The organism is Streptomyces sp. NPDC044064, from assembly GCF_056434245.1.
Genome location: NZ_JBWKFN010000012.1, coordinates 170622 through 285462, shown reverse-complemented (window position 1 = coordinate 285462; position 114841 = coordinate 170622). Strand labels below are relative to the sequence as shown.

108 protein-coding genes, 1 pseudogene and 2 riboswitches (1 of these 111 running past the window's edge) are annotated in these 114841 nt (G+C 71.3%); of the genes and pseudogenes, 69 read left to right on the top strand and 40 right to left on the bottom strand.

Features of this window, described 5'->3' with window-relative positions; translation table 11 throughout:
• Positions 1–98: 98 nt before the first annotated feature.
• Positions 99–500 carry a response regulator gene (locus AC07DS_RS21580; RefSeq protein WP_479147511.1) on the bottom strand — a complete coding sequence of 134 codons (402 nt, stop codon included), beginning with the start codon at positions 498–500 and terminating at the stop codon, positions 99–101.
• A gap of 146 nt (positions 501–646) precedes the next feature.
• On the opposite strand from AC07DS_RS21580, the gene ctaE reads away from it, so the two are divergent.
• The 6 genes from ctaE to AC07DS_RS21550 all read left to right on the top strand — a co-directional run bounded on the left by ctaE (position 647) and on the right by AC07DS_RS21550 (position 7734).
• Positions 647–1267, top strand: coding sequence for an aa3-type cytochrome oxidase subunit III (ctaE, locus tag AC07DS_RS21575; protein WP_094220137.1), 621 nt, complete (start codon positions 647–649; stop codon positions 1265–1267).
• Between the two features lie 62 nt (positions 1268–1329).
• Positions 1330–2142, top strand: a complete 813-nt coding sequence (gene qcrC, locus AC07DS_RS21570; protein ID WP_479147509.1) for a cytochrome bc1 complex diheme cytochrome c subunit — start codon at positions 1330–1332, stop codon at positions 2140–2142.
• On the top strand, positions 2139–3197 hold the full coding sequence (gene qcrA / locus AC07DS_RS21565) for a cytochrome bc1 complex Rieske iron-sulfur subunit (protein ID WP_479147507.1): 1059 nt from the start codon (positions 2139–2141) through the stop codon (positions 3195–3197). Before qcrC ends, qcrA begins: the two co-directional genes overlap by 4 nt.
• On the top strand, positions 3194–4825 hold the full coding sequence (gene qcrB, locus AC07DS_RS21560) for a cytochrome bc1 complex cytochrome b subunit (RefSeq protein ID WP_479147505.1): 1632 nt from the start codon (positions 3194–3196) through the stop codon (positions 4823–4825). Before qcrA ends, qcrB begins: the two co-directional genes overlap by 4 nt.
• Before the next feature lie 119 nt (positions 4826–4944).
• A complete protein-coding gene (gene trpD / locus AC07DS_RS21555; RefSeq protein ID WP_479147503.1) occupies positions 4945–6009 on the top strand; it encodes an anthranilate phosphoribosyltransferase in 1065 nt (354 codons plus the stop codon).
• An 86-nt stretch (positions 6010–6095) separates the two neighbouring features.
• A riboswitch (SAM riboswitch) is annotated at positions 6096–6212 on the top strand.
• 160 nt (positions 6213–6372) lie between these two features.
• Positions 6373–7734 (top strand): aminotransferase class V-fold PLP-dependent enzyme, encoded by a 1362-nt coding sequence (locus AC07DS_RS21550; RefSeq protein WP_479147501.1) that lies wholly within the window; start codon positions 6373–6375, stop codon positions 7732–7734.
• Positions 7735–7769: 35 nt separating this feature from the next.
• On the opposite strand, the gene AC07DS_RS21545 is transcribed toward AC07DS_RS21550, so the two are convergent.
• Positions 7770–8051 (bottom strand): Lrp/AsnC family transcriptional regulator, encoded by a 282-nt coding sequence (locus AC07DS_RS21545; protein WP_145875327.1) that lies wholly within the window; start codon positions 8049–8051, stop codon positions 7770–7772.
• Complete coding sequence (locus AC07DS_RS21540; protein ID WP_479147498.1) at positions 8048–8791, bottom strand: rhomboid family intramembrane serine protease; 744 nt, start codon at positions 8789–8791, stop codon at positions 8048–8050. The genes AC07DS_RS21545 and AC07DS_RS21540 overlap by 4 nt, the downstream gene beginning before the upstream one ends.
• Positions 8792–8944: 153 nt before the next feature.
• On the opposite strand from AC07DS_RS21540, the gene AC07DS_RS21535 reads away from it, so the two are divergent.
• The 5 genes from AC07DS_RS21535 (at position 8945) to AC07DS_RS21515 (ending at position 14293) form a co-directional block, all read left to right on the top strand.
• Positions 8945–9184 (top strand): hypothetical protein, encoded by a 240-nt coding sequence (locus AC07DS_RS21535; protein WP_145875323.1) that lies wholly within the window; start codon positions 8945–8947, stop codon positions 9182–9184.
• Between the two features lie 37 nt (positions 9185–9221).
• Entirely contained in the window at positions 9222–10565 is a 1344-nt protein-coding gene (locus tag AC07DS_RS21530) for an NYN domain-containing protein (RefSeq protein WP_479147496.1), read from the top strand.
• 212 nt (positions 10566–10777) lie between these two features.
• Entirely contained in the window at positions 10778–11812 is a 1035-nt protein-coding gene (locus AC07DS_RS21525; RefSeq protein WP_479147495.1) for a C40 family peptidase, read from the top strand.
• A 236-nt stretch (positions 11813–12048) separates the two neighbouring features.
• Positions 12049–13071, top strand: coding sequence for a C40 family peptidase (locus AC07DS_RS21520; protein WP_479147493.1), 1023 nt, complete (start codon positions 12049–12051; stop codon positions 13069–13071).
• 28 nt (positions 13072–13099) lie between these two features.
• Positions 13100–14293 (top strand): hypothetical protein, encoded by a 1194-nt coding sequence (locus AC07DS_RS21515; RefSeq protein ID WP_479147491.1) that lies wholly within the window; start codon positions 13100–13102, stop codon positions 14291–14293.
• Here the strand turns inward: AC07DS_RS21515 and AC07DS_RS21510 are convergent.
• A complete protein-coding gene (locus tag AC07DS_RS21510) occupies positions 14281–14811 on the bottom strand; it encodes a PadR family transcriptional regulator (protein WP_479147490.1) in 531 nt (176 codons plus the stop codon). The genes AC07DS_RS21515 and AC07DS_RS21510 overlap by 13 nt on opposite strands.
• Before the next feature lie 90 nt (positions 14812–14901).
• Here AC07DS_RS21510 and AC07DS_RS21505 point away from each other — a divergent pair.
• Positions 14902–15078, top strand: a pseudogene (locus AC07DS_RS21505) (MATE family efflux transporter); the annotation flags it as partial.
• Between the two features lie 65 nt (positions 15079–15143).
• Here the strand turns inward: AC07DS_RS21505 and AC07DS_RS21500 are convergent.
• Complete coding sequence (locus AC07DS_RS21500) at positions 15144–16361, bottom strand: glycosyltransferase 87 family protein (protein ID WP_479147488.1); 1218 nt, start codon at positions 16359–16361, stop codon at positions 15144–15146.
• Between the two features lie 96 nt (positions 16362–16457).
• Here AC07DS_RS21500 and AC07DS_RS21495 point away from each other — a divergent pair, with 96 nt between their 5' ends.
• Positions 16458–17600 (top strand): glycosyltransferase family 4 protein, encoded by a 1143-nt coding sequence (locus AC07DS_RS21495; RefSeq protein ID WP_479147486.1) that lies wholly within the window; start codon positions 16458–16460, stop codon positions 17598–17600.
• A 64-nt stretch (positions 17601–17664) separates the two neighbouring features.
• Positions 17665–19302 (top strand): GMC oxidoreductase, encoded by a 1638-nt coding sequence (locus AC07DS_RS21490; protein WP_479147485.1) that lies wholly within the window; start codon positions 17665–17667, stop codon positions 19300–19302.
• A 19-nt stretch (positions 19303–19321) separates the two neighbouring features.
• On the opposite strand, the gene AC07DS_RS21485 is transcribed toward AC07DS_RS21490, so the two are convergent.
• Positions 19322–21118 (bottom strand): AMP-dependent synthetase/ligase, encoded by a 1797-nt coding sequence (locus tag AC07DS_RS21485; protein ID WP_479147483.1) that lies wholly within the window; start codon positions 21116–21118, stop codon positions 19322–19324.
• Between the two features lie 296 nt (positions 21119–21414).
• Between AC07DS_RS21485 and AC07DS_RS21480 the strand changes: the two genes are divergently transcribed.
• The 6 genes from AC07DS_RS21480 (at position 21415) to AC07DS_RS21455 (ending at position 26486) form a co-directional block, all read left to right on the top strand.
• Complete coding sequence (locus AC07DS_RS21480; RefSeq protein ID WP_479147481.1) at positions 21415–22212, top strand: metallophosphoesterase family protein; 798 nt, start codon at positions 21415–21417, stop codon at positions 22210–22212.
• Between the two features lie 146 nt (positions 22213–22358).
• Positions 22359–22799, top strand: coding sequence for an SRPBCC family protein (locus AC07DS_RS21475; protein ID WP_145875303.1), 441 nt, complete (start codon positions 22359–22361; stop codon positions 22797–22799).
• 82 nt (positions 22800–22881) lie between these two features.
• On the top strand, positions 22882–24054 hold the full coding sequence (locus AC07DS_RS21470; protein ID WP_479147479.1) for an ArsA family ATPase: 1173 nt from the start codon (positions 22882–22884) through the stop codon (positions 24052–24054).
• 57 nt (positions 24055–24111) lie between these two features.
• On the top strand, positions 24112–24642 hold the full coding sequence (locus AC07DS_RS21465) for a DUF5304 domain-containing protein (protein WP_479147477.1): 531 nt from the start codon (positions 24112–24114) through the stop codon (positions 24640–24642).
• Between the two features lie 67 nt (positions 24643–24709).
• Complete coding sequence (locus tag AC07DS_RS21460) at positions 24710–25663, top strand: ROK family glucokinase (protein WP_145875298.1); 954 nt, start codon at positions 24710–24712, stop codon at positions 25661–25663.
• A 64-nt stretch (positions 25664–25727) separates the two neighbouring features.
• Complete coding sequence (locus tag AC07DS_RS21455) at positions 25728–26486, top strand: endonuclease/exonuclease/phosphatase family protein (RefSeq protein ID WP_479147475.1); 759 nt, start codon at positions 25728–25730, stop codon at positions 26484–26486.
• Here the strand turns inward: AC07DS_RS21455 and AC07DS_RS21450 are convergent, their stop codons facing one another.
• From AC07DS_RS21450 to AC07DS_RS21435, 4 genes are all read right to left on the bottom strand, one after another.
• Positions 26487–27497: a CU044_5270 family protein gene (locus AC07DS_RS21450; protein ID WP_479147473.1), complete on the bottom strand. Its 1011-nt coding sequence runs from the start codon at positions 27495–27497 to the stop codon at positions 26487–26489. It abuts the gene before it with no gap.
• Positions 27490–28113, bottom strand: a complete 624-nt coding sequence (locus AC07DS_RS21445) for an RNA polymerase sigma factor (protein ID WP_403954780.1) — start codon at positions 28111–28113, stop codon at positions 27490–27492. The genes AC07DS_RS21450 and AC07DS_RS21445 overlap by 8 nt, the downstream gene beginning before the upstream one ends.
• A 212-nt stretch (positions 28114–28325) precedes the next feature.
• Entirely contained in the window at positions 28326–28889 is a 564-nt protein-coding gene (locus tag AC07DS_RS21440; protein ID WP_479147471.1) for a hypothetical protein, read from the bottom strand.
• Positions 28882–29661, bottom strand: coding sequence for an alpha/beta hydrolase (locus AC07DS_RS21435; RefSeq protein ID WP_479147470.1), 780 nt, complete (start codon positions 29659–29661; stop codon positions 28882–28884). Before AC07DS_RS21435 ends, AC07DS_RS21440 begins: the two co-directional genes overlap by 8 nt.
• 162 nt (positions 29662–29823) lie before the next feature.
• Here AC07DS_RS21435 and AC07DS_RS21430 point away from each other — a divergent pair, with 162 nt between their 5' ends.
• From AC07DS_RS21430 to AC07DS_RS21415, 4 genes are all read left to right on the top strand, one after another.
• The gene (locus AC07DS_RS21430; protein ID WP_479147528.1) at positions 29824–30558 is read left to right on the top strand and encodes a lysophospholipid acyltransferase family protein; all 735 of its coding nucleotides are present in this window, start codon (positions 29824–29826) and stop codon (positions 30556–30558) included.
• A gap of 27 nt (positions 30559–30585) precedes the next feature.
• Entirely contained in the window at positions 30586–31809 is a 1224-nt protein-coding gene (macS, locus tag AC07DS_RS21425; RefSeq protein ID WP_479147468.1) for a MacS family sensor histidine kinase, read from the top strand.
• The gene (locus AC07DS_RS21420) at positions 31806–32483 is read left to right on the top strand and encodes a response regulator (protein ID WP_145875286.1); all 678 of its coding nucleotides are present in this window, start codon (positions 31806–31808) and stop codon (positions 32481–32483) included. The genes macS and AC07DS_RS21420 overlap by 4 nt, the downstream gene beginning before the upstream one ends.
• 123 nt (positions 32484–32606) lie before the next feature.
• A complete protein-coding gene (locus tag AC07DS_RS21415; RefSeq protein ID WP_479147467.1) occupies positions 32607–33635 on the top strand; it encodes a 6-phosphofructokinase in 1029 nt (342 codons plus the stop codon).
• A gap of 17 nt (positions 33636–33652) precedes the next feature.
• Here AC07DS_RS21415 and AC07DS_RS21410 read toward each other — a convergent pair whose 3' ends face one another.
• Together AC07DS_RS21410 and AC07DS_RS21405 are read right to left on the bottom strand one after the other, a co-directional pair.
• On the bottom strand, positions 33653–35524 hold the full coding sequence (locus AC07DS_RS21410) for an anthranilate synthase family protein (RefSeq protein WP_479147465.1): 1872 nt from the start codon (positions 35522–35524) through the stop codon (positions 33653–33655).
• An 89-nt stretch (positions 35525–35613) separates the two neighbouring features.
• Positions 35614–35670, bottom strand: coding sequence for a trp operon leader peptide (locus AC07DS_RS21405; protein WP_350818382.1), 57 nt, complete (start codon positions 35668–35670; stop codon positions 35614–35616).
• 105 nt (positions 35671–35775) lie between these two features.
• Here AC07DS_RS21405 and AC07DS_RS21400 point away from each other — a divergent pair, with 105 nt between their 5' ends.
• Positions 35776–37128: a class II 3-deoxy-7-phosphoheptulonate synthase gene (locus AC07DS_RS21400; protein ID WP_479147464.1), complete on the top strand. Its 1353-nt coding sequence runs from the start codon at positions 35776–35778 to the stop codon at positions 37126–37128.
• Between the two features lie 172 nt (positions 37129–37300).
• Positions 37301–37543, top strand: a complete 243-nt coding sequence (locus tag AC07DS_RS21395) for a (2Fe-2S)-binding protein (RefSeq protein ID WP_479147462.1) — start codon at positions 37301–37303, stop codon at positions 37541–37543.
• On the opposite strand, the gene bfr is transcribed toward AC07DS_RS21395, so the two are convergent.
• Positions 37540–38019: a bacterioferritin gene (bfr, locus tag AC07DS_RS21390; protein ID WP_479147460.1), complete on the bottom strand. Its 480-nt coding sequence runs from the start codon at positions 38017–38019 to the stop codon at positions 37540–37542. The genes AC07DS_RS21395 and bfr overlap by 4 nt on opposite strands.
• 176 nt (positions 38020–38195) lie before the next feature.
• Here bfr and AC07DS_RS21385 point away from each other — a divergent pair, with 176 nt between their 5' ends.
• On the top strand, positions 38196–38828 hold the full coding sequence (locus tag AC07DS_RS21385; protein ID WP_479147458.1) for a sulfite oxidase-like oxidoreductase: 633 nt from the start codon (positions 38196–38198) through the stop codon (positions 38826–38828).
• Positions 38829–38847: 19 nt separating this feature from the next.
• Here AC07DS_RS21385 and AC07DS_RS21380 read toward each other — a convergent pair whose 3' ends face one another.
• From AC07DS_RS21380 to thiO, 6 genes are all read right to left on the bottom strand, one after another.
• On the bottom strand, positions 38848–39396 hold the full coding sequence (locus AC07DS_RS21380) for a DUF4396 domain-containing protein (RefSeq protein ID WP_479147526.1): 549 nt from the start codon (positions 39394–39396) through the stop codon (positions 38848–38850).
• Positions 39397–39471: 75 nt separating this feature from the next.
• Complete coding sequence (locus tag AC07DS_RS21375) at positions 39472–40377, bottom strand: deoxyribonuclease IV (protein ID WP_479147457.1); 906 nt, start codon at positions 40375–40377, stop codon at positions 39472–39474.
• 34 nt (positions 40378–40411) lie between these two features.
• Positions 40412–42340: a Stk1 family PASTA domain-containing Ser/Thr kinase gene (gene pknB / locus AC07DS_RS21370; RefSeq protein ID WP_479147455.1), complete on the bottom strand. Its 1929-nt coding sequence runs from the start codon at positions 42338–42340 to the stop codon at positions 40412–40414.
• Positions 42341–42439: 99 nt separating this feature from the next.
• Complete coding sequence (locus AC07DS_RS21365) at positions 42440–43234, bottom strand: thiazole synthase (protein WP_479147453.1); 795 nt, start codon at positions 43232–43234, stop codon at positions 42440–42442.
• Positions 43235–43237: 3 nt separating this feature from the next.
• Positions 43238–43450 carry a sulfur carrier protein ThiS gene (gene thiS / locus AC07DS_RS21360; protein ID WP_479147451.1) on the bottom strand — a complete coding sequence of 71 codons (213 nt, stop codon included), beginning with the start codon at positions 43448–43450 and terminating at the stop codon, positions 43238–43240.
• The gene (gene thiO / locus AC07DS_RS21355; RefSeq protein WP_479147449.1) at positions 43447–44607 is read right to left on the bottom strand and encodes a glycine oxidase ThiO; all 1161 of its coding nucleotides are present in this window, start codon (positions 44605–44607) and stop codon (positions 43447–43449) included. Before thiO ends, thiS begins: the two co-directional genes overlap by 4 nt.
• Positions 44605–44716: riboswitch (TPP riboswitch) on the bottom strand. It overlaps the preceding gene by 3 nt.
• Before the next feature lie 53 nt (positions 44717–44769).
• Here thiO and AC07DS_RS21350 point away from each other — a divergent pair.
• The 6 genes from AC07DS_RS21350 to AC07DS_RS21325 all read left to right on the top strand — a co-directional run bounded on the left by AC07DS_RS21350 (position 44770) and on the right by AC07DS_RS21325 (position 49593).
• Positions 44770–45120: an avidin-fold protein gene (locus AC07DS_RS21350; RefSeq protein WP_479147448.1), complete on the top strand. Its 351-nt coding sequence runs from the start codon at positions 44770–44772 to the stop codon at positions 45118–45120.
• Between the two features lie 32 nt (positions 45121–45152).
• Positions 45153–46385 carry an NAD(P)/FAD-dependent oxidoreductase gene (locus tag AC07DS_RS21345; protein WP_479147447.1) on the top strand — a complete coding sequence of 411 codons (1233 nt, stop codon included), beginning with the start codon at positions 45153–45155 and terminating at the stop codon, positions 46383–46385.
• Positions 46386–46449: 64 nt separating this feature from the next.
• Complete coding sequence (locus AC07DS_RS21340) at positions 46450–46815, top strand: Rv2175c family DNA-binding protein (protein WP_479147445.1); 366 nt, start codon at positions 46450–46452, stop codon at positions 46813–46815.
• Between the two features lie 89 nt (positions 46816–46904).
• Positions 46905–47552, top strand: coding sequence for a thiamine phosphate synthase (gene thiE / locus AC07DS_RS21335; RefSeq protein WP_385171876.1), 648 nt, complete (start codon positions 46905–46907; stop codon positions 47550–47552).
• A gap of 137 nt (positions 47553–47689) precedes the next feature.
• Entirely contained in the window at positions 47690–48613 is a 924-nt protein-coding gene (metF, locus tag AC07DS_RS21330) for a methylenetetrahydrofolate reductase [NAD(P)H] (RefSeq protein WP_479147443.1), read from the top strand.
• 56 nt (positions 48614–48669) lie between these two features.
• Positions 48670–49593, top strand: coding sequence for an SCO2102 family sporulation regulator (locus tag AC07DS_RS21325; protein ID WP_479147441.1), 924 nt, complete (start codon positions 48670–48672; stop codon positions 49591–49593).
• 13 nt (positions 49594–49606) lie between these two features.
• On the opposite strand, the gene AC07DS_RS21320 is transcribed toward AC07DS_RS21325, so the two are convergent.
• The 5 genes from AC07DS_RS21320 to AC07DS_RS21300 all read right to left on the bottom strand — a co-directional run bounded on the left by AC07DS_RS21320 (position 49607) and on the right by AC07DS_RS21300 (position 55713).
• The gene (locus AC07DS_RS21320; RefSeq protein ID WP_479147439.1) at positions 49607–51121 is read right to left on the bottom strand and encodes a phytoene desaturase family protein; all 1515 of its coding nucleotides are present in this window, start codon (positions 51119–51121) and stop codon (positions 49607–49609) included.
• Positions 51122–51167: 46 nt separating this feature from the next.
• Positions 51168–51782, bottom strand: a complete 615-nt coding sequence (locus tag AC07DS_RS21315) for a DUF4126 domain-containing protein (RefSeq protein WP_479147437.1) — start codon at positions 51780–51782, stop codon at positions 51168–51170.
• Between the two features lie 391 nt (positions 51783–52173).
• On the bottom strand, positions 52174–52803 hold the full coding sequence (locus AC07DS_RS21310; RefSeq protein WP_145875252.1) for a TetR/AcrR family transcriptional regulator: 630 nt from the start codon (positions 52801–52803) through the stop codon (positions 52174–52176).
• A 47-nt stretch (positions 52804–52850) separates the two neighbouring features.
• The gene (locus AC07DS_RS21305) at positions 52851–54935 is read right to left on the bottom strand and encodes a YhgE/Pip family protein (RefSeq protein ID WP_479147435.1); all 2085 of its coding nucleotides are present in this window, start codon (positions 54933–54935) and stop codon (positions 52851–52853) included.
• Complete coding sequence (locus AC07DS_RS21300; RefSeq protein ID WP_479147433.1) at positions 54907–55713, bottom strand: ATP-binding cassette domain-containing protein; 807 nt, start codon at positions 55711–55713, stop codon at positions 54907–54909. The genes AC07DS_RS21305 and AC07DS_RS21300 overlap by 29 nt, the downstream gene beginning before the upstream one ends.
• Positions 55714–55880: 167 nt before the next feature.
• Between AC07DS_RS21300 and AC07DS_RS21295 the strand changes: the two genes are divergently transcribed.
• From AC07DS_RS21295 to AC07DS_RS21285, 3 genes are all read left to right on the top strand, one after another.
• Positions 55881–56441, top strand: coding sequence for an SAV_6107 family HEPN domain-containing protein (locus tag AC07DS_RS21295; RefSeq protein WP_479147432.1), 561 nt, complete (start codon positions 55881–55883; stop codon positions 56439–56441).
• A gap of 124 nt (positions 56442–56565) precedes the next feature.
• Entirely contained in the window at positions 56566–57393 is an 828-nt protein-coding gene (locus AC07DS_RS21290; protein ID WP_468807877.1) for a class I SAM-dependent methyltransferase, read from the top strand.
• A gap of 277 nt (positions 57394–57670) precedes the next feature.
• On the top strand, positions 57671–58057 hold the full coding sequence (locus tag AC07DS_RS21285; RefSeq protein WP_145875246.1) for a DUF3040 domain-containing protein: 387 nt from the start codon (positions 57671–57673) through the stop codon (positions 58055–58057).
• A gap of 102 nt (positions 58058–58159) precedes the next feature.
• On the opposite strand, the gene AC07DS_RS21280 is transcribed toward AC07DS_RS21285, so the two are convergent.
• The 4 genes from AC07DS_RS21280 to AC07DS_RS21265 form a co-directional block, all read right to left on the bottom strand.
• A complete protein-coding gene (locus AC07DS_RS21280; protein ID WP_479147430.1) occupies positions 58160–60547 on the bottom strand; it encodes a transglutaminase TgpA family protein in 2388 nt (795 codons plus the stop codon).
• Positions 60547–61905, bottom strand: a complete 1359-nt coding sequence (locus tag AC07DS_RS21275; protein WP_479147428.1) for a DUF58 domain-containing protein — start codon at positions 61903–61905, stop codon at positions 60547–60549. Before AC07DS_RS21275 ends, AC07DS_RS21280 begins: the two co-directional genes overlap by 1 nt.
• Entirely contained in the window at positions 61905–62945 is a 1041-nt protein-coding gene (locus AC07DS_RS21270) for an AAA family ATPase (protein ID WP_479147425.1), read from the bottom strand. Before AC07DS_RS21270 ends, AC07DS_RS21275 begins: the two co-directional genes overlap by 1 nt.
• 266 nt (positions 62946–63211) lie before the next feature.
• A complete protein-coding gene (locus tag AC07DS_RS21265) occupies positions 63212–63823 on the bottom strand; it encodes a beta-class carbonic anhydrase (protein ID WP_479147423.1) in 612 nt (203 codons plus the stop codon).
• Between the two features lie 355 nt (positions 63824–64178).
• Between AC07DS_RS21265 and rsmH the strand changes: the two genes are divergently transcribed.
• The 16 genes from rsmH (at position 64179) to AC07DS_RS21185 (ending at position 82058) form a co-directional block, all read left to right on the top strand.
• Complete coding sequence (rsmH, locus tag AC07DS_RS21260; RefSeq protein ID WP_145875236.1) at positions 64179–65135, top strand: 16S rRNA (cytosine(1402)-N(4))-methyltransferase RsmH; 957 nt, start codon at positions 64179–64181, stop codon at positions 65133–65135.
• A gap of 63 nt (positions 65136–65198) precedes the next feature.
• Positions 65199–65795, top strand: coding sequence for a cell division protein FtsL (gene ftsL, locus AC07DS_RS21255; protein ID WP_479147421.1), 597 nt, complete (start codon positions 65199–65201; stop codon positions 65793–65795).
• 5 nt (positions 65796–65800) lie between these two features.
• The gene (locus AC07DS_RS21250) at positions 65801–67765 is read left to right on the top strand and encodes a peptidoglycan D,D-transpeptidase FtsI family protein (RefSeq protein WP_479147420.1); all 1965 of its coding nucleotides are present in this window, start codon (positions 65801–65803) and stop codon (positions 67763–67765) included.
• A 44-nt stretch (positions 67766–67809) separates the two neighbouring features.
• A complete protein-coding gene (locus AC07DS_RS21245; RefSeq protein ID WP_479147418.1) occupies positions 67810–69465 on the top strand; it encodes a UDP-N-acetylmuramoyl-L-alanyl-D-glutamate--2,6-diaminopimelate ligase in 1656 nt (551 codons plus the stop codon).
• A 4-nt stretch (positions 69466–69469) separates the two neighbouring features.
• Positions 69470–70876, top strand: a complete 1407-nt coding sequence (locus AC07DS_RS21240; protein WP_479147416.1) for a UDP-N-acetylmuramoyl-tripeptide--D-alanyl-D-alanine ligase — start codon at positions 69470–69472, stop codon at positions 70874–70876.
• Positions 70873–71946, top strand: coding sequence for a phospho-N-acetylmuramoyl-pentapeptide-transferase (gene mraY, locus AC07DS_RS21235; RefSeq protein WP_186581281.1), 1074 nt, complete (start codon positions 70873–70875; stop codon positions 71944–71946). Before AC07DS_RS21240 ends, mraY begins: the two co-directional genes overlap by 4 nt.
• Positions 71928–73376, top strand: a complete 1449-nt coding sequence (murD, locus tag AC07DS_RS21230) for a UDP-N-acetylmuramoyl-L-alanine--D-glutamate ligase (protein ID WP_479147414.1) — start codon at positions 71928–71930, stop codon at positions 73374–73376. The genes mraY and murD overlap by 19 nt, the downstream gene beginning before the upstream one ends.
• 97 nt (positions 73377–73473) lie before the next feature.
• Positions 73474–74835: a putative lipid II flippase FtsW gene (ftsW, locus tag AC07DS_RS21225; RefSeq protein WP_479147412.1), complete on the top strand. Its 1362-nt coding sequence runs from the start codon at positions 73474–73476 to the stop codon at positions 74833–74835.
• Between the two features lie 6 nt (positions 74836–74841).
• A complete protein-coding gene (murG, locus tag AC07DS_RS21220) occupies positions 74842–75930 on the top strand; it encodes an undecaprenyldiphospho-muramoylpentapeptide beta-N-acetylglucosaminyltransferase (protein WP_145875226.1) in 1089 nt (362 codons plus the stop codon).
• A gap of 26 nt (positions 75931–75956) precedes the next feature.
• On the top strand, positions 75957–76751 hold the full coding sequence (locus AC07DS_RS21215) for a cell division protein FtsQ/DivIB (protein WP_479147409.1): 795 nt from the start codon (positions 75957–75959) through the stop codon (positions 76749–76751).
• A gap of 278 nt (positions 76752–77029) precedes the next feature.
• Positions 77030–78232, top strand: a complete 1203-nt coding sequence (gene ftsZ / locus AC07DS_RS21210) for a cell division protein FtsZ (RefSeq protein WP_393466417.1) — start codon at positions 77030–77032, stop codon at positions 78230–78232.
• Complete coding sequence (gene pgeF, locus AC07DS_RS21205) at positions 78229–78957, top strand: peptidoglycan editing factor PgeF (protein ID WP_479147407.1); 729 nt, start codon at positions 78229–78231, stop codon at positions 78955–78957. Before ftsZ ends, pgeF begins: the two co-directional genes overlap by 4 nt.
• A gap of 6 nt (positions 78958–78963) precedes the next feature.
• On the top strand, positions 78964–79683 hold the full coding sequence (locus AC07DS_RS21200; protein ID WP_479147406.1) for a YggS family pyridoxal phosphate-dependent enzyme: 720 nt from the start codon (positions 78964–78966) through the stop codon (positions 79681–79683).
• A 128-nt stretch (positions 79684–79811) separates the two neighbouring features.
• Positions 79812–80453, top strand: a complete 642-nt coding sequence (locus tag AC07DS_RS21195; RefSeq protein ID WP_023551436.1) for a cell division protein SepF — start codon at positions 79812–79814, stop codon at positions 80451–80453.
• A 50-nt stretch (positions 80454–80503) separates the two neighbouring features.
• A complete protein-coding gene (locus AC07DS_RS21190) occupies positions 80504–80791 on the top strand; it encodes a YggT family protein (protein ID WP_094220204.1) in 288 nt (95 codons plus the stop codon).
• 55 nt (positions 80792–80846) lie between these two features.
• Positions 80847–82058 carry a DivIVA domain-containing protein gene (locus tag AC07DS_RS21185; protein ID WP_479147403.1) on the top strand — a complete coding sequence of 404 codons (1212 nt, stop codon included), beginning with the start codon at positions 80847–80849 and terminating at the stop codon, positions 82056–82058.
• A 229-nt stretch (positions 82059–82287) separates the two neighbouring features.
• Here the strand turns inward: AC07DS_RS21185 and ileS are convergent, their stop codons facing one another.
• Positions 82288–85431, bottom strand: coding sequence for an isoleucine--tRNA ligase (ileS, locus tag AC07DS_RS21180; protein ID WP_479147401.1), 3144 nt, complete (start codon positions 85429–85431; stop codon positions 82288–82290).
• 613 nt (positions 85432–86044) lie between these two features.
• Between ileS and AC07DS_RS21175 the strand changes: the two genes are divergently transcribed.
• From AC07DS_RS21175 to AC07DS_RS21155, 5 genes are all read left to right on the top strand, one after another.
• Positions 86045–87586, top strand: coding sequence for a TraR/DksA family transcriptional regulator (locus tag AC07DS_RS21175; RefSeq protein WP_479147400.1), 1542 nt, complete (start codon positions 86045–86047; stop codon positions 87584–87586).
• Between the two features lie 67 nt (positions 87587–87653).
• Complete coding sequence (gene lspA, locus AC07DS_RS21170; RefSeq protein WP_479147398.1) at positions 87654–88256, top strand: signal peptidase II; 603 nt, start codon at positions 87654–87656, stop codon at positions 88254–88256.
• 73 nt (positions 88257–88329) lie between these two features.
• On the top strand, positions 88330–89274 hold the full coding sequence (locus tag AC07DS_RS21165) for an RluA family pseudouridine synthase (protein WP_479147396.1): 945 nt from the start codon (positions 88330–88332) through the stop codon (positions 89272–89274).
• Complete coding sequence (locus tag AC07DS_RS21160) at positions 89271–89738, top strand: GNAT family N-acetyltransferase (protein ID WP_479147394.1); 468 nt, start codon at positions 89271–89273, stop codon at positions 89736–89738. The genes AC07DS_RS21165 and AC07DS_RS21160 overlap by 4 nt, the downstream gene beginning before the upstream one ends.
• Positions 89739–89823: 85 nt before the next feature.
• Positions 89824–91410 (top strand): Na+/H+ antiporter, encoded by a 1587-nt coding sequence (locus AC07DS_RS21155; protein WP_479147393.1) that lies wholly within the window; start codon positions 89824–89826, stop codon positions 91408–91410.
• Between the two features lie 59 nt (positions 91411–91469).
• Here the strand turns inward: AC07DS_RS21155 and AC07DS_RS21150 are convergent, their stop codons facing one another.
• Positions 91470–92552 carry a mechanosensitive ion channel family protein gene (locus AC07DS_RS21150; RefSeq protein WP_479147391.1) on the bottom strand — a complete coding sequence of 361 codons (1083 nt, stop codon included), beginning with the start codon at positions 92550–92552 and terminating at the stop codon, positions 91470–91472.
• Positions 92553–92660: 108 nt separating this feature from the next.
• On the opposite strand from AC07DS_RS21150, the gene AC07DS_RS21145 reads away from it, so the two are divergent.
• Entirely contained in the window at positions 92661–93239 is a 579-nt protein-coding gene (locus AC07DS_RS21145) for a dienelactone hydrolase family protein (RefSeq protein WP_479147390.1), read from the top strand.
• A gap of 62 nt (positions 93240–93301) precedes the next feature.
• Here the strand turns inward: AC07DS_RS21145 and AC07DS_RS21140 are convergent, their stop codons facing one another.
• The 5 genes from AC07DS_RS21140 to AC07DS_RS21120 all read right to left on the bottom strand — a co-directional run bounded on the left by AC07DS_RS21140 (position 93302) and on the right by AC07DS_RS21120 (position 98467).
• Positions 93302–93655, bottom strand: coding sequence for a hypothetical protein (locus tag AC07DS_RS21140; protein ID WP_479147388.1), 354 nt, complete (start codon positions 93653–93655; stop codon positions 93302–93304).
• A 96-nt stretch (positions 93656–93751) separates the two neighbouring features.
• Positions 93752–95422: an alkaline phosphatase D family protein gene (locus AC07DS_RS21135; protein ID WP_479147386.1), complete on the bottom strand. Its 1671-nt coding sequence runs from the start codon at positions 95420–95422 to the stop codon at positions 93752–93754.
• Between the two features lie 92 nt (positions 95423–95514).
• The gene (locus tag AC07DS_RS21130; protein WP_479147384.1) at positions 95515–96324 is read right to left on the bottom strand and encodes a thioredoxin domain-containing protein; all 810 of its coding nucleotides are present in this window, start codon (positions 96322–96324) and stop codon (positions 95515–95517) included.
• Positions 96325–96390: 66 nt separating this feature from the next.
• Positions 96391–97074: a hypothetical protein gene (locus AC07DS_RS21125; protein ID WP_479147382.1), complete on the bottom strand. Its 684-nt coding sequence runs from the start codon at positions 97072–97074 to the stop codon at positions 96391–96393.
• 67 nt (positions 97075–97141) lie between these two features.
• Positions 97142–98467, bottom strand: a complete 1326-nt coding sequence (locus tag AC07DS_RS21120) for a DUF2252 domain-containing protein (protein WP_479147380.1) — start codon at positions 98465–98467, stop codon at positions 97142–97144.
• A gap of 248 nt (positions 98468–98715) precedes the next feature.
• Here AC07DS_RS21120 and dnaE point away from each other — a divergent pair, with 248 nt between their 5' ends.
• Complete coding sequence (gene dnaE, locus AC07DS_RS21115; protein WP_479147379.1) at positions 98716–102255, top strand: DNA polymerase III subunit alpha; 3540 nt, start codon at positions 98716–98718, stop codon at positions 102253–102255.
• Positions 102256–102326: 71 nt separating this feature from the next.
• Here dnaE and AC07DS_RS21110 read toward each other — a convergent pair whose 3' ends face one another.
• Positions 102327–102500: a hypothetical protein gene (locus AC07DS_RS21110; RefSeq protein ID WP_186581279.1), complete on the bottom strand. Its 174-nt coding sequence runs from the start codon at positions 102498–102500 to the stop codon at positions 102327–102329.
• A 242-nt stretch (positions 102501–102742) separates the two neighbouring features.
• Between AC07DS_RS21110 and AC07DS_RS21105 the strand changes: the two genes are divergently transcribed.
• The 4 genes from AC07DS_RS21105 to AC07DS_RS21090 all read left to right on the top strand — a co-directional run bounded on the left by AC07DS_RS21105 (position 102743) and on the right by AC07DS_RS21090 (position 106671).
• On the top strand, positions 102743–103960 hold the full coding sequence (locus AC07DS_RS21105) for an NYN domain-containing protein (protein ID WP_479147377.1): 1218 nt from the start codon (positions 102743–102745) through the stop codon (positions 103958–103960).
• A 93-nt stretch (positions 103961–104053) separates the two neighbouring features.
• Positions 104054–105067 carry an ABC transporter ATP-binding protein gene (locus tag AC07DS_RS21100; protein ID WP_479147376.1) on the top strand — a complete coding sequence of 338 codons (1014 nt, stop codon included), beginning with the start codon at positions 104054–104056 and terminating at the stop codon, positions 105065–105067.
• Positions 105068–105143: 76 nt separating this feature from the next.
• Positions 105144–105965, top strand: a complete 822-nt coding sequence (locus AC07DS_RS21095; protein ID WP_479147374.1) for an ABC transporter permease — start codon at positions 105144–105146, stop codon at positions 105963–105965.
• A gap of 34 nt (positions 105966–105999) precedes the next feature.
• Entirely contained in the window at positions 106000–106671 is a 672-nt protein-coding gene (locus AC07DS_RS21090; protein ID WP_479147372.1) for an AAA family ATPase, read from the top strand.
• A gap of 5 nt (positions 106672–106676) precedes the next feature.
• Here AC07DS_RS21090 and ybaK read toward each other — a convergent pair whose 3' ends face one another.
• The 4 genes from ybaK to AC07DS_RS21070 all read right to left on the bottom strand — a co-directional run bounded on the left by ybaK (position 106677) and on the right by AC07DS_RS21070 (position 110778).
• Positions 106677–107174 (bottom strand): Cys-tRNA(Pro) deacylase, encoded by a 498-nt coding sequence (gene ybaK / locus AC07DS_RS21085; RefSeq protein WP_479147370.1) that lies wholly within the window; start codon positions 107172–107174, stop codon positions 106677–106679.
• 22 nt (positions 107175–107196) lie between these two features.
• Complete coding sequence (locus AC07DS_RS21080) at positions 107197–107937, bottom strand: LON peptidase substrate-binding domain-containing protein (RefSeq protein WP_479147369.1); 741 nt, start codon at positions 107935–107937, stop codon at positions 107197–107199.
• 11 nt (positions 107938–107948) lie between these two features.
• On the bottom strand, positions 107949–109004 hold the full coding sequence (locus AC07DS_RS21075) for a hypothetical protein (RefSeq protein ID WP_479147367.1): 1056 nt from the start codon (positions 109002–109004) through the stop codon (positions 107949–107951).
• A gap of 196 nt (positions 109005–109200) precedes the next feature.
• Positions 109201–110778: an oxidoreductase gene (locus AC07DS_RS21070; protein ID WP_479147366.1), complete on the bottom strand. Its 1578-nt coding sequence runs from the start codon at positions 110776–110778 to the stop codon at positions 109201–109203.
• Between the two features lie 201 nt (positions 110779–110979).
• On the opposite strand from AC07DS_RS21070, the gene hisD reads away from it, so the two are divergent.
• The 6 genes in view from hisD to priA are tightly spaced (at most 3 nt apart) and all read left to right on the top strand, a layout consistent with a single transcriptional unit that may run on beyond the window.
• Positions 110980–112329, top strand: a complete 1350-nt coding sequence (hisD, locus tag AC07DS_RS21065) for a histidinol dehydrogenase (RefSeq protein ID WP_479147364.1) — start codon at positions 110980–110982, stop codon at positions 112327–112329.
• The gene (locus tag AC07DS_RS21060; RefSeq protein WP_479147362.1) at positions 112326–113435 is read left to right on the top strand and encodes a histidinol-phosphate transaminase; all 1110 of its coding nucleotides are present in this window, start codon (positions 112326–112328) and stop codon (positions 113433–113435) included. The genes hisD and AC07DS_RS21060 overlap by 4 nt, the downstream gene beginning before the upstream one ends.
• Complete coding sequence (gene hisB / locus AC07DS_RS21055; protein WP_030783530.1) at positions 113432–114025, top strand: imidazoleglycerol-phosphate dehydratase HisB; 594 nt, start codon at positions 113432–113434, stop codon at positions 114023–114025. Before AC07DS_RS21060 ends, hisB begins: the two co-directional genes overlap by 4 nt.
• Positions 114026–114028: 3 nt before the next feature.
• Positions 114029–114193: a hypothetical protein gene (locus AC07DS_RS21050; protein WP_186581278.1), complete on the top strand. Its 165-nt coding sequence runs from the start codon at positions 114029–114031 to the stop codon at positions 114191–114193.
• Entirely contained in the window at positions 114184–114828 is a 645-nt protein-coding gene (gene hisH, locus AC07DS_RS21045) for an imidazole glycerol phosphate synthase subunit HisH (protein WP_479147360.1), read from the top strand. Before AC07DS_RS21050 ends, hisH begins: the two co-directional genes overlap by 10 nt.
• Before the next feature lie 3 nt (positions 114829–114831).
• A protein-coding gene (gene priA, locus AC07DS_RS21040; protein ID WP_145875170.1) for a bifunctional 1-(5-phosphoribosyl)-5-((5-phosphoribosylamino)methylideneamino)imidazole-4-carboxamide isomerase/phosphoribosylanthranilate isomerase PriA crosses the window boundary here: on the top strand, positions 114832–114841 show its beginning. Its footprint extends 716 nt past the window's final position; 10 of the gene's 726 nt are visible here — the first part of the coding sequence; its start codon is at positions 114832–114834; its stop codon lies off the right edge, out of view.

The window sequence follows — 114841 nt, the reverse complement described above, 5'->3', positions numbered from 1 at the left end:
CCCCCCCCCCCCCCCCCCCCCCCCCCCCCCCCCCCCCCCCCCCCCCCCCCCCCCCCCCCCCCCCCCCCCCCCCCCCCCCCCCCCCCCCCCCCGCTCCGCTAGGCGCTCAGCAACCGCTTCTGGCGCAGCAGACCGGCCAGGGCGGCCGCGAACTCCACCGGATCCACCGGCAGGGTGACCGCCGCGTCGGCCCGGCTCCACGTGGCGAGCCACGCATCCTGAGGCCGTCCCATCAACAGCAGCACAGGCGGGCAGTTGAACACCTCGTCCTTGATCTGCCGGCACACCCCCATGCCCCCCATGGGCACGGCCTCACCGTCGAGCACGCACACATCGATGCCGCCCTCGGCGAGCTCCCGCAGCACCGCCTCGGGAGTCGCACACTCCACGAACTCGACCTGGGGCACATCGGGAGCCGGCCTGCGGCCGGCGGCCAACCGCACCTGTTCCCGGGTGTTGGAGTCGTCGCTGTACACCAGCACCGTAGCGGTCGGCTGCATGCTTCCTCCGAGACGTCAGCGTCGTACGGACAGGGCCGTTCGGGGCGGATGTTACTCCCATGAACACCACGTCAACACCGGTTCGGCGGGCAGCAACACTCCGAACGGCACCCCCCGGAGTGAGGGCGGGATAAGCGACCGACATAATGTCGGTCGTGGCGACAGCAACGACAGTAGAAACCGGGCACGCGCACCCGTCGGTCAATCGACCGAACCTCACCAGCGTCGGAACCATCATCTGGCTGAGTTCCGAGCTGATGTTCTTCGCGGCCCTCTTCGCGATGTACTTCACCCTCCGATCGGTGACCGGTCCGGCGCACTGGAAGGAGCAGGCGGAGGCGCTCAATGTGCCGTTCTCCGCGACGAACACCACGATCCTGGTGCTCTCCTCGCTCACCTGCCAGCTCGGCGTGTTCGCCGCCGAGCGCGGGGACGTGAAGAAGCTCCGTGGCTGGTTCATCCTCACCTTCATCATGGGTGCGATCTTCATCGGCGGTCAGATCTACGAGTACACCGAGCTGGTGAAGAAGGACGGGATCTCCCTGTCCTCCGACCCGTACGGCTCGGTGTTCTACCTGACCACCGGCTTCCACGGCATGCACGTGACCGGCGGTCTCATCGCCTTCCTGTTTGTCCTGGGCCGCACCTACATGGCCAAGAGGTTCACTCACGAGCAGGCGACCGCCGCCATCGTCGTGTCCTACTACTGGCACTTCGTCGATGTGGTCTGGATCGGCCTTTTCGCCACGATCTACCTGATCAAGTAGCCGGGACCGCTCCCGCACATCCAGAAGCATCGACGCAGAAGATCCTGACACCGGGGTAATCCGTGAAAAAGCTCTCCGCACGACGACGCCATCCGCTGGCGGCGGTCGTCGTCCTACTCTTCGCGCTGGCGGCCACTGGGGGGCTGTACGCCGCGTTCGCGCCCGCGAGCAAGGCACAGGCCGATGAAACCTCCCAGTCCCTGACCATCAAGGAGGGCAAGAAGCTCTACGAGGTCGGCTGCGCCAGCTGCCACGGCACCGGTGGCCAGGGCTCCTCCGACGGCCCGAGCCTGGTCGGCGTGGGCGCCGCGGCGGTCGACTTCCAGGTCGCGACCGGCCGTATGCCGGCCGCCACCTCGCAGGGCCCGCAGGTCGTAAAGAAGAAGAACATCTACACCCAGGACCAGATCGACCAGCTCGCGGCGTACGTCGCCTCGCTGGGCGCCGGTCCCGAGGTGCCGACGAAGCAGCAGTACGGCCCGGAGGGTGCGGACATCGCCAAGGGTGGCGAGCTGTTCCGTACCAACTGCGCGCAGTGCCACAACTTCACCGGCAAGGGTGGTGCCCTCACCAAGGGCAAGTTCGCCCCGGACCTGACGGGCGTCGACCCGAAGCACATCTACGAGGCCATGCAGACGGGCCCGCAGAACATGCCGTCCTTCCCCGACACCACGCTGTCGGAGAAGAACAAGAAGGACGTCATCGCGTACCTGAACGCGATCAACAGCAGCGAGACGGAGCAGCCGGGCGGCATGGAGCTGGGCGGTCTCGGCCCGGTCACTGAGGGCCTGTTCGCATGGGTCTTCGGTCTCGGTGCGCTGATCGCGGTAGCCGTCTGGGTCGCCGCTCGGACCGCAAAGGCCAAGAAGTCATGAGTAGCCAAGACATTCCAGAAGAGAACCTGCCCGCTGAGCAGGAGCACGCGCACGGCGCCGTGAGCGTCGCGGACGAGCAGAACCCGTTCGCGGACCCGGGGCTGCCGCCCCACGAGCACCGGATCCAGGACGTCGACGAGCGGGCCGCCAAGCGGTCCGAGCGCTTCGTCGCCCTGCTGTTCACGGTGTCGATGCTGGCCACCGTCGGCTTCATCGCCTCGTACGTGGCGATCCCGCAGGACAAGGCGATCTTCGTCTTCCCGCTGGGTCACATCAGCGCGCTGAACTTCGCGCTCGGCCTGACCCTCGGTACGGCGCTGTTCTGCATCGGCGCGGGCGCGGTCCACTGGGCCCGCACCCTGATGTCCGACGTCGAGGTCGCCGACGAGCGGCACCCGATCGCCGCCTCCCCCGAGGTCCGTGCGAAGGTCCACGCGGACTTCAAGCAGGGCGCCAAGGAGTCGGCGCTCGGCCGCCGCAAGCTGATCCGCAACACGATGTTCGGCGCGATGGCCATGGTGCCGCTCTCCGGCGTCATGCTGCTGCGCGACCTCGGCCCGCTGCCCGGCACCTCGCTGCGCCACACGCTGTGGGCCAAGGGCAAGCTGCTCGTCAACATGAACACGAACCAGCCGCTGCGTCCCGAGGACGTCGCCGTCGGTTCGCTGACCTTCGCCAAGCCCGAGGGCCTGGAGGAGGCACAGGAGGACTTCCAGAACGAGATCGCCAAGGCGGCCCTGATGATCATCCGGCTGCAGCCGGACAACATCAAGGACAAGCGCGAGCTCGAGTGGTCGCACCAGGGCATCGTCGCGTTCTCGAAGATCTGCACCCACGTCGGTTGCCCGATCTCCCTGTACGAGCAGCAGACGCACCACGTGCTGTGCCCGTGCCACCAGTCCACCTTCGACCTCTCCGACGGTGCCCGAGTGATCTTCGGCCCCGCCGGTCACGCCCTGCCGCAGCTCCGCATCGGCGTGAACGACGAGGGCTACCTCGAGGCGCTCGGCGACTTCGAAGAGCCCGTCGGTCCTGCATTCTGGGAGCGCGGATGAGCACCAACGAGAACAACGAGCGACGCGGCAAGGCGCCCGCCGGCGAGCGCGTCGCCGACTGGGCCGACGGACGGCTCGGGATCTACTCCCTGGCCAAGTCCAACATGCGCAAGATCTTCCCCGACCACTGGTCGTTCATGTTGGGCGAAGTCTGCTTGTACAGCTTCCTCATCATCATCCTGACCGGTGTCTACCTGACGCTGTTCTTCCACCCGTCGATGAACGAGGTGGAGTACCACGGCAGCTACGTCCCGCTCCAGGGACAGCTGATGTCCGAGGCGTTCAACTCGACCCTGCACATCTCCTTCGACGTGCGCGGTGGTCTGCTCATCCGGCAGATCCACCACTGGGCCGCGCTGATCTTCCTCGCCGGCATGTTCGTGCACATGATGCGCGTGTTCTTCACCGGCGCGTTCCGCAAGCCGCGTGAGATCAACTGGCTGTTCGGCTTCCTCCTGTTCGTCCTGGGCATGTTCACCGGCTTCACCGGTTACTCGCTCCCGGACGACCTGCTCTCCGGCACCGGTGTCCGCTTCACCGAGGGCGCGATCCTGTCGATGCCGATCGTCGGCACCTACATCTCGTTCTTCCTCTTCGGCGGCGAGTTCCCCGGTCACGACTTCGTCGCCCGGTTCTACTCGATCCACATCCTGCTGCTGCCGGGCATCATGCTCGGCCTGATGGTGGGCCACCTGATCCTGGTCTTCTACCACAAGCACACGCAGTTCGCGGGTCCCGGAAAGACGAACAACAACGTCGTCGGCATGCCGCTGCTGCCGGTCTACATGGCCAAGGCCGGAGGCTTCTTCTTCCTGGTCTTCGGTGTGATCGCGGCCATCGCCGCGGTGACGCAGATCAACCCGATCTGGGCCATGGGTCCCTACCGCCCCGACCAGGTGTCCACCGGCGCCCAGCCCGACTGGTACATGGGCTTCGCCGAGGGTCTGGTCCGCTACATGCCGGGCTGGGAGATCAACTTCTGGGGTCACACGCTCGTCCTGGGCGTGTTCATCCCGCTGGTGCTCTTCGGTCTCGTCCTGGCGGCGATCGCGCTCTACCCGTTCATCGAGTCCTGGGTCACCGGCGACAAGAGCGAGCACCACATCCTGGACCGCCCGCGCAACGCCCCGACCCGTACCGCGTTCGGTGTCGCCTGGGTGACCGTGTACATGGTCGGCCTGATCGGTGGTGGCAACGACCTCATCGCCACCCACTTCCACCTGTCGATCAACGACGTGACCTGGTTCGTCCGGATCTTCTTCTTCGCCGGACCGGTCATCGCGTTCATCACCACCAAGCGGATCTGCCTCGGCCTGCAGCGCCGCGACCGCGACAAGGTGCTGCACGGTCGCGAGACCGGCATCATCAAGCGCCTGCCGCACGGTGAGTTCATCGAGGTGCACGAGCCGCTCAGCCAGGAGCAGCTGCACACCCTCACGGCTCACCACCAGTACGAGCCGGCCGAGATCGGTCCGACGGTCGACGAGAACGGTGTCGAGCGCAAGGTGAAGGGGTCCGAGAAGCTGCGCGCCAAGCTCAGCAACGCCTACTACGGCGAGGACAACCAGATCCCGAAGCCGACTGTCGACGAGTACAAGGAGATCACGAGCGGCCACGGCCACCACTGATCCTCGCGTCGCCACACCACGCCGAAGGGCCCCGTCCGTGTTGCGGACGGGGCCCTTCGCCGTGTCCCGGGCTGGATAGGGTGGGACCACACTGTTCTTCTAGACACCCAGGAGCGGCTATGAGCGCTGTGACCCCCGCTGGAGGCGACACCGCGGCGGGCCGTTCCTGGCCCGCCCTGCTGAACGGGCTGCTGGACGGCCAGGACCTGTCCGCCGACGACACGGCCTGGGCGATGGACCTGATCATGCGCGGCGAGGCGACCGACGCGCAGATCGCCGGGTTCCTGGTGGCCCTGCGGTCCAAGGGCGAGACGGTGGAGGAGATCACCGGACTCGTGCGGACCATGTACGAGCACGCCAACGTGATCGAGGTACCCGGGCCCGCCGTCGACATTGTCGGCACCGGCGGTGACGGCGCCAAGACGGTGAACATCTCCACGATGTCGTCGATCGTCGTCGCCGGCACCGGAGCGAAGGTCGTCAAGCACGGCAACCGCGCCGCGTCCTCCGCCTCCGGGTCCTCCGACGTCCTGGAGAAGCTCGGGATCAACCTGAACCTGACCCCGAAGCGGGTGGCCGAGGTCGCCGACGAGGCCGGCATCACCATCTGCTTCGCGGTGAAGTTCCACCCGGCGCTGCGCCATGTCGCCGCGGCGCGCGGCCAGTTGGGTATCCGTACGACCTTCAACGTGCTCGGCCCGCTCACCAACCCGGCCAAGGTGCGCGCCCAGGCGGTCGGTGTCGCCGACCCCCGGATGGCGCCGATCGTGGCCGGGGTCCTCGCCGAGCGCGGCAACTCCGCGCTGGTCTTCCGCGGCGACGACGGCCTGGACGAGCTGACGACCACGTCCACCTCCAGGGTGTGGGTGGTCCGGGACGGCAAGGTCGCGGAGGAGAGCTTCGACCCGCGGGACGTCGGCATCGACCTCGTCCCCGTGGAGGCCCTGCGCGGCGCCGACGCGTCGTACAACGCGGAGGTCGCCCGCCGCGTGCTGGACGGCGAGCAGGGCCCGGTACGGGACGCGGTCCTGCTGAACTCGGCGGCCGCCCTGGTGGCCCTCGAACCGACCGGGGGCCCCCTGGCCGAGCAGCTCCGCGCCGGCATGGCCAAGGCGGCCGTGTCGATCGACTCGGGCGAGGCGAGGCGGACGTTGGAGCGGTGGGTGGCGGCCAGCAACAAGTAGCGGTCGGCTGATCGCCGTCGCGGCGGTGTCCCGGGATCCGGACAGAAGTTGCGCGGCGGCGATCGGCTCGGCTACGTTCCTGATCAGGTCATGAGTGACAGTCATGAGGCCCCGGCCGACTGTCCGGCAACCCTCCGTCCGTGGCGGGGTGCCCCGGGTGAAGACCAGGCCGTGGGCAGCGAGGTCCACGGCAAGCGCGGACCCCTCGCAAACCAGGGGTCCTGGTCGTCGAGGGAGCCTTCTGTGAGCAAGCGAATGCGATAGGGCGTAGAGCCCCGCCTCCGCGTACCCCTTTCACCTTCCCCACGTTCGAGCCGTACGCGCTCACGTGGTGGTTCCGCATTCCTCTCACAGGAGCTCGCCATGTCCGTCTTCACCGCTGCCGCCGACCAGTCCGTTTGTGCCCCTCTGCCCGTTCTGGGCGGTGACGTCACCGTCCCGCTCGTGACCGGCGGCGAAGTCACCTACGCGGCGCTCGACTACGCGGCCAGCGCCCCCGCCCTCCAGCGTGTCTGGGACGACGTGGCGGCCTACGCGCCGTACTACGGCAGCGTCCACCGCGGGGCCGGCTACCTCTCCCAGCTCTCCACCGACCTGTTCGAGAACGCCCGCAGGACGGTCGCCGAGTTCCTCGACTGCCGTGCGGCCGACCAGGTGGTCTTCACCCGCTCGACCACGGACTCCCTGAACCTCCTCGCCGCCGCCCTGCCCGCCGACTGCCAGGTCTTCGTCTTCGAGACCGAGCACCACGCCTCCCTGCTGCCCTGGCGGGACGCCCGCGTCACTTACCTCGACGCCCCGCGCACCCCGCGGCAGGCCGTCGAGACCCTGGAGCGGGCCCTCGCCGACCGTGAGCCGCACGGCCCGGCCCTGGTCTGCGTCACCGGCGCCTCCAACGTGACCGGCGAGCTGTGGCCGGTGCGCGAGCTGGCCGCCGCGGCGCACGCGCACGGCGCCCGGATCGTCCTGGACGCCGCCCAGCTGGCCCCGCACCACCCCGTGTCGGTCCAGGACCTCGACGTCGACTGGGTCGCCTTCTCCGGCCACAAGCTGTATGCCCCCTTCGGCTCCGGCATCCTGGCCGGCCGCGCCGACTGGCTGGTCGCGGCCGAGCCGTACCTGGCGGGCGGCGGCGCCAGCCGTAAGGTGACCCGGCGCGAGGACGGGGGAGTGGCCGTGGAGTGGCACGAGAGCGCCGCCCGCCACGAGGCCGGCTCCCCGAACGTCATCGGCGCCTACTCCATCGCCTCCGCCTGCAGGGCGCTGACGGAGGCCGGCTTCGACGCGCTGGTCGCCCGTGAGCAGCACCTGATCGCGAAGGTGCGGGCGGGCCTGGCCGAGGTGCCCGAGGTCCGGGTCCTCTCCCTCTTCGGGGACGACGCCCCCCGCGTCGGCGTGATCAGCTTCGTCGTGGACGGCTGGAACAGCTCCCACTTCGCCGCAGCCCTCTCCGCCGAGTACGGCATCGGCGTCCGCGACGGCCTGTTCTGCGCCCACCCCCTGGTCCGCACCCTCCTCGGCTCCGACCCCCAGACCCAGGGCGAGTGCGGCGCCCCCGAGGCCGCGCCGGGCGAGAAGTCCCTGAACGCGATCCGCGTGAGCTTCGGCGCGGGCACCCCCGACGAGCACGTGGAGCGCTTCGTCGCGGCGGTGAAGGAACTGGTGACCGAGGGCGCGAAGTGGACGTACCGCACGGAGGAGGGCCGCTGCGTCCCGGCGGTGTGAGCCTCTGAACGCCTGGTGAGGCGGTCTTCAGCCGATCAGTTGTCCAGACCGATCGAGAAGGCCGCCTCGAGGTCGTGCTGCGAGTACGTACGGAAAGCTACGTGCGTGTCCGTGGCCTCGACCCCGGGAATCTTGCTGATCCGCCCCGGAATCACGTCGGCCAGATCCTCGTGCCGGCGCACCCGCACCATGGCGATCAGGTCGTACGTACCGGTGACGGAGAAGACCTCGCTCACCGAATCCAGCGAAGCGACCTGCTCCGCGATCTCGGGGATCCGGTCCACGCTGGTCTTGATCAGGACGATCGCGGTGATCACGACGGGTTCTCTCCCTCGGGTGCCGGAGCCGGTGCGCACTCAACCTTAGTGGTACGCCGGTATCGCACCCATGCGTAACCGAACCCCACCCCGAAGCCGACCAGGTGCGCGAGGTAGGCGACCCCCGGCCCCTCGCCGGCGCGCCCCGCCGCCAGCCACTGCAGCGCCGCCCAGAAGGGCAGCACCACCCAGGCCGGGAAGCGCATCGGCAGGAAGAACAGGAACGGGAGCAGACTGGTGACACGGGCGCGGGGAAACAGATAGAGGAACGCGCCGAGAACCGCCGAGATGGCCCCGGACGCGCCCACCAGTGACTGCTCGGAGGTGGCGTTGGCGGCCGCGTAGCCCAGCAGGGCCAGGTAACCGCAGCAGACGTAGAAGAGGGTGAACTCCACCCGGCCCATTCGTTCCTCGGTCATGATCCCGAAGACGAAGAGGAAGAGCATGTTGCCGATCAGGTGCACCCAGCTGCCGTGCACGAACAGCGCGGTGACCGGGGTCAGGGCCTCCCGGACGGGTTCGTCGAACAGCCGCGCCGGGACCACCCCCCAGTGCCGGAAGTACGCGCGCTGCGCGGCCGGCAGCGCGTCCGCGGAGCCGTACACCGGAGTGAGTCCGGAGGCCGGGCCCAGGACGAAGATCAGGGAGCACACGGCGATGAGGGCGTACGTCATCGGCGCGGGGGTGTCCCGGAGCGCCCTGAGTGTGCGGCCGGCCGTCGTGCTCCAGGTGTTGATCATGACTACAGAGCATGACGTAAGGGGACGCAACCTGACAGACCGCCTCGCCGCCGCGGACGGACGGGCGGTGAGGACCCGCCAGGCCGTAGGGTTACGAGCCACACGCGTCGAGGAGCGACGCGGACCGACCCGAGAAGGAAGCGAAAAGTCACGATGACGGTTCCCCTGCCGACCGCCACGACGCGATGGCGCTGCACCCTCTGCGGCAACCTCACCCGCTTCGACGTGACCCGCTCGTCGAAGGTCGTCGAGTACGTCCACCTCGACCTCGCCGGTGAGCCGACGGTCGAGGAGCGCGAGGTGGTCAGTGAGACCATCGACTCGGTGCGCTGCCGCTGGTGCAACGCGGTGGACCAGGTGGAACTCGTGGACAGGCCGGGCGCCGGCTCCTGAGCGGAGCGGGCCCCGTACAGGTATTGGGGTGTGACGGATGGTGGAGACCGCAGGCGGGGGGCCGGGCGACGGCACCGCTGAGGTGCTTGACCGTCCGCTGCCCGACGGAGTGCGCCGACGGGTCGTGCAGATCGTCTCGGACGGATTCGGCGGCCTGACCCTGGCGGAACTGCCCGCCCAATTGCGGCAGTATGCCCGGTTCGCACCGAACCGGCGGGCCAAGTTCGCCGGGAACGCGATGGCGGCCGCACTGGAGACCGATCCGCTCTTCCGGCAGCGGATCGGAGAGAAGTTCAGAGAGGCGCAGCCGGAGCTGTCCGGCGCCCTCGACTCCGGCTCGCCGCCCCCGGCCGCGGACCCGCTCGACGTGGCGGCCGCGGCCTACGTACTGCGTCCGGCGGGCTGGGTGAAGCTGGTCACCGCGGCCGGCGAGGAGGCCCAGCGGGCGGACGCCGAGCGGGCCGACGAGGAGAGCCGGGCCGAGCTGGAGCGGCTGCGCGAGGAACTGGCCGAGGCCCGGGCACAGACCCGGACCGAGACCGAACGGCTGCGCGGCGAAGCGGAGTCGGCGAAGAAGGAAGCGGAGTCGCTGCACCGCAAGCTCCGCGCCGCGCTGAGCGACGTCAAGCGCGGCGAGGCCGCGCTGCGCAAGGTCCAGGGCGAGATCGAGGCCGTGCGCGCCGAGGGGCAGGCGCAGCTGTCGGCCGCCGAGAGCGAGTCCCGCCGGCTCAAGGCCCGTCTGGGCGAGGCCGAGGCCGGGCTGGAGGCCACCCGCCGGGCGGCCCGCGAGGGGCGCAGCGTCGAGGACATGCGGGTACGCCTGCTGCTCGACACCCTGCTGGACGCCACCCAGGGGCTGCGGCGCGAACTCGCCCTGCCCCCGGTCTCCGTGCGCCCGGCCGAGACCGTGGACGCGGTCGAACCGGGGCGTATGACCCCGAAGGACATCGCGGCCCGCGCCCTGTCCGAGAACGATCCGGCGATCCTGGACCAGCTGCTCGCGCTGCCGCAGGCGCATCTGGTCGTCGACGGCTACAACGTCACCAAGACCGGCTATCCGCAGATGCCGCTGGAGAAGCAGCGGCTGCGGCTCCTGGGGCAGCTCTCGGCGCTCGCCGCGCAGACCGGCGCCGAGGTGACCTGTGTCTTCGACGGCGCCGAACTGGCCGCGCCGGTGCTGCTCGCGCCGCCGCGCGGGGTGCGGGTGCTGTTCTCCAAGCCGGGGGTCACGGCCGACGAGCTGATCCGCCAGCTGGTGCGCGCGGAGCCGCCGGGCCGTCCGGTCATCGTCGCCTCGACCGACCGGGAGGTCGCCGACGGGGTCGCCAGAGCCGGTGCCCGGCCCGTCGCCTCTGCGGTACTTCTGAAGCGACTGTCCTGAAGGTCCAACGCACATACGCAATGCCCGAATTGGCCCGACTCTCACGCCACGTAGGGTCAATCGCGCCTCACTGCAAGTGAGTTATGTGCAAAGAATGCATTGCGTCACAGGTTTTTTTGCCGCGAGGATTTGAACTGATCACAACTGGGTCACTAGGGTCTGGGCTCGAACCTCCGAACGGGTGATCACTCACAAGAAGGAGTTCGTCCTCCGTGGCGTCCCATCGTCGACCCAAGCAGCCGAGTCGCACGCGTGTCACCGTGCTGACCACCGCAGCCGCCGCTGCCGTCGCGCTCAGCGCGAACGCCGCCAATGCCGCGCCGAGCGAGAAGCTCGGCAAGGACGAGGTCAAGGCAAAGGTCGACACGCTCTACGAGCAGGCTGAACAGGCCACCGAGAAGTACAACGGGGCCAAGGAGAAGCAGCAGAAGCTGCAGAAGGAAATCTCCACCATCCAGGACAACGTGGCCCGCGGCCAGCAGGAGCTCAACAAGCTCCGCGACAGCCTGGGTTCGCTGGCGACCGCCCAGTACCGCTCCGGTGGCATAGATTCCTCGGTCCAGCTCTTCCTGTCCTCCAACCCGGACGACTTCCTCGACAAGGCCTCCACGCTCGACCAGTTGAGCAGCCAGCAGGTCGAGGCGCTGAAGAAGATTCAGGACAAACAGCGCGAACTCGCCCAGGAGCGCGCCGAGGCCACCGAGAAGCTCAAGGACCTCGCCGCCACCCGCACCGAGCTGGGCAACAAGAAGAAGGAAGTCCAGGGCAAGCTCGCCGAGGCGCAGAAGCTGCTCAACACCCTGACCGCCAAGGAGAAGGCCGCGCTCGCCGCAGAGCAGGCGCGTGCCAACCGCTCCTCCACCGAGCGGGTGGACCTCGGCGACGCCCCGCCGGCCTCCGGCCGCGCCTCGGCCGCGTTCTCCGCCGCCCAGAGCAAGATCGGCACGCCGTACGTCTACGGCGCTTCCGGCCCGTCCTCGTTCGACTGCTCGGGCCTGACCTCCTGGGCCTACGCGCAGGCCGGTGTCTCCATCCCGCGCACCTCCGAGGCCCAGGCGAACATCGGCACCCGGATCTCCAGCCAGAGCGACCTCAAGGTCGGCGACCTGGTGTTCTTCTACGGCGACCTGCACCACGTCGGCCTCTACGCCGGCAACGGCCAGGTGCTGCACGCCCCGCACACCGGCGCCGTGGTCCGCTACGAGGCCATCGGCAACATGCCGTTCCAGTTCGGCGTCCGGGTCTGACAACTTCGCGACGCTGACTCGGTGGCGCCCGAACGGGCGAATCCGGTGAACCGAGACTGACTCCACGTCCCGCCCATGACCTGCGTCAGGGGCGGGACGTCGCGTTTGCGCGCCGCCCGACGGCGTTCGGCGCGGTCCTTCCGCACGGCTACTGTCTGCCGCGATTCCCCGGCGCAGGGGCCTCCCCGTCCCCGGCGCCGGGGAAGCTGTCTCTGTCCGCCAGCAGAAGGACTGCCGTGGGGTCCCATCGCCGCCTTGCACTGTCCGGGTTCAACCGGGGCGCCGGCGTCGCCCTGTGCGTGTTGTCGGCCGCGTCCGCCGCGCTCGGCGGCCTACCCGCCCAAGCGGCGCCGCACGGGGACACCCGTGCCGAGGTGGACCGCCTCTACGAGGAGGCCGAGAGGGCGACCCAGGCCTACGACAGGGCCGACGAGCGGGCCGACGTGCTGCGCCGGGAGGTCCGGGACGCGCAGGACCACATCGCCCGGCAGCAGCAGCGCATCAACACCATGCGCGAGCGGCTCGGTTCGCTGGCCGGCGCCCAGTACCGCGCCGGCGGCATCGACCCGGCCGTCGCGCTGCTCTTCTCCGACGACCCCGACGACTACCTGGACAAGGCGGCCACCCTCGACCGCATCGGCGCCCAGCAGGCGGAACGGCTGCGCGAGTTGAGCGCGGCGATGCGCGAGCTGGCCCAGGAGCGCGCCGAGGCCGCCGGGAAGCTCGCCGCGCTGGAGCAGAGCCGCAGGGCGGTCGACACGCACAAGCGGACCGTGGAGAAGAAGCTCGCCAGGGCCCGGCAGCTGCTCAACTCCCTGCCCGCCGCGGAACGCGCCGCCTACGACCGGGCCTCCCGCTCCGACGGCTCCGACCGCGTCGACCTGCCCGACCTGTCCGGCGCCGTCGCCCCCGACGCCCGCGCGGCCGCCGCCGTCGCCGCCGCCCGCTCCGCCCTCGGCCGCCCTTACGTGTGGGGCGCCACCGGCCCCTCCGGCTTCGACTGCTCGGGCCTGATGCAGTGGTCGTACGGGCACGCCGGCATCCACCTGCCGCGCACCTCCCAGGAGCAGCGGTACGCCGGCCGGCAGATCCCGCTCTCCCAGGCGCGCCCCGGCGATCTGGTCGTCTACCGCTCCGACGCCAGCCATGTGGCGATGTACGTCGGCAACGGCCAGGTCATCCACGCCCCCTACCCGGGCGCGCCGGTGCGCTACGACCCGGTCGGCATGATGCCGGTCTCCTCGGTCACCCGGCCCTGACCTCCCGCGCGCACCGTACGATCGGGAAATGGCCGGTCGTGGAAGGGTGTGGCGTGCCGCTGCGGCGGGACTCTGTCTGCTGCTCGCGGCGCCCCTCGCCGGATGCGGCGGGCGGACCGCGGCCGATCCGGCCGCGGCCGAGGTGCAGCAGGTGCTCGACCGGCGCTCCACGGCCCTGCTCGGGCACGACGAGGCGGCGTACGGCACGACGGGCACCCGGACCGGGTTCGTCCGCCTGCGCGCGCTCCCGCTGGCCTCCTGGGCCTACCGGGTGACCGCCGTGCACGGTGACGGCCCGGGTGCCACCGCCGACGCCGAGCTGCGCTACCGGATCTCCGGCTACGACCACGCCCCGGTCAGCGTCCGCCGCACCCTCGCGCTCAGCCGCACCGCCGACGGCAAGTGGTACGTGACCGCCGACAAGCCGGCGCGCAAGGCCGGGCAGCAGCTGTGGGACCAGGGCACGGTGACCGCCGTGAAGGGCGCGCACAGCCTGGTGCTCGGGGCCGGTCGGAGCGCCGGCGACCTGCGCGCCTACGCCAGGCTCGCCGACCGCGCGGTCCCGGCCGTCTCCCGCGCGTGGGGCACCGACTGGACCCGCCGGGTCGTCGTGCTCGTCCCGCGCACGCTGGAGGGCATGGCGGGGCTGCTCGGCTCGCCCGCCGCCGACTACCGGGGCATCGCCGCCGTCACCACCGGCGAGGTGGGCGGGGCGGGCAGGGCGCCCGCGGACCGGGTGGTCGTCAACCCGGAGGCGTACGTGATGCTGGGCAGCGTCGGCAAGCAGGTCGTGCTCACCCACGAGACCACCCATGTGGCCACCCGTGCGCACACCGACGCCGCCACCCCGCTGTGGCTCTCCGAGGGGTACGCCGACTGGATCGGCTACCTCGGCACCGGCCGCACGCCCGCCGAGGCCGCACCGGAGCTGGCCCGCGCGGTCCAGGACGGCAAGGTGCCCGTGAGTCTCCCTGCCGACAAGGACTTCGGCTTCAGCACCGACCCCGCCCGCCTCGCGCAGTCCTACGAGAGCGGCTGGCTCGCCTGCCGGATGATCGCCGGCCACTGGGGCGCGGACCGGCTCGGCGCCTTCTACCGGGCCGTCGGCACCCACCGGACGCGGGCGGGCGCGGTCGAGGCGGCGCTGAAGAAGGTGCTCGGGACCACGCCCGAGGCGTTCACCGCCGAGTGGCGCCGGTACGTGCGCGCTCAGCTGCGCTGACCGAGCACCTCGACCGCCTCGCGCAGCCACTCCCGCTCGGCCTTGCCGGTGGCCCGGGCGACCCGCAGCATGCCCTGCCGGAACAGGTCGTCCGCCTCCTCCGCGCGCACCGGCTCCCCGTCCCGGTAGAAGAAGCTCGCCGGCGTCTCCAGGAAGTCCAGGCGGCGGCGCAGCACCGCGGCCTGCTCCGCCGGGTCGTCCAGGTGCCGCAGGAAGGCGAGGACGGTGTTGAAGCGGACCTGGTCGGTGATCTCGGCCTGCTTGGGGGCGCGCAGCCGCTCCAGCAGGTCCGCGCGGCCCTTCCCGGTCAGGGACAGCACCCGGCGCGGGGCGGCGCTCGTGCCCTCCTCGGTGCGCTGGTCGAGCTTGCCCGCGGCGACCAGCCGGTTGATGGCCGGGTAGAGGGCGCCGTCGCTGACCGGCCGGACGTGCCCGCTCAGCGCCTTGATGCGCTCCTTCAGCTCGTAGCCGTGCAGGGGTTCCTCGGCGAGGAAACCCAGGATCGACAGCTCAAGCACGAGAAATCCTCCTTGCGGCGGGCGTGGGACTCATGCTAGCTCTTATCGAGCTACCTCTAAACGAGGTAGCTCGATAAGAGGGGGCTCCTGGTGAACGCGGACCGCAGGCAACTCGTCTCGCTCGCCCACCCCGTCTACCTCTCGCTTCTCGCCTCGGTCGCCTCCGGGATCATCAACACCGTCTGGGTCTCCCGGCTCGGCGGTGCCGCCGTGGCCGCCGTCGCCGTCGCGACCAACACCGAGAACGTGCTGCCCGGCGTCGGCCTGGCCATGGCGCTCGCGATGGCCGCCCAGTGCGGGGCGGTGGCGGTGCTGTTCCGGCGGGCCCGCCGTCAGGAGGCCGAGGTCTCCTTCGCGGGAGCCGGCTGAGGGGCCGGCGGGGTCGCGGTGTCCGCGGGGACGGTGGAGCGCCACAGCCGGCGGGCCGCCATGAGCGCGGCGGCGACGAGGAGGCCGTTGCGCAGGACCAGCAGCGTGACGCCGTACGTGTCGCTCACGACCACGTGCACGAAGCCGATCGGGAACTCCAGGACCGTCAGGAAGGTCGCGGCGAGGACCATCAGGGCGGGGACGCCCATGCGGCTCGCCCGGGAGCACAGGCACACGGCGGCCAGCCCGATCAGCCACACCAGGTACTGCGGGCTGATCACCCGGCTGGTGACCGTGAACAGCAGCACCGCCGTGAGGGCCGCGTCCGCGAGCGTGTGCGCCTCGAACCGGGACGCCCGTCGCCGCCACAGCACCAGCCAGCCGACCGCCGCCCCGCTCAGTGCCATCGCGACATTGCTGACCAGCCCGACGTACGGGCCGACGAACTCGATCGACCCGTAGTTCAGCATCACCTGCCCCTGCCAGCCGTGGTGCCGGGCCACGTGGAACACCAGGCTGCCCAGTGACTCCACCTCGGTGCCCCGGTCCCGCTGGAAGGTGAGGAAGGCGAAGGCGCCCGGCATGGACACCGCGAACAGCGTCGCGACACCGCACGCGGCCACCGCGGCCGACATCCACGCCCGCAGCCGGGTGGCGCCCACCAGGAGCAGCGCCGGCCACACCTTCAGCAGCGCCCCGAAACCCACCAGCGCGCCCATCACCCGGGGGCGCCGGACCCCCGCGAGCAGGGCCGCCACGGCCACCGCGGTCACCATCAGGTCGTAGCGGGCGTACACCGTCGGGCCGAGCAGGGGCACACCCGCCACCCAGGTCCACGCCCCGCGCAGCGAGCGGCCGGGCCGCCGGCCCGCGTGCACCAGCAGGGCCAGCCCGGCCAGGTCGGCCAGGCACACCAGCACGAAGAAGGCGTGCGGGTAGCTCAGGAACGGCAGGGCGGCCGGGGAGAGGATCGCGAGCGCGGCGGCGGGCGGGTACTGCCAGGTCACATCGGCCAGCGGAAACGTTCCTTGGCGCAGTACCTCGTACCAGCCCTGGTAGATCACCGACACGTCGGAGGTGACGTCCGGGCCCGGGAACACGTAGACCCCGAAGACGAAGAGCAGCAGCGCCAGCCGGGTGGCGCACCAAGTCGCCAGCAGTCCCGCTATCTTCCCGCTCACCCGCACCCCTGTTCGTACACCGGCCCCGGTCCGGACCCATGATCCCCTGCCCGCCTGTGTGTGTGCGACGAAGCGCGCCCGGTAGGGTCGGCGACGATGCACAAGACGCTGATCGTGACCAACGACTTTCCGCCCCGGCCGGGCGGCATCCAGGCCTTCCTGCACAACATGGCACTGCGGCTGGAGCCCGGGCGGCTGGTCGTGTACGCCTCCACCTGGAAGCGCGGTCGCGAGGGCGTCGAGGCCACGGCGGCCTTCGACGCCGAGCAGCCGTTCACCGTCGTACGCGACCGTACGACCATGCTGCTGCCCACGCCCGGCGCGACCCGGCGGGCCGTGTCGCTGCTGCGGGAGCACGGCTGCACCTCGGTCTGGTTCGGGGCGGCCGCGCCGCTCGGTCTGATGGCACCCGCGCTGCGCAGGGCCGGCGCCGAGCGGCTGGTGGCCACCACCCACGGGCACGAGGCCGGCTGGGCCCAGCTGCCCGCCGCCCGGCAGCTGCTGCGCCGGATCGGGGACTCCACGGACACGATCACCTACCTCGGCGAGTACACCCGCTCCCGGATAGCGACCGCGCTGACCCCGGACGCGGCCCGGCGGATGGTGCAGCTGCCGCCCGGGGTCGACGAGAAGACCTTCCACCCCGGCTCGGGCGGCGACGAGGTCCGGGCCCGGCTCGGGCTCACCGACCGGCCGGTGGTCGTGTGCGTCTCCCGGCTGGTGCCGCGCAAGGGCCAGGACACCCTGATCCGGGCCATGCCCCGGATCCTCGCCGCCGAGCCGGACGCCGTGCTGCTCGTGGTCGGCGGCGGCCCCTACGAGCAGGACCTGCGCCGACTGGCCCGCGAGACCGGCGTCGAGGCCTCGGTCCGCTTCACCGGTGCGGTGCCCTGGTCCGAGCTGCCCGCGCACTACGGCGCCGGTGACGTCTTCGCCATGCCCTGCCGCACCCGCCGCGGCGGCCTGGACGTCGAAGGCCTCGGCATCGTCTATCTGGAGGCCTCCGCCACCGGACTGCCGGTCGTGGCCGGCGACTCGGGCGGTGCCCCCGACGCCGTGCTCGACGGCGAGACGGGCTGGGTCGTCCGCGGCGGCGAGCCCGCCGAGGCCGCGGAGCGCATCATCGCCCTCCTCGGGGACGCGGAACTCCGCGACCGGATGGGCAAGCGGGGCCGCCAGTGGGTCGAGGAGAAGTGGCGCTGGGACCTGCTGGCCGAAAAGCTCAAGGACCTGCTCTAAAAGCCGTCTTCAAAAACTCGTCCCCGCTCTAGGCGGAACGGGAAAATCCGCCCATGCTGCGCGCATGACAGCAAAACTGATGCAGCGTCAGCTGAGTCGACGTCACATCCTGGGCATGATCGCCCTCCAGACCGCCGCCACGGCAGGTCTCACCCGCATCGGTCTTCAGTCCGCGCAGGCGGCCGAACCGGCCGCCGTCGACAATTCCCCGGCCATCGTCGTCGGTTCGGGCTACGGCGGCGCCGTGGCCGCCCTCCGCCTCGGCCAGGCCGGCATCCGCACCCTCGTCCTGGAGATGGGCCGCCTCTGGAACACCGCCGGCAGCGACGGCAAGGTGTTCTGCTCCACCAGCGCACCCGACCAGCGCTCCATGTGGTTCCGCACCCGCACCGAGGCCCCGCTGGCCACCTTCCTCTGGCTGGACCTCGTCAACAAGGACATCAGCGCCTACCCCGGAGCCCTCGACCGCGTGCACTACGACAACATGTCCGTGTACGTCGGCCGGGGCGTCGGCGGCGGCTCCCTGGTCAACGGCGGGATGGCGGTCACCCCTCTGAAGTCCTACTTCGCCGAGCAGTTCCCGACCGTCGACGCCGAGGAGATGTACGGCACCTACTTCCCGCGCGCCCGCTCCATGCTCGGCGTCAACAGCATCGACCCGGCCTGGTTCGAGTCCACGGAGTGGTACCAGTTCACCCGCACCTCCCGGAAGGCCGCCGCCAACGCCGGCCTGAAGACCACCTTCGTGCCGAACGTCTACGACTTCGGCTACATGCAGCGCGAGGCCGCCGGCACGGCCAGCAGGTCCGCACTCGCCGGGGAGGTCATCTACGGCAACAACTACGGCAAGCGCAGCCTCGACAAGACCTACCTGGCCGCAGCCCTCGGCACCGGCAACGTCACCATCAACACCCTGGAGAAGGTCAGGACGGTCACCAGGGCGGGTGACGGGTCGTACGTCCTGACCGCCGACCGCATCGACAACACCGGCAAGGTCGTGGAGACCAAGCAGTACAGCTGCACGTACCTCTTCCTCGGCGGCGGCAGCCTCGGTACGACCGAACTCCTCGTCCGGGCGAGGGACACGGGCACCCTGCCCGCGCTGAACTCCAGCGTCGGCGCCGGCTGGGGCACCAACGGCAACACCATGCTCGGCCGCGCCAACCACGTGTGGGACACCGTCGGCGCCAACCAGGCGACCATGCCCGTCATGGGCATCGACGACTGGGCCAACACCGCCAACCCGGTCTTCGCCGAGATCGCCCCGCTGCCCATGGGGTTCGAGCACTGGATCAGCCTGTACCTGGCGATCACCAAGAACCCCGAACGGGCTTCGTTCTCGTACGACTCCACGTCCGGGGCGGTGAAACTCGGCTGGACCCCGGCCCAGAGCGCCGTGTCGGTCGCCATGGCCAAGAAGCTCTTCGACCGGATCAACGCGGCCAACCTGACCATCTACCGGTACGACCTCTTCGGCTCGACCAGCAAGGTCTTCGCGGACGACTTCACCTACCACCCGCTGGGCGGCTGCGTCCTCGGGAAGGCGACCGACGACTACGGCCGGGTCAAGGGGTACTCCAGGCTCTACATCACCGACGGCTCGCTCGTGCCCGGCTCGACGGGCGTGAACCCCTTCGTCACCATCACCGCGCTCGCCGAACGCACGATGGCGCGGGTCCTCGCCGAGGACACCGCGCCATGACGCTCTTCCGGCAGGCGTACTACTTCGCGTAGATCGCCTCGATCTCGTCCGCGTAGTCCTTCGCCACCACGTTCCGCTTGAGCTTCAGCGACGGGGTGAGGTGGCCCGACTCCTCCGTGAACTGGGAGGGCAGAATGCGGAACTTCCGCACCGATTCCGCCTTCGACACCGCGGCGTTGCCGTCGTCGACCGCGGCCTGGATCGCCGCCAGCAGATCCGGGTCCTCGCGCAGCGACGCCGCGGTGGAACCCGCCGGCTTGCCGTGCTCGGCAGCCCAACGGCCCAGGAACTCGTCGTCGATGGTGACCAGCGCGCCCACGAACGGCCGCCCGTCGCCCACCACCATGCACTCCGCGACCAGCGCGTGGGCGCGGATGCGGTCCTCGATCACGGCCGGGGCCACGTTCTTGCCGCCCGCGGTGACGATGATCTCCTTCTTGCGGCCGGTGATCCTGAGGTAGCCGTCCTCGTCGAGGGTGCCGATGTCGCCGGTGTGGAACCAGCCGTCGGCGAGCGCCTCCGCGGTCGCGCCCGGGTTGTTCCAGTACTCCTTGAACAGGTGCTCGCCGTGCAGCAGCACCTCGCCGTCGTCCGCAATCCGGACCACCGAGCCGGGCAGCGGCTGGCCGACCGTACCGATCTTCTGCCGGTCCCAGGGGTTGAACGCGGTCGCCGCGCAGGACTCGGTCAGACCGTAGCCCTCCAGCACCGTGAAGCCGATGCCGCGGAAGAAGTGACCGAGCCGCTCGCCCAGCGGCGCACCGCCGGAGATCGCGTACTCGCCCCGGCCGCCGAGGACCGCGCGCAGCTTGCTGTAGACCAGCTTGTCGAAGACCTTGTGCTTGATCTTCAGGCCGACGGACGGGCCCGACGGGGTGTCCTGCGCCTTGCTGTAGGCGATCGCGGTGTCCGCGGCCTTGTCGAAGATCGCGCCCTTGCCGTCTGCCTGCGCCTTGGCGCGCGCGGAGTTGTACACCTTCTCGAAGACGCGCGGGACACCGAGGATCAGCGTCGGCCGGAAGGCGGCCAGCTCGTCGGTGAGGTGCTTGATGTCCGGGACGCAGCCCAGCTTGATCGGCGCCATCATCGGCGCGATCTGCACCAGCCGCCCGAAGACGTGCGCGAGCGGGAGGAAGAGGAGGACCGAGCACTCACCGGTGCGGAACAGGGGGCGCAGCCGCTCCACGATGTTGCCGCACTCGGCGAAGAAGCTGCGGTGGGTGAGGACACAGCCCTTGGGGCGGCCGGTCGTGCCGCTCGTGTAGACGATGGTCGCCGGGTCGTCGGCCTTGGCGAGCGAGCTGCGCTCCTCCACGGTCGCGTCGGAGACGTCCTGCCCGAGCCGGCCCAGCTCCTCCAGGCCGCCGGCCTCGATCTGCCAGACGTGCTTGAGGGCGGGCAGGGTGTCGCGCACCGAGTCGACGGCGGCCGCGTGGCCGTCCAGCTCCACGATGCAGGCGGTCGCGCCCGAGTCGGAGAGGATCCACTGCACCTGCTCCGGCGAGCTGGTCTCGTACACCGGCACGGTGACCGCGCCCGCGCTCCAGATCGCGAAGTCGAGGAGAGTCCACTCGTACCGCGTCCTGGACATCAGGCCGACCCGGTCGCCCGGCTGCACACCGGAGGCGATGAGGCCCTTGGCGGCGGAGTGCACCTCGGCCAGGAACTCCGTGGCCGTCACGTCCTGCCAGGCGCCTCCCACCTTGCGGGCGATGACGGCGACGTCGGGATGCTGCGCGGCGTTTCTGCGGACGATGTCGGTCAGATTGCCGTCCGCAGGGACCTCGTACAAAGCCGGAAGGCTGAACTCGCGCAAGACTGCTGCTCCTCATAGGGCGCCGGCGCCACGACACTGTGTGATGCGACGGTGCGGTCCAAGGCTCGGGCGGATGCTCTGGGATTCAGATGTTGAAATCCAGAGCACGACTGGACGGCCCGGACGTTACCCGCCGGTATGGCTTCTACGACAGGGGGTCCCGACGAGATGTTCGCTGCGTCACACGGGATGGCGTTCCTTCGCGCACAGTAGTCCACGGCTCAAGCGACCGGCGAGTAACCCCGGTCGGGGTCGCCACTGTTCACGCACACCCCACACGCCTACGCTTGATCGCCATGGCACCCACACGCTCCGGCAACCGGAGGACACGCGTCCATGTGGTCAGCGACGTGCATGGCAACGCTCGTGACCTGGCCCGGGCGGGGGACGGTGCGGATGCCCTGATCTGCCTCGGCGACCTCGTTCTCTTCCTCGACTACGCCGACCACTCGCGCGGGATCTTCCCCGACCTGTTCGGCAAGGAGAACGCCGACCGCATCGTGGAACTGCGCACCGCGCGCCGCTTCGAGGAGGCCCGTGCCTTCGGGGCCCGGCTGTGGGCCGGGATCGGCTCCGAGCGGGCCACCGCCATCGAGAAGGCGGTGCGCAAGCAGTACGCCGAGCTGTTCGCGGCGTTCCCCTCGCCGACGTACGCCACCTACGGCAATGTCGACATGCCGCCCCTGTGGAGCGAGTACGCGGGGCCCGGCACCACGGTGCTGGACGGTGAGCGGGCGGAGATCGGCGGCTGGACCTTCGGCTTCGTGGGCGGCGGACTGCGCACCCCGATGCGGACGCCGTACGAGATCGACGACGAGGAGTACGCGGCGAAGATCGAGGCGGTCGGCGAGGTGGACGTGCTGTGCACGCACATCCCGCCGGAGGTCCCGGAGCTGGTCTACGACACGGTCGCGCGCCGCTTCGAGCGCGGCAGCCGGGCGCTCCTGGACGCGATCCGCCGCACCCGCCCGCGCTACTCCCTCTTCGGCCACGTCCATCAGCCACTGGTGCGCCGGATGCGGATAGGGGCGACGGAGTGTGTGAACGTGGGGCACTTCGCGGGGACGGGCAGGCCGTGGGCCCTGGAATGGTGATCGCCGCGGACCGGGCGGCGACGGCGGGCGCGGGACGGGCGGCGGTGTGCAGGACAGTGTGAAGGACGGGGTGAAGGCTCCAGGTCGGCGGCGCGGTAGCCTTCACGCTGCACACTCTTAGGTCCGTATCTGGAGGAGCCACGGCGATGGCGGAACACACCAGTTCGAGCATCACGATCGAGGCGGCTCCGGCCGACGTCATGGCGGTGATCGCCGACTTCGCCCGCTACCCGGACTGGACCGGCGAGGTGAAGGAGGCGGAGGTCCTCAAGACCGACGACCAGGGCCGCGCCGAGCAGGTCCGCCTCGTCATGGACGCCGGGGCCATCAAGGACGACCAGACCCTGGGCTACACCTGGACCGGCGGCAACGAGGTCTCATGGACCCTGGTGAAGTCCCAGATGCTGCGCTCGCTGGACGGCTCCTACATCCTCAAGCCGGCCGGCGCGGGCGCCACAGAGGTCACCTACCAGCTCACGGTCGACGTCAAGATCCCCATGCTCGGCATGATCAAGCGCAAGGCGGAGAAGGTCATCATCGACCGCGCTCTGGCGGGCCTGAAGAAGAGGGTCGAGTCGGCCGGCTGATCTCCGGTCGCCCGGTCGTGCTGCTGCCGCCCCGGGCAGCCGCAGCATGGGGCACCCCTGCCCTCCGTTACCGTTCACCCTCATGCGCACCATCCTGATCACGGGCCCGGGCGGCAGCGGTCGTACGACCGTCGCCGCCGCCACTGCGGTCGACGCCGCCCGCGAAGGCACCCGCACCCTCCTCCTGAGCGCCGACCGCACGGACACCGCGGGCACGGCACTGGGCGCCGCGACAGGACCGGCCCCCACCGGGGTCACCGAGAACCTCACCGTCTGGCGCCCCGACGCCACGGAACGCTTCCGGCAGGACCTCACCGCCTTCCAGACCCGCGCCGCGAACGTCCTGGACCTCCTCGGCGCCGCCCGGCTGGACGGCGAGGAGGTCACCCCGCTGCCCGGCGCCGAGGAGCTGTCCTTCCTGCGGGCCCTGCGGGACGCCGCCCTCTCCGAGCGCTACGACCTCCTCGTCGTCGACCTCCCGGCTCTCCCGCAGGCACTTCCCCTGCTCGCCCTCCCCGAGGAGCTGCGCCGCTACCTGCGCCGTCTGCTCCCGCCCGAGCGCCAGGCGGCCCGCGCCCTGCGCCCGGTCCTCGGCCGGCTGGCCGGCGTACCCATGCCCGCCGAGTGGCTGTACGAGACGGCGGCCCGCTGGGACGTCGAGCTGGCCGCCGTCGAGGCGGTGCTCACCGACCGGCGCACCGCCGTACGCCTGGTCGCCGAACCCGGCCCCGCCGGCGCCGCCGCCGTGCACACCGCGACCCTCGGCCTCGCCCTGCGCGGCCTGCGCACCGAGGCTCTGATCGCCAACCGCGTCCTGCCCGAGACCGCCCCCGACCCCTGGCTCTCCGGTCTCCTCGCCCAGCAGCGCAAAACCCTGGCCGAGTGGGCCGAGCCGTACGACCTCCACACCGTTCCCCACCTCGGCCGGGACCCGCACGGCACCGACGACCTGCACGCCCTCGCCGTCCCCGGCGTCAACCCCGTGCCCGCCCCGGTCGAGTGGCCCGTCGCGGACCGCCTCGCCGAGGACGGCGTGCTCGTCTGGCACGTCCCGCTGCCCGGCGCGATACGGGACGAGCTGGACCTGATCCGGCGCGGCGACGAGCTGGTGATCACCGCGGGCCCCTTCCGGCGTATCGTTCCGCTTCCCTCCGCCCTGCGCCGCTGCACCGTTGCCGGGGCTGCCCTGCGCGAGGGTGAGCTGCGCATCCGCTTCACCCCCGATCCCGACCTGTGGCCCGCCTTCGGACGCTGAACCGCGTACGCCCGTTCGGGTAACGTCGTAGGGGCGAACCGTAGTCAGGAGTCCGCCATGAGCGAAGACCGTCCCGCACCCGACCCGGCCGAGGAGGTCCACGGGGTGGGGGTACCCCCTGCCGGAGCGCAGTCGGAAGCTCGGGGGCGGGCGACCGACGACGACGCCTGGGCCACGGCCTGCGCCGAGGACCTGGCCGCCGAGAAGGCCCGCCGCCGCGCCGAGCAGGGCCCGACCCCCGGCTCCGCCGCCGAGGAACTGCGCAGACTCGTGGACACCGTGGCCGACAAGCTGTCCGGTCTCCAGTCCCCGCTGCTCGGCGCCGTCGCCGGACCGGCCGCCCAGCAGGTGGTGCGCCAGGTGGTCGAGCAGGCGAAGGCCGCCGTCGAGCCCGTCATCGAGCGCAACCCCGAGGTCTTCGACCACCTCGCCGCGGCCGGCAACGAGCTGCTGGCCGCCTACCGCTCCGCGGTCCAGGCCCAGGAGCACCGCTGGACCACCGGCGCGGCCGACCTGAAGGACGACTGGTCCGGCCGCCGCGACCGGGGTGAGGGCACCGGTCCGGGGGAGCGCATCGACCTGGACTGAAGCCCTCCCGGGGCAGGGCCTCGGGTACGGTTGGCCGTAGCGGGGCTCGACCGAAACTGAGGGATTCATGGGACTCACCATCGGCGTCGACATCGGCGGCACGAAGATCGCGGCCGGCGTGGTCGATGAGGAAGGCAACATCCTCTCGACCTACAAGGTGCCGACCCCGGGCACGCCCGAGGCGATCGTGGACGCCATCGCCTCCGCCGTCGAGGGCGCGCGCGCCGGGCACGAGATCGTCGGCGTGGGCATCGGCGCTGCCGGTTATGTCAACCGGCAGCGCTCCACCGTGTACTTCGCCCCCAACATCGACTGGCGCAACGAACCGCTGAAGGAGAAGGTCGAGGCCCGCACCGGCCTCCCGGTCGTGGTCGAGAACGACGCCAACGCCGCCGCCTGGGGCGAGTACAAGTTCGGCGCCGGCAAGGGCCACCGCAACGTCATCTGCATCACGCTCGGCACCGGCCTCGGCGGCGGCATCATCATCGGCAACAAGCTGCGCCGCGGCCACTTCGGCGTGGCCGCCGAGTTCGGCCACATCCGCATGGTCCCGGACGGCCTGCTGTGCGGCTGCGGCAGCCAGGGCTGCTGGGAGCAGTACGCCTCCGGCCGCGCCCTGGTGCGCTACGCCAAGCAGCGCGCCAACGCCACCCCGGAGAACGCCGAGATCCTGCTGGGCCTCGGAGACGGCACCCCGGACGGCATCGAGGGCAAGCACATCTCCATGGCCGCCCGCCAGGGCGACCTGGTCGCCGTCGACTCCTACCGCGAGCTGGCCCGCTGGGCCGGTGCCGGCCTCGCCGACCTGGCCTCCCTCTTCGACCCGTCCGCGTTCATCGTCGGCGGCGGCCTCTCCGAGGAGGGCGAGCTGGTCCTCGACCCGATCCGCAAGTCCTACAAGCGCTGGCTGGTCGGCGGTAACTGGCGTCCGGTCGCCGACGTGATCGCCGCCCAACTCGGCAACAAGGCCGGCCTCGTCGGCGCGGCCGACCTGGCCCGCGAGCCCGACCCGATCATGTAGTGAGGCCTGGCCCCACTACGACGATGCCCGCCGCGTCCCGTCCCGGGACGGCGGGCATCGTCGTATGTTGATCGGCATGCTGCTTCCCAACTCCCGTACGGAACCGGATGGTTCCGCCGTCGTCCGGGTCCTCGGCTACAACATCCGCTCGATGCGCGACGACACCGGGGCCCTGGCGAGGGTGATCACCGCCTGCGCCCCCGACCTGGTCCTCGTCCAGGAAGCCCCCCGCTTCTTCCGCTGGCGCAAGAAGCTGGCCCGGCTCGCGGCGGCCTCCGGCCAGGTCATCCTCACCGGAGGGGCGACGGCAGCGGGACCGGCGATCCTGTGCAGTCTGAGAGCCACCGTCGAGCGCACGGAAGACGTGCTCCTCCCGCTCACCCCCGGCCTGCACCGCCGCGGCCTCGCCACGGCGGTGGTCCGCTTCGGCGCCGCCCGTCTCGGAGTGATCAGCTGCCACCTGAGCCTGCAGAAGGACGAGCGCCACGAGCAGGCCGGCATGCTCCTCGACCGCCTCGCGGGCCTGGGCGTGGAGCACGCCGTCGCGGGCGGCGATCTCAACGAGCGCCCGGACGGCCCGGCCTTCCGGCTCCTCTCCGACAGCCTCCAGGACTGCCGGACCACCGCCCCCTGGGGCGGCGAGTTCACCTCGACCCCCGCCGACCCCCACCAGCGCATCGACGCCGTGTTCGCCACGAAGGGCATCGAGGTGCTCGGCTGCGGCGTGCCGCTGGAGCAGCCGGGGATCACGGAGGCGGACCTGAGGGCGGCCACGGACCACCTTCCGGTCCTCGCCGCCCTCAGGGTGCCCGCCACGGCGTAGCTAAGGCCGCTGCTTCGCCTTGCCGACAACGGCCCAGCTGTCGAGGTAGGAGAGCTGGGTGTACTTCTTCATGGCCGGGCCGTCGCCCGAGGTGCGCTCGTCACGGAAGCCGAGGAACGCGTACGTCTCCGGGTCGAAGATGAAGTAGCCGCCGAAGCTCGCGACCCCCTCCGGGACCGTGGGGTCGTCATACGTGATGGCCACGCCGGTGCGTCCCTTCGCGTCCTGCTGATTCGGCACCGCCTTCACCCCGGGCACCATGCCGAGCGCCTCGTAGGCCGCCGGGCGCAGCCCCTGCGGCATCACCGGGACCAGCTTGAGCAGCCCCGCGAGGCTGATATGGATCTCCGACCACTCCTCGTCGGTGATGTCGTCCAGCGAGTCGGTCCGCCCGGGCATGCCCATCTCGCGGCCGACCGCGAGGATCAACTTCGTCGGATCGGTCGGCAGCTTCCGCAGCGTTCCCCAGTCCTGCGGCGGCCAGACGCTCTCGTTCTTCTTGAGCGGCGGCGACCACCACCCCTTGCCGATCTCCATGATCCAGGACGGCTTCGAGCCGTCCACCGAGCGCCAGTTCTCGTCGACGTAGCTCTTCGTCCCGCCGGTCTTCTGGTTGGTCTCCTTGATGATCTCCCTGGTGTAGATGAACTGGTCGTCGCGCGGGGTGACCGTCCGCTCGTGCCTGCGCTCGTAGGCGGCGGCCCCGTTCAGCACCATCTGCGCGCTCACATTCCGCATGGCGGGCGCACTCGACGCCGGCGGGTTCGCCGTCCGCTCCCGGTTCGCGCCGTCATCGTCCCGTACGACGACCAGGACGCCGGCGGCGACCGCCGCGGCGAGCGCGCCGGTCAGGGCGATGCGCAGGACGGGGCGCCGCGGCCGTACGACCGGAGCGGGCCGGTCCATCGCGGCGACCAGCCGTGCCCGTACCCGGTGCCGGGTGGCGTCGTCGAGCGGGGGAGTCCCCGGGGCGTAGTCGCTCACTTCGCGCAGTTCGTCGATGTCATGCATGGGCGTCTGCCTCTCGGAATGCCGTCGGATCGGATCCGCCCAGTGCTTCGCGCAATCTGCTGCGAGCCCGGTGCAGCCGGGATCTGACCGTGCCGACCGGCACGCCGAGGGCCTGGGCCGCCTCCTCGTAGTCGAGGCCGGCCCAGGCCACCAGCAGCACCAGGTCGCGGTGCCGGGCGGACAGCCCGGCCAGCGCGGCTGCCAGTTCCCGGCGCACCCCCGTGGCACCGGCCCTGGAAACCGCCCGGTCCGCGACCGGCTCCTCGTGCTCCACCGGCTCCGGCAGCCGCGCGAGCGCCTTGAACCGGCGCGCCTCGGTCCGGCGGTGCCGGCCGATGAGGTTCGTCGCGATGCCGAACAACCAGGGGCGGGCGTCGTCCCGCCCGAGGTCGTAGGTGTGACGCCGCTGGAAGGCGGTGATGAAGGTCTCCGCCATCAGATCCTCCGCCGCCTCGGGACCGAGCCGCTGGGCCGCGTAACGGTGCACGGCGTCGGCGTACCGGTCGTAGAGCGCGGCGAACAGCTCGGGCTCGTCCCGGGACCGCGCGATCACGCGGGCATCACTCTCCTCGCGATCCTTGCCGCGGGTGCCGACGCCCGGTGGTCCGACGGTCATCGGGGCTCCTTTCGTTCGCCTGAACGCCTCGAAGGCTTGGGCTTGTTCGGGTTGTTCATCTCTCCTTCGCCGGTCGGCGGAATCGGGTTCCCTTTTCGGCGCACCGGCCGTGCGGGCCGGGCTGCGCACCGGGTCCGGCGCGGGCGGCCGACCGTACGGACATGCGTGAGGGCCCGTCCGGACTGTCTCCGGACGGGCCCTCGGCCGGTCTGTCAGACGACCGCGCCGTGTCCCGGTTCGTCGTCCTCGTCGTCGTCCGTCTTCATCCGCATCACCAGCGTGGCGAACCCGCCGAGGAACCCGCCGATCCCGGCGGTCGTCAGCCACCAGGTCATCTCCCAGCCGAGCAGCACGGCCACCAGGAGCAGCACCGGGCCGCCGATCACCCCGAGCCAGGCGAACCTCGCGGTCGTGTCGGCGCTCGGCAGCGGCGGTGGCTCGGGCGGTACGAAATGGCCCTCGTCGTCATCGTCGAAGTCGTCCTCGGACGGCTCCGGCGGGGTGTGGTCACGCGGGCCCACGCCGGGCGCGAACGAGATCGAGCCGCCGAGCGGCTTCGCGGGCAGCGGCTCCTCGGAGCCGGCCGTGCCCTCGGCCGGGGGCTCGGGTTCGGGCAGCGCGAGATCCTCGACCGGCCTGAAGGGCCTGGAACCCGGCGGGTCCCGTGGCTCGTCGCCGTACCCTGCGACGATGGCCCGCCAGGCGGCGTCCTCGTCGAAGGGCACGCCCTTCTCGTCCGGCTCGCGGTCCTCGCGGTCGGAGTCGTGCTCAGCCAACTGCAGCCGTCCCTTCCTTGCCGACACTGGGTGCGAGCCGGCCGATGAAGGCGAGGCTCTCCTCGAAGATCCGGTCCGCATCGTGGTCCAACGTCGCCACGTGGTAACTCTGTTCCAGCACGGTCTCCGTTACGTCCACGGAGGACACCCGGCTCAGCACCCGGACCGAGTCCGCCGCCGGGACCACATGGTCCTGGGCGCTGCGCAGCAGCAGCAACGGCTGGGTCACCTGGGGCAGCTCGCCGTCCAGCCGGCGCAGGAACACCCGCAGGGAGTGCGCCGCGTGCAGCGGCACCCGGTCGTAACCGAGCAGCGCCGGGCCGCCCTTGGCGATGTCGCTGGCGATGCCCCGCGTCGTCCGCACCAGGTGCCGGGCCACCGGAAGGGCGTACGCCGACAGGCCGTGCACCCGGTTCGCCGGGTTGACGACGACCACCCCGGCGACCCGCTCGCCGCCTCGGGCCGCCAGCCGCAGCGCCAGCGCCCCGCCCATCGACAGGCCCGCCACGAACACCCGGGAGCACCGCTCGGAGAGCGCCCGCAGCTCGCGGTCCACCTCCGCGTACCAGTCCTCCCAGCCCGTGACCTGCAGGTCCTCCCAGCGGGTGCCGTGCCCGGGCAGCAGCGGCAGCGACACGGTCAGGCCGTGCGCCGCGTGGTGCTCCGCCCAGGGGCGCAGCGACTGGGGCGAGCCGGTGAAGCCGTGACAGAGGAGAACACCCACCTCCCCGCCCTCGTGGCGGTACGGCTCGGCTCCGGGGAGAACCGGCACCTTTCGGGCTCCTGTTCCTGAGAAAGGCGTGAAGAACTGGCGGATGTACTTCACCGTACGCGACCGCACTGACACCGACCAGGGTCGTCGGGGTCATTGACGGCGGTCCGGGTTAAGGTCTGATCCACGGAAACAGGAGGCACGCGGGTGTTGTACGGCACGATGAAGGTCGCCATCGGAGGACCGCTGAAGGTCGCCTTCAGACCTTGGGTGGAGGGCCTGGAGAACATTCCGGCCGAAGGTGCCGCAATTCTGGCGAGCAATCACCTGTCCTTCTCGGACTCGTTCTTCCTGCCCGCGATCCTCGACCGCAAGGTCACCTTCATCGCGAAGGCCGAGTACTTCACCACCCCGGGCGTGAAGGGCCGCCTCACGGCCGCCTTCTTCAAGGGCGTCGGACAGCTCCCGGTGGACCGCTCCGGGGCGCGCGGCGCCGGCGAGGCCGCGATCAAGAGCGGTATAGAGGTGCTGGAGCGCGGTGAGCTGTTCGGCATCTACCCGGAGGGCACCCGCTCTCCCGACGGCCGGCTGTACCGGGGCAAGCCCGGCGGCCTCGCGCGCGTGGCGCTCGCCACCGGCGCGCCGGTCATCCCCGTGGCGATGATCGACACCGAGAAGATCCAGCCGCCGGGCAAGGTGATGCCCAAGCTGATGCGACCGGGCATCCGCATCGGCAAGCCGCTGGACTTCAGCCGCTACCACGGCATGGAGCACGACCGCTTCGTGCTGCGCGCGGTGACCGACGAGGTCATGTACGAGATCATGAAGCTCTCCGGCCAGGAGTACGTCGACATGTACGCGACCGCCGCCAAGCGGCAGATCGCGGACGCGGCGAAGGCGGCCAGGGAAGCGGAGAAGGCCGCCAAGGAGGCGGAGAAGAAGCAGGCCGAGGGCTAGCGGGGAAAACCGGGGGAGCGGGGGGGCATGCCGAAGCGTGAGCGGGTCATGCGGATGTCGGTCGAGCTGCCGCTGTGGCGTGCGCTCGCCGGATACCGGGTGCTGACCATGCTGTACGCCATTGGCCTGTGCGCCACGGCGTACGACCATTTCGTACGCCCCTGGGTCGCCGTCGCCTACTACGCCGTCCTGGTCGGCTGGACCCTCGCCACCTTGCCCAAGGTGGCGAACGCGGCGAGCTGCACCAAACGCTTCCTGGCCGCCGACCTGACCATCGCCCTCGCCGGCATCATGCTCACCCCGCTCGCCGACAGCCACGAGCGGATCGCGGGCGGCGGCCCGACGCTGCCCTCGATATGGACCGCGGGCTCGGTGCTGGCCTTCGCCATCAAGGGCGGCTGGCGCTGGGCCGCCGTGGCCTCCACGGCCGTGGCCGTCGTCAACCTGGTCGAGCGCGGCACCCCGGCCCGGGACACCGTGCACAACGTGATCCTGGTCTGGGTGGCCTCCATCGCCATCGGCTACGTCGTGGAGGTCGCCCGCGCCTCCGAGCGCACCCTCGCCCGCGCCCTGGAGATCGAGGCCGCGACCCGGGAACGGGAGCGGCTGGCCCGGGACATCCACGACAGCGTGCTCCAGGTGCTGGCCATGGTGCAGCGGCGCGGTGCGGTCATCGGCGGCGAGGCGGCCGAACTGGGGCGCCTCGCCGGCGAGCAGGAGGTGGCGCTGCGCACGCTGGTCTCCGGCGGGCTGCTGCCGGTCTCCAGGGTGTCGGAGGACACGGCCGACGGAGCCGTCGTCCGCGCGGTCGAGGAGCCCGATGACGAGCCGGCCGACGGCCCCGTCGACCTGCGCACGCTGCTCGCCCCCTACGCCGGCGCCCGGGTCAGCCTCGCCGAGCCCGGTGCCCCGGTCCCGCTGCCGCGACCGGCGGCGCGGGAGCTGGCCGCCGCGGTCGGGGCCGCCCTGGACAATGTGCGCCGGCACGCCGGTGCCGAGGCCCGGGCCTGGATCCTCGTCGAGGACGAGCCCGGCGAGATCGTCGTCACCGTACGGGACGACGGCCCCGGCATCCCCGAGGGCCGGCTCGCCCAGGCCGAGGGCGAGGGCCGGCTCGGGGTGGCCCAGTCGATCCGGGGACGGCTGCGCGACCTCGGCGGCAGCGCCGAGCTGATCTCCGTCCCCGGGCAGGGCACGGAGGTCGAACTGACGGTACCCAAGGCCTCACGGGACAAGGCGGAGAAGCGATGAGCGAGCAGCAGGACCCGATCAAGGTCATGGTGGTCGACGACCACCCCATGTGGCGCGACGCCGTCGCCCGGGACCTGGGCGAGTCCGGCTTCGAGGTGGTCGCCACCGCGGGCGACGGCGAACAGGCGGTCCGCCGGGCCAAGGCCGCCGCCCCCGACGTCCTCGTGCTGGACCTCAACCTGCCCGCCAAGCCCGGCGTCCAGGTGTGCAAGGAACTGGTCGGCCACAACCCCGCCCTGCGCGTCCTGGTCCTGTCCGCGAGCGGCGAGCACGCCGACGTGCTGGAGGCCGTGAAGTCCGGCGCGACCGGCTACCTGCTCAAGTCGGCCTCCACCGAGGAACTCCTGGACGCGGTCCGCCGTACCGCGGTCGGCGACCCGGTGTTCACGCCGGGCCTGGCCGGACTGGTCCTCGGCGAGTACCGGCGCCTGGCCTCCGAGCCCGCGCCCGCCCCGGACGCCGACGAGCCGGGGGCGCCCCGGCTGACCGAGCGGGAGACGGAGGTGCTGCGGCTGGTCGCCAAGGGCCTGAGCTACAAGCAGATCGCCGAACGCCTCGTCATCTCCCACCGCACGGTGCAGAACCACGTCCAGAACACCCTCGGCAAGCTCCAGCTGCACAACCGGGTGGAGTTGGTGCGGTACGCGATCGAACGCGGGCTCGACGACGCCTGAAACCGCCTGGTCAAGCCACCTCCTGACAATTCACCGGAATCACCCTTCCCGCCTCTCGCTGCGTGACGCGAATCACCATTACCGTGACTGAGCGTCAGGCAACCGCGGCGAAGGGACATTTCCATGCGGGTCGGAGTACTGACCGGAGGCGGCGACTGCCCCGGGCTCAACGCCGTCATCCGGGGCATCGTCCGCAAGGGCGTTCAGGAGTACGGATACGACTTCGTCGGCTTCCGGGACGGCTGGCGCGGACCTCTCGAAGGCGACACCGTCCGCCTCGACATCCCCGCCGTACGCGGCATCCTGCCCCGCGGCGGCACCATCCTCGGCTCCTCGCGCACCAATCCGCTCAAGCAGGAGAACGGCATCCGCCGGATCAAGGAGAACCTGGCCAAGCTGGAGGTCGAGGCGCTCGTCGCGATCGGCGGCGAGGACACCCTCGGCGTCGCCGCGCGGCTGTCCGACGAGTACGGCGTGCCCTGTGTCGGCGTGCCCAAGACCATCGACAACGACCTGTCCGCCACCGACTACACCTTCGGCTTCGACACCGCCGTGGGCATCGCCACCGAGGCCATCGACCGCCTGCACACCACCGCCGAGTCCCATATGCGGGTCCTCGTCTGCGAGGTGATGGGCCGCCACGCCGGCTGGATCGCCCTGCACTCCGGCCTGGCCGGCGGCGCCAACGTCATCCTCATCCCCGAACAGCGCTTCGACCTCGACCAGGTGTGCGCCTGGATCACCTCCCGCTTCAAGGCGTCGTACGCCCCGATCGTCGTCGTCGCCGAGGGCGCCATGCCGAAGGACGGCGACATGGTCCTCAAGGACGGGTCGCTCGACTCCTTCGGACACGTCCGCCTCTCCGGCGTCGGCGAGTGGCTGGCCAAGGAGATCGAGAAGCGCACCGGCAAGGAGGCCCGCACCACGGTCCTCGGGCACATCCAGCGCGGCGGCACCCCGAGCGCCTTCGACCGCTGGCTCGCCACCCGCTTCGGTCTGCACGCCGTCGACTGCGTCCGTGACGGCGACTTCGGCAAGATGGTCGCCCTGCGCGGCACCGACATCGTCCGTGTCCCGATCGCCGAGGCCACGGCCAGGCTGAAGACGGTGGACCCGAAGCTGTACGAGGAGGTCGGGGTGTTCTTCGGCTGACGACCGCCCCCGGACGGCTACACGGTCGTGCGGCGCAGCTGACCCATCAGCTCCCGTACGACCGCGGCCCCGTCCAGGCTCAGCACCGACTCCGGGTGGAACTGCACCCCGGCGAAGCCCGGACCCCGCACGGCGTGCACCTCCCCGTTCTCCGCCCGGCTCACCTCCACCCCGTGCGCGGCCAGCTCCCGTGCCGCCTCCTCGTCGCAGTGCGCCACGAAGCTGTTGTAGAAGCCGACGGTCTGCGCCCGCCCGAACAGGTCGATCGTGGTCTGCGCCCCCTGGTGGGGGACCTCCTTGCGGACGATGTCCAGCCCCAGCTCCGCCGCGATCAGCTCGTGCCCCAGGCAGACCCCGAGGACACCGTGCCGGTGTTCCCGGACGACCTCTGCGGCCAGGGCCCGCAGGAAGCGCATCTTGGGATCGTCCAGGTCGCCGGGGTCACCCGGGCCGGGCCCGAGGACGACCGGTCCCTCGTGCTCGCGCACGATCTCCCGCAGCCCCGGCTCGTCGTAGCGCCGTACGGTCACCTCCAGACCGGCCGAGCGCAGTACGTGCGCCAGCATCGCCGTGAAGGTGTCCTCCCCGTCGACCACCAGGGCATGCCCCTCCAGCACCGCCGACCGCTCCTGCATCCGCAGCCAGAACGGCGCCAGCGACGTGCGGCGCCCGTCCAGCGCGGCCCGCACCCGGGGGTCGTCGGCGAGCCGGGGCCGCTGCCGCTCGTCGCGCGGCCGGGCCGGCCCCACCCCCAGGGCCGCCAGCACGCCCGCCGCCTTCGCGTGCGTCTCGGCCACCTCGCCCGCCGGGTCCGAGCCGCGCACCAGCGTCGCGCCGACCGGGACCCGCAGCCGGCCCCCGGCGGAGATGTCGGCGGTGCGGATCAGGATGGGGGAGTCGAGGGTCTGGGCGCCCCCGGAGTCCCGGCCGATGAGGGCCAGCGCACCCGCGTAGTAGCCGCGCCCGCCACCGTCCCGCCCGACGGGCTCGTACCGCTCGATCACCCGGCAGGCGTTCTGCACCGGAGACCCGGTCACCGTCGCCGCGAACATGGTCTCCTTCAGCACCTCCCGCACGTCCAGGGAGGACTTGCCGCGCAGCTCGTACTCGGTGTGCGCGAGGTGCGCCATCTCCTTCAGCCGCGGGCCGACGACCACCCCGCCCATGTCGCCGACGGTGCACATCATCTTCAGTTCCTCGTCGACGACCATGGACAGCTCCTCGATCTCCTTGCCGTCGGCGAGGAAGTCCAGCAGGTGCTCGGCCGTCGGCCCCTCGGCCGGATACCGGTACGTCCCGCTGATCGGGTTCATCACGACCGTGCCGCCGGACATCCGCACATGCACCTCGGGACTGGCACCGACCAGCGTCCGGTCCCCGGTGTGCACGACGAACGTCCAGTACGCGCCCCGCTCGCCCTCCAGCAGCCGCCGGAAGAGCGCCAGCGCGTCGGCCCGCCCGAACCCCGGGATCTCACCCTCGTACGTCCGCCGGATCACGAAGTTCGCGCCCTCGCCCCGGCCGATCTCCTCGCGCAGCACCCGCCCGACGATCTCGCCGTACTCGTCGTCGTCGACGTCGAAGCCCCCGCCCTCGACCCGCACGTCATGGTCCGGCAGCGACCGGAGGGCCTCGGCGAGCGGGATCTCGTACGACTCCTCGGGCGTCAGCACCAGCAGCGGTGTGCCGTCGTCGCGGACGTCGAAGCCGCGCTCGCGGATCTGCCGGAACGGCACCAGCGCGAGGCCCTCGTCGGGCAGGTCGGCCAGGCGGTCCCGGGAGGAGACGGGGCCGAGCAGCACCTCCACCGTGTGCTCGTCACGGCCCGGGGTGCGACGGCGCAGCAGGGCGAAGGGGCGGGGGTCGTGCAAGAGGTTCTGGAGATCCATGGGTGATCCTTCTCGATGGAGAGGAACGACCCCGGAAACGCCGAAGGCCGCCCCTCGGGCGGCCTTCGCGAAGTCTTGAGTACGCGCAGTCAGCGGGCCGCCGGATGAGCGGTCCACCACCAGTTCTGGGTCGAAAGCGCGAACATGCGAGGAACCCTACCGCACGGCCGTGGCGTCCATGAGGCAAACACTCCGTCTCACCAGTCGAGCCGGAGGAAAATATGGCGACACGACCCCGTAATGTTTACGAGGTGACCGTGAACGCTAAGACCAGCCCGAGCGCTGGCAACACCTGGCGAAACCTGCCCGCGGCGCAGCAGCCCGAGTACCCCGACACCGAGGCTCTGCGCGCAGTGATCGCGGACCTCGAGTCGTATCCGCCGCTCGTCTTTGCGGGCGAGTGCGACCAGCTGCGCGCCCGGATGGCGGCCGTCGCCAAGGGAGAGGCGTTCCTTCTCCAGGGCGGCGACTGCGCCGAGGCCTTCGACGCGGTGTCCGCCGACCACATCCGCAACAAGCTCAAGACGCTGCTCCAGATGGGCGCCGTGCTGACGTACGCCGCCTCGGTGCCGGTCGTGAAGGTCGGCCGCATCGCCGGTCAGTACTCCAAGCCGCGCTCCAAGGGAACCGAGACCCGCGACGGCGTCACGCTGCCCACCTACCGCGGCGACTCGGTCAACGGCTTCGACTTCAACGAGGCAGCCCGCATCCCGGACCCCGAGCGCCTGAAGCGGATGTACAACGCGTCCGCCTCGACGCTGAACCTGGTGCGCGCCTTCACCACCGGCGGTTACGCCGACCTGCGCCAGGTGCACGCCTGGAACCAGGACTTCGTGAAGTCCTCCCCGTCCGGGCAGCGCTACGAGCAGCTGGCGCGGGAGATCGACAACGCGCTGAACTTCATGCGGGCCTGCGGCACGGACCCGGAGGAGTTCAAGACGGTCGAGTTCTTCTCCTCGCACGAGGCGCTGCTGCTGGACTACGAGTCGGCGCTGACCCGCGTGGACTCGCGCACCGGCCGGCTGTACGACGTCTCGGCGCACATGGTGTGGATCGGTGAGCGCACCCGGCAGCTGGACGGCGCGCACATCGAGTTCGCCTCGCAGATCCGCAACCCGATCGGCATCAAGCTCGGCCCGACGACTACGGCCGAGGAGGCGCTGCAGTACATCGACCGCCTCGACCCCGAGCGGGAGCCGGGCCGGCTGACCTTCATCGTCCGCATGGGCGCCGACAAGATCCGCGACAAGCTCCCCGAGCTGGTGGAGAAGGTCACGGCGTCCGGCGCGACGGTGGCCTGGGTGACCGACCCGATGCACGGCAACACCTTCGAGGCGGCCTCCGGGCACAAGACCCGGCGCTTCGACGACGTGCTCGACGAGGTCAAGGGCTTCTTCGAGGTCCACAAGGCCCTCGGCACCCACCCGGGCGGCATCCACGTCGAGCTCACCGGTGACGATGTCACCGAGTGCGTGGGCGGCGGCGACGAGATCTTCGTCGACGACCTGCACCAGCGCTACGAGACGGCCTGCGACCCCCGCCTGAACCGCAGCCAGTCCCTGGACCTGGCCTTCCTGGTCGCCGAGATGTACCGGGACCAGTGATCACGAGGGATCGCTAGTCGCGTTGGGGGGGGGGGGGGGGGGGCCCCCCCCCCCCCCCCCCCCCCCCCCCCGACGCACTTTTGCGGGTTCGGCATGACGGGTAAGGTTAGGTAAGCCTCACCGATCAAGCGGGACGGCGACACCTATCAATCCCGTCGGGAGGTGAATCCGCGTGTACGTCTGCAGTTGCTTCGGCATCACCGAGGACCAGGTCAAGAAGCACGCGGAGGACGGCGCCTGCACCCCCCGGCAGATCGCCTCCGCCTCCAAGGCGGGCACGGACTGCGGCTCGTGCGTGCGGCGCATCCAGGCGATCCTCGGCCGCGGCTCCTGCCCGCGCCGTGACCTGGCCGACCAGGGCAGGCCCGTACTGGCGGAGCTGTCCGGCCCCGATGCCCTGGACGAGGCCGCCTAGCTCTCCGGCTGCTCGATCAGCTGCGCGAGGTACAGCGCCTCCCCGAGCTTCTCCAGCAGCTCCAGCTGGGTGTCGAGGTAGTCGATGTGGTGCTCCTCGTCGGCGAGGATGTCCTCGAAGATGTTCGCCGACGTGATGTCACCCTTCTCGCGCATCACCTTGATGCCCCGCTTGAGCCGGTCGATCGCCTCCACCTCGATCTGCCGGTCGGCCTCGAACATCTCCTTGACGGTCTGGCCCACCCGCACATGGAACAGCCGCTGGTAGTTGGGCAGCCCTTCCAGGAACAGGATCCGGTCGGTCAGCACCTCGGCGTGCTTCATCTCGTCGAACGACTCGTGCCGCGTGTACTTGGCGAGCTTCGTCCAGCCGAAGTTCTCCTGCATCTTCGCGTGCAGGAAGTACTGGTTGATCGCGGTCAGCTCGCCGGTGAGCTGCTCGTTGAGGAACTCGATGACCTCGGGGTCGCCCTGCATTGCAGCGGCTCCTTCCGCACGGTGGGACAGGTGGCGTATGCGGCCGCATGATTGCACCGGTGAGGAAGATCGTCCAGTAAGTGCGTACTTAGTAAGTACCTGCCGACTTGATAGCAGTTGTCTGATTTGAGGAACGGTGGTCAAGGGCACTGCCCCAGGTCTGTCAGGATGGAGACATGGGTCATCCGGTGGAGCGCGAATCTGGAGCAGCGGCAGGGTCCGAGCTTCCGCCGGGGCAGCGACTCCAGCGTGGCTGGCCGGTCACGCACTACGGGCCGGTACCGAAGTTCCGGCCCGAGCGCTGGGAGTTCCGGGTTTTCGGTACCACCGCCGACGGTGACAAGCGCACCTGGAACCACGAGGAGTTCACGGCCCTGCCGTACACCACCGTGGTCGCCGATCTGCACTGCGTGACGAAGTTCAGCATGGTCGGCGCCGAGTGGGGCGGCGTCCCGGCCCGCGCGATCCTCGACCTCGCCCCGCCGGCGCCGGACGTCACCCATGTGATGGTCTGGGCGGAGTACGGATTCAGCTCGAACCTGCGCCTGTCGGACTTCGCCTCCGACCGCACGATCTTCGCCACCCACAAGGACGGCGAGCTCCTCACCGCCGAGCACGGCTTTCCGGTCCGCCTGATCGTCCCCCACCTGTACGCCTGGAAGGGCCCCAAGTGGGTGCGGGGCGTGGAGTACATGACCGCCGACCGCCGCGGCTTCTGGGAGGAGCGCGGCTACCACAACGTCGGCGACCCCTGGAAGGAACAGCGCTACTCCTACCAGGAAGAGCCCGGGGACGGCCCCGAGCTCTGACTTCTCCTGGCGTGCCGGGTCAGTGGTGGTACTGGTGCACCACCGCGTGGCCCTTGCCGCGGGCGATCGTCCACTTGTTGACCGGCGTGGTCACCGCGAAGGCGATTACGAGCGAGATCACCAGCGAGATCCAGAACAGCGCGTCGCCCAGCGTGGCGTCCATCGCGGACGGCCAGACCAGGATCACCCCGTTGTCGATCAGCTCCATCACCACGATGGACAGGGTGTCCGCGGCCAGCGCCACCCGCAGGGCCGCACGGAAGTCGACACCGGCGCGCAGCACTCCGCGCAGGGTGAGCGAGTAGCCGAAGAAGAAGGCCAGCACGATCGCCAGCAGCATGGTCGGCAGGTTCCCCCACCCGAACGCCGTGCCGACGACCATGCCCAGCACCTCGCCGCTGGCGCAGCCGGTGAGGCAGTGCAGGGTGGCCAGGGCGGCCACGGACCAGGTGCCGGCGGGCGCGTGGTGGTGCGCGTGTGCTTCGTGCTCGTGGTGGTCGTGCGTCTCGTGCTGGTGGTGCGCGTGTGCCTCGTGCTGCTGGTGTGCTGCGTGCGCCTCGTGCTGCATGACGACCCCCATGTCGGACAACGGCTCCTGCGTCGAGCAAGAACCGTATACCCCCCAGGGGTATTCCCCAAGGGGTTATCCGTCGCGCAGTTTCTTCAGCCGCTCCACATCCGCCGCGTGCCCCTCCTTGCCGCCGGGCGTCTCGATGATCAGCGGCACGCCCGCGGTCGCCGGGTGGGTCATCAGCGCCCGGAACGGGTCCTCGCCGATGTGGCCGGAGCCGATGTTCTCGTGACGGTCCTTGTGCGCGCCGACCACGTCCTTGGAGTCGTTGGCGTGGATCAGCTTCAGCCGCCCCTCGCCGACGGTGTCGACCAGCAGGTCCAGGGTCTGGTGCATGCCGTTCGGCCCGGTCAGGTCGTGCCCGGCGGCGAAGATGTGGCAGGTGTCCAGGCACACGCCGAGCTTCGGATGGGCGTCCAGTGCCTCGAAGTACGGCCCGAAGTCCCAGGTGCGCGAGCACAGCGAGGCACCCTGTCCGGCCGTCGACTCCAGCAGCAGGTACGGATCGTCGTCGTGGGTCAGCTCGTCCAGCAGCGGCAGCAGGTGCTCGCGCACCTGCTTCAGCGCCACGGACCGCTCCCGCCCGCCGGTCGCGCTGCCGGTGTGCACGACGACGCCGAGCGCGCCGATCTCCCGCCCGCGCCGCAGCGAGTGCCGCAGCGACTCCACCGACTTCTCCACGGTCGCCTCGGTGTGCGAGCCGAAGTTGATCAGATAGGGGGCGTGCACGTACGCCGGGACCGACTCCTCGGCGCACGCCTGGCGGAACGCCTCGTCCTGCCGGGGGTTCCCGGCCGGGGTGGCCCACCCGCGCGGGTTGGCGACGAAGACCTGCACGGTCTCGGCCCTGAGGTCACGGGCGTACGACAGCCCTACGGAGTGCAGCCCCCCGGCCACGGGGACGTGGCCGCCGACGGGGTTGCGGGAGGGACTGGCTCCGGGGCTGCCGGAGAGGGGGCGGGACTGCTCGATGCTCACCCGTTCAGGGTGTCACGCGGCGCGCCGCCCCCGGTCACCGGATGGTGATCGTGATCGTCGACCCCTTGGGCGCCTTCTCGCCGCCGTCCACCGACTGCTTGCGCACGGTGTCGCCGAAGAGTCCGAGCAGGCCCCGGTCCTTGTCGACCTGGAAGCCGGCGTCCTCCAGCGCCTTCGTCGCGTCGGCCACGCTGTCGCCGACGACGTCCGGCACCTCGATCATCTCCGGGCCCTTGGACAGCTTCAGCGTCACCGTGTCGCCCTCGGCGGCCTGCTTGCCGCCTTCCGGGGTCTGCTCGGCCACCTGACCCTTGTCGTACTGGGAATTGACCTGCTCGGTGGAGACGATCACCTTCAGGCCGGCGCCCTCCAGCTCCTGCTTGGCGTCGGCCAGGTCGTCACCGGTGACGTCCGGCACGTCGACCGGGTTGCCCTTGCTGACCAGGAGCGCGATCGCCGAGCCCGCGTGCCGCTTGATGCCCGTCTCCGGGTCGGTGCTGATCACCGCGCCCCTCGGGACGCTGTCGCTGAACGCCCGGCTGACCATGCCCGGCTCCAGGCCGGACGCCTTCAGCTTCGACTGCGCCCTGCCCAGCGGGACGCCCGTCAGATCCGGCACCTTCACGATCTCGGGGCCCCGGGAGACGACGAGCGTCACGGAGTCGTTGCTGCGGATCCGGGCCCCGGCGGCCGGGTCGGTGCTGATGACCGCGCCCCGCTCGACCGTGTCGCTGTACTCGAGCCTGACCCGCTTGACGTCGAGCCCGGCCGCCTTCAGCCTGTCCTGGGCCTGCGCCTGCGTCTTGGCCAGCAGCTGCGGGACCTTGGTGAACTGCCCCGAGTTGATGTACCAGACGCCGGTACCGACACCGAAGACCACCAGGACCGCCGCGATGAGCGTGATGAGCCCGCGCCGGGGCCGCCCCGGCCGTCGGCGGGGCGCGACGGGCGGACTGTCCAGCCGGCTGGTGTGCCGGACGGCCGCCACCGGGTCCTCGTCCTCGTTGACGGGCAGCGGCCGGGGCACGGTCAGCGAGCGCGGGATCACGCTCGTGCGGTCCTCGGCGTTGTCGTGCTCCGCGGACAGCGCCTGCGGCGGCAGCGCGTCCAGCTGCTCGGCGCTCAGACCGGCCCGCGCCCGCAGCACCTGGCCGAGCAGCGCCGCCGCGTCCTGCGGCCGGACGTCCGGGGTGCGCGCGGTCGCCGAGGCCACCAGCTCGTCCAGCTCGTACGGCAGCCCCGGCACCAGCGCCGAGGGCGGCGGCACGTCCTCGTGGATGTGCTTGTACAGCACCTGCGCGGGGGAGTCCCCGGAGTGCGGCCGGCCGCCGGTCAGCATCTCGTAGAGGACGACACCGCACGCGTACACGTCGACACGCGGGTCGGCGGTGCCCTGTTCTATCTGCTCGGGCGCGAGGTACGACACGGTCCCGAGTACGGCGCCCGTCGTGCTGGTCACGGTGTCCACGGACCGCACGAGCCCGAAGTCGGCGACCTTGACCCGGCCGTCGTCCCCTATCAGCACGTTCTCGGGCTTCATGTCCCGGTGCACGAACCCGGCCCGGTGCGCGGCGCCGAGCGCGGCCAGCACGGGCTCCAGGATGTCCAGCGCCGCCCGCGGCTGCAGCGCCCCCCGCTCGCGCAGCACGTCCCGCAGGGTGCACCCGGCGATGTACTCCATCGCCAGGTACACGTACGACCCGTCGGCACCCTGGTCGAAGACCTGCACCACGTTGGGGTGGGCCAGCCGGGCGACCGACTTGGCCTCCCGGATGAACCGCTCCACGAACGACCCGTCGGCCGCCAGGGTCGGGTGCATCACCTTGAGCGCGAGAACGCGGTCCAGGCGGGTGTCCAGGGCCCGGTAGACCGTGGCCATCCCACCGACCGCGATCCGCGCATCGACGCGATAGCGTCCGTCGAGCACCTGCCCGACGAGGGGGTCCTGAAGGGTCGTATCCACGCAGGCGAGTGTACGAGGGGTGACCGACAGTCCCGCCCGCTCGGCCGTTCCGGGGACGGAATGCAGCAGAGCTGTGACCCTGGCGGCACACGGCCGGAACTAGAAGGCGGGGCGCTCCGGATCCAGGTGCGCACGGCCCTCGGCCGGGGACGAGGCCTCCGCGAAGTGCCTGCGCGGGATCCGCCCGGCCAGCCGCGCCAGCCGCCCCGCCTCCACCGCGTGCTTCATGGCGGCGGCCATCGTCTCCGGCTCCTGCGCCCGGGTGACGGCCGAGGCGAGCATCACACCCGCGCACCCCAGCTCCATCGCCAGCGCCACGTCCGACGCCGTACCGGCCCCCGCGTCCAGGATCACCGGCACGCGCGCGTGCTCCACGATCAGCTGGAAGTTGTGCGGGTTGCGGATCCCGAGCCCGGAGCCGATCGGCGAGCCCAGCGGCATCACCGCGGCACAGCCCACATCCTCCAGCTTGCGCGCGAGCACGGGGTCGTCGTTGGTGTACGGCAGCACCGTGAACCCGTCGTCGACCAGCGTCTCGGCCGCCTCCAGCAGTTCCACCGGGTCCGGCAGCAGCGTCCGCTCGTCGGCGATGACCTCCAGCTTGACCAGGTCGGTGCCCAGTGCCTCCCGGGCCAGCCGGGCGGTCAGCACGGCCTCCCCGGCGGTGAAACAGCCCGCCGTGTTCGGCAGCACCTCGATGCCCAGCTTCCCCAGCACCGACAGCACCGAGCCGTGCACCGAGGGATCGACCCGTCGCATGGCCACCGTGGTCAGCTCCGTGCCGGAGGCGACCAGCGCCCGCTCCAGCACGTCCAGGCTCGGTGCGCCGCCGGTGCCCATGATCAGCCGGGAGCCGAGGGGCACACCGCCGAGGACGAAGGGATCGTCGGCCATGGGTCAGCCTCCTTGCACGGCGGTGAGGACTTCGACACGGTCGCCCTCGGCGAGGGCCGTGGTCGCCCACTGCGCGCGCGGGACGACGGTTTCGTTGACGGCGGCGGCCACCCCGGACGGCGCCGCGGTGAGGGTCTTCACGAGGGCGTCCAGCGCGGTGCCGGGGGCGACCTGGTGGCGCTCCCCGTTCACGGAGACGGTGACGGAGACGTTCATGCGGGCTGCTCCATGAGTGCGGCGCCGAAGCGCTTCGGCGTGAACGGACGGGCCTGTTCGGGCAGTTCACCGCCGGCCAGCAGCTCCGCCATCACATCCCCGGTGACCGGCGTGAGCAGCACCCCGTTGCGGTAGTGCCCGGTGGCCAGCAGCAGCCCGTCGAGCCCGGACGGGCCGAGCAGCGGCGCGTTGTCCGGGGAGCCGGGGCGCAGCCCCGCCAGGGTCTCGGTGAGGGGCAGCTCGGTGATCCCCGGCACCAGCTCATGGGCGTCGCGCAGCAGTTCGTACACGCCCCCGGCGGTGACGGTCGTGTCCCAGCCCAGTTCCTCGCTGGTGGCGCCGACGACCAGCTCGCCGTTCTCCCGGGGCACCAGGTAGACGTGGCTGCCGCGCACCATCGCCCGCACGGTGCGGCTCAGGAAGGGTGCGTACCGGCGCGGCACGGTCAGCCGCAGCACCTGGCCCTTCACCGGCCGCACGGGGGGCAGTACGTCGTCCGGGACGCCCGCGAGACGCCCGCTCAGGCTGCCGCCCGCGAGGACGACCTGCGCCGCGCCCAGCGCGGTGCCGTCCGCCGTGGTGACCCCCGCGGCCCGGTCCCGTGCGACGTCGAGCCGCTCGGCCCAGGACCGGTGGAAGACCACCCCGGCCCGCTCGCAGGCGGTCACCAGGGCCGTGGCCAGCCGCCTCGGGTCGATCTGATGGTCGCCGTCGACCCGCAGCCCGCCGCGCACCCCGGGCGCGAGCATCGGCTCCAGACGCCGGCACTCCCGCCCGGACAGCCACTCCGACTCCAGCCCCGAACGCTGCTGGAGCGCGTGCAGTTCGCGCAGGTGGGCGCGGTCGTCGGCGTCGAGCGCGACGGCGAGCGTGCCGCAGCGGCGGTAGCCGAGGTCGTGGCCGGTCAGCTCGGTCAGCTCGGCCGTGAAGTCCGGGTAGCGGCGGGCGGATTCCAGGTTCAGGGCGAGCAGCGTCTCCTCGCCGTAGTGCAGTTCGGTGACCGCGGCCAGCATGCCCGCCGCGACCCGCGCGGCCCCGCCGCCGGGCCCGGGGTCCACCACAGTCGTGGCGAGCCCGCGCTGCGCGGCCCGCCAGGCCGTGACCAGGCCGATGATTCCGCCCCCGATGACGAGGACGTCGGACGTACGTGACGACATGGGCGTCCAGCCCCTCCCTTCGCCGGCATGACCCGGATCAGGTTCGTACGGTCGGAGGCCGCCAGCCTCCCTCTCAGCCCGGTGCGTCCGGGCTCCCGCGAGTGCTTGTACGGTGGCCACCCTAGCCCGCAGCGCTCGTCACTCGTAAGGGAGCCCCCGGCCATGGCCTGCTCGCTCGACGGACTGATCCTGGCCCCGGTTACGGACCAGGCACCAGGTCAGGTGGGTACCCGCACCCGGTTCGCCTACCACGAGACGGACGGTGCGATCTGGGCCGAGTACGCGGGCGGCGACGTCGTACGGGGCCATCTGGTCGGCACCCGCGAGGGCGACCGGCTTGACTTCCGGTACGTACAGCTCAGGGTGGACGGCACCACCGCCTCGGGGCACTGCGTGTCCACTGTCGTGGAGCTTCCGGACGGGCGGGTGCGGCTGGAGGAGACCTGGGAGTGGGAGTCCCGGCCGGGCGCCGGGACCAGCGTTGTGGAACAGGTCACCGAGCACGCCCCCTGACTGACGAATTGTCAGTTGTCTATGGTGATCGGGTGAGCGAGCAGACACCGCAGCAGGGCACGGCACAGGGGCGACGCGTGGTCGTCGCGGGCGCGGGCATGGCCGGGGTGCAGACCGCGGTCGCCCTGCGCGAGCAGGGCTTCACGGGCACCGTCACGCTGATCGGCGCCGAGCCCCACCAGCCGTACGACCGGCCGCCGCTGTCCAAGGCCGTGCTGCTCGGCAAGGCCGAGGGCTCCGCCTTCGACGTCGACTTCGAGTCGCTCGGCGTCGAACTGCGGCTCGGCTGCGAGGTGCTGGGCGTGCGCCCCGGCGACCACGAGCTGGACACCGAGGCCGGGCCCGTCCCGTACGACGTGCTGGTCCTCGCCACCGGCGCCGAGCCGATCACGCTGCCGGGCACCGAGGGCGTGCCCGGCGTGCACCTGCTGCGCACCCTGGACGACGCCGAGCGGCTGCGCCCGGTGCTCGCCCGGCAGCACGCCATCGTGGTCGTCGGAGCCGGCTGGATCGGCGCCGAGTTCGCCACCGCGGCCCGCGAGGCGGGCTGCGCGGTGATTGTCGTCGAGGCCGCCGACCGGCCGCTCGCGGGCGCGCTCCCGCCCGAGGTGGCCGCCCCGATGGCCGCCTGGTACGCGGACAGCGGCGCCGAGCTGCGCACCCACGCGCGCGTGGAGCGCGTCGAGCCGGGCGCGGTGGTGCTCACCGACGGCACCCGGCTGCCCGCGGACGCCGTCGTCGTCGGCATCGGCGCGCGCCCCGCCACCGCCTGGCTGGCCGGCTCCGGCATCGAGCTGGGCGCGCACGGCGAGGTCGTGGCCGACGCCCACCTGCGCACCCGCGTCGAGGACGTGTACGCGGTCGGCGACTGCGCCTCCTTCCCCTCGGCCCGGTACGGCACCCGGCTGCTGGTCCACCACTGGGACAACGCCCTGCAGGGCCCGCGCACGGTCGCCGCGAACATCCTGGGCGGGACCCCCGTGGTCTACGACCCCGTGCCGTACTTCTGGTCCGAGCAGTTCGGCCGTTTCGTCCAGTACGCCGGGCACCACCCCGCGGCCGACCGCATGGTGTGGCGCGGTGACCCGGCGGGCCCGGCCTGGACCGTGTGCTGGCTGCGCGAGGACCGGCTGGTGGCCCTGCTGGCCGTGGGCCGGCCGCGTGATCTGGCCCAGGGCCGCCGGCTGATCGAGGCGGGCCGGCGCATGGATCCGCAGGCGCTGACCGACCCGGCGCGGCCCCTGAAGGACGCCACCGCCGGCTAGGCACGTCCTCCCGGGCGGACCGGCCTGACTTCCGACTGTCGGTGGGGGATGGCAGGCTTGTCCCGTGACCGAGATTGACGCAAAGATCGATGCTCTCGTCCCCGCCTGGCTCACCCTCCCCGACATCGCCGAGATGCTCGACGTCGAGGTGACGCGTGTGCGGCAGCTGGTCAAGGAGGGCCAGCTCATCGCCGTACGCCGAGGTGAGAACCGGGCGCTGCACGTCCCCGCCGCCTTCATCGACGGGGACAAGGTCGTCAAGGGCCTGTCCGGGACCCTGACGCTCCTGAGGGACGACGGCTTCACCGACGAAGAGATGGTCGAGTGGCTCTTCACCCCCGACCCGACCCTGCCCGGCACCCCCGCGCAGGCGCTGAGCGAGAATCGCGGCACGGAGGTGAAGCGCCGCGCCCAGGCGCTCGCCGTCTGAGCCGACCCGCACCAGGGGTGGCGTAGGGGCTCCGGCCCGTACGCCACCCGCCCGCCCGCCCATGTACACCGACGACGGGGGACCCACGCATGTCCGACACCGCCCGCGGCGGCCTCGCCGAGGCCCGCCTCTACCTCTGCACGGACGCCCGCCGCCGGCAGGGCGACCTCGCCGAGTTCCTGGACGCGGTCCTGGCCGGCGGTGTCGACATCGTGCAGCTGCGCGACAAGGGCATGGAGGCCGCCGAGGAGCTGGAGCACCTGGCGGTCTTCGCCGACGCCTGCGCCCGGCACGGCAAGCTGCTCGCGGTCAACGACCGGGCCGACGTCGCCCACGCCGCCTCCGCCGGCGTGCTGCACCTCGGCCAGGGCGACCTCCCGGTTCCCGCGGCCCGCGCGATCCTCGGCGACGATGTCCTGATCGGCCGCTCCACACACGCCGAGTCCGAGGCGGCAGCGGCCGCCGTCCAGGAGGGCGTGGACTACTTCTGCACCGGGCCCTGCTGGCCCACGCCCACCAAGCCCGGCCGGCACGCCCCGGGCCTCGACCTGGTCCGGTACACCGCCGCCCTGGGCACCGACCGCCCCTGGTTCGCGATCGGCGGCATCGACCTCGGCAACCTGGACGAGGTGCTGGACGCGGGGGCCCGCCGGGTGGTCGTGGTCCGTGCGATCACCGAGGCCGACGACCCCGCGGCCGCGGCGGCGGAGTTCGCGAAGCGACTGCGCCAGGCGTAGGTCCGATCCCGGTCCGGACCCGGGTCTGTCCACCTTCTGTCCACGTTTTTGTCCAATGGGTGGACAGGAATCCGACAATTCGGGCAAATTTCCGGTGCCCGGTTGGGGGACCGCCCAGCCCTGGCTAACCTGCCGGTATGGCCCTCGGAACCGCATCCACCAGGACTGATCGAGCACGCACTGTGCGCGACATCCTCGCCGCCGGCAAGAAGACGTACTCGTTCGAGTTCTACGCGCCGAAGACCCCCAAGGGTGAGCGGAACCTGTGGAACGCGCTGCGGAGGGTCGAGGCGGTGGCCCCCGACTTCGTCTCGGTCACCTACGGCGCCGGCGGCTCCACGCGCACGACGACGGTCAGGGAGACCCAGCAGATCGTCGTGGACACGACGCTCACCCCGGTCGCCCACCTCACCGCGGTCGACCACTCCATCGCCGAGCTGCGCAACATCATCGGCCAGTACGCCGACGCCGGCATCCGCAACATGCTCGCCGTCCGCGGCGACCCGGCCGGCGACCCGATGGGCGACTGGGTCGCGCACCCGAGCGGCCTGATGTACGCGGCCGAGCTCGTCCGGCTCATCAAGGAGTCGGGCGACTTCTGCGTGGGCGTCGCCGCCTTCCCGGAGATGCACCCGCGGTCCACCGACTGGGACACCGATGTCGCGCACTTCGTCGACAAGTGCCGTGCGGGCGCCGACTACGCCATCACGCAGATGTTCTTCCAGCCGGAGTCGTACCTGCGGCTGCGCGACCGGGTCGAGGCCGCGGGCTGCGACACCCCGGTCATCCCCGAGGTCCTGCCGGTCACCAGCGTGAAGATGCTGGAACGGGTGCCCAAGCTCAGCACCGCGCAGTTCCCGGACGCCCTGAAAGAGCGGATCCTCACAGCGAAGGACGATCCGGCGGCGGTACGCTCCATCGGTATCGAGTTCGCCACGGAGTTCTGCGCACGGCTGCTGGACGAGGGAGTGCCCGGACTGCACTTCATCACCCTGAACAACTCCACGGCGACCCTGGAAATCTACGAGAACCTGGGCCTGCACCACCCCCCGCAGGCCTAGACCGGCCGCACCGCGATACGACACACTGCGTAGCGGTAACTGGGAGAGGGGCGTACATGGGCTGGACGGTCCTCTACATCGCGTTCGGCATCGTCGCACTGTGGTTGCTCGGCGAGGTGCTGCTGCAGTACAAGGCACGGCTGCGCTGGCGGCTGCTCGCCTTCGTCGGCTTCCTCGGTGTCGTGATCGGCGTGCTCATGCCGTCCGTCATCGTGATCGGTGTGGGCGCGATCGCCTTCGCGCTCGGCCAGACCTACGTCACGCTGTCGTTCCGCCGCGGCTTCGCCGCCGGCTGGGCGGTCAAGCGTCCCGACGCCGAGGCCGAGGGCGGGAGCAGCAAGCGCCGCCGCGGCAGGGCGGACCGGCACGACCCGAGCCTCGAAGTCTCCGACCTGGAGGCCGCCGAGGGCGACGACCGCGACGCCGACCACCGCCGTGACCAGCCGGCCTACGGCGACGACGACTACGACCACGACGACGTCTTCACCCCGGGCCGCCCGGCCGACCCCACGGCGGCCGAGACCACCACCGTCTACGAGCCGCAGCCCCTCCCGGACGACACGGGCTCCTACGGCGTCTACGGCGACACCGCCTACGCGGGCGCAGCCCAGGCCCAGGCCCAGGCCCAGGCCGCCGAGCAGAACTACGCCTACGACTACTCGGGCTACGCCCAGCAGGGCTACGGCTACGACACCGGCGGCCAGCAGCAGGGCTACGCCAACTACTCCGACCCGTACATCGGCACCCAGTCCTACGGCACCGGCTACGACCAGCAGCAGTACGCCCAGCAGGGCTACGGCCAGGACCCGTACGCCACCGGCGGCTACGGGGAGACCCCGGCCGGCGGAGTCTGGGTCCCGCAGCAGCGCAACGACGAGACCTACGGCGGCGAACTCCCGCAGGAGCAGCCGTATCCGTACCAGGGCCACGAGCAGCAGCCCCAGCCCGGCTCCGGGTACGACGAGCAGTACCGCTTCTGAGGCCCGCCGCGGCTCACTGCGAGCCGCGGAACTCTGGACCCTCCACGATCAGCCCGGCCACCAGCGCACCCGACATGCCGGAGTGCGGGAGACCGCCGCCGGGGTGCGACCAGCCGCCCACCCGGTACAGCCCGGGCAGGCGGGTGGTGTTCGCCGGGTACAGGTAATGGCCCCGGCCGGCGGCGAGCGCGGGAGCGGGCACGGCCCCGTACCGGGCACCCGTCTCCTCCTCCGTGTGCACCGGTGTGCGCACCTCGTGCCACAGCAGCCGCTCCCGCAGCCCGGGCACCGCGCGCCCGGCGGCTTCCAGCAGGAAGTCCGTGTAGCTCCGGACCGTGCCCTCGTCCTCCCAGCCGGCCTCGGCCGACACCACGGCGGACACCACCACGGACTCGTGCGCGTCGTCCGGTCTGAGCGCGGGGTCGTCCGGGCGCAGCACGGTCACCGTGGGACACACCGGCCGGTCGCCGCCGGGCGAGGCCAGGAAGTCCAGCTCGGTCTCGGCGTCCGGTGCGTGGACGACCGTGCGGTGGACGGCCCCGGGCTCGCGACCGCCCTGCAGGGCCAGCAGGGCCGTGAAGCGTCCGGGCCGGGGCAGGACCGGATCACCGGCCCGCACGTCCCCGTCCGCGTCCAGCGGATGCTCCGTCAGGGCCCGCAGCCGCGCCGGGTCCACGTCCGCCACCACGTGGTCCGCCTCGGCCGCCGAGCCGTCGGCCAGCTCCACCCCCGCCGCCCGGCCGTCCTTCTCCAGGATCCCGGTCACCTCGGCGCCGAAGCTGAACTCGACCCTCCGCCGCAGGCACCGCTCGTACACCGCGCGCGCCAGCTCCCGGATGCCCCCGCGCACGTACCAGGTGCCGAAGGCGTGCTCCATGTACGGCAGCACGGCCGCGCTCGCCGGAGCGGTCCGGGGATCGAGGCCGTACCCGAGCACATGGCTCTCCAGGAGGGCCGCAAGACGCTCGTCGCGCAGCTCCCAGGCACCGATCTCGGCCGGCGTGCCCGCCCGGCGCGTGCGCAGCAGCCGCTTGTGCGGGACCGCCGGATAGGGCTCCCGCTCGGCCAGCACCTGCCAGTCGGGCCACAGGGGCTCCTCCAGCAGCGGCCGGCGCGTGCGGTCCCAGGCCTCGCGGGCCCGCACCAGGAAGTCGCCCCAGCGCTGCCCGGCCCCCGCGCCCAGCGCCTCGTCCAGGGCGGCGACGACACCCGCGCGCGAGGCGTTCGGCAGGGACACCCGCGTACCGTCCGCGAAGACATGCCGCGCGGCCGGGTCGACCTGGACCAGCTCGACGACGTCCTCCAGCGGCTCCTTGCCGGTCTTGACGAACAGATCGCGGTACACGGCGGGCAGCGTCAGCAGCCCGGGGCCGGTGTCGAAGGCGAACCCGTCCCGCTCGAAGCGGCGCACCGCGCCGCCGTACGTGTCCGTACGCTCGTACACCGCCACCCGGTGGCCCGCGACGGCCAGCCGGGCAGCGGCCGCCATCGCGCCCATCCCGGCGCCGATCACCGCAATCCGTGCCATGCCCGCGACTTTATCGACCGCCACCGACAACGCGGCCCGCGGGCGGTCAGCCGGGCGGTCCGGGCACCCGCTGGGCCAGCCGTCGTTCCTCCCGGCGCTGGGCCCGGCGCCGCAGGAAGCGCCGGATCCGCGAGATCAGGAACACCAGCACCACGAGCCCGGAGACGAGCAGCACCGCCGCGACCACCGCGGCGGCCTCCGGATGGAATATCGCGAACGTGACGAGGCCGGCCACCCCGAGGTCCTCGGCGAGGCTCAGCACGAAGTTGCTGAGCGGCTCCGGCGAGGTGTTGACCGCCATCCGCGTCCCGGTCTTCACGGTGTGACTGGCCAGCGCGGTCGAACCGCCGATCAGCCCGGCCGCCACGTCCGACAGCGAACCGCTGTGCCCGGCGAGCAGAGCCCCGACCCAGGCGCCCGCGAGCGGCCGGACGACCGTGTGCACGGAGTCCCACGCCGAGTCGACGTACGGGATCTTGTCGGCGACCGCCTCGCACAGGAACAGCACGCCGGCCACGATCAGCACCTCGGGGCGCTGCAACGCCTGCGGGACGTCGTCGCTCACCCCCGTCACGCCGAAGAGGCCGAGGAGCAGCACCACCGCGTAGGCGTTGATGCCGCTGGCCCAGCCGCTGGTGAAGACCAAGGGGAGTACGGACACGGAGGCGATCGTAGCCAGCCGGCGGGCCGGCGTCGTGGGCCCGGGCACACACGCGTGAGTATCCGTACCTAGGCACCGAGATGAGTACGCGCGCGGATGGGGCGGGACAGGCGTGGACGGGAGAGTGGAGACACGGCAAGGGGGCGCGGACCGGCACCGCCGACACGGGGCGGCGGAGCGGCGCCCGCGCCCTGGCCGCTCCTTCCGCCGATCCGTCGGCGGAAGCGAGGCACGGGGGGCCCGGGGCAGACCACCACGGGGCACCGAAGGGGGAATCCGTACGGGGGAGCACGGGGGAGTACGGGAAGTACGGGGAGTGGAAAGGCGCCGGTCCGGCCAGCGGACCGGCGCCTTCCGTGTGCCCGGCGCCTTCCGAGTGCTCGCGGTGGGCTCAGCCCTTCCCGCTCACGCGCCCCTGGAGCAGCCGGGACAGGGCCGCGTGCACGTCGTCCAGAGAGCGCTCCGGCTGGAAGGACTTCCAGTCCAGGGCGGCCACCAGGACCATGCCGACCAGCGCGGCCGCCGTCAGCTGGACGTCGATCTCGTCGCTGAACTCGCCGGCCGCCACGCCCTCGCGCAGCACCCCCTCGACGACCGCGACGGCCTCCTGCCGCACGACCATCAGGGTGGACTGCCAGGCGCGGTTGGTGCGCCACAGTTCGGCCACGTAGAGCTGGGTGAAGGCCGGGTAGCGGTCGATGAAGACCAGTCCGGCGCGGACCATCGCGTCCAGCGCGTCCACCTTGCTGCCGCCCTCGGCCGCGGTCCGCTCGGCCGCCTCCCGCAGGGAGGCGGTGAGGAGGCCCACGCCGTGCCGCAGCAGCTCCTCGAAGAGGACCGACTTGCTCGCGAAGTTGTAGTAGACCGTGCCCTTCGCGACTCCGGCCCGCTCGGCGATCTCGTCCACCGTGGTGGCGGAGAAGCCCTGCTCGGCGATGAGCGTGACGGCCGCCTCGTAGAGCTTCTGCCGGGTTGCCTCGCGGCGCGTGCTGGTGCCGGACGTGGCGCTGCTGCTTTCCATGGCCCTGATTGTCACAGGTAAGCGCGCCTGCAGGGGCGTCTTGGGGATCACAGGCTCAGCTCCGGGTGCAGCCGGTCCAGGGTCCACACCTGGCGGCGCCGGGCCGCGAGCGCGGTCAGGGCCAGGGCGCCCGCGGTGAACGCGGCCAGTACCCCGCACGCCAGCCACACCGGGCCGAGCCCGCCGCCCGTGATCAGCCGGCGCAGGGCCGCCACGATGTAGCTCATCGGCAGGAACGGATGGAGGGCGTTGAAGAAGCCCGGGCTGGTCTGCACCGGGTAGGTGCCGCCCGCCGAGGTCAGCTGGAGCATCAGCAGGGCCAGCACGAGGATCCGGCCGGCCGCGCCGAAGCGGGCGTTGAGCCACTGCACGATCGCGGCGAAGCACGCCGTCACCAGGAACAGGAAGCCGACCGTGCCGGCCGCCCGCGCCATCTGCAGGCCGATCGCCCAGTGCAGCACGGACATCAGGGCCACCGTCTGCAGCACGCCCACCGCGGCCACCGGCAGCCAGCCGGCCAGCGCGATCCGCCAGCCCGGCGAACCGGCCGCCAGGGCACGCCGGTTGAGCGGCGGGATCAGCATGTACGCCACCATCGCGCCCACCCACAGGGACAGCGGGATGAAGTAAGGGGCGAAGCCGGTGCCGTAGTTGGGCGCCTTGTGCAGGTCGTGGGTGGCGAGCTGGACCGGGTCGGCCATCACGCCGGTGCGCTGGTCGCGGTCCTGCTTGTCGTAGTCGGGGATCTTCTTCGCGCCGTCGTGCAGGCCGCCGGCGAGCTTTCCGGAGCCGTCGACCAGCTTGTACATGCCGCCGTTCAGGGTCTGGGCGCCCGACTCGGCCGTCCCGATGCCCTGGTCGAGCTTCACCGCGCCGGTGCCGGCGGTGCCCAGTCCGGCATGGAGCTTCTTGGCGCCGGCGGCGACCTCGGCCGCGCCGTCGTTCAGCTTGTTGATCTTCGTGACGGCGTCGTTCACGTCCTCGTAGAGGTGCGGCGCGCGCTCGGCCAGGGCCTCGGACTGCGTCTGGAGCTTGGTGAGGTTGGTCCGCAGCGTCTTCAGGTCGCCGTTCTGGTCGGAGATCAGGGTGTTGAGGTCGTCGGCGACGGTGGCCACGTCGGCCGCCGCCTGCCTGGCCTTCTTCAGGTCGGGGCAGACGGGGTCGGGGATCGCCGCGCTCGCGCAGCGCGCCTGGTAGACCTCGTCCAGGACGGCCGCGGACGCGTGGGCCGTCCGTGCGGCGCCCGGCGCGAGCTTCACCAGGTCGTCGAGGTTGTGGCGGACCGCCTCGGCCGAGTCGGCGACCAGCCGAGCGGTGTCCCCGATCGTCTTCTCGTTGTCCTTCAGGAACGGTCCGGCCTTGCGGTAGACGCCGTTGACGTTGTCGGCGAGGGTCTGGGTGCCGTCCGCGACCCGCTGCGAGCCGTTCTCCAGGTCGCTCGAGCCCTGGGTGAGCTTCGTCAGGCCCTTGGAGAGCCTGCCGCTGCCGCTCTTGGCGTCCTTCAGGCCGTCGGCGAGGTCCTTGGAGCCCTTCTCGGCCTTCCCGAGGCCGCCCTTGAGCCGGTCGGCGCCCTCGGCCGCCGTCACGGTCTTGTCGTGGATGCCGGAGAAGGAGATGAAGATCTTGTCCAGGAAGGTCCGGGACGCATGGGTGGACGCGGCCCTGCGGACCTCGTTGAAGACCGTCCGGGAGATCTGGCCGACGATGTAGTTGTTCGCGTCGTTCGTGCGCACCCGCAGCGCGCCCGTCTCCGGGGAGTCGCCCGAGCTGGAGGCGATCCGGTCGCTGAAGTCGGCCGGCATCGTCAGCGACAGGTAGTAGGTGCCGTCCTCGACGCCCTTGCGGGCCTCGGCGTCGCTCACCTCGTGCCAGGCGAAGGTCTTGCTGTCGCGGAGCCCGGCCATGATGTCGTCGCCGGCCGTGATCTTCTTCCCGCCCGCCGTGGCGCCCTTGTCGTCGTTCACCAGGGCCACCGGGATGCGGTCCAGACGGCCGTACGGGTCCCAGAAGGACCACAGGTACAGGGCGCCGTAGAGCAGGGGCAGCACGAGCAGCGCGACCAGGGCGGCGCGCGGCAGCTTCCCGCGTCCGAAGCGCCTCAGCTCAAGCGCGGCCAGCCTGGGCGAGCGCATCGGCCTCCTCCTTCGTGTCGTTCTTCTCGTTCTTCTCGTTCTTCGCGCTGTTGCCGTCGCTCTCGGCTTCGCTCCGGTCGCTCTCGTCCTCGCTGCGCAGGGTGGGGACGACGACGCAGTCCTCGGGGGCGGTGCGGCACACCGCCACGACCGTGGTGCCCGCGCGCGCGATGGACCGCAGCAGGTCCCAGACCTCGGCGCGCTCGGCGTCCGAGAGCTTCGTCTCGACGTCGTCCACACCGAGCAGCCCGGGCCGGCCGAGCAGGGCCAGCGCGACGGACAGGCGCAGCTCCTCGATCCGCTCCAGATCGCGTACGGCCGTGCGGGGGCCCTTGGGGAGTGCGTCGAGGTCGAGTCCGGCGGCGGTCAGGGCCGCTTCGACGCGCTGCTGCGACGTACGGGCCCGGTCCGCCCGGCGGCGCAGCAGCAGGCGCGGCGAGTCGCCGAACCTGCGCTGCAGCAGGGCCCGTTCCCGCAGGTGCTCCCCGACGGTCAGGGCCGGTTCCAGGTCGGTGACACCGGCCACGTTGGCCACCGCGGTGACGCGGCGCACGGCCGCCAGGTGCCGGGGGATGCCGGACCCGCCCACGGTGGCCGTGCCCGCGGTGGCCTTCATCCGTCCCGTGAGCGCGAGCAGCAGGCACGTACGGCCGGAGCCGGACGGTCCCTCGATCGCGATCAGCGAACCGGGCTTCGCGTCGAAGGTGATGTCCCGGAAGGCCCACCCCCGCGGCCCCTTGAGCCCTAGGCCCTCGGCTGTGACGTCCACGCCGTCCACAAGCCCCCCTGCCTGCTTGCATCATTTTGAACTGACTGGTCAGTGCAAAAATACGCCCGAACCTGCGATCGAAGCAAAAGCCCAGGTCAGAACGGATTGTCAGTGCCATACCGCACGATGGGCACATACGGCACCTGTGCCGTCACCCAGACGACAGGAGGTTCGTCATGGCCAACTCGTCCGCAGCCGCCCACCGGCGCCGCGCCACCGGCCCTGCCCCCTCACTGACCGGCCCGGCGAGCGATGTGCACCCCGTGCTCCGCCGGGCCACGGCCCCGCCCGCCGCCCTCGACCTGCTGACGCTGGCCCGGTCCGGTCTCGAGGAGGCCGCCGCCCTGGAAACCCCCAACGAGCGCTATGCGACGGCCCACCTCGCCGCGCTGCGCACCGCCGCCGCCGTGCTCGCCGCCCGGGCCCGGCCCGAGACCTCCCCGCGCCGCCGGGCCCGGATCCGCAGCGCCTGGGAGGTGCTCCCCGAGATCGCCCCCGAACTGACCGAGTGGAGCGCGCTCTTCGCCTCCGGTGCCACCCGCCGGGCCCGCGCCGAGGCGGGCATCCGGGGAGCGGCCGGACAGCGGGACGCCGACGACCTGATACGCGACGCGGGGATGTTCCTCCGCATCGTCGAGCGGATGCTGGTGCTCCAGCCCGTCCTGCCCCAGCCCCGGCAGGACACCGGCGAGCGCGGCGGCCCGGGCCCGCACGGTGGCCTCCCGGACGCGGGCTGACCGGCGGCGGTCCACCGGTCGGAACGGACACGGCAGTGCACCTCCGCGGTGACCAGGTACGGCGCCGGAGGCAATAGGGTGGAGTCCGCCTGAAGCCGTCCGCCCTGCCGAGGAGTCAACTGCCGTGTCGGACCCGATGCGCCCGCCCGTCTCCCCCGACCACCCTCACACGACGTCGCTGCGCTCCGGCTCCTCCCGACCCCGCGCCTCTCTCCGTACCGCCGTGGTCTGGGAGGTCCTCCAGGACGCCCTCGACCGCCGGATCAAGGCCACGGGGCGGGACTCGCTGGACGTGCTCGACACCGGAGGCGGCAGCGGCAACTTCGCCGTGCCCCTCGCCCGCCTCGGTCACCGTGTCACCGTCGTCGACCCCAGCCCGAACGCGCTGTTCGCACTGGAGCGCCGAGCCGCCGAGGCCGGTGTCGCCGACCGGGTCAAGGGTGTTCAGGGCGATGCCCTCGGCCTGTTCGAGGTGGTCGAGCGCGGCGGCTACGACGCCGTGCTGTGCCACGGCGTCCTGGAGTACGTCGACGACCCCGCCGAGGGTCTGCGCAACGCGGTCGCCGCGCTGCGCCCCGAGGGAGTCCTCAGCGTGCTCGCCGCCGGCCTCGGCGGTGCCGTCCTCGCCCGGGCCCTCGCCGGTCACTTCACGGAGGCCAAGCAGGCCCTGGAGAATCCGGAGGGCCGCTGGGGCGCCGGCGACCCGATGCCGCGCCGCTTCACCGCGGAACAGCTCACCGCGCTGGTCGAGGGTGCGGGCCTGAGCGTCGGTGCGGTGCACGGCGTGCGGGTCTTCGCCGACCTGGTGCCCGGCGTCCTCGTGGACACCGAGCCCGGCGCCCTCGACGCCCTGCTCAAGCTGGAGGCCGCGGCGGCCGAACTGCCCGCCTTCCACTCCGTCGCCACCCAGCTCCATGTGCTCGGTGAGACGCGGGGGGCCGCGGGGGCCTGAGCGGCGTTCCGGGACCCGGCGCTGATCAGGGACTTGGCGGCAGATGGAGTACGCCACAAGACCCCCGATCGAGCGGTTTGCGCCGTATGATCGAGGTATACCGTCCGGCATGACGGCTCGGTCGCCGGGGAATGGAAGCCTCAGCGAGCCGGGACGGCCATGGCGGATTCCGGTTGGCCTATTGGCGTAGAGGGGCGGGTTTCACGGGGGCGATTCCCTGCCTATCCTGAAGGGACCCCCCGGGTCGCCCCGGCGACTGCACGATGAGGAGGACTCCGTGCCGCTCTCGGAGCACGAGCAGCGCATGCTCGAGCAGATGGAGCGAGCGCTGTACGCCGAAGATCCCAAGTTCGCGTCGGCGCTTGAGGGAAGTGGGCTGCGGACGTACACCCGGCGGCGGGTCTACCAGGCGGTCGTGGGCTTCCTCGTGGGTATCGCGCTCCTCATGGCCGGAATGGTCGCACAGCAGATCTGGGTCAGCGTGGTGGGCTTCCTCGTCATGCTGGGCTGTGCCGTACTCGCGGTCACAGGCTGGCGGAAGGCACCCAAGCCGGGTGAGCAGCCCGCGGCCGCCCCGCGCCGCCAGGTACGGCAGAAGCGTTCCATGATGGACCGGATCGAGCAGCGCTGGCAGCGCCGCAGGGACGAGCAGCAGGGCCACTAGCCGCTCGCCGGTTCGCGCCCGTCACAGGTTCGCGCACACCACAGCAGACATCCGTGAGGGGTGACCACCAGCCGGTGGTCACCCCTCACGCGTTCTCCTGTCTCAGCCCTGCTGCCCCGAAGGCCTGCGCAGCGTCGGCCGGGCCGCCACCGCACGCGCCCTGAGCGCCGACCACCGGGCCGACACCGCCCACAGCACCCGCACCGCCGACCGCGGTGCGAACCGTGCCCGCAGCCGCGTCCCGGCGCTCACGCCGCCGTTCAGGCCGGCGATCACCCGGCGCGCGTCCTCGGCCAGGCCCGCCACCGGGCGCGGCCGGGGCGCGTAGAGCACCTGCTCCAGTGCGTCCGCCACCCGGTGCACGGCGGCCCCGGCCGCCGGGTCGAGATCTCCCAGCCGCACGATCCGGGCCGCGGCCTTGCGCGGGGTCTGCGACTCGTCCGGCAGGATGCCCACGTCCCAGGCGCTGTCGACCAGCTCGTGCCAGGCCGCCAGCGTGTGTGCCGCCGCGCCCTGTTCGGTCCGCGCGTGCGCGCCGAGCCGTACGGAGCGCACGCGCGCCCGCCACAGCATGGGCGCCAGCGGGATCGCCAGCACCACCAGGCCGCCGAGCCCGATCAGCACGTACCACAGCCAGCGCCCCGAATCGCCGCCACCGCTGTCCAGGGCCACCGCCGCGGACGGGCTGCCGCACGGATCGAGCCCCCGCAGCTGGGCCGTGCAGTCCTCGCTCGGCGAGGCCGACACCGAGGGCGCCGCTGACGCCCCGTGGGACGGCAGGGCCTCGTCCGGCTCGGAGCTGCCGGGCGTCTTCGACACGGTGTACGACGGCACGGTGCCCCGGGTCGGGGTCGGCTCGAAGCGGGTCCAGCCCACGCCCTCGAAGTACAGCTCGGGCCAGGCGTGCGCGTCCTTCAGACTCACCGAGACCGAGCCGTCCGCCTGCGGGGTGCCGGGCGCGAAGCCCACCGCGACCCGGGCGGGGATGCCGAGCGTGCGGGCCATCGCCGCCATCGTGAAGGAGAAGTGGACGCAGAAGCCCTGCTTCTTCTTCAGGAAGGCCGCGATCGCGTCGGGGCCGCGGCCGACCTCCACCTGGGTGTCGTACTGGAAGCCGCCGGACACCGCGAAGTAGTCCTGGAGCTTGACCGCCTCCTCGTAGTGGCTCGCCGAGCCCGCGGTGATCTCCTCGGCGGTCCTGGCCACCACCTTCGGCAGCCTGGACGGCACCTTGGTGTACTCGCGCCGCAGCGCCGCCGGCGGCTGCTTGGCCGCGGCCAGCTGCTCGGCGGTCGGCTGCACGTCCAGGCTGTTCACCTGGTAGGTCTCGCCCCGCGTGTTCTGGCCGTGGTCACCGACGAGCGTCATGCCGACGGGCTCGTACCGCCAGTTGCCGCTGACCCGCACGCCGCTCGGCGGGTACGGCATCGGCAGCCAGTCCTGCGCGTACCAGTCCGCCGCCGTGATCGTCGTCTTCACGGTGGTGCGCTTGACGCCCGTGCCCAGGCCCACGGGTGTGGGGAGGACGTCGGGCACGCCGACGATGTGCCGCTGGGACGGCTTCCAGGTGGTGCCGTCGAAGTCGTCCAGCGAGACGATCCGCAGGTACATGTCCGAGAGATCGCCGGCACTGGTCTTCAGGGACAGCACCTGGCGGTCGTTCTCCACGTTCAGGCTGTCGCGCAGTGACACCAGGGGGTTGACCGCGGAGATCGTGCCGCCGTTCCCGTTGCCCGGGCCGACGCCCGCTCCGGCGGCGTCCAGCAGGCCGCCCTGCATCGCGGGCAGGGCCAGCGGCACCACCAGGGCGACACCGAGGGCGACCGCGCCGATCCGGCGTCCGGAGCGCACCGGGGCCACCGCGCCGGCCTCCGGGTCGCCCGGGGCGTGGGCCGCGGCGCCGAAGACCCGGCCCCACTGGGCCAGCCGCTCCCGGCCCTCGGAGAGCAGCAGCATCAGATAGCCGGCCGCCGCGACCAGGAACCACAGCCAGTCGGTGCCGCCGCCGGACAGTCCCGCGGCCACCGAGTACAGCGCGAGCAGCGGCAGTCCGGCCGGGGCGGCGCTGCGGAAGGTCACCGCGAGGGTGTCCACCAGCAGGCCGATCACCAGGACACCGCCGATCAGCATCAGATTGATGCCGTCGGTCAGCGGTGCCGGTATCGCGTACCGGCTGACGTCGTCGGAGCCCTGCTGGAGCAGGTCACCGAAGTGCCGGAAGGCCTCCGGACCGGGGACCAGCCCGCCGAGCGCCTGCTGCCGGGCGAAGACCAGGGTCAGCATCATCAGGGTGACCAGGACCTGCGCCGCCACGGTCAGCGGCCGCGCCAGCGGCACCCGCCGGGCGGCCGCGCCCACTCCGGTCTGCACGGCGACCATCAGCACCGTCTGGAACAGCCACGTGGGCTGGTCGACCAGGGGCAGCAGTGCGCACGCGGCCATCAGCGTCGCCGCGGCGGCACAGAGGGCAAGTCGTGCCCGGCCGCTCATCACAGTGCCTCCCCGCTCACCGCGGTCAGGCCCGAGCGTTCCCGGTCGGCCTGCCGCCACAGATCGTTCAGCGAGGCGCCGCGCGGCACGCTCAGCGCCGTCCAGCCCGCCTCGCGCAGCATGCGCAGCCGCTCGTCCTGCCGGCCGCCCGGGCCCGGTACGTCCGTGGCCTCCCGCACCCAGGTGTCCGGGTCCAGCACGAACGCGATCGCACCGCCGCTGCGTTGGCGCATCTTCGCGACCACCGCGGCCTGCTCCTCGTCGAGATCGCCCAGGAAGGCGACCAGCAGCCCCCCGTTCCCGCCGCGCAGTCCGTCGTACGCCCGGGACAGGTTCGTGCCGTCGGAGTGGTCGATCACCGCGAGGGTGTCCATCATCAGCCCGGCCGCGTCCGCGGAGTTTTGCCCGGCGCCCGCGAACCCGTCGGCGCCCTCGCCGGGCACCGAGCTGCCGTTCTCCGTCAGCAGGCGGACCGTGAAGCCCCGTTCGAGCATGTGCACCAGGACCGAAGCGGTGCCCGAGACGGCCCACTCGAAGGCCGAGTCGGGGCCCGCGCCCTCGTAACCGATGCCCCGGGTGTCCAGCAGGACCGTGCAGCGCGAGCGGCGCGGCTGCTCCTCGCGGCGCACCATCAGCTCGCCGTAGCGCGCGGTGGAGCGCCAGTGCACCCGGCGCAGGTCGTCGCCGTAGCGGTACCCGCGAGGGATCACGTCGTCCTCGCCCGCGAGGGCCAGCGAGCGCTGCCGCCCGTCGCCGTACCCCTTGGCCTCACCGCTGAACCGGACCGGCGACAGCGGCTCCACGCGCGGTATGACGGTGAGCGAGTCGAACGTCGAAAAGGCGCGGGTGAGTTCGCACATCCCGAACGGGTCGGTCAGCCGCAGCTGCAGCGGACCCAGCGGATAGCGGCCGCGCAGGTCCGAGCGGACCCGGTAGGACACCTCGCGGCGGCCGCCCGGCTCCACCCGGTCCAGCACGAAGCGCGGCCGGGGCCCGAGCACGTAGGGCACCCGGTCCTGGAGCATCAGCAGGCCCGTGGGCAGCCGGGAGACGTTGTCCACCCGCAGGTGCACCCGGGCCTCGCTGCCCGCGGGCACGCGCGCGGGGGAGAGCCGGCGGCTGCCGGCCACCCGGTAGCGCGTGCGGTAGAGCACGGTCGCGCACAGCAGGGGCAGCACGGCCAGCAGCAGGCCGACCCGCAGCAGATCCTCCTGGCCCAGCACGTACGCGCAGATCGAGGCCGCGATCCCGGCGGCCAGGAAGGAACGACCGCGCGTGGTGAGCCCCGCCAGGGCCGTCCGGACCCCGCCCGCCTCCCCGCGGTCGGGCTCCGCCTGCCCCGTCCCCCCGGCGCTCATCACAGACTCCGCGGGGGCTGCTGCGGATAGGCCGGGACACCCCGGCCGAGACCTCCGAAGCCGCTCTGCTGCTGCGGCGCCGCGGGCACCGGGGTGTGCTGCAGGATCTCCAGCACCACCTGTTCGGACGTCCGGCGGTTGAGCTGGGCCTGGGCGGTGGGCAGCAGCCGGTGGGCGAGGACGGCGACGGCGAGTGCCTGGACGTCGTCCGGCAGCGCGTACTCCCGGCCGCTGAGGGCGGCGGACGCCTTCGCCGCGCGCAGCAGATGCAGCGTCGCGCGCGGGGAGGCGCCGAGTCTGAGATCGGGGTGCGTGCGGGTGGCCGCGACCAGCTCCACCGCGTACCGCCGCACCGCCTCGGAGACGTGCACCCCGCGCACCGCCTCGATCAGCTTCACGATCTCGTGCGCGTGCGCCACCGGCTGGAGGTCCTCCAGCGGGGAGACCCCGCCGTGCACGTCCAGCATCTGCAGCTCGGCCTCGACGCTCGGGTAGCCGACGGAGACCCGGGCCATGAAGCGGTCGCGCTGCGCCTCGGGCAGCGGATAGGTGCCCTCCATCTCCACCGGGTTCTGCGTGGCCACCACCATGAAGGGACTGGGCAGCTCGTAGCTGTGCCCGTCGATGGTGACCTGGCGCTCCTCCATGGACTCCAGCAGCGCCGACTGGGTCTTGGGCGAGGCGCGGTTGATCTCGTCGCCGATCACGATCTGCGCGAAGATGGCGCCCGGCTTGAACTCGAAGTCCCGGCGCTGCTGGTCCCAGATGGACACACCGGTGATGTCCGATGGCAGCAGGTCGGGCGTGAACTGGATGCGCCGCACGGAGCAGTCGATGGACCGCGCCAGTGCCTTGGCAAGCATCGTCTTGCCCACGCCGGGGACATCCTCGATCAACAGATGTCCCTCGGCGAGCAGTACGGTCAGCGAAAGCCGTACGACCTCGGGCTTGCCCTCGATCACACCCTCCACCGAACTGCGGACACGCTCCACAGTGGCGGTCAGATCAGTGAGGCTCGCTCGATCGTCATAGGTCGTCACCCGGCCCTCCTCGGCCCGTTCTTACTCGGGCCGACGCTCTGCGATGCGAAACCGGCCCACCCCGAAAACACGGACACCGCGTGGAAAAGGTTCCACGCGACGCCCACACCCCGCATTCTTGCTGCCGTTACCGATTCGTGTCACTCGCCTGTGGACAACTGCCCGCACGATGTCGGTCTTACGACCTTTTCGACCACTGTTTTCGATGCCGTGCGGGGGAATGTTTTCCCGGCGCGGGGGTGTTCGGGGTGGGCCGACGGCCCCGCTCAGGCCGGGTCGACCTCGCGCAGCAGGCCGGTGCGCACGTCGAAGACGAAGCCGCGCACGTCGTCGGCGTGCAGCAGGAACGGCGAGGTGCGCACCCGCTGCATCGACTGACGCACGTCCTGGTCGACGTCCCGGAAGGACTCCACCGCCCACGCCGGACGCTGGCCGACCTCCATCTCCAGCTCGGTGCGGAAGTCCTCGGTGAGGGCCTCCAGGCCGCAGCCGGTGTGGTGGATCAGGACGATGCTGCGGGTGCCGAGCTTGCGCTGGCTGATGGTCAGGGAGCGGATCACGTCGTCGGTGACCACGCCGCCCGCGTTGCGGATCGTGTGACAGTCGCCGAGCTGCAGGCCGAGGGCGGCGTGCAGGTCGAGCCGGGCGTCCATACAGGCCACCACGGCCACGTGCAGGACCGGACGGGCGTCCATGCCGGGGTCGGTGAAGGCCTCGGCGTAGTGCTCGTTGGCCTCCACCAGGCGGTCCGTCACGGTGCCACCGGTGGTTATGGCGTCTTCGGATCCAGTGGGAACTGCTGCGGAAGTCGTCATAGTCACGACGTTACTGGTCACCCCCGGTCCCGGCCTGCTGTGAGAGCGGACAAAGAACGTCATCGTGGCTTGTTGTGAGCTAACCCACACGGAGGGCAAACGTGGGCCGGACGGGTGAATCTTTTCGAATTGCCACTCCGCCCGAGGTGCAGTACGCGACGCGCAGGCTGGTTGATTGACCGCGAGACACGGTGGACTAAAGTGACGCGAAGCGGGAGGGGCGGCTCTCCCTGCTGGTGAAATCCCCGGAGACCCCGGCCCACACCCGGACCGTCTCCCCACGTGCGCGGCGCGTACGTACGGCTCGGCCTCCTCCCGCTCCCGGTCGGCTGACGCTTCCGGCGCCGGCAGGCCTCCCCTTCACGGAGCGGGCGGGGACCCGGCGGTGCGTACGGCCCGCCGGAACTGAGAGGCCCCCTTGAGCCAGAGTCGACACGTCCCGGTGATGCTCCAGCGGTGCCTGGATCTGCTGGCGCCCGCCCTGGAGCGGCCGGGAGCGGTGGTCGTCGACTGCACCCTCGGCCTCGGCGGCCACAGCGAGGCCCTGCTGACGCAGTTCCCCGAGGTGCGGCTCGTCGCCCTCGACCGGGACAAGGAGGCGCTGCGCCTGTCCGGCGAGCGGCTCGCGCCCTTCGGTGACCGGGCCACCCTGGTGCACGCCGTCTACGACGAGCTGCCCGACGTACTGGACCGGCTGCGCATCCCGCGCGTGCAGGGCGTCCTGTTCGACCTCGGCGTCTCCTCCATGCAACTGGACGAGGCCGACCGCGGCTTCGCCTACGCCCAGGACGCCCCCCTCGACATGCGCATGGACCAGACGACCGGCATCAGCGCCGCCGAGGTCCTCAACACCTATCCGGCGGGCGAGCTGGTCCGGATCCTGCGCGCGTACGGCGAGGAGAAGCAGGCCAAGCGGATCGTCTCCGCGATCGTCCGCGAGCGCGAGAAGGAGCCGTTCAGCAATAGCGCGCGGCTCGTCGAGCTGATCCGGGACGCGCTGCCGCAGGCCGCCAAGCGCACCGGGGGCAACCCGGCCAAGCGCACCTTCCAGGCGCTGCGCATCGAGGTCAACGGCGAGCTGTCCGTCCTGGAGCGGGCGATCCCGGGCGCGGTGAAGGCTCTCGGCGTCGGCGGACGCATCGCCGTGCTGTCGTACCACTCGCTCGAGGACCGGCTGGTGAAGCAGGTGTTTGCGGCCGGCGCCGCGTCCACCGCGCCGCCCGGGCTGCCGGTCGTGCCCGAGCGCTACCAGCCGCGGCTCAAGCTGCTCACACGCGGTGCCGAACTTCCCACCGAGGAAGAGGTCGCCGAGAACCGCAGGGCCGCCCCGGCCCGGCTGCGGGGCGCCGAGCGCATCAGGGAGGACGCCGAGTGAGCGAATCGGGTCGGTTGGGTTTCCGAACTCACCCGTCGGCGCGCCGGAGCCACCGGAGGCCCAGTGAGTAGGAAACCCGAACTGAAGGGGAGGGCCGCCCGGCTCGCCCGGCTCTTCCCGGCCGGCCGCGCCCGCGCGGCCCGCACCCCGTTCGTCCTCCTCGTCGTCCTGCTGCTGGGCGGCGGTCTCATCGGGCTGCTGGTGCTCAACTCCGCCCTCAGCGAAGGCTCGTTCAAACTCGACGACCTGCAGAAGCAGACGAAGGGCCTCACCGACGAGGAACAGGCCCTGCAGCGGGACATCGACGCCTACTCGTCGCCCGACGCCCTCCAGCGCCGTGCCCGCGAACTCGGCATGGTCCCGGGCGGTGACCCGGCCTTCCTCGGCTCCGACGGCAAGGTGAAGGGCGTACCGAACGCGGCCGTCCCCGAGCCGGCCACCTTCGCCCAGCCGGTCGCCCCGGAGACCGTCCTCACGGCCCCGGGCGCCTCCGTGCCGCCCTCGGTCGCCGCGACCCCCTCGCTCCCCCCGGTCGCGCCGGCACAGCCGCCCGTGACCTCCGCCCCCTCGGCCCCGGCCCCGGCGGCCGCCCCGGCCGGGGCGGTGCCACCACCGCCCACCGCCCTCCAGTCCGCGCCCACCCCGACCCCCGGCAGGTGACGGAAGTGTCCGACAGGGAAGCGCAGCGCCGCCGCGTGCCCGGCCCCGCGAAGCCGCCCCGGCCGCGGGGCGCCGTACGGCGGCAGCCCGGGCCCGGTGCCCGTCCGGCCCGCCGGCCGGGCGGGGCCCGGCCCATGCCCCCGCCCGCCCTCCGGCTCGGCAGCCCCCGCCCCCGGCTGCGCATGGTCGGCCTCGCGCTCACCCTGGTGCTGCTCGCCTTCGTCGTACGGCTGCTCCAGGTCCAGGCCGTCGACGCCGACGCGTACGCCGCCAAGGCCGAACTGAACCGGTACGTCGTGCACACCCTGGCCGCCGAGCGCGGCCAGATCACCGACCGCAACGGCGTGGCCCTCGCCATCAGCGAGGACGCGTACGACATCACGGCCGACCCGACGATGTTCACCGCCGAGCAGCTCAAGACCGGCGACGGGCCCGAGCAGGCGGCCGCACTGCTCGCGCCGATCCTCGGCCAGGACCAGGCCACGATCGTCAAGAAGCTCAGGCCCACGAACAAGCTGTCGCGCTACGCACGGCTCGCCACCCGGCAGACCCCGCAGGTCTGGAAGCAGATCAAGGACCTGAAGAGCGCGCTCGCCCGGAAGGCCAGGACGGACAGCGGCTCGGCCAACGTGCTCGCCGGCGTCTTCGCCGACCCCAGCAGCCAGCGCGTGTACCCCAACGGCGAGCTCGCCGCCGGGATACTGGGCTGGGTCAACGCCGAGGGCCAGGGTGGCGGCGGCATCGAGCAGGAGCTGAACAAGCAGCTGTCCGGCAAGGCCGGCAAAATCCGCTACGCCCAGTCCGGCGGCCGCGAGGTGCCCACCGCGGGCTCGACGGAGACACCCGCCGTGCCCGGCAGCGACGTCGAGCTCACCATCGACCGCGACATCCAGTGGGCCGCGCAGAACGCCATCACCGAGCAGGTCAAGAAGTCCAAGGCGGACCGCGGCTACGTCATCGTCCAGGACACCCGCACCGGCGAGATCCTGGCCATGGCCGACTCGCCCGGCTTCGACCCGAACGACCTGTCGAAGGCCGACGGGGCGGCCATGGGCAACGCGGCCGTCCAGGACGCCTACGAGCCCGGTTCCACCGCCAAGGTGATGTCGATGGCGGCGGTGCTGGAGCAGAACGCGGCCACCCCGCTCACCCACGTCGTCGTACCGAACCGGCTGCACCGCGGCGACCGCCTCTTCCAGGACGACATCGACCACAAGACCTGGTACCTCACGCTCAACGGCGTGCTCGCCAAATCCAGCAACATCGGCACCATCCTCGCCACCGGCCAGCTCGGCAGGACCCAGCCGGAGGCCAACAAGGTCCTCGACTCGTACCTGCGCAAGTTCGGCATCGGCGGTGCCACCGGGCTCGGCTTCCCCGGCGAGACCAGGGGCATCCTCGCGCCCGTCGGCAAGTGGTCGACGTCGCAGCAGTACACGATTCCTTTCGGTCAGGGCTTCTCCCTGAGCGCCATGCAGGCCGCATCCGTGTACTCGACGATCGCCAACGGCGGTGTCCGCGTCGAGCCGACCCTGGTGCGCGGCACCGAGGGCGCCGACGGCCGCTTCACCCCTGCAACGCAGCCCAGGAAATCGCGCGTGGTCAGCGAGAAGACGGCCAGGACGCTCGCCCAGATGCTGGAGTCCGTGGTGGACGACGAGCAGGGCACCGGTGCCAAGGCCCGTATTCCCGGCTACCGGGTCGCGGGCAAGACGGGTACGGCCAACCGCGTGGACCCGGCCACCGGCCGCTACCGCGGCTACACCTCGTCGTTCGCCGGATTCGCACCCGCGGACAACCCGCGGATCACCGTCTACTGCGCCATCCAGAACGCCACGTCCGGCAACTACTTCGGCGGCCAGATCTGCGGACCCATCTACAAGCAGGTGATGGAGTTCGCCCTGAAGACCCTCCAGATCCCGCCGACCGGGGCGAAGCCGGCGAACCTGCCCGTCGACTACAAGCCCTGATCAGCCCCACCCCGCACCACCGGAACACCACCAGGAACGAGCCCGTGAGAACGATCACCCCCGATTCCGGGAACCAAGGCGCCGCAGAGCCCTCACTTCGCTCCGGAGCGGGTGCGCCCGGTACGCTCACCGCCGTGCCACACGCTGATCAGTCCCAAATCACCCAGAAGGGCGCTTCCGTGACATATCCGGGACCGCCGCGACCGGTTCAGGTCTCCGCCACACCCCTCGCGGAACTGGCCGATCAGCTGGGTGCCGCCGCTCCGGACAGCGCCGCCGAGGTCACGGGGATCACCCATGACTCGCGCGCCGTCCGCCCCGGCGACGTGTACGCCGCCCTTCCGGGCGCCCGCCTGCACGGCGCCGACTTCGTGACCCAGGCCGCCGGCCTCGGCGCGGTCGCCGTGCTGACCGACCCGACGGGCGCCGAGCGCGCCGCGGCGACCGGACTGCCGGTCCTGGTCGTGGAGGACCCGCGCGGGCGGATGGGCGAACTGGCGGCGACGATCTACGGCCGCCCCGGCCGTGACCTGCTCCAGATCGGCATCACCGGCACCTCGGGCAAGACCACCACCGCCTACCTGGTCGAGGGCGGTCTCAGGACCACCCGCGAGACCGGGCTCATCGGGACCGTCGAGATGCGCATCGGCGACGAGCGCATCAAGTCCGAGCGCACCACCCCCGAAGCCACCGATCTGCAGGCCTTGTTCGCGGTCATGCGCGAACGCGGCGTCGAGGCGGTCGCCATGGAGGTCTCCAGCCACGCCCTGGTCCTCGGCCGGGTCGACGGCTGTGTCTTCGACATCGCCGTGTTCAACAACCTCAGCCCGGAACACATGGAGTTCCACTCCGACATGGAGGACTACTTCCGGGCCAAAGCACAGCTGTTCACGCCGAAACGCAGCAAACTCGCTGTGATCAACGCCGACGACGAGTACGGCCGCCGGCTCGCGAAGGAGGCGACCGTCCCGGTCGTCACCTTCTCCGCCGAGGGCCACCCCGACGCCGACTGGCGCGCCCAGGACGTCCACGTCGGCCCCATGGACTCGACGTTCACCGTCGTCGGCCCCGAGGGCGAGCGCATCCACGCCAAGTCGCCGCTGCCGGGCCCCTTCAACGTGGCGAACACCCTCGCCGCCATCGTCGCCCTCGCCGTGGCCGGCCTCGACCCGCAGGTCGCCGCCGACGGCGTAGCCGCCGTACCGGGTGTCCCCGGCCGCCTGGAGCGGGTGGACGCCGGGCAGCCCTACCTCGCCGTCGTCGACTACGCGCACAAGACCGACGCGGTCGAGTCGGTGCTCAAGGCGCTGCGCAAGGTCACCAAGGGCCGGCTGCACGTCGTTCTCGGCTGCGGCGGCGACCGTGACCAGACCAAGCGCGCCCCGATGGGCGCCGCCGTGGCCCGGCTCTCCGACACGGCCGTGCTGACCTCCGACAACCCCCGCTCCGAGGACCCGCTCGCGATCCTCGCGACCATGCTCCAGGGCGCGGCCTCCGTGCCCGCGCACGAGCGCGGCGAGGTGCTCCTGTTCGAGGACCGGGCCGCCGCGATCGAGGCCGCCGTGGGCCGCGCACAGCCCGGCGACACCGTGCTGGTCGCGGGCAAGGGCCATGAGCAGGGCCAGGACATCGCCGGCGTGGTCCGTCCCTTCGACGACCGCCAGGTGCTTCGCGAAGCTATCCAGAAGACCCAGGGATGAACTTGTGATCGCCCTCTCCCTCGCCGAGATCGCAGCAGTCGTCGGCGGGCAGACGCACGACATACCGGATCCGTCCGTCCAGGTCACCGGACCGGTCGTCCGGGACTCCCGCGAGGTGGTGCCCGGCACCCTGTTCGCCGCGTTCGTCGGTGAGCGCGTGGACGGCCACGACTTCGCGCAGGCCGTCGTGGAGGCGGGCGCGGTCGCCGTACTGGCGTCGCGTCCCGTCGGCGTGCCCGCGATCGTCGTGGACGACGTCCAGGCCGCCCTCGGTGCCCTCGCCCGCCACGTCGTGCAACGGCTCGGCGCGACCCTCGTCGCCCTGACCGGCTCGGCCGGCAAGACCAGCACCAAGGACCTCATCGCCCAGGTGCTCCAGAGCAAGGCGCCGACCGTGTTCACGCCCGGCTCGCTCAACAACGAGATCGGGCTGCCGCTGACCGCTCTGTCCGCCACCGAGGACACCCGGTTCCTCGTCCTGGAGATGGGCGCGCGCGGCATCGGCCACATCCGCTATCTCGCCGGCCTCACCCCGCCGAAGATCGGCCTGGTGCTCAACGTCGGCACCGCCCACATCGGCGAGTTCGGCGGCCGTGAGCAGATCGCGCAGGCCAAGGGCGAGCTGGTGGAGGCGCTGCCCGAGGACGGGGCCGCGATCCTCAACGCCGACGACCCGTTGGTACGTGCCATGGCCTCCCGTACCAAGGCGAAGGTGGTCCTTTTCGGAGAGTCGGCCGAAGCGGACGTACGCGCCGAGAACGTGCGACTCACGGACAGCGGACAGCCCGCCTTCAGGCTTCACACACCCTCCGGTGCAAGCGATGTGACCATGCGCCTGTACGGTGAGCACCACGTGTCGAACGCGCTCGCCGCGGCCGCCGTCGCCCATGAGCTGGGTCTGTCCGCGGAAGAGATCGCCACCGCGCTCTCCGAGGCGGGCTCCCTCTCCCGCTGGCGGATGGAGGTCACCGAGCGCCCGGACGGCGTGACCATCGTCAACGACGCCTACAACGCCAACCCCGAGTCCATGCGGGCCGCCCTCAGGGCGCTCGCGGCCATGGGCAAGGGGCGCCGCACGTGGGCGGTGCTCGGCAAGATGGCCGAGCTGGGGGACGAGGCGCTCGCCGAGCACGACGCCGTCGGACGGCTCGCCGTCCGGCTCAACGTCAGCAAGCTCGTCGCGGTCGGGGGGATTGAGGCCTCCTGGCTGCAACTGGGCGCATATAACGAGGGTTCGTGGGGTGAGGAGTCGGTGCACGTGTCCGACGCACAGGCGGCGGTCGACCTGTTGCGCAGCGAGTTGCGCCCAGGGGACGTCGTACTCGTGAAGGCGTCCCGTTCGGTGGGGCTCGAAAGCGTCGCCCAGGCGCTCGTCGAGACGGGTGCCGAGGGTGAGGTTGCCGCCCGATGATGAAGCAGATCCTGTTCTCGGGAGTCATCGGCCTCTTCCTGACCCTGATCGGGACCCCGCTGCTGATCAAGCTGCTGGCCCGCAAGGGGTACGGCCAGTACATCCGTGACGACGGCCCGCGTGAGCACGCCAGCAAGCGCGGTACGCCCACCATGGGTGGTATCGCCTTCATCCTGGCGACGATCGCCGCGTACTTCCTGAGCAAGCTCATCACCGGCTACCCGCCCACCTACTCCGGCCTGCTGGTGCTCGGCCTGATGTTCGGCATGGGTCTGGTCGGCTTCCTGGACGACTACATCAAGATCGTCAAGCGGCGCTCGCTGGGTCTGCGGGCCAAGGCCAAGATGGCCGGCCAGCTGATCGTCGGCATCGGCTTCGCGGTGCTGTCGCTGATGTTCGCCGACGCCCGGGGCAACACCCCGGCGTCCACCAAGCTGTCGTTCATCACGGACTTCGGCTGGTCCATCGGCCCGGTGCTGTTCGTCGTCTGGGCGCTGTTCATGATCCTGGCGATGTCGAACGGCGTGAACCTCACCGACGGTCTGGACGGCCTCGCCACCGGCGCCTCCGTCCTCGTCTTCGGCGCCTACACGTTCATCGGCGTGTGGCAGTTCCAGGAGTCCTGCGCCAACGCGGGCACCCTGACCAACCCGGCCGCCTGCTACGAGGTGCGCGACCCGCTGGACCTCGCCGTGGTCGCCTCCGCCCTGATGGGCGCCTGTCTGGGCTTCCTGTGGTGGAACACCTCGCCGGCGAAGATCTTCATGGGCGACACCGGTTCGCTCGCCCTCGGCGGTGTCCTGACGGGCCTGGCCATCCTCTCCCGCACGGAGCTGCTGGTGGCCATCATGGGCGGCCTGTTCGTCCTCATCACCATGTCGGTCGTCATCCAGGTCGGCTCCTTCCGGCTCACCGGCAGGCGCGTCTTCCGGATGGCGCCACTCCAGCACCACTTCGAACTCAAGGGCTGGTCCGAGGTCCTGGTGGTGGTCCGCTTCTGGATCATCCAGGGAATCTGTGTGATTGTCGGACTTGGCCTCTTCTATGCGGGATGGGCAGCGGACAAGTGACCTCCTCGGTGCCTTCTGAGCCTTCTGACTTCCAGGGCAAGCACGTCACCGTCGCCGGGCTCGGCGTCTCCGGCGTCCCGGCGGCGAAAGTGCTGCACGCGCGCGGGGCGATCGTCACGGTCGTCAACGACGGCGACGACGCACGCGCGCGTGAGCAGGCCGCGGAGCTGGAGGCGCTCGGCATCACCGTGCGCCTCGGCGACGGGGCGACCCTGCCGGAGGGCACCGAGCTGATCGTCACCGCGCCCGGCTGGAAGCCGGACAAGCCGCTGTTCCTCGCGGCCGGGCGGGCGGGCGTGCCCGTCTGGGGCGACGTGGAGCTGGCCTGGCGCCTGCGGGGCCCCGACGCGGCCCCCTGGCTGGCCGTGACCGGCACCAACGGCAAGACCACCACCGTCCAGATGCTGGCGTCGATCCTGGAGGCCGCAGGCCTGCGCACGGCCGCCGTCGGCAACATCGGCGTCTCCCTGCTGGACGCGGTCCTCGGCGAGGAGCGCTACGACGTCCTGGCCGTCGAACTGTCCAGCTACCAGCTCCACTGGGCGCCCTCCCTGCGCGCCCACTCCGCGGTCGTCCTGAACCTCGCCCCGGACCACCTCGACTGGCACGGCTCCATGGAGGCCTACGCCGCCGACAAGGGCCGGATCTACGAAGGCAACCGGGTCGCCTGCGTCTACAACGTGGCCGACAAGCTCACCGAGGACCTGGTGCGAGAGGCGGACGTGGAGGAGGGCTGCCGCGCCATCGGCTTCACCCTCGGCACCCCGGGCCCCTCCCAACTCGGCGTCGTGGACGGCATCCTGATCGACCGCGCCTTCGTGGAGAACCGCCACAAGAACGCGCAGGAGCTGGCCGAGGTCTCCGACGTCAACCCGCCGGCCCCGCACAACATCGCCAACGCCCTTGCCGCCGCGGGCCTCGCGCGCGCCTTCGGGGTGCCCGCGAGGGCCGTGCGCGACGGTCTCAGGGCCTTCCGGCCGGACGCCCACCGCATCGCACACGTCGCCGACATCGACGAAGTGGCCTACGTGGACGACTCCAAGGCGACCAACACCCATGCCGCGGAAGCCTCTTTGGCGGCATATGAGTCGATTGTATGGATTGCGGGCGGTCTGGCGAAGGGTGCGACCTTCGACGAGCTGGTCGCCAAGTCGGCAAAGCGACTTCGCGGTGCCGTCCTTGTCGGCGCGGATCGTGCCCTGATCCGCGAGGCCCTCGCGCGACACGCCCCGGAAGTACCCGTCGTCGACCTCGAACGGGCCGACACTGGGGCGATGCTCCAGGCGGTGACGGAGGCGAAGCGGCTCGCGCAGCCCGGCGACACGGTGCTGCTGGCCCCGGCCTGTGCCTCCATGGACATGTTCACCAACTACAACCAGCGCGGTGACGCGTTCGCGGAGGCGGTCCGCGAACTCGGCGCGGGCGCCTGACGGCGGGTCTCGGCCACCTGGGGTGCTTCGGGACCCTTGGAGGGACGCGTGAGGCGGATGTGGCTCGGGTTTGGTCGGCGGGTGCGAGGAGCCGGTGATGTCCAGTAGCCGTACAGGCCGTCCTCCGGTCCAGCGTGCCGCCAGAAGGCCCGAGGCACCCCGGCCGTCGGGCGACAACCCCTTCCTGCGGCTCTACACGCGCGCGCGCAAGGCCTGGGACCGGCCGCTGACCGCCTACTACCTGATCCTCGGCGGCAGCCTGCTGATCACCGTGCTGGGCCTGGTGATGGTCTACTCGGCCTCCCAGATCACCGCGCTGCAGCTGTCGCTGCCGGGGTCGTACTTCTTCCGCAAGCAGGCCCTGGCCGCGCTCATCGGCGGTGTGCTGCTGTTCGCCGCCTCCCGCATGCCGGTGAAGCTGCACCGCGCACTCGCCTACCCGATCCTCGCCGGCGCCGTCTTCCTGATGGCCCTGGTGCAGGTGCCGGGGATAGGGATGGCGGTCAACGGCAACCAGAACTGGATCTCCCTCGGCGGCTCCTTCCAGATCCAGCCCAGTGAGTTCGGCAAGCTCGCCCTGGTGCTGTGGGGAGCGGACCTGATCGCCCGCAAGCAGGAGAAGAAGCTGCTGACCCAGTGGAAGCACATGCTGGTGCCGCTGGTGCCGGTCGCCTTCATGCTGCTGGGCCTGATCATGCTCGGCGGCGACATGGGCACCGCGATCATTCTCACGGCGATCCTGTTCGGTCTGCTGTGGCTCGCGGGGGCGCCGACCCGGCTGTTCGCCGGCGTCCTCTCGGTCGCCGGTCTGATCGGTGTGGTCCTGATCAAGACGAGCCCCAACCGGATGGCCCGGCTCGCCTGCATCGGCGCCACCGAGCCGAAGGCCGGGGTCGCCGACTGCTGGCAGGCCGTGCACGGGATCTACGCCCTCGCCTCCGGCGGACTCTTCGGATCCGGTCTCGGCGCGAGTGTGGAAAAATGGGGCCAACTACCCGAAGCGCACACCGACTTCATCTTCGCCGTCACCGGTGAGGAACTGGGCCTGGCGGGGACGCTGTCGGTGCTCGCCCTGTTCGCGGCTCTAGGCTATGCGGGTATCCGCGTGGCCGGATGCACGGAGGACCCCTTCGTGAGGTACGCCGCGGGAGGCGTGACCACCTGGATCATCGCTCAGGCAGTGATCAACATCGGTGCGGTGCTCGGTCTGCTGCCGATCGCCGGTGTCCCCCTCCCGCTGTTCTCCTACGGAGGGTCCGCCCTGCTGCCGACCATGTTCGCCATCGGGCTGCTGATCGCCTTCGCACGCGACGAACCCGCTGCGCGGGCGGCGCTTGCGATGCGGCAACCTCGCTTTGGTAGAAAGCGGGCTGGAGGCGCCAGGATGGATCGGGGGCCTCGGAGATGGAACACGATGCGACGGCGTGCCTCGGTGGCGCGTTCGTCCGGAGAGCGGTGAATTTCGGTGCATGTCGTACTCGCCGGTGGGGGGACCGCCGGCCACATCGAGCCCGCGCTCGCCCTCGCGGACGCCCTGCGCAGGCAGGATCCGACCGTGGGGATCACAGCCCTGGGCACGGAACGCGGACTTGAGACCCGACTCGTCCCGGAGCGCGGCTACGAGCTGGCGCTGATCCCTGCCGTGCCGCTGCCCCGCAAGCCCACGCCCGAGCTGATCACCGTCCCGGGGCGGCTGCGCGGCACGATCAAGGCCGCCGAGCAGATCCTGGAGCGCACCAAGGCCGACTGCGTGGTCGGCTTCGGCGGCTACGTCGCCCTGCCCGGCTATCTGGCCGCCAAGCGCCTCGGTGTGCCCATCGTGATCCACGAGGCCAACGCGCGGCCCGGCCTGGCCAACAAGATCGGCTCGCGCTACGCGGCCCGGGTCGCCGTGTCCACCCCGGACAGCAAGCTGCGCGACGCCCGCTACATCGGCATCCCGCTGCGCCGCTCGATCGCGACCCTGGACCGCGCCGCCGCCCGCCCCGAGGCCCGCGCCCGGTTCGGCCTCGACCCGAACCTGCCCACCCTGCTCGTCTCGGGTGGTTCGCAGGGCGCCCGGCGTCTCAACGAGGTCGTCCAGCAGGTCGCCCCCTGGCTCCAGCAGGCCGGCATCCAGATCCTGCACGCGGTCGGCCCGAAGAACGAACTGCCGCAGGTGCAGCAGATGCCGGGGATGCCCCCCTACATCCCGGTAAGTTACCTGGACCGGATGGACCTCGCGTACGCCGCGGCCGACCTGATGCTCTGCCGTGCGGGCGCGATGACCGTCGCCGAACTCTCCGCCGTCGGGCTCCCGGCCGCCTATGTCCCGCTGCCCATCGGCAACGGCGAACAGCGGCTGAACGCCCAGCCGGTGGTGAAGGCCGGCGGCGGACTCCTCGTCGACGACGCGGAGCTGACCCCCGAGTGGGTGCAGCAGAACGTCCTGCCCGTGCTGGCCGACCCGCACCGGCTGTACGAGATGTCGCGCGCGGCAAGCGAGTTCGGTCGCCGGGACGCCGACGAGCTGCTGGTCGGCATGGTGTACGAGGCGATCGCCTCGCGCCGATAGGACCGTATGACGAAGGGGCAGTGAGCGTGGCCGGACCGACGACCGCCGAGCGCGGTGAACGCCAGCAGGAGTCGTCCGGCCCGCCGCTCGCGCGGCGGTTGAGGAAACCCCGCCTTCGTACGATCGTCATTCTGGCGGTCGCCCTGGTGCTCCTCGGGGCGGGTTCCGTATGGGTGTTGTACGGCTCCTCGTGGCTGCGCGTGCAGCGTGTCTCGGTCTCGGGCACCCGTGTCCTGACCCCGGCCGATGTGCGCGAGGCCGCCTCCGTGCCGGCCGGGGATCCGCTGATCTCCGTCGACACGGACGCCATCGCGGCCCGACTTCGCCGGAAATTGCCCCGAATTGACACCGTTGACGTCGTCCGTTCCTGGCCCCATGGAATCGGCCTGAAAGTGGTCGAGCGCACTCCGGTGCTGCTTGTCCGAAAAGCCGGGAACTTCGTCGAAGTCGACGCGGAAGGTGTCCGTTTCGCCACGGTTTCACAGGCCCCGAAAGGCGTTCCGGCACTGGAATTGACCGCATCCCGCAAGGGTTCCGGTTCCGCCAGTTTCCGGCGTTTCGGCACCGGCCGACTGGTGCGCGAGGCGGTCCGGGTCGCCGGCGACCTGCCGGCCGCGGTCGCCCGGGACGCCCGGAGCGTCCAAGTCCGTTCCTACGACGACATCTCGGTGGAGCTGGGCGACGGCCGCACCGTGGCGTGGGGCAGCGGCGAGAGCGGCCGTGTCAAGGCACGGGCCCTCACAGCTCTCATGAAAGCAGCTCCCGGTGCGCGGCACTTCGATGTCAGTGTCCCAACCGCCCCTGCGTCATCGGTGAGTTGACGCACATCAGCGCAGGCCAGCACCCTGGTTGGGCACTGCTACGGCTGATCACATAGGGTGAAAAGAAAAACGGGAGGTTCGGCGTGTTCGTTGAACGGGCGCCACTTGTCGACTTAGTGTCCTGTTCAGAAGACTCCAGGGAACAGACACACTGGTAACCCTAAACTTCAGGGTTAGGGTTCGGGTCGGCGTTCGGACCGTCCCATTCGGCATCAGTCGTCCCGGTGCGGGGAACCGCCCGGTGGCGACAACGTAATTCGAGGCGAGAGGCCTTCGACGTGGCAGCACCGCAGAACTACCTCGCAGTCATCAAGGTCATCGGTGTCGGCGGCGGTGGTGTCAATGCCATCAACCGGATGATCGAGGTCGGTCTCAAGGGCGTCGAGTTCATCGCCATCAACACCGACGCACAGGCGCTGTTGATGAGCGACGCCGACGTCAAGCTCGACGTCGGCCGCGAACTCACCCGCGGACTCGGCGCCGGAGCCAACCCGGCCGTCGGCCGCAAGGCCGCCGAGGACCACCGCGAGGAGATCGAGGAGGTCCTCAAGGGGGCCGACATGGTCTTCGTGACGGCCGGTGAAGGCGGCGGCACCGGCACCGGCGGCGCTCCCGTCGTGGCCAACATCGCGCGCTCGCTGGGCGCCCTCACCATCGGCGTGGTCACGCGCCCGTTCACCTTCGAGGGACGGCGCCGCGCGAACCAGGCCGAGGACGGCATCGCCGAGCTGCGCGAAGAGGTCGACACCCTCATCGTCATCCCGAACGACCGGCTGCTGTCCATCTCGGACCGCCAGGTCTCGGTCCTGGACGCCTTCAAGTCCGCGGACCAGGTCCTGCTCTCCGGTGTTCAGGGCATCACCGACCTCATCACCACCCCCGGTCTGATCAACCTCGACTTCGCCGATGTCAAGTCGGTCATGTCCGAGGCCGGTTCGGCCCTGATGGGCATCGGCTCGGCCCGCGGCGACGACCGCGCGGTGGCCGCCGCCGAGATGGCGATCTCCTCGCCGCTCCTCGAGGCCTCCATCGACGGCGCCCGGGGCGTCCTGCTCTCCATCTCCGGCGGCTCCGACCTCGGCCTGTTCGAGATCAACGAGGCCGCCCAGCTGGTCAGCGAGGCCGCCCACCCCGAGGCCAACATCATCTTCGGCGCGGTCATCGACGACGCCCTCGGCGACGAGGTCCGGGTCACCGTGATCGCGGCCGGCTTCGACGGCGGTCAGCCGCCGGCCCGCCGGGACAACGTTCTGGGCTCGGCCTCCTCCTCGGCCCCGGCCCGTCGCGAGGAGCCTGCTCCGGTACGGCAGCCCGAGAGCCGCCCGTCCTTCGGTTCGCTGGGCAGCGTGACCCCGAAGGAGGAGCCGGAGCCGGCGCCCGAGCCGGTGGCCGACGTCCCGGCCGCCCCGCCGGTCCCGTCGTCGCGGAGCTACTCGGACAGTGCGGCCGAGGAACTGGACGTCCCGGACTTCCTGAAGTGATAGGACAGCGCGAGAGCGTGAGCGGCGCGCACTTCGCCTTCACCGACCGGTGGGGCGGGGTGAGCGCCGCTCCGTATGAGGAGCTCAACCTCGGCGGCGCGGTCGGCGACGATCCCGCGGCGGTACGGGAGAACCGGGAGCTGGCCGCGAAGGCGCTCGGGCTGGACGCCGGACAGGTCGTCTGGATGAACCAGGTGCACGGCGCCGACGTGGCCGTCGTGGACGCACCCTGGGGTGAAAGGCCCGTACCGGAGGTCGACGCGATCGTCACCGTCAGCCGGGGACTCGCCCTGGCCGTCCTCACCGCCGACTGCGTGCCGGTGCTGCTGGCCGATCCCGTCGCCGGGGTCGTGGCCGCGGCCCACGCCGGGCGGCCCGGCATGGTCAAGGGGATCGTTTCCGCTGCCGTACGGGCCATGGCCGAACTCGGCGCCGAGCCGGGCCGGATCGTCGCCCGCACCGGACCGGCCGTCTGCGGCCGGTGCTACGAGGTGCCGGAGCAGATGCGCGCCGAAGTGGCCGCCGTCGAGCCGACGGCGCACGCCGAGACGAGCTGGGGCACACCCGCGGTCGACGTGAGCGCCGGAGTGCACGCGCAGCTCGGCCGGCTCGGGGTGTGCGACCGGGCGCAGTCGCCGGTGTGCACGCTGGAGTCGGACGATCACTTCTCGTATCGCCGTGACCGCACCACCGGGCGGCTCGCGGGCTATGTCTGGCTGGACTGATGGGGCATGACGGACCGTAATACCGAACTCGCCGCAAATCTGGCGAATGTGGAGCAGCGCATCGCCGCCGCGTGCGCGGCGGCCGGGCGCGAGCGGGAAGAGGTGACCCTGATCGTGGTCACCAAGACCTACCCGGCGAGCGATGTGCGGATTCTGTCGGAACTCGGTGTGCGCCATGTCGCCGAGAACCGCGACCAGGACGCGGCACCGAAGGCCGCGGCTTGCGCCGATCTGCCCCTTAAGTGGCATTTTGTCGGCCAGTTGCAGACCAATAAGGTGCGCTCCGTGGTCGGTTACGCCGACGTCGTGCAGTCCGTGGACCGCGCCCGACTCGTCACGGCGATGTCGAAGGAGGCCGTGCGGTTGGAGCGCGAGGTGGGGTGTCTCATCCAGGTCGCGCTCGACGCCGGCGAGAGTCTGCGGGGCGAGCGCGGTGGCGTGGCGCCGGGCGGAATCGAAGAGTTGGCCGCCCTCGTGGCCGGTTCGCCCGGACTGCGGCTCGACGGACTGATGACCGTCGCTCCGCTCACCGGGGAGTACGCGGGACGCGAACAGGCGTCATTCGAGCGGCTCATGGATTTGTCGACTGACCTGCGCCGCGCCCATCCGGCTGCAACCATGGTGTCGGCAGGGATGAGTGCGGACCTCGAACAGGCCGTGGCAGCCGGGGCGACACATGTGCGCGTCGGCACCGCGGTACTCGGAGTCCGCCCCAGGCTCGGGTAACGTCGCCAAGAAGTCGGACCACAGCAGAAAATATGGTCAATGCCTGTGAAGACGGGCGCAACGACCTCGTGGATCGCGGGCACTTGGCAGTAGTCAGTCGATCCACCACAGAGCGGAGGACTCAGAGCATGGCCGGCGCGATGCGCAAGATGGCGGTCTACCTCGGCCTCGTGGAGGACGATGGGTACGACGGCCGCGGATTCGACCCCGACGACGATTTCGAGCCCGAACTGGACCCGGAGCCCGAGCGGGACCATCGACGGCATGAATCGTCACACCAGTCGCACAGTGCACATCAGTCCCAAAGGGATGAAGAGGTGCGAATCGTGCAACCGCCCGCGCCGCGCGAACCGGTGGCCCGTTCGACTTCGCTCGCCGCGGAATCCGGACGTCCGGCGCGCATCGCGCCCGTGGCATCCATCACACAAGAACGTCAGTCCCTGGAGAAGAACGCACCGGTGATCATGCCCAAGGTCGTGTCGGAACGAGAGCCTTACCGGATCACCACGCTTCACCCGCGGACGTACAACGAGGCCCGTACCATCGGGGAACACTTCCGTGAGGGCACCCCGGTGATCATGAATCTGACTGAGATGGACGACACAGACGCAAAGCGACTTGTCGACTTTGCGGCCGGTTTGGTGTTTGGTCTTCACGGCAGCATCGAGCGGGTGACGCAGAAGGTGTTCCTGTTGTCTCCTGCTAACGTCGATGTCACGGCGGAGGACAAGGCCCGCATCGCAGAGGGCGGGTTCTTCAACCAGAGCTGAGACGCACCACCGGAAAGAAGCACGGAACAGGGGAGAGGGAAGTCCAGGCCATGAGCGTGTTCGCGCAGGTGATCTACATCGCGCTGATGGTGTTCCTCGTTGTGCTCATTTTCCGGCTGGTCATGGACTATGTCTTCCAGTTCGCCCGCTCGTGGCAACCCGGCAAGGCGATGGTGGTCGTCCTTGAGGCCACCTACACTGTCACCGATCCACCGTTGAAGCTTCTGCGGCGGTTCATCCCGCCGCTGCGTCTCGGGGGCGTGGCGCTCGACCTGTCCTTCTTCGTACTGATGATCATCGTCTACATCCTCATCTCCGTTGTGCAGAGCTTCCTGTGATGAGGGTGGACGATACGGTCTTGCCGACTGCCGATGACTACGTTGAGGTGAAGAGATGCCGTTGACCCCCGAGGACGTGCGGAACAAGCAGTTCACGACCGTCCGCCTCCGAGAAGGCTATGACGAGGACGAGGTCGATGCCTTCCTCGACGAGGTCGAAGCCGAGCTGACCCGTCTGCTCCGCGAGAACGAGGACCTGCGCGCCAAGCTGGCCGCGGCCACGCGCGCTGCTGCCCAGAACCAGCAGAACATGCGCAAGCCTCCGGAGCCGCAGGACCAGCAGCCCGGCATGCCTCAGCAGGGTATGCCTCAGCAGGGTATGCCTCAGCAGGGTATGCCTCAGCAGGGTATGCGAGGCCCGGGCGCTCCGGTGCCCGCCGGCATATCGGGCCCGCCGCAGCAGCAGATGGGTGGCCCCATGGGTGGCCCGCCCCAGCTGCCGAGCGGCGCCCCGCAGCTGCCCGCCGGTCCCGGCGGTCAGGGCGGCCCGCAGGGTCCCGGCCCGATGGGCCAGGGTCCGATGGGCCAGGGCCCGATGGGTCAGGGTCCGATGGGCCAGGGCCCCATGGGCGGTCAGCCGCCCATGCCGCAGCAGATGGGTGGCCCGATGGGCGGCCCCATGGGCGGTCCCATGGGCGGTCCGATGGGCGGCCCCGGTCAGGGCCCCGGTGGCGACAGCGCCGCCCGTGTCCTCTCGCTGGCCCAGCAGACCGCCGACCAGGCGATCGCCGAGGCCCGCTCCGAGGCCAACAAGATCGTCGGCGAGGCCCGCAGCCGCGCCGAGGGTCTGGAGCGTGACGCCCGTGCCAAGGCGGACGCGCTGGAGCGGGACGCGCAGGAGAAGCACCGCGTCGCCATGGGCTCCCTGGAGTCCGCGCGCGCCACGCTGGAGCGCAAGGTCGAGGACCTGCGCGGCTTCGAGCGCGAGTACCGCACGCGTCTGAAGTCGTACCTGGAGTCGCAGCTGCGCCAGCTGGAGACGCAGGCCGACGACTCCCTGGCTCCGCCGCGCACCCCGGCCACCGCGTCCCTCCCGCCGTCCCCGGCGCCCTCCATGGCACCGGCCGGCGCGAGCGCCCCGTCCTACGGCGGCAACCAGCCGATGGGTGGCCCCCCGGCGCCGCCCGCCCCGTCCTACGGCGGCCAGCAGCAGATGACCCCCGCGATGACCCAGCCGATGGCTCCGGTCCGCCCGCAGGGTCCGTCCCCGATGGGCCAGGCCCCCTCGCCGATGCGCGGGTTCCTGATCGACGAGGACGACAACTGACGGGCCGCGGCAACTAGTACGACAACGGCGTCGGCAGCGTTCAACAGGGCGGGGCCCCGGACTACGGTCCGGGGCCCCGCCCTTTTTACGCGTGTTGCTGCCTCACGGCGCGGGGCTGCACCGATCTGCGGCTCCGCCGCGGGGGCGCCCGGAAAGTGCACCCACCGGACCCCATGACGAAGGGCCCGGCCTCCTCGCCGGAGACCGGGCCCTTTCGAACGATCAGCGCTTACGCCTTGCGCAGCCGGAACGTGAGAGACAGCCCCTCGTCGGTGAACGGCTCGCCGAAGCTGTCGTCCGCCTCACCCTGGCCGAAGTCGGTCGACAGGACCTCCTCGGCGATCAGATCGCTGTGCTCGGTCAGGGCCGCGATGACCGCCGGGTCCGTGGAGGTCCAGCGCAGCGCGATCCGGTCGGCGACGTCCAGACCGCTGTTCTTGCGGGCCTCCTGGATCAGCCGGATCGCGTCACGGGCCAGGCCCGCCTGCCGCAACGCCTCGGTGATCTCCAGGTCCAGGGCGACCGTCGCGCCCGAGTCGGACGCCACCGACCAGCCCTCGCGCGGGGTCTCCGTGATGATCACCTCGTCCGGGGCGAGGGCGACGGTCTCCCCGTCGACCTCGACCGACGCCGTGCCCTCGCGCAGGGCCAGGGACAGCCCCGCCGCGTCCGCCTCGGCGATGGCCTTGGCCACGTCCTGGACGCGCTTGCCGAACCGCTTGCCGAGGGCACGGAAGTTCGCCTTGGCGGTGGTGTCCACCAGCGAGCCGCCGACCTCGGACAGTGACGCCAGCGAGGAGACGTTCAGTTCCTCGGTGATCTGGACGTGCAGCTCGGGGTCCAGGTTCTCGAAGCCGGTGGCGGCGATCAGGGCCCGGGACAGCGGCTGGCGCGTCTTGACGCCCGACTCCGCGCGCGTGGCGCGGCCCAGCTCCACCAGCCGGCGGACCAGGACCATCTGCTTCGACAGGTCCGGGTCGATCGCGCCGAGGTCCGCCTCCGGCCAGGCGGCCAGGTGCACCGAATCCGGGGCGCCCGGGGTCACCGGCACCACCAGGTCCTGCCACACCCGCTCGGTGATGAACGGGGTGATCGGGGCCATCAGCTTGGTGACCGTCTCCAGCACCTCGTGCAGCGTGCGCAGCGCGGCCTTGTCGCCCTGCCAGAAGCGGCGGCGAGAGCGGCGGACGTACCAGTTGGACAGGTCGTCGACGAACGCGGAGAGCAGCTTGCCGGCGCGCTGGGTGTCGTACGCCTCCAGCGCCTGGGTCACCTGGTCCGTGAGCGCGTGCAGCTCGGACAGCAGCCAGCGGTCCAGCAGCGGGCGGTCGGCCGGGGCCGGGTCCGCGGCGGACGGAGCCCAGTTCGACGTACGGGCGTACAGCGCCTGGAAGGCCACCGTGTTCCAGTAGGTGAGGAGCGTCTTGCGGACGACCTCCTGGATGGTGCCGTGGCCGACCCGGCGAGCCGCCCAGGGGGAGCCGCCGGCCGCCATGAACCAGCGCACCGCGTCCGCGCCGTGCCGGTCCATGAGCGGGATCGGGTCCAGGGTGTTGCCCAGGTGCTTGGACATCTTGCGGCCGTCCTCGGCGAGGATGTGGCCCAGGCAGACGACGTTCTCGTACGACGACTTGTCGAAGACGAGGGTGCCGACCGCCATGAGGGTGTAGAACCACCCGCGCGTCTGGTCGATCGCCTCGGAGATGAACTGCGCCGGGTACCGGCTCTCGAACAGCTCCTTGTTCTTGTACGGGTAGCCCCACTGCGCGAAGGGCATCGAACCCGAGTCGTACCAGGCGTCGATCACCTCGGGCACGCGCGTGGCGGTCCTGCCGCAGCCGTCGTGACGGCAGGCGAAGGTGACGTCGTCGATGTACGGGCGGTGCGGGTCCAGGCCGGCCTGGTCGGTGCCGGTCAGCTCGGTCAGCTCCGCGCGGGAGCCGACGCAGGTGAGGTGGTCGTCCTCACAGCGCCAGATCGGCAGCGGGGTGCCCCAGTAGCGGTTGCGGGACAGCGCCCAGTCGATGTTGTTGTTCAGCCAGTCGCCGAAGCGGCCGTGCTTGACCGTCTCCGGGAACCAGTTGGTGTGCTCGTTCTCCTGGATCAGGCGGTCCTTGATCGCCGTGGTGCGGATGTACCAGGAGGGCTGCGCGTAGTAGAGCAGCGCGGTGTGGCAGCGCCAGCAGTGCGGGTAGCTGTGCTCGTACGGGATGTGCTTGAAGAGCAGACCGCGCTGCTGGAGGTCCTCGGTGAGCTTCTCGTCCGCCTTCTTGAAGAAGACGCCGCCGACCAGCGGGACGTCCTCCTCGAAGGTGCCGTCGGGCCGGACCGGGTTCACCACCGGCAGGCCGTACGACCGGCAGACCCTGAGGTCGTCCTCACCGAAGGCGGGGGACTGGTGGACCAGACCGGTGCCGTCCTCGGTCGTGACGTACTCGGCGTTCACCACGTAGTGGGCCGGCTCCGGGAACTCCACGAGCTCGAACGGACGCTGATACGTCCAGCGCTCCATCTCGGCGCCCGTGAAGGACTGGCCGGTGGTCTCCCAGCCCTCGCCGAGCGCCTTGGCGACGAGCGGCTCGGCGACGACGAGCTTCTGCTCGCCGTCGGTCGCGACCACGTAGGTCACCTCGGGGTGCGCGGCGACCGCCGTGTTGGACACCAGGGTCCACGGGGTCGTCGTCCACACCAGGAGCGCGGCCTCTCCGGCGAGCGGTCCGGAGGTGAGCGGGAAACGGACGTACACGGACGGGTCCACGACCGTCTCGTAGCCCTGCGCCAGTTCGTGGTCGGACAGGCCGGTGCCGCAGCGCGGGCACCAGGGGGCGACGCGGTGGTCCTGGACCAGCAGGCCCTTGTTGAAGATCTCCTTCAGCGACCACCAGACGGACTCCACGTACTCGGGGTCCATGGTCCGGTAGGCGTCGTCCAGGTCGACCCAGTAGCCCATGCGGGTCGTCAGGTCGGCGAAGGCGTCGGTGTGCCGGGTCACCGACTCGCGGCACTTGGCGTTGAACTCGGCGATGCCGTACGTCTCGATGTCCTGCTTGCCGGAGAAGCCCAGCTCCTTCTCGACCGCCAGCTCCACCGGGAGGCCGTGGCAGTCCCAGCCGGCCTTGCGGGCCACGTGGTAGCCGCGCATGGTGCGGAAGCGGGGGAAGACGTCCTTGAAGACCCGCGCCTCGATGTGATGGGCGCCGGGCATGCCGTTCGCGGTGGGCGGGCCCTCGTAGAACACCCACTCCGGGCGGCCCTCGGACTGCTCCAGGCTCTTGGCGAAGATCTTCTGGTCGCGCCAGAAGTCGAGCACGGCGTGCTCAAGCGCGGGCAGGTCGACCTGGGCGGGCACCTGGCGGTACGTCGGCGCTGTCATCTGCGAGCATCCTCCAACGGACTTGCTGCCTTCCGTCGGAGGGACGAGAGCCTTCGATCCTGCTACGCCGTGTGCGGCGCGCTCCCGCGGTACCACCCTCCTTGGCCCCCCGTCGCGCCGTACGCGCCGGTGAGCCCCCTCATTGGGGTCGCGAAGCCGGCTCTACTCGCCGTGGGTCCTCCACGGCTTTCTTCCGGCGGCTCCGGGGTGATCTTCACGTCGCGCTCGCCCCCGGGCTCACACCGTCCCCGGGTCGCTCTGGGCTGCGTACGTCGCTACTCGTCCCCATCCATGCTTTTCGCTCCGCCCAGTGTACGGCGCCGCACGGACAGCGGCCGACCGCTTTTCGGGGCCCGTGCGGGGCACCGCCGGGGCGGCGGCGGAGCGGCGGCGGGATGACCCGAATGGCGAGGGGTGGGGGTGCGCGCATCCGGGCGCGCCCGGCTCGGCGGATTACCCGGCGGGGAGCTGGGCACAACGGATGCAGGTCCGCTGCGCGGGGGGTGCGGGCGGGCGAATCGGGCGGTGTGCCCCGTTGCCGCGGGACTCAAGTCGATTTATCGTCCCAGCACGATTCGCGGGCAAGATCACAATATGTGAAGGGGTCGCGGCCATGGTGGCGAAGAAGACCGCCGTACAGCAGCCGGCGACCGGCCGCTCCGAGGGAGCAGGCCGCAAGAAGACCACGCGCGCGGGTGCCGCCTCGGCCGGCAGGGCGGGACCGGTGAAAACGGTCCGGACCCGCGCCGACGGAGCAGCACGCTCCGACCGCCCTCCGGGCAGCACCGCACCCGTCGATGCGGCGGGGAAGCCGCCCGGCGAGGAACCGGGCGCTGCCACGAAGCGGGCGCCCGCCGCGGCGGAGGAGGCCGGGCGGAAGAGGGGCTCCACGGCGAAGAGGGGCTCTGCGGCGGACGCGGGGACGGGCACGGCCGCCGAGCACGCCGGGAAGGGCACGGCGGCCGGGAAGGCCGCGGGACACGCTTCTGCCGGGAAGACCGGGAGGAACACGGCGCACGGCGAGGCGGACGCGAAGCCTGCCGCCGCTGGCAAGGCCGCGGCCGAGGCTGGGGCGGTCGAGGAGGCCGCGGCCGGGAAGACGGCGGCCGGGAGGACGGCGGGCAAGAAGGCCGCGGCCGGGGACGCGGTGGCCAGGCAGGCCGCGGCTGGTAGGACGGCTGGGAAGAAGGCGGGCGCCGGGAAGGCCGCGGCCGGCGTGGGGGGCGTCGAGGAGGCCGCGGCCGAGGCAGAGAAGGCTGCGGCCGGGATGACGACGGCCGAGGAGACGGCACCGAAGAAGGCTGCGGCCAAGGAGGCTGCGGCCAAGAAGGGCACGGCGAAGGACACGTCCGCGGAGGACTCGGCCGCGAAGGCGGGGGCCGGGAAGGCAACGGCCGAGGAGACGGGCGTCAAAGCGGGCGTCAAGGGGACCGCTGCCGGCAAGAAGGGGGCCGGGAAGGGCGCCGTCGCCGAGAAGGGGGGCGAGAAGGCGGTGGACGCGGCCTCCGAGGTGGCGGCCGCCGAGGAGACCGTCGCCGGTGGAGTCGTGAAGAGGGCTGCCAAGAAGGCCGTCGGCAAGAAGACGGCCGGCGGGGGCGTCTCCACGGGGGCGGCCGGGAAGAGCACGGCCAAGAAAGCGGGCGCGGCGCGGGCCGCGAAGCAGACGGGAGCCACGACGGTGGTTGCGAAGAAGACTCCTGGCACGGCCACGGCGGAGCAGACCGCCGTTCCCAAGGCGCGGGGCGCCGCGGCGGAGCCCGGCGAGCTGGCGGTGCGCCCGGGCGAGGACCCCTGGACCCCGGAAGAGGTCGCGGAGGCCCGTGCCGAGCTGCAGTCCGAGGCGGAGCGGCTGCGGACCGAGATCAGCTCCTCCGAGGCCTCCCTGGTGGGCCTGATGCGGGACTCCGGGGACGGCGCCGGTGACGACCAGGCCGACACCGGCACCAAGAACATCACGCGCGAGCACGAGATGGCGCTGGCCGCCAACGCGCGCGAGATGCTCGTCCAGACCGAGCGTGCCCTGGAACGGCTCGACGCGGGCACCTACGGCCTGTGCGAGAACTGTGGAAACCCCATCGGCAAGGCCCGCATGCAGGCGTTCCCGCGGGCCACGCTCTGCGTGGAGTGCAAGCAGAAGCAGGAACGTCGCTCCTGAGCACGGGGGCCCGCCGGGACGTGCCGTAGTCTCGTCCCCAGTCAGGCACCTAGGTTGAGGGACTCACGTGGCAGAGGCGGAGCGCATCATCGGTACGCCGGACACCCCGGACGACAGCGGCGAGCGGACGTCCGGTGTGCCCGGTGCGGGTGAGCGGGGGGCGGCGGCACCGCAGCGGACCGGGCGCGGGCGCCGGATCGCGGTGCTGTTCGCGGTGGCCGCGTTCGCGTACGCCCTCGACCTGATCAGCAAGATGATCGTGGTCGCGAAGCTGGAGCACCACGCCCCGATCGAGGTGATCGGGGACCTGCTGGAGCTGCACGCCATCCGCAACCCGGGCGCGGCCTTCGGCTTCGGTGCGGCCTTCACGATCATCTTCACGCTCATCGCGGCCGCCGTGATCGTGGTGATCATCCGGCTGGCCCGCAAGCTCTACAGCTTCCCCTGGGCGATCGCCCTCGGCCTGCTGCTCGGCGGCGCGCTCGGCAACCTCACCGACCGGATCTTCCGGGAGCCCGGGATCTTCCAGGGCGAGGTGGTGGACTTCATCGCGCCCAAGGGCTTCGCGGTGTTCAACCTGGCCGACTCGGCGATCGTGTGCGGCGGCATCCTGATCGTGCTGCTGTCCTTCCGCGGCCTGGACCCCGACGGCACCGTCCACAAGGACTGACACCGACCGCTTCGCGGGGGCTTTGTCCACAGGCTCGTTCGGGGCCGTCGGAGCCGTCCGGCATACTCGTCGGGTGAGCACGATTCCCGAGATCCGTACCCTGCCCGTGCCCGACGGCCTGGAGGGCGAGCGCGTCGACGCCGCCATCTCCCGCATGTTCGGCTTCTCCCGCACCAAGGCGGCGGAGCTGGCCGCGGCCGGCAAGGTCCAGGTCGACGGGGCGGTGGTCGGCAAGTCGGAGCGGGTGCACGGAGGCGCCTGGCTCGAGGTCGAGATGCCCCAGGCACCCGCGCCCGTGCAGGTGGTCGCCGAGCCGGTCGAGGGCATGGAGATCGTGCACGACGACGATGACGTGGTCGTGATCGTCAAGCCGGTCGGCGTGGCCGCGCACCCCTCGCCGGGCTGGAGCGGCCCGACCGTCATCGGCGGCCTCGCCGCCGCCGGGTACCGGATCTCCACCTCCGGCGCCGCCGAGCGCCAGGGCATCGTGCATCGCCTGGACGTCGGCACCTCCGGCCTGATGGTCGTCGCGAAGTCCGAGTACGCGTACACGTCGCTCAAGCGCCAGTTCAAGGAGCGCACGGTCGACAAGCGCTACCACACCCTCGTCCAGGGCCACCCGGACCCGACGAGCGGCACGATCGACGCCCCCATCGGCCGCCACCCCAACCACGACTACAAGTGGGCGGTCACGGCCGAGGGCAAGCCCTCCGTGACCCACTACGACCTCATCGAGGCCTTCCGCGCCGCCTCCCTGCTCGACGTGAAGCTGGAGACCGGCCGCACCCACCAGATCCGCGTCCACATGTCCGCCCACCGCCACCCCTGCGTCGGCGACCTGACCTACGGCGCCGACCCGACCCTCGCCAAGCGGCTGCGTTTGACCCGACAGTGGCTGCACGCGGTGCGGCTCGGCTTCGAGCACCCCGGGGACGGGCAGTGGGTGGAGTTCGCCTGCGACTACCCGGAGGACCTGCAGAGCGCCCTCGACCAGGTCCGCGAGGAGACGTGGGCGTGAGTACGCCCTGCACCGTCCGGATCGCCGAGGACCCCGCCGACCGCGAGGCCTGCTTCGCGGTGCGCAAGAGCGTCTTCGTCGTCGAGCAGGGCGTCCCGCAGGACATCGAGTACGACGCGTACGACGCCGTGGCCGTGCATGTGCTGGCGGTCCGCGAGGACGGCGTACCGCTCGGCACCGGCCGTCTGCTGTACGGCGAGACGGCCGCGGAGAAGACCGGCGGGGACGTCTCGGTGGGCTCCCTGGGGCGGCTCGCCGTCGCCCGTGAGGCGCGCGGGCTGGGCGTCGGTGTGGCCCTGGTGCGGGCCATCGAGGAGGCGGCACGCGCGCGGGGCCTGGCCGCGGTGGACCTGCACGCACAGACCCACGCCCTGGGCTTCTACGAGCGCCTCGGGTACGAGGCGTACGGACCGGAGTACCCGGAGGCCGGGATCCCGCACCGGGCGATGCGGCGCGTTCTTTGACCGAGGTGCCGTGACGGCCGGGGCGCGCAGGGCCGTGGCAGGCTGGACGCCTGCCGTGTGATCGTCGACTCCCGGAGCGCCGGCCGTGGATCAGTTGACTCTGTTGTTCGTGGTGCTGCTCGGGGCCCTGGTGAGCGTCCCGGTGGGGGATCGGCTCGGGTTGCCGGCGCCGGTGCTGATGACCGTGCTCGGCGGGGCCCTGGCGGTGGCCGCCTTCGTGCCCGACGTGGACATCCCGCCCGAGCTGATCCTGCCCGGACTGCTGCCGCCGCTGCTCTACGCCGCCGTAAGGCGGACCTCGTGGCGGCAGTTCGCGGCGAACAAGCGGCCGATCTTCCTGCTGGCCGTCGCCCTGGTCTTCGTGACGACGATCTGCGTGGCCGCCGTCGCCCATGCGATCGTGCCCGGCCTGCCGGTCGCCGCCGCCGTCGCGCTGGGCGCGCTGATCGCCCCGCCCGACCCGGTCGCGGCCACCGCCGTCGCCGGGCAGCTCGGGCTGCCGCGCCGACTGGTGTCGATCCTGGAGGGCGAGGGGCTCTTCAACGACGTCACGGCCATCGTGCTCTACCACGTGGCGATCGCCGCCGCCGTGAGCGGGGAGTTCTCGGCCTGGCGCGCCGGTCTCGACCTGGTCCTGTCGGCCGTGGTCGCGGTCGTGGTGGGGCTGGTGCTCGGCTGGGGCGCCAACAAGCTGATGGACCTGCTCGGCGACCCCACCCTGCAGATCGGGATGACCCTGCTGGTGCCGTACGCCTCCTACGTGCTCGCGGAGGAGCTGCACGGGTCCGGGGTGCTCGCCGTGCTCACCACGGCCCTCTTCCTCGCCGAGTACGCCACAGACGCCGACGACGTGATGACCCGGCTGGCCGGGTACACCTTCTGGGACATCGTCGACACGCTCGTCACCGGCGTCGCCTTCGGGCTGATCGGTCTCGAACTGCACAACGCGATCAGGACGGCGGCCGGGCGCTGGGGCGAGCTGCTCGGCTGGGCCGCCGTCATCGTCGGCGTCGTCGTCCTCGTACGGCTGCTGTGGCTGATGCCCGCGACCTGGCTGACCAAGCGGCTGCACGCCCGGCGGGACTACGACGAGGACATCCCGGTGAGCTGGCGGGAGACCGTGGTGATGTGGTGGTCCGGGATGCGCGGCGTGGCCTCGGTGGCGCTGGCGCTGGCGATCCCGCTCAGGAAGGCCGACGGATCTCCCTTTCCCCAGCGCAACGAGATCATCTTCATCGCCTTCGGGGTGATCATCGCCACGCTGGTGCTGCAGGGGCTGACTCTGCCCTGGCTGGTGAAGCGGCTCGGGGTGCGGGCGGACTCCGAGCGGGAGAAGGAGTTCGAGGAGGAGCTGGCGCGACGGGCCACGAAGGCCGCGAGGCGCAGGCTGCGGGAGATCGAGCAGGTGGAGGAGTTGCCGGAGGAGCTGTCGGAGCAGATGCTGCGGCGGGCCTTCGACATCGGGATCCGGATCAGCCCGGACATGGGGGAGACGGAGCGGCGGGAGGCGCATCAGCAGCGGGAGCGGCGGGTGAAGCGGGTGCGGCGGATTCAGGGGGAGCTGTTGAGCGCGGCCCGGCACGAGGTGCTGGCCGCGCGGAGTGAGCCGGGGGCGGATCCGGAGATCGTCGACCGGGTGCTGAGGCATCTCGATGTGCGGAGCCTGCGCTGAGACTTCCTCTCCCAGCAGTGTCTCTCCCACCCGCGCACATCGGCTCCCTGTGACCCTCGTCAACGGTGCTGCCGGGCCGAGCCGTTGGGGGAGCGTGCGGGCTGCCACGGCGGGACGGCCGCCTCCGCCGTGTTGACGCGGGGCAGGGCGTAGGGGTGTTCGGCCGTCAGCCAGGTGATCATCTGTTCGCGGACCGTGACCCGGACCGTCCAGATGTCGTCCGCGTCCTTCGCGGTCACCAGGGCGCGGACCTGGACGGTGTTCGGGGTGGCGTCCGTCACATAGAGGTTGGAGGTGCGGCCGTCCCAGGCCGGACACTGCCGCAGGATGTCGCGGAGCCTCTCGCGCATCGCCTCGATCGGCGCGCTGTGGTCGAGGTGCCAGAAGACGGTGCCCGTCATCTGCGGGGTGCCCCGCGACCAGTTCTCGAAGGGCTTGGAGGTGAAGTACGACACCGGCATCGTGATCCGCCGCTCGTCCCAGGTGCGGACCGTCAGGAAGGTCAGGGTGATCTCCTCGACGGTGCCCCACTCGCCGTCCACCACCACCGTGTCGCCGATGCGCACCATGTCACCGAAGGCGATCTGCAGCCCCGCGAACATGTTCGACAGCGTCGACTGGGCGGCGACACCGGCGACGATGCCGAGGATGCCGGCGGAGGCCAGCAGCGAGGCGCCGGCCGCGCGCATCGCCGGGAACGTCAGCAGCATCGAGGCGCTCGCCACCACGATCACGATCGCGGAGACCACCCGCATGATCAGCTCCACCTGGGTGCGGACCCGGCGCACCCGGGCGGCGTCCGGGTGGGCGCGCGCGTACCGGGCGTAGGAGGTCTCGACGACCGCGGCGGCGATCCGGATCACCAGCCAGGCCGCGGACCCGATGAGCACCAGCGTCAGCGCCCGGCCCATGCCGGCCTGATGCCGCTGCAGCAGGTTCGAGTGGTCGTAGGAGCTTCTGAGCAGGGCGGTGCACAGGACGAGGTGATAGGGGATGCGGCCGCGCCGCAGCAGGTCCCACAGCGGTGTGTCGGGGTTTCGTTCGTCGGCCTTGCGCAGCAGCCGGTCCGTGGCCCAGCCGATGGCCAGGGTGAGCAGTACCGAGCCGCCGAGCACGATCAGGGGGCGGAGCACGTTCTCCATGCCTTCGCGTCTTACCAGGCTCGCGGGCTCCTGAACCTGTGTCTTCGCGGCGACACCCGCAGGAGGCCGCGCGACGGCGTTGTCGTACCCGGCTGGCACCATGGCCTCATGAACATCATGCTCTTGCACTCGGCCTACGGGCTCAGGCCCGCGGTGCGCGAGGCCGCGGACCGGCTGCGCGCGGCGGGCCACGAGGTGTGGACGCCGGACCTCTTCGAGGGGCGCACGTTCGACACGGTCGAGGAGGGGATGGAGTTCAAGGAGCGGATCGGCAAGGAGGAGTTGCTGAAGAGGGCCGTGCTGGCCGCCGCACCGTATTCGGAGCGGGGGCTCGTCTACGCCGGCTTCTCGCTCGGCGCCTCCATCGCGCAGACCCTGGCCCTCGGCGACGAGAAGGCGCGCGGCCTGCTGCTCCTGCACGGCACCTCGGACCTCGCGCCGAACGCCCAGGCGGACGAGCTGCCCGTGCAGTTGCACGTGGCCGAGCCGGACCCGTTCGAGACGGACGACTGGCTGAGCGCCTGGTACCTGCAGATGGGCCGGGCCGGGGCCGATGTGGAGGTCTACCGGTACGCGGGCGCCGGGCACCTCTACACCGACCCCGAGCTGCCGGACTACGACCGGGAGGCCGCCGAGGCCACCTGGCGGGTGGCGCTCGGCTTCCTCGACGGCCTGCCGGCGGCGTAGGCAGCAAGTGACCCGGGCCTGCCGTCAGCCTCGGTCACCGGCGTTGCCGGGCGTCGGGAACCTCAGCCCGGGAAGCACTCCTTGGGCGGGTGCGCCAACGACATGAAGTGTCCGGACCACACCCAGGCCGTCGGCTGGGAGTCGTAGATCCGGAACCACAGCGCCCCCGAGGGGGTCTTGGTGGTCGAGCACTGGATCCGCAGGGTCGTCCTGTACGGCTCGACGTGGAACCTCGTCGACGAGTCGGTGGGCTTCGCGTATATGGGCGCGCCGTGGGTGTCCAGCACGGTCAGATTGACGAAGGCCGGCGCCGCCGCCGGGGCTGCCTGAGCCTGGGTGACGGAGGCGAGTCCGGCGAAGGTCAGGGCAGCCGCGATCGTCGCGGTCTTCTTCAAGGCACCTTGGGGGGTGGCCATGTGTCTCCAATCAAAAGGGTGGTGACGAGTTGTCAGCCACCCCTTCTGATGGCGGAATTCTCGCGCTGGTTGCCCCGGACCGGCCGCGGTGATCGGCTACACCGGGGAGTAGGTCCGTTCGACCTTCTGCGTGCCGCTGTGGGTGGAGTAGGAGCGCACCCACTGGGAGGTCGCGTTCGCGTCGGTGCGGTCGGACAGGACGTAGTAGTCCATCTGCGCACGGTCGGTGGTGATGTCCAGGACGCCGTAGCCGTGGCGGTCCGTGTCCACCCAGTGGACGTGCCGGTTGGCCGCCCTGATGACCGGTGAGGCGATCGCGGAGACGGTGCCCTCGGGGACCTTCACGATGTCGTCGAGGTTGTCGGAGGTCACCGAGGTGACGACGAACTCGGTGGCCGCCGAGGCCGACAGCGGGTAGGTGCCCGCGTCCACCGGCACGTCGTTGGCCCACGCCATGTGGATGTCACCGGTCAGGAAGACGGTGTTGCCGATGGCGTTGGAGCGCAGGTGGTCCAGCAGCTCGCGGCGGTCGTCGGTGTAGCCGTCCCACTGGTCGGTGTTGGCGGCGATCCCCTCCTGCGGCAGCCCGAGCAGCTTGGCGAGCGGCTTGAACAGGTCGGCGGAGAGCGAGCCGAAGGAGAACGGCGAGATCATCACCGAGTTGCCGACCAGCCGCCACTTGGTGTCGGAGGCCTTCAACCCGGCCTTCAGCCAGTCGAGCTGGGCCCGGCCGGTGATCGTACGGTTCGGGTCGTCCACCGAGCCGCTCGCCGTGGCGGCCTGCTGGGACCGGAAGGAGCGCAGGTCCAGCAGGGAGAGGTCGGCGAGCTTGCCGAAGCGCAGCCGGCGGTAGGTGGTGCCGGCGATCGCGGGGCGGACCGGCATCCATTCGAAGTAGGCCTGCTTGGCGGCGGCCTGACGGGCCGTCCAGGTGCCCTCGGCGCCCTCGGTGTGGTTGACCGCGCCGCCCGACCAGGCGTTGTCGGCGAACTCGTGGTCGTCCCAGATCGCGATGACCGGTGCCTTCAGGTGCAGCGCCTGCAGGTCGGGGTCGGTCTTGTACTTCGCGTGCCGGATCCGGTAGTCGGCGAGCGTGAGGATCTCGTTCGCGGGCGCGTGCGGGCGGACGACCGTGCCCCGGGCCGCGTACTCACCGGACTTGTACTCGTAGATGTAGTCGCCGAGGTGCAGCCAGGCGTCGAGGTCGGTGCGGGCCGCGAGGTGGCGGTAGGCGGAGAAGTAGCCGGCCTCCCAGTTGGCGCAGGAGACCACGCCGAAGCGCAGGCCGGAGACGGCGGCGTCCGCCGCCGGCGCGGTGCGGGTACGCGCCACCGGGGAGTCCGTGCCGCCGGCCGAGAAGCGGAACCAGTAGTCGGTGGCCGGCTGGAGGCCGCGGATGTCGGCCTTGACCGTGTGGTCGGAGGCGGCGGTCGCCGTGGTCGAGCCCTTGGCGACGACGTTCGTCAGCGCCTTGTCCTTGGCGACGACCCAGCTCACCTCGGTGTCCGGGCCGATCCCGGAGCCGGGTATCGCCTGCGGGGTGGGGGTCACCCGGGTCCACAGCAGGATGCCGTCGGGCAGCGGGTCACCGGAGGCGACGCCGTGCAGGAAGGCGGGGGCGTCCGTGGCGGCGCGCGCCGGCAGGGCGGCGGCGAGCGGGCCGGCCAGGACAGCAGTCGCCGCCGCGGCCTTGACGACCGTACGGCGGCGAGGAGACAGGGAGTTGAGGCGCTTTGCGGCCTCGGATGGCTTGTATCGACTGGTCACGACCGATCAGGTTACTGATCGGTATGCGTCAGAGCGGGCGAACTCCGAAAGTTCGCCCGCTCTTCACCCGAAGGCCGGTTTCCGAGGAGCCGTCAGCCCTTCATGGCCGCGTCCACCGCACTGTTGAAGTCGGCCACCGTCAGGATCACCTTGCCGCCGTTGAGCTGCTTGCCGTCCATGACGAAGCCCGGGGTGCCGGTCACGCCGTCCTTGTTGTCGTCGAAGGTCTTCGACATGTGCATGGCCCAGGCGTCGTAGGTGCCCTTCCTGACCGCGTTCTGGAACCGGGTGTTGTTCTTGAGCGCGGTGACCGTGTCGGCGACCTTGATGAGGTAGCTGTCGTCCTTGAACTTGTCGGTCTGCTCGTCCGGGTGCCACTTCGCGGAGTACAGCGCGGCCTTGTACTGGAGGAACGCCTCGGGGCTGACGTTCAGCGCGGCGCCCAGGGCACTCAGGGCGTTCTTGGAGCCCTCACCGTTGTCCTTGTTGTCGATGAACGTGGCGCCGACGTACTGGTACTTGAACTTGCCGTCGTCGATGTCCTTCTTCAGGGTCGAGCCGACGGTCTGCTCGAACTGGGCGCACACGGGGCAGCGCGGGTCCTCGTACATCTTGAGGGTCTTCTTGGCGCTGTCCTTGCCGATGACGACGGTGGTGCCGTTCGCGCCCGTGGTGTTGGCCGGGGCGACGACCTTGGCGTCCTTCAGGCCCTCCCAGTAGCTGGGCTTGTTCATCTGGACGACGGCGTAGCCGATGCCGCCGGCGGCGGCCAGCACGCCCACGACCGAGGCGGCCACGATGACCTGCCGCCTGGCCCTGTCGCGCTTTGCCTGCCGCTCGCGCTCCAGGCGCAGCCGCTCCCGGGCCGCCGTCTTCGCCGTCTGGCTGTTCCGCTTGCTCATGTTGGTGATCTCCATGTGGGACGCGCACACGTCGTACGCGGGATACGTATGGGGGACTGATCGTGCTCAGGTGAATGCCGGAGAGCACGGCGGTCCACGCCGTCCCAGGGAGTGCACGAGGAGCCGGTCGCGTGCGGTGACCGGGCGGGGGGCCGGGCGCGGCAGCCGGTGCGCGGGCAGGAGCCGTACGGCGACCGCGGCCACCGCCAGCAGCAGCGGCCGGAAGGTGGTGGCGGCGACCGCGCGCAGCAGCTGGGTCAGGGCACGCTCGCCCCGGCGCAGCCAGGCGGCGGCCAGCAGGCCCACGCCGATGTGCGCGGCGAGCAGCAGCCAGGCGGCGGCCGGGCTGGCGTGCGCGAGCAGTGCCGTGCCGCCGTGGCCCGAGGCGCCGGTCACCCGGGCCAGCGGGCCACCCACGCCGCCCTGGCACAGCACGTCCAGGCCGAGGGCGCGCAGCGGGCCGGCGACCGGCCCGCCCGCCTTGCCGTAACAGGCGTGCTGGCCGGTGGTGAAGACCGTGTCCGCGGCCAGCTCCAGCGGGATCAGCAGGGCCGCGATCCGGCCGAAGCCGCGCTCGCGGCCCGCCAGCGCGTACGCGGTCAGGAACACGCCGGTGGCGACCGCGGCGACGGTCGACACCGGCAGCGGGGCCCTGGACAGCAGAACGTGCGACGCGGTGCTGAGCGTCACGACCACGGCCGTGAACAGCGCCGCGCGCACGGCTCTGAGCTGGGTCCCGGATATGTCCATAGCGAAAGCAGAGTCTGTCACGTACGCGAGTAGGAGGCCCCTAAAGACTGCCTGTGAGTGTGCGAGGTTACAGCCCCGGAATCCGGCCGTTGCGGAACAGGTCGACGAAGATCTGGTGGTCGGCACGCGCGCGTGCGCCGTACCCGTGCGCGAAGTCCACCAGCAGGGGCGCGAAGCTCTCCTCGTCGGCCGCGATCGCCGCGTCGATCGCCCGCTCGGTGGAGAACGGCACCAGGGACTCGCCGGAGGTGTCGTCCGCCGCCGCGTGCATCGTGGCCGTGGCCCGGCCGAGGTCGGCGACGACGGCCGCGATCTCCTCCGGGTCGTCGATGTCGCTCCAGTCCAGGTCGACCGCGTACGGCGATACCTCGGCGACCAGCTGGCCCGCGCCGTCCAGCTCGGTCCAGCCCAGCCACGGGTCCGCGTGCGCCTGCAGGGCGCGCTGGGAGATCACCGTGCGGTGGCCCTCGTGCTGGAAGTACTCCGCGATCGCCGGGTCCGTGATGTGCCGGGAGACGGCCGGGGTCTGGGCCTGCTTGATGTAGATCACGACGTCGTTCTCCAGGGCGTCGCTGTGGCCCTCCAGCAGGATGTTGTACGACGGCAGGCCGGCCGAGCCGATGCCGATGCCGCGACGGCCCACGACGTCCTTCACCCGGTACGAGTCCGGGCGGGCCAGGGAGGAGTCCGGAAGGGTCTCCAGGTAGCCGTCGAAGGCCGCCAGCACCTTGTAGCGGGTCGCGGCGTCCAGCTCGATGGAGCCGCCGCCCGATGCGAAGCGGCGCTCGAAGTCGCGGATCTCGGTCATCGAGTCCAGCAGCTCGAAGCGGGTCAGCGAGCGGGCGTCACGCAGTGCGTCCAGGAGGGGACCCTGCGCGGAGTCCAGCGTGAACGGCGGCACCTCGTCGCTCTTGGCACCCGTGGCCAGCGCGTGGATGCGCTCGCGGTAGGCGGCCGCGTAGATCGTCACCAGCTCGGTGATCTGCTCGTCGCCGAGTGCCTTGGCGTACCCGATGAGCGCGACGGAGGCGGCGAAGCGCTTCAGGTCCCAGGTGAACGGGCCGACGTAGGCCTCGTCGAAGTCGTTGACGTTGAAGACCAGGCGGCCGTTGGAGTCCATGTAGGTGCCGAAGTTCTCGGCGTGCAGGTCGCCGTGGATCCACACCTGCGAGGTGCGGTCGTCCAGGTACGGGCCGCCGCGCTTCTCTGCGTCGAGGTCGTGGTAGAAGAGGGCCGCCGTGCCCCGGTAGAAGGCGAACGCCGAGGCCGCCATCTTCCGGAACTTCACCCGGAACGCGGCCGGGTCGGCGGCCAGGAGCCGGCCGAAGGCGGTGTCGAAGACGGCGAGGATCTCCTCGCCGCGCTGCTCGTCGTTGAGCTGGGGTACCGACATCGCGGGGTGCCTCCTGGTGCAGGACGGGTGGTGCTGGAATGTGCATGAAGGGGTACGACGGCGCTTCCGCCGTCTCCAACGGGCGACGCCTGGCGGGAGTGCCCGGTTCCCGCACGAAGGTACGTCCGGATCGCCCGCGGGTGTCAGTGCCGGGGCATAGACTTCGACGCTGTCCCCCAGACCGTCCGCAGTCGGTCCACAGCCGGTCGGAAGATCGTAGACGCCTGTTTCCCTTGGAGGCCGAAACCGTGTCAAAGCCGCCCTTCACGCACCTGCACGTCCACACCCAGTACTCGCTGCTGGACGGTGCCGCGCGGCTCAAGGACATGTTCAACGCCTGCAACGAGATGGGCATGACGCACATCGCCATGTCCGACCACGGCAACCTCCACGGCGCGTACGACTTCTTCCACACCGCGAAGAAGGCCGGAGTCACCCCGATCATCGGGATCGAGGCGTATGTCGCCCCCGAGTCCCGGCGCAACAAGCGCAAGATCCAGTGGGGCCAGCCGCACCAGAAGCGCGACGACGTCTCCGGTTCCGGTGGTTACACCCACAAGACGATGTGGGCCGTGAACAGCACGGGTCTGCACAACCTCTTCCGGCTCTCCTCGGACGCGTACGCCGAGGGCTGGCTCCAGAAGTGGCCCCGGATGGACAAGGAGACGATCGCCCAGTGGTCCGAGGGGATCGTGGCCTCCACCGGCTGCCCCTCCGGCGAGCTCCAGACGCGGCTGCGCCTCGGGCAGTACGACGAGGCCCTGAAGGCCGCCGCCGACTACCAGGACATCTTCGGCAAGGACCGCTACTTCCTGGAGCTGATGGACCACGGCATCGAGATCGAGCACCGGGTCCGCGACGGCCTCCTCGAGATCGGCAAGAAGCTCGGCATCCCGCCGCTGGTGACGAACGACTCGCACTACACGTACGCGCACGAGGCGACCGCCCACGACGCCCTGCTGTGCATCCAGACCGGCAAGAACCTCTCCGATCCGGACCGGTTCAAGTTCGACGGCACCGGCTACTACCTGAAGTCCACGGACGAGATGTACGCCGTCGACTCCTCGGACGCCTGGCAGGAGGGCTGCGCCAACACCCTCCTGGTCGCCGAGATGGTCGACACGACCGGCATGTTCGAGGCCAAGAACCTCATGCCGAAGTTCGACATCCCCGACGGCTACACCGAGGTCACCTGGTTCAAGGAGGAGGTCCGCCGGGGCATGGACCGCCGTTTCCCCGGCGGCGTCCCGGACGACCGGCAGAAGCAGGTCGAGTACGAGATGGACGTCATCATCCAGATGGGGTTCCCGGGCTACTTCCTCGTGGTCGCCGACTTCATCATGTGGGCCAAGAACAACGGCATCGCGGTGGGCCCCGGCCGAGGCTCGGCGGCCGGCTCGATCGTCGCCTACGCCATGGGCATCACCGACCTCGACCCGATCCCGCACGGCCTGATCTTCGAGCGGTTCCTCAACCCCGAGCGCGTCTCCATGCCCGATGTCGACATCGACTTCGACGAGCGCAGGCGCGTCGAGGTGATCAGGTACGTGACCGAGAAGTACGGCGCCGACAAGGTCGCCATGATCGGCACCTACGGCAAGATCAAGGCCAAGAACGCGATCAAGGACTCCGCGCGCGTCCTGGGCTACCCGTACGCCATGGGCGACCGGCTCACCAAGGCGATGCCCGCCGACGTCCTCGGCAAGGGCATCGACCTCGACGGCATCACCAACCCCTCGCACCCGCGCTACAACGAGGCCGGCGAGATCCGCGGGATGTACGAGAACGAGCCGGACGTCAAGAAGGTCATCGACACCGCGAAGGGCGTCGAGGGCCTGGTCCGGCAGATGGGTGTGCACGCCGCCGGCGTGATCATGTCCAGCGAGCCCATCGTCGACCACGCCCCGATCTGGGTGCGCCACACGGACGGCGTGACCATCACGCAGTGGGACTATCCGCAGTGCGAGTCGCTCGGCCTGCTGAAGATGGACTTCCTCGGCCTGCGCAACCTGACGATCATGGACGACGCCGTCAAGATGGTGAAGTCCAACAAGGGCATCGACCTCGACCTGCTGGCCCTGCCGCTCGACGATCCGAAGACCTTCGAACTCCTCCAGCGCGGCGACACCCTGGGCGTCTTCCAGTTCGACGGCGGACCCATGCGCTCGCTGCTGCGTCTGATGAAGCCCGACAACTTCGAAGACATCTCCGCCGTCTCCGCGCTCTACCGTCCGGGCCCGATGGGCATGGACTCGCACACCAACTACGCGCTGCGCAAGAACAAGCTCCAGGAGATCACCCCGATCCACAAGGAGCTGGAGGAGCCCCTGGAAGAGGTCCTGGCCGTCACCTACGGCCTGATCGTCTACCAGGAGCAGGTCCAGAAGGCCGCCCAGATCATCGCGGGGTACTCGCTCGGCGAGGCCGACATCCTGCGCCGCGTGATGGGCAAGAAGAAGCCCGACGAACTGGCCAAGAACTTCGTCCTCTTCCAGAAGGGCGCCCGCGACAAGGGCTACAGCGACGAGGCCATCCAGGCCCTGTGGGACGTGCTGGTCCCCTTCGCCGGCTACGCCTTCAACAAGGCGCACTCCGCCGCGTACGGCCTGGTCTCGTACTGGACCGCCTACCTGAAGGCGAACCACCCCGCCGAGTACATGGCCGGGCTGCTCACCTCGGTCAAGGACGACAAGGACAAGTCGGCCGTCTACCTCAATGAGTGCCGCCGCATGGGCATCAAGGTGCTCCCGCCGAACGTCAACGAGTCGGTGCACAACTTCGCGGCGCAGGGCGACGACGTGATCCTGTTCGGCCTGGAGGCCGTCCGCAACGTCGGTACCAACGTGGTCGAGTCGATCATCAGGAGCCGCAAGGCCAAGGGCAAGTACGCCTCCTTCCCCGACTACCTCGACAAGGTCGAGGCGGTCGCCTGCAACAAGCGCACCACGGAGTCCCTGATCAAGGCCGGCGCCTTCGACACCATGGGGCACACCCGCAAGGGCCTCACCGCGCAGTACGAACCGATGATCGACAACGTGGTCGCGGTCAAGCGCAAGGAGGCCGAGGGGCAGTTCGACCTCTTCGGCGGGATGGGCGAGGAGGAGAGCAGCGAGCCCGGCTTCGGACTGGACGTCGAGTTCACCACCGAGGAGTGGGACAAGACCTATCTGCTCGCCCAGGAGCGGGAGATGCTCGGTCTGTACGTCTCCGACCACCCGCTGTTCGGCCTGGAACACGTGCTGTCCGACAAGGCCGACGCGGGCATCGCCCAGCTCACCGGAGGTGAGCACGCGGACGGCGCGGTGGTCACCATCGGCGGCATCATCTCGGGCCTGCAGCGCAAGATGACCAAGCAGGGCAACGCCTGGGCGATCGCCACGGTCGAGGACCTCGCCGGTTCCATCGAGTGCATGTTCTTCCCGGCGACGTACCAGCTCGTGTCGACCCAACTCGTCGAGGACGCGGTCGTGTTCGTCAAGGGCCGGCTCGACAAGCGCGAGGACGTGCCGCGGCTGGTCGCGATGGAGCTCCAGGTGCCCGACCTGTCGAACGCGGGCACCAACGCGCCGGTGATCCTCACCATCCCCGCGGTCAAGGTCACCCCGCCGATGGTCAGCCGCCTCGGCGAGATCCTCAGCCACCACCGGGGCGAGAGCGAGGTCCGCATCAAGCTCCAGGGGCCGACGAAGACGACGGTGCTCCGGCTGGACCGGCACCGTGTGAAGCCGGATCCGGCTCTCTTCGGAGATCTGAAGGTGCTGCTCGGCCCGTCCTGTCTGGCGGGCTGAGCCGATGCAGCGGGAAGGGGCGCACCCTCGGCGGGTGCGCCCCTTCCGCGTGCCTGGGCTTCAACTGCCCTTTAGTTGTGGCCGAAGCGCTGCTGCTTCTTACGCGCAACATCCGCCGGGCTGCCCGGGACGTGCATCGGGGACTCGTGCGTCTCCGAGGACGACCGCTGCGCGTGCTCCTGGGCCGGCTGGGCCTGCGAGCGCTGCTGCTGGCTGCCCTGCTTGCGGTTCTTGTTCTTGGCCATGGTGATCTGCCTCCTGTGGGGGATCTAGGGGCCAGGGCCGCGACCAGATTCACATAAGCTGACATTACGCGCATGTCGGATAATTACCGTGTGTAACAGGGTCGATGGGCCGGCGGTATGCGCAAACGCCACGCCGAAGATCGAGTTCCGGCCGTTAACCCCCGCGTGGTCGGGCAGACTCGAAGGAAGTCCGAAGCAAAGGAAGTCCGGAGCAAGAGCATCCTGGGAAGAGGGTGAGTCGCGTGGACCGCTGCATCGTTCTGGTGGACGCCGGGTATCTGCTGGGAGCCGCCGCCAGCCTCCTTGCCGGTGAGCCCTCGAGGTCCCGGATCACCGTCGACCACGCCGCGCTGATCCAGGCCCTGCGCGAACGCGCGGAGTCGGAGACCGAGCGCCCGCTGCTGCGCATCTACTGGTTCGACGGCGCCCCCGACCGGGTCCCCCAGCCGGAGCACCGCCGGCTGCGTGTGATGCCTCGTGTCACCGTCCGGCTCGGCGCCCTCACCCGCAGCGACGGACGCTGGGCGCAGAAGGGCGTGGACGCCGCCATGCACGCCGAGCTGACCGAGCTGGCCCGCAACCGCGCCTGCTCCGACGTCGTCCTGGTCACCGGCGACGGCGACCTGCTGCCCGGCATGATGGCCGCCAAGGAGCACGGCGTCGCCGTCCACCTGTGGGCCGTACAGGCCGCCGACGGGGACTACAACCAGTCCGAGGACCTGGTCGCCGAGGCCGACGAGCGGCGCGTGCTGGACCGGGCCTGGATCACCCAGGCGGTCCGCGCCAAGGAGCTGACCGGCGTCTGCGCGCCCCAGCCCGTGCCGCGCCCCGAGATCGCCGCGATCCTCTCCGCGCCGCTGCCCGAGTCCTCGCTCTCCACGGCCGCCGAGGCACCCGCCGAGGAAGGCGCGCACGCGCCGGCCGCCTCGGCCGAGGCAGGAACCCAGGAGCGGGTGCCCGCCCCCAAGGGCGTGCCGACCCCCAAGGACCTCGCCGCGCTGCGCGCGCCAGGCGCGCAGGCCGTGCAGCATCCGGCGACCGCGACCCTCAGGTGGTCCTCCGACAAGGGCTGGGTGGACCGGCCGGGCGGGGTCTCCGAGCCGCCCGAGATCGCCTCCATGCCGACGCTGGCCCAGGTCACCACCGCCGAGCAGCGCTGGGCCGACCGGGAGGAGGACATCACCACGGTCGGCGGCGACCCGTACGAGGTGGGCCAGGTCTTCGCCCGCCGCTGGATGTCCCGGCTCGGCGATCAGAGCCATCTGCAGCGGCTGTCCACGATGTACCCGCGCATCCCGCACCGCATCGACGGCGAGCTGCTGCGCTACGCCGCCCGCTTCGGGCTGCTCGCCCACAAGGACGACCAGATCGACGAGCACGATCGTTACGCCATCCGGGCGGGCTTCTGGCGGGAGATCGACGTGCCGGCCGCGGCCGAGCACGCCCCCGCCGGGGAGTGAGCCGGGACTTTCCCGGTGGCGGGACGGGAAGCCGCGGGTGGGAAGAGGCCCCAAAGGCGAGTAAAGGGGCCGGACCCCGTAGTCTCGTGCCTTGTGAGTACGCGCGTGGGACAGGCACTTCGGCATGACGAGGTCGTACGCGTGCGCGGGCTCAGCAAGACCTATCCGCCCGTGAAGGGGCGGCGCGGAACGCCGGGCGCGCCCGAGGTGCGGGCCACCGACGGCGTGGAACTGGACGTACGGCGCGGAGAGATCTTCGGGCTGCTCGGGCCCAACGGCGCCGGCAAGTCCACCCTCGTACGGCAGCTCACCGGGCTGCTGCGGCCGGACACCGGCAGCGTCGAGATCCTCGGCCACGACATCGTCAGGCACCCCGAGCGGGCCGCCCGGATCCTCGCCTACCTGGGGCAGGAGTCCTCCGCCCTGGACGAGCTGACCGTCGCGCTCGCTGCCGAGACCACCGGACGCCTGCGCGGCCTGGACGTACGGCAGGCGCGCGCCGAGCGGGACGCGGTACTCGAGGAACTGGGCCTCACACCGATCGCCGGGCGGGCGCTGAAGAAGCTGTCCGGCGGACAGCGGCGGCTCGCCTGCCTCGCCGCCGCCCTGGTCGGCGAGCGGTCGCTGCTCGTGCTGGACGAGCCCACCACCGGCATGGACCCGGTGGCCCGGCGCGCGGTGTGGGCGGCCGTGGACCGGCGGCGGGCCGAGCGCGGTACGACCGTGCTGCTGGTCACCCACAACGTCATCGAGGCGGAGACCGTCCTCGACCGGGTCGCCGTGCTGGACCAGGGCCGGGTCATCGCCTGCGACACCCCGGCCGGGCTGAAGGAGCAGGTCTCCGGCGAGGTGCGGGTGGAACTGGTGTGGCGGGAGCGGGCGCCGCTGGACGTGCCCGAGGTCGCCGTGCTGCGCGAACGGGCCGTGGAGTCCGGCCGGCGCTGGACGCTCCGGCTCGCGCCCGAGGAGGCCCGGGCCGTCGTCGCCACGGTGACCGGCGGCGCCGCCTTCGCCGCCCTGGACGACTTCACGCTCGCCACGCCCAGCCTGGAGGACGTCTACCTGGCGCTGGGCGGGGCGGCACGGCAGGGGCTGGTGAAGGCGTGAGCGCGAGGAACGCCGTACCCGTATGGTCCCTGTGGGACGGCGGCGCGGCTGCCGTAGGGAAGAGGAGCAGCTCGTCGTGAGTGTCGTACCCGCGGAGGTTCTGCAGGGCGGTGCCCGGGACGTGCCGGAGCCGGCCCGGCCCGCGGCCGAACTGGGGCCGCCCGCGCGGCTGTGGCCGTCGCTGGTGGCCGTCTACCGGGCCCAGCTGTCCCGGGCCCGGGTGGCGCGCATCCCGCTGCTGTTCGTGGCGACCTTCCAGTCCATCGGCATTGCCGTGATGATGCGGGGCGTCGTCGACAGCGGCGGTGAGGCGCAGTCCGTGGTGGCCGGGTCCTCGGTGCTCGTCGTCGCGTACGTCGCGCTCAATCTGCTGTCGCAGTACTTCGGGCAGCTGCGGGCCAGCGGCGGGCTCGACCACTACGCCACGCTGCCGGTGCCGCCGGCGGCGGTGGTGCTGGGCGCGGCGGGGGCGTACGCCTCCTTCACCGTGCCCGGGACCCTGGTGACCGCCGTCTTCGGGTGCATGCTGTTCGGGCTGCCGCTGTCCAACCTGTGGATCCTGGTGGCCGTCATCCCGCTCGCCGGGGCCGCGCTCGCCGGACTCGGCGCCGCCTGCGGGCTGCTCGCGCCGCGGCCCGAGCTGGCCACGCTGCTCGGGCAGCTGGGCATGTCGGCGGCGCTGCTGCTCGGTGTGCTGCCGGCCGACCGGATGCCGGAGATCGTGCGGCTGGCCCGGGACCTGCTGCCGTCGACCTACGGCGTCGAGGCCTACGCGCGGACCTTCGGGGCCGACCCGGACTGGGCCGCCGTCCTCGCTGACCTGGGGGTCTGCGCGGGTGTCGGAGTGATCTCGCTGGCCGTGGCGACCTGGGCCTACCGCAGGGCCGCCGTCCGATGACGCGGCCCACAGCGCGACCTGGCACGATGTCAGGGTGACCGCACCGCTGACTCCGCCCACGCCGCCGCACGACGACTCCCCGCACCAGGCCTGGCAGGCGCCGCCGCCTGCCGGGGCGCCGGGCATGGGCCCGTACGAACAGGACGGCCCCGGGATGAAGACCGAGATCCTGGAAGCCGTCGTGATCGCGATAGCGGTGGCGCTGGGCGGGCTGCTGTTCGGGCTGCTGTGGTGGTGGCTGGCGCCGCACGTGCCGCTGGTGGGGGACGAGCTCGACAAGAGCTGGGTCGTCTACCTCAAGGACACCGAGGGGGAGCAGGCGGCCGGCGTGGACGGGACGTTCACGCTGCTGGGGCTGGCCTTCGGGCTGGTCAGCGCGGTCGTCGTGTTTCTGCTGCGGCGGCGCGGCGGTGTGCCGCTGGTGGTGGCGCTGGGTGTGGGCGGTCTGCTCGGGTCGCTGCTGGCCTGGCGCTTCGGGGTGTGGCTGGGGCCCACGTCCGACGTGATCGCGCACGCGAGGCAGGTCGGGAAGGGAGTCACCTTCTCGGCGCCGCTGAAGCTGGGGGCGAAGGGCGCGCTGCTGGCCTGGCCGTTGGCCGCGGCGCTGGTGCATCTGGGGCTGACCGCACTGTTCGGCCCCCGGGACCCCGAGCCGTATCCGCAGGGACCGGCCCCCAAGGACGGGTACGGAGCCCCGCTGACGTAGTCCCGTCAGCCCCGGCCGATCGGTGCCAGCACCGCTTCGGTCAGCTCTGCCAGGTCTCCCGGGGTCAGTTCGACCTCCAGGCCCCTGCGGCCCGCCGAGATGCAGATCGTCGGGTGCGTCCCGGCCGAGTCGTCCAGGACGGTGCGGAGCTTCTTGCGCTGGCCCAGGGGCGAGATGCCGCCGCGTACGTAGCCGGTGGTGCGCTCCGCGAGGGTGGGGTCGGCCATCGTCGCCCGCTTGCCGCCCACCGCCGCGGCCAGTGCCTTGAGGTCCAGCGTGCCGGAGACCGGCACCACCGCCACCGTCAGCGCGCCGTCCACGTCCGCCACCAGGGTCTTGAAGACCCGGTCGGGGGAGACACCCATCGCCTCGGCCGCCTCCTCGCCGTAGGAGGGATGGGAGGGGTCGTGGTCGTAGGAGTGCAGGGTGAAGTCCACGCCCGCCGCCGTCAGGGACACCGTCGCGGGAGTGCCGGCGGACTGCTTCTTCGACTTCTTCGCCATCGGTGTGTCGGCCTCGGTTCGCTCAGTTCAGGCTGGTCGGCGTCCGCGTCAGCTCGAACGCGGGCAACGACGGAAGGTTACGGATGATGGCCGTCTCCGCGCGAAGGAGTTTCAGCTCGTCCCGGAGCCGGGAGGCGGTGTCCTGCGCCTGCAGCAGCCGTTGCTTGGCCGGCGTGTCCAGGACCATCGCCGCCGCCACCAGGTAGGAGACCACCGAGGGGTCGTCCGGGAGGTCCGCGCCCGTCGACAGGGAGCGCTCACGGGCGCCCGCCAGGCGCTTCTGGTACTGGCGGAAGGCGCGCAGGACGCCCTCGGCCAGGGCGCCCGCCTCGTCGCCGGGCTCCTCGGGCAGCTCCTCCAGCTCCGCCGTCAGGAACGGGCCCGACGCGTCCACGGACAGCAGACGCACCCGGGTCGTGCCGGTCGCCAGCACCTCGAACGTGCCGTCGGCGCGCTCCCGGATGGTCGCCGCGTCCGCGATGCAGCCCACGCCGTGGAAGGAGGCGAGGGGGTCCGGGCCGAAGCCCGCGGCCGGGCCCCGCTCGGGCTGAGTGGTCGGATCCGGCATGCCTGGCGCGCTCGGTGCCACCTCGTGGCCGTCGCGGATCGCCACGACGGCGAACCGGCGCGGTTCGTCCTCGGGCGTCTTCAGAAGCTCGCGCATCATGGCGCGATAGCGCTCCTCGAAGATGTTCAGGGGCAGCACGAGCCCGGGGAACAGCGCCGAGTTCAGCGGGAACAGTGGGAGACGGACGGTGGTCACGGCGCCCCAGCCTAATGGTCGGTGGCGGCGACCCGGCCGCGGTGTTCGTTCCGCGGTCGCGCCGGTGCCGCCAGCAGTTCGGTCGGGGTGGTGCCGCGAGCGGCCGTCAGGAGTGCCTCGCGCAGCCTGAGGAAGTGGCCCAGCGGGTCGTCGGAGAGCCGGTCCCAGGGGAACGAGGTGGCGTACGGGCCGATCAGGCGCAGCTGGGTGCGGGCGTCCTCCCAGCGTTCCAGCCGGGCGAGGACGTAGACCAGTTTGTTGCGGATCTCGGCGTACGACGGCGTGGCCGCCGGGAACCGGCCGGAGAGCTCGGCCGCCCGGTCGGCCGCCGCGTCCAGCCGCTCGCGCGGCACCTCGGGGCCGCAGCCGTCGGTCAGATAGGAGAGGGCCGCCCGGGCCGGCAGCGCCTGGACGAGCGAGTCGGCCGGGGCGTCCTGCGCGGCCAGGTCGGCGAAGTCGAAGCACTCGCGGTGCGAGCCGTGCCAGGAGGTGCTCAGGTAGCGCAGGGCGGCCACATGGCAGCCGTAGTGGTGCGGGGCCCGCCGGACCGCCGCCTCCCACAGCTCCTCGAAGTAGCGGTGCCCGGCCCGGGAGCCGCGGGCGTGGTCGAGCGCGATCCGCCAGGGCACCGGGTCGCGGTCGTCGGCCCGTGCGGCGGCCGTGATCAACGGGCTCACCTCGCGCAGCAGCTCGGCGCGGGCCGGAGAGGGCCAGGCGCGGTCCACCGCGAGCTGGGCTGCGACGAGCGTCACGTCGGGGTCGTCCGGGGCGGCCGCGTCGCGCCAGGCCTCGAACCACTCGCAGCGCGAGCGGGCGAAGGCGGCGAGCCGCCGGGTGTAGCGGTCGTGGGCCTCCCACTCGGCCGCTGCGCGGGTGGTGGCGAGCAGAGCGGAGGCGGCGCCGTACTCGCCCCGGCCGGCCGCGACCAGCACGGGGGAGAGGCGTTCGTCGGGCGCGTCGAGGACTGCCTCGTCGCCGGCCGGCTGTGGGGCGGCGGGGCGCGAGGCATGTCGTGTCATCCGTGTGGGGCGGAGGAACGCCGGCAGCAGAGCCATGGTGTCGACCATTGAAAGTCCGCAGGTCGGGGCAGCGCCAGAGGGTCCGGGCAAGTCGGGGAAGGTTGTACGTCCGATGGTCAAGGACAAGTAAAAGGTGATTGTTCAACCAATGTGGTGTACCTGCCCAATGTGACGTACGTGCCGATGAAGCGGGCATACGTGCGTACCGACGAGCAGGCATCCGTGCGTGCCGGTGAACCGGGCGTCAGCCGCGCCGCAGCAGCCGGGTCGCCCCCGCCGCCACCGTCGTCGCCAGGATCCAGCCCAGCAGGATCATCGCCGCCGCCAGCCACTGCCAGCCGCCGCGCAGCTGCCACTGGCCGACCTGGCCCAGGTCGATCACCGGCAGCAGCAGGTCCAGCGTGAACAGGGCGGCGCTCCAGGTCGGATGGCCACCGGGGTTCACCGGCGGATGGTCGGCGTGCGAGAACGCCAAGGTGCCCGCCGCCCACAGCACCGCCATCCACACCGCGGCCCGGCCCGGCCGGTAGCCGTAGGCCACCGTCCAGTCCTGGACGTACCCCCAGGACTTGGCGGCCGGCGGCAGCGTCTCGCGGCGCCGGCGCTGCTTGGCGAGCAGCACCTCGCGGGCGTCCTCGTCCTCGCCGGCCGCGCGCAGCACGGTGGCCAGCCGCTCGTACGGCTCCGGGTTGTACTCGGCGGTGGCCGCCGCCACCCAGTCCAGCCGCCGGGTCAGCGGGAACGGGCCCTGAGGCACCAGGTTCTCGTAGGCGAAACCGCCCATGTGGAGGTTGCCCGGGCCCGGCCAGCTGCCCGCGTGGTCCACCAGGTTCACGATCCGCGCGCCGGACAGCACCACCTTCCCGCGCTCGGGCCCGTCCCCGAGGAAGCGCAGCTCGGGCGTCTGCGCCCGGCGCAGCGACAGCTCCTGGTCGTCGGTGAAGACGAACCGGGCCCGCTCCAGGTCCACGGCGTCCCCGAACCGCCCGTCGTCCAGCCGTATCCCGCCCCGGCACTCGAAGCGCTGGATGCGGGTCCCGCGCGCGGGGGTCGTCCCGCTCAGCAGCGGGTTGCCCACGCCGGCCGGGGTCAGGTACAGGGTGCGCTCGACCGTCAGCTGGGGGGCGTTCAGGGCCAGGCGCGCGTACGGGTTGGCCAGTTTCGCCCCCCGCAGGCTCAGTGAGACCCCGACCTTGGCGCTGCGCAGGCTCAGCTCGCCGTGCGACTCCAGCAGCTCCGCCTGCAGGTCCTGGCCCACGGTCATGCCGTCCGCGGCGATCGAGCGGCCGCTGCGGTCCCGGTAGACGATCGCCTGGTTGAGCAGCAGGTCCGTGCCGATGTGCGCGTCGGTCAGCCGCACCCCGTTCTGGAAGCGGCAGCGCGGCAGGTGCAGATCGCCCTCGGTGTGCACCCGGGCCGCCTCCAGCCGGGGCACGGCGCAGTCCACCAGGCGCAGGGTCGTGAACCGGGCCTCGGGCAGCAGGATCTGGTCGTCGAAACGGCAGCCGCGCAGCTCCACGTACGGCGTGACCGTGCCGCCCGCCAGGTCCATCGTGCCCGTGACCCGCACGCCGGTCAGCTTCAGCGAGGACACCCGGCCCGCGAGCGCGGGCGGCCCGTCCAGCAGCAGCCAGCAGACTATGCGCGCCCTGACGCTCCGCTCGGGCCCCCAGGGGTGTCCGCCGTGCGGATCGTCGACGACGGTGTCCCCGCTGCTCAGGTCGTACACGCTGCCGTTGCGGAAGGCCTGCCACATGCCCGCCTCGGCCGCGGTCAGGTCGTCCGGCAGGTCCCCGGTGTGGATGCCGGCCCCCTCGGTCACCGCCCTCCCTCCCTCCTGTGACTACTCGCTGTCACCTTCTCCGTACACCCGTCATGCCCGCTGAGTGACGCCTGTTACACAAGACGTGAAGGCGATCTTCCGGGTTCCGGCCAGGCTATGTACCGCCCGCTGTCCCGAGTTCTGTATCAGCCATTGATACGCGCGGACGGCTCCGCACCCCGGTCTGAGAGAATTGGCACCGTGATCTCCCGAATCGATCTGCGCGGCGACGCCCTCCCCGAGGGCCCCGCCCTGCGCGACCTGCTGCCCCGAGCCGACTTCGACGTTCAGGCCGCCCTGGAGAAGGTGCGTCCGATCTGCGAGGCCGTGCATCATCGGGGCGACGCGGCGCTGATCGACTTCGCCGAGAAATTCGACGGAGTACGGCTGGAATCGGTCCGTGTCCCGGCCCGGGCGCTCACCGACGCGCTCGAGGGCCTCGACCCTGCCGTGCGCGCGGCCCTGGAGGAGTCCATCCGGCGCGCCCGTCTGGTCCACCGCGAGCAGCGCCGTTCGACGCACACCACCCAGGTCGTGCCCGGCGGGTCCGTCACCGAGAAGTGGGTGCCGGTCGACCGCGTCGGGCTGTACGCCCCGGGCGGCCGCTCGGTCTACCCGTCCTCCGTGATCATGAACGTGGTGCCCGCCCAGGAGGCCGGCGTCGAGTCGATCGCGCTCGCCTCCCCGGCCCAGGCCGAGTTCGGTGGTCTGCCGCACCCCACGATCCTCGCCGCGTGCGCCCTGCTCGGCGTGGACGAGGTCTACGCGGCCGGCGGCGCCACCGCCGTCGCGATGTTCGCGCACGGCACCGAGTCCTGCCCGCCCGCCAACATGGTCACCGGCCCGGGCAACATCTGGGTGGCCGCGGCCAAGCGCTACTTCACCGGCAAGATCGGCATCGACGCCGAGGCCGGCCCCACCGAGATCGCGGTCCTCGCGGACGACACCGCCGATCCGGTGCACGTGGCCGCGGACCTGATCAGCCAGGCCGAGCACGACCCGCTGGCGGCCGCCGTGCTGGTCACCGACTCGGTCGAGCTGGCGGACGCGGTGGCCAAGGAGCTGGAGCCGCAGGTCGCGGCCTCCAAGCACGTCGAGGACCGGATCGTCCCTGCCCTGAGCGGCAGGCAGTCCGCGATCGTCCTGGTCGACGGCATCGAGGAGGGCCTGCGGGTCGTCGACGCGTACGGCGCCGAGCACCTGGAGATCCAGACGGCGGACGCCGCAGCGGTGGCCGACCGGGTCAGGAACGCCGGCGCGATCTTCATCGGTCCCTGGGCCCCGGTCTCGCTGGGCGACTACGCGGCCGGGTCCAACCACGTCCTGCCCACCGGCGGCTGCGCCTGCCACTCCTCAGGCCTGTCCGTCCAGTCCTTCCTGCGCGGCATCCACATCGTCGACTACACGAAGGACGCGCTGGCCGAGGTCGCGCACCACGTGGTGACGCTGACGGAGGCGGAGGACCTGCCCGCGCACGGCGCGGCGATCAAGGCCCGTTTCGGCGGAGCCGAACAATGGACGCGTGGTGGGAAGGTGCCTGAGAGCAAGTGAGCTTCGGAATCGACGATCTCCCCGTACGGGACGAGCTGCGCGGCAAGTCCCCATACGGCGCGCCCCAGCTGGACGTCCCCGTACGGCTGAACACCAACGAGAACCCGTACCCGCTGCCCGAGCCGCTGGTCGAGCGGATCACGGAGCGGGTGCGCGAGGCCGCCCGGAACCTGAACCGCTACCCCGACCGGGACGCGGTCCAGCTCCGCACCGAGCTGGCCAAGTACCTGACGAAGACCGGCAAGTACCCGCTCGGCGTCGAGAACGTGTGGGCCGCCAACGGCTCCAACGAGGTCATCCAGCAGCTGCTGCAGACCTTCGGCGGACCCGGCCGTACGGCCATCGGCTTCGAGCCGTCGTACTCGATGCACTCGCTCATCGCCCGCGGCACGGGGACGGGCTGGATCTCGGGCCCCCGCAACGAGGACTTCGACATCGACCTCGTGGTGGCCGAGCGGGCCATCGCCGAGCACCGGCCCGACGTCGTCTTCGTCACCACCCCCAACAACCCCACCGGCAACGCGGTTCCGCCCGAGACGGTCCTCGCGCTGTACGACGCCGCCCAGGCGGCCAAGCCGTCCATGGTCGTCGTCGACGAGGCCTACATCGAGTTCAGCCACGGCGACTCGCTGCTGCCGCTGCTGGCCGGCCGGCCGAACCTGGTCGTCTCCCGCACCATGTCGAAGGCGTTCGGCGCGGCGGGCCTGCGCCTCGGCTACCTCGCCGCGCACCCCGCGGTCGTGGACGCGGTACAGCTCGTACGGCTGCCGTACCACCTGTCGGCGATCACCCAGGCGACCGCCCTGGCCGCCCTGGAGCACACCGACACGCTGCTGAAGTACGTCGAGCAGCTGAAGTCGGAGCGGGACCGGCTGGTGAGCGAGCTGCGGGCGACCGGTTACGACGTCACCGAGTCCGACGCGAACTTCGTGCAGTTCGGCCGGTTCGAGGACTCCCGCACCGCCTGGCAGAAGATCCTCGACCGGGGCGTCCTGGTCCGGGACAACGGCGTACCGGGATGGCTGCGGGTGTCCGCCGGAACCCCCGAAGAGAACGACGCGTTCCTCGACGCGGTACGTGAAGTCAAGAAGGAGCTTGAGGCATGAGCCGCGTAGGACGCGTGGAGCGTACGACCAAGGAGACCTCGGTCCTCGTCGAGATAGACCTCGACGGCACCGGCAGGACCGACATCGCGACGGGCGTCGGCTTCTACGACCACATGCTCGACCAGCTGGGCCGGCACGGTCTGTTCGACCTGACCGTGAAGACCGACGGCGACCTGCACATCGACTCCCACCACACCATCGAGGACACCGCCCTCGCGCTCGGCGCCGCCTTCAAGCAGGCGCTCGGCGACAAGGTGGGGATCTACCGCTTCGGCAACTGCACGGTCCCGCTGGACGAGTCCCTCGCCCAGGTCACCGTCGACCTGTCCGGCCGCCCCTACCTCGTGCACACCGAGCCCGAGAACATGGCGCCGATGATCGGCGAGTACGACACGACGATGACCCGGCACATCCTGGAGTCCTTCGTCGCCCAGGCGCAGATCGCGCTGCACGTGCACGTGCCCTACGGGCGCAACGCGCACCACATCGTGGAGTGCCAGTTCAAGGCGCTCGCCCGGGCCCTGCGCTACGCCAGCGAGCGCGACCCGCGCGCGGCCGGCATCCTCCCCTCCACGAAGGGCGCGCTGTAACCCATGAACGGTCTGTCCACCGTCCTGATCGTCGTCGGCCTCTTCCTGGTCGGCGGCATCATCTCCTTCGCCAAGCAGAAGATGCCCACGAGCCTCATCGTGCTGCTGTCCATCGGCGCGGCCATGTGCCTGGTCTCGGGCGTCCTGAGGCTGGAGGTGTGGAATTGAGCGCCAAGCGAGTGGTCGTCTTCGACTACGGCTTCGGCAACGTCCGCTCCGCCGAACGTGCCCTCGCGCGCGTGGGGGCCGACGTCGAGATCACGCGCGACTTCGACCGGGCGATGAACGCCGACGGCCTGCTGGTGCCGGGCGTCGGTGCCTTTGCCGCCTGCATGGAGGGGCTGCGCGGGGCCCGCGGTGACTGGATCATCGACCGCCGGCTGTCCGGCGGGCGCCCGGTGATGGGCATCTGCGTCGGCATGCAGATCCTCTTCGCGCGCGGCATCGAGCACGGCGTGCAGACCGAGGGCCTCGACGAGTGGCCCGGTTCGGTCGAGCCGCTCCAGGCCGACATCGTTCCCCACATGGGCTGGAACACCGTCGACGCCCCGGCCGAGTCGGAGCTGTTCGCCGGTCTGGACCGGGACGCCCGCTTCTACTTCGTGCACTCCTACGCCGTCCACGACTGGACCCTGGAGACCCACAACCCGCTCATGCACCCGCCCAGGGTGACCTGGTCGACGCACGGCAAGCCCTTCGTGGCGGCCGTGGAGAACGGTGCCCTGTGGGCCACCCAGTTCCACCCCGAGAAGTCCGGCGACGCCGGTGCCCAGCTCCTCACCAACTGGATCGGAACCCTGTAGACCATGGCCAAGC

What these genes read in the sequence shown, in the direction of transcription:
- AC07DS_RS21580 (WP_479147511.1), bottom strand. Translation starts at nt 500, where the DNA reads ATGCAGCCGACCGCTACGGTGCTGGTGTACAGCGACGACTCCAACACC.
- ctaE (WP_094220137.1), top strand. Translation starts at nt 647, where the DNA reads ATGTCGGTCGTGGCGACAGCAACGACAGTAGAAACCGGGCACGCGCAC.
- qcrA (WP_479147507.1), top strand. Translation starts at nt 2,139, where the DNA reads ATGAGTAGCCAAGACATTCCAGAAGAGAACCTGCCCGCTGAGCAGGAG.
- qcrB (WP_479147505.1), top strand. Translation starts at nt 3,194, where the DNA reads ATGAGCACCAACGAGAACAACGAGCGACGCGGCAAGGCGCCCGCCGGC.
- trpD (WP_479147503.1), top strand. Translation starts at nt 4,945, where the DNA reads ATGAGCGCTGTGACCCCCGCTGGAGGCGACACCGCGGCGGGCCGTTCC.
- AC07DS_RS21550 (WP_479147501.1), top strand. Translation starts at nt 6,373, where the DNA reads ATGTCCGTCTTCACCGCTGCCGCCGACCAGTCCGTTTGTGCCCCTCTG.
- AC07DS_RS21540 (WP_479147498.1), bottom strand. Translation starts at nt 8,791, where the DNA reads ATGATCAACACCTGGAGCACGACGGCCGGCCGCACACTCAGGGCGCTC.
- AC07DS_RS21535 (WP_145875323.1), top strand. Translation starts at nt 8,945, where the DNA reads ATGACGGTTCCCCTGCCGACCGCCACGACGCGATGGCGCTGCACCCTC.
- AC07DS_RS21530 (WP_479147496.1), top strand. Translation starts at nt 9,222, where the DNA reads ATGGTGGAGACCGCAGGCGGGGGGCCGGGCGACGGCACCGCTGAGGTG.
- AC07DS_RS21515 (WP_479147491.1), top strand. Translation starts at nt 13,100, where the DNA reads ATGGCCGGTCGTGGAAGGGTGTGGCGTGCCGCTGCGGCGGGACTCTGT.
- AC07DS_RS21495 (WP_479147486.1), top strand. Translation starts at nt 16,458, where the DNA reads ATGCACAAGACGCTGATCGTGACCAACGACTTTCCGCCCCGGCCGGGC.
- AC07DS_RS21490 (WP_479147485.1), top strand. Translation starts at nt 17,665, where the DNA reads ATGACAGCAAAACTGATGCAGCGTCAGCTGAGTCGACGTCACATCCTG.
- AC07DS_RS21480 (WP_479147481.1), top strand. Translation starts at nt 21,415, where the DNA reads ATGGCACCCACACGCTCCGGCAACCGGAGGACACGCGTCCATGTGGTC.
- AC07DS_RS21475 (WP_145875303.1), top strand. Translation starts at nt 22,359, where the DNA reads ATGGCGGAACACACCAGTTCGAGCATCACGATCGAGGCGGCTCCGGCC.
- AC07DS_RS21470 (WP_479147479.1), top strand. Translation starts at nt 22,882, where the DNA reads ATGCGCACCATCCTGATCACGGGCCCGGGCGGCAGCGGTCGTACGACC.
- AC07DS_RS21465 (WP_479147477.1), top strand. Translation starts at nt 24,112, where the DNA reads ATGAGCGAAGACCGTCCCGCACCCGACCCGGCCGAGGAGGTCCACGGG.
- AC07DS_RS21460 (WP_145875298.1), top strand. Translation starts at nt 24,710, where the DNA reads ATGGGACTCACCATCGGCGTCGACATCGGCGGCACGAAGATCGCGGCC.
- AC07DS_RS21455 (WP_479147475.1), top strand. Translation starts at nt 25,728, where the DNA reads ATGTTGATCGGCATGCTGCTTCCCAACTCCCGTACGGAACCGGATGGT.
- AC07DS_RS21450 (WP_479147473.1), bottom strand. Translation starts at nt 27,497, where the DNA reads ATGCATGACATCGACGAACTGCGCGAAGTGAGCGACTACGCCCCGGGG.
- AC07DS_RS21445 (WP_403954780.1), bottom strand. Translation starts at nt 28,113, where the DNA reads ATGACCGTCGGACCACCGGGCGTCGGCACCCGCGGCAAGGATCGCGAG.
- AC07DS_RS21430 (WP_479147528.1), top strand. Translation starts at nt 29,824, where the DNA reads ATGAAGGTCGCCATCGGAGGACCGCTGAAGGTCGCCTTCAGACCTTGG.
- macS (WP_479147468.1), top strand. Translation starts at nt 30,586, where the DNA reads ATGCCGAAGCGTGAGCGGGTCATGCGGATGTCGGTCGAGCTGCCGCTG.
- AC07DS_RS21420 (WP_145875286.1), top strand. Translation starts at nt 31,806, where the DNA reads ATGAGCGAGCAGCAGGACCCGATCAAGGTCATGGTGGTCGACGACCAC.
- AC07DS_RS21415 (WP_479147467.1), top strand. Translation starts at nt 32,607, where the DNA reads ATGCGGGTCGGAGTACTGACCGGAGGCGGCGACTGCCCCGGGCTCAAC.
- AC07DS_RS21410 (WP_479147465.1), bottom strand. Translation starts at nt 35,524, where the DNA reads ATGGATCTCCAGAACCTCTTGCACGACCCCCGCCCCTTCGCCCTGCTG.
- bfr (WP_479147460.1), bottom strand. Translation starts at nt 38,019, where the DNA reads ATGCAGGGCGACCCCGAGGTCATCGAGTTCCTCAACGAGCAGCTCACC.
- AC07DS_RS21385 (WP_479147458.1), top strand. Translation starts at nt 38,196, where the DNA reads ATGGGTCATCCGGTGGAGCGCGAATCTGGAGCAGCGGCAGGGTCCGAG.
- AC07DS_RS21380 (WP_479147526.1), bottom strand. Translation starts at nt 39,396, where the DNA reads ATGCAGCACGAGGCGCACGCAGCACACCAGCAGCACGAGGCACACGCG.
- AC07DS_RS21365 (WP_479147453.1), bottom strand. Translation starts at nt 43,234, where the DNA reads ATGGCCGACGATCCCTTCGTCCTCGGCGGTGTGCCCCTCGGCTCCCGG.
- thiS (WP_479147451.1), bottom strand. Translation starts at nt 43,450, where the DNA reads ATGAACGTCTCCGTCACCGTCTCCGTGAACGGGGAGCGCCACCAGGTC.
- thiO (WP_479147449.1), bottom strand. Translation starts at nt 44,607, where the DNA reads ATGTCGTCACGTACGTCCGACGTCCTCGTCATCGGGGGCGGAATCATC.
- AC07DS_RS21350 (WP_479147448.1), top strand. Translation starts at nt 44,770, where the DNA reads ATGGCCTGCTCGCTCGACGGACTGATCCTGGCCCCGGTTACGGACCAG.
- thiE (WP_385171876.1), top strand. Translation starts at nt 46,905, where the DNA reads ATGTCCGACACCGCCCGCGGCGGCCTCGCCGAGGCCCGCCTCTACCTC.
- metF (WP_479147443.1), top strand. Translation starts at nt 47,690, where the DNA reads ATGGCCCTCGGAACCGCATCCACCAGGACTGATCGAGCACGCACTGTG.
- AC07DS_RS21325 (WP_479147441.1), top strand. Translation starts at nt 48,670, where the DNA reads ATGGGCTGGACGGTCCTCTACATCGCGTTCGGCATCGTCGCACTGTGG.
- AC07DS_RS21320 (WP_479147439.1), bottom strand. Translation starts at nt 51,121, where the DNA reads ATGGCACGGATTGCGGTGATCGGCGCCGGGATGGGCGCGATGGCGGCC.
- AC07DS_RS21310 (WP_145875252.1), bottom strand. Translation starts at nt 52,803, where the DNA reads ATGGAAAGCAGCAGCGCCACGTCCGGCACCAGCACGCGCCGCGAGGCA.
- AC07DS_RS21305 (WP_479147435.1), bottom strand. Translation starts at nt 54,935, where the DNA reads ATGCGCTCGCCCAGGCTGGCCGCGCTTGAGCTGAGGCGCTTCGGACGC.
- AC07DS_RS21295 (WP_479147432.1), top strand. Translation starts at nt 55,881, where the DNA reads ATGGCCAACTCGTCCGCAGCCGCCCACCGGCGCCGCGCCACCGGCCCT.
- AC07DS_RS21280 (WP_479147430.1), bottom strand. Translation starts at nt 60,547, where the DNA reads ATGAGCGGCCGGGCACGACTTGCCCTCTGTGCCGCCGCGGCGACGCTG.
- AC07DS_RS21275 (WP_479147428.1), bottom strand. Translation starts at nt 61,905, where the DNA reads ATGAGCGCCGGGGGGACGGGGCAGGCGGAGCCCGACCGCGGGGAGGCG.
- AC07DS_RS21265 (WP_479147423.1), bottom strand. Translation starts at nt 63,823, where the DNA reads ATGACGTTCTTTGTCCGCTCTCACAGCAGGCCGGGACCGGGGGTGACC.
- mraY (WP_186581281.1), top strand. Translation starts at nt 70,873, where the DNA reads ATGATGAAGCAGATCCTGTTCTCGGGAGTCATCGGCCTCTTCCTGACC.
- murD (WP_479147414.1), top strand. Translation starts at nt 71,928, where the DNA reads ATGGGCAGCGGACAAGTGACCTCCTCGGTGCCTTCTGAGCCTTCTGAC.
- ftsW (WP_479147412.1), top strand. Translation starts at nt 73,474, where the DNA reads ATGTCCAGTAGCCGTACAGGCCGTCCTCCGGTCCAGCGTGCCGCCAGA.
- AC07DS_RS21200 (WP_479147406.1), top strand. Translation starts at nt 78,964, where the DNA reads ATGACGGACCGTAATACCGAACTCGCCGCAAATCTGGCGAATGTGGAG.
- AC07DS_RS21195 (WP_023551436.1), top strand. Translation starts at nt 79,812, where the DNA reads ATGGCCGGCGCGATGCGCAAGATGGCGGTCTACCTCGGCCTCGTGGAG.
- AC07DS_RS21190 (WP_094220204.1), top strand. Translation starts at nt 80,504, where the DNA reads ATGAGCGTGTTCGCGCAGGTGATCTACATCGCGCTGATGGTGTTCCTC.
- AC07DS_RS21185 (WP_479147403.1), top strand. Translation starts at nt 80,847, where the DNA reads ATGCCGTTGACCCCCGAGGACGTGCGGAACAAGCAGTTCACGACCGTC.
- ileS (WP_479147401.1), bottom strand. Translation starts at nt 85,431, where the DNA reads ATGACAGCGCCGACGTACCGCCAGGTGCCCGCCCAGGTCGACCTGCCC.
- AC07DS_RS21175 (WP_479147400.1), top strand. Translation starts at nt 86,045, where the DNA reads ATGGTGGCGAAGAAGACCGCCGTACAGCAGCCGGCGACCGGCCGCTCC.
- AC07DS_RS21150 (WP_479147391.1), bottom strand. Translation starts at nt 92,552, where the DNA reads ATGGAGAACGTGCTCCGCCCCCTGATCGTGCTCGGCGGCTCGGTACTG.
- AC07DS_RS21145 (WP_479147390.1), top strand. Translation starts at nt 92,661, where the DNA reads ATGAACATCATGCTCTTGCACTCGGCCTACGGGCTCAGGCCCGCGGTG.
- AC07DS_RS21140 (WP_479147388.1), bottom strand. Translation starts at nt 93,655, where the DNA reads ATGGCCACCCCCCAAGGTGCCTTGAAGAAGACCGCGACGATCGCGGCT.
- AC07DS_RS21130 (WP_479147384.1), bottom strand. Translation starts at nt 96,324, where the DNA reads ATGAGCAAGCGGAACAGCCAGACGGCGAAGACGGCGGCCCGGGAGCGG.
- AC07DS_RS21125 (WP_479147382.1), bottom strand. Translation starts at nt 97,074, where the DNA reads ATGGACATATCCGGGACCCAGCTCAGAGCCGTGCGCGCGGCGCTGTTC.
- AC07DS_RS21120 (WP_479147380.1), bottom strand. Translation starts at nt 98,467, where the DNA reads ATGTCGGTACCCCAGCTCAACGACGAGCAGCGCGGCGAGGAGATCCTC.
- AC07DS_RS21110 (WP_186581279.1), bottom strand. Translation starts at nt 102,500, where the DNA reads ATGGCCAAGAACAAGAACCGCAAGCAGGGCAGCCAGCAGCAGCGCTCG.
- ybaK (WP_479147370.1), bottom strand. Translation starts at nt 107,174, where the DNA reads ATGGCGAAGAAGTCGAAGAAGCAGTCCGCCGGCACTCCCGCGACGGTG.
- AC07DS_RS21075 (WP_479147367.1), bottom strand. Translation starts at nt 109,004, where the DNA reads ATGGTCGACACCATGGCTCTGCTGCCGGCGTTCCTCCGCCCCACACGG.
- hisB (WP_030783530.1), top strand. Translation starts at nt 113,432, where the DNA reads ATGAGCCGCGTAGGACGCGTGGAGCGTACGACCAAGGAGACCTCGGTC.
- AC07DS_RS21050 (WP_186581278.1), top strand. Translation starts at nt 114,029, where the DNA reads ATGAACGGTCTGTCCACCGTCCTGATCGTCGTCGGCCTCTTCCTGGTC.